This is a genomic window from Arthrobacter sp. CAN_A214 (genome assembly GCF_015751955.1).
GTDB lineage: Bacteria > Actinomycetota > Actinomycetes > Actinomycetales > Micrococcaceae > Arthrobacter_D.
In genome coordinates, this window is sequence record NZ_JADOUU010000007.1 from 56587 (window position 1) to 150747 (window position 94161).

90 protein-coding genes, 1 pseudogene and 1 riboswitch (1 of these 92 only partly in view) are annotated in these 94161 nt (G+C 67.0%); of the genes and pseudogenes, 70 read left to right on the forward strand and 21 right to left on the reverse strand.

All coding sequences use genetic code 11. From position 1 onward, the window contains the following. The 4 genes from ispG to IWX65_RS08435 form a co-directional block, all read left to right on the forward strand. Positions 1 to 584: the 3' portion of a flavodoxin-dependent (E)-4-hydroxy-3-methylbut-2-enyl-diphosphate synthase gene (ispG, locus tag IWX65_RS08420; protein WP_196881980.1), read on the forward strand. Its footprint begins 583 nt before the window's first position; the window shows 584 of its 1167 coding nt (coding positions 584-1167); its start codon lies off the left edge, out of view; its stop codon occupies positions 582 to 584. A 37-nt stretch (positions 585 to 621) separates the two neighbouring features. Then, complete coding sequence (locus tag IWX65_RS08425) at positions 622 to 1452, forward strand: GNAT family N-acetyltransferase (protein ID WP_334683745.1); 831 nt, start codon at positions 622 to 624, stop codon at positions 1450 to 1452. Between the two features lie 196 nt (positions 1453 to 1648). Beyond that, entirely contained in the window at positions 1649 to 3448 is a 1800-nt protein-coding gene (locus IWX65_RS08430) for a proline--tRNA ligase (protein WP_196881984.1), read from the forward strand. A gap of 5 nt (positions 3449 to 3453) precedes the next feature. Further along, positions 3454 to 4260, forward strand: a complete 807-nt coding sequence (locus tag IWX65_RS08435; protein ID WP_196881990.1) for a sulfite exporter TauE/SafE family protein — start codon at positions 3454 to 3456, stop codon at positions 4258 to 4260. Positions 4261 to 4278: 18 nt separating this feature from the next. On the opposite strand, the gene IWX65_RS08440 is transcribed toward IWX65_RS08435, so the two are convergent. From IWX65_RS08440 to IWX65_RS08450, 3 genes are read right to left on the reverse strand one after another with little or no spacing between them, the layout of a single operon-like run. Continuing rightward, positions 4279 to 5244 (reverse strand): aminoglycoside phosphotransferase family protein, encoded by a 966-nt coding sequence (locus IWX65_RS08440; RefSeq protein WP_334683746.1) that lies wholly within the window; start codon positions 5242 to 5244, stop codon positions 4279 to 4281. 47 nt (positions 5245 to 5291) lie between these two features. Continuing rightward, complete coding sequence (locus tag IWX65_RS08445) at positions 5292 to 6014, reverse strand: VIT1/CCC1 transporter family protein (RefSeq protein WP_196881992.1); 723 nt, start codon at positions 6012 to 6014, stop codon at positions 5292 to 5294. After that, entirely contained in the window at positions 6011 to 6358 is a 348-nt protein-coding gene (locus IWX65_RS08450) for a hypothetical protein (RefSeq protein ID WP_196881994.1), read from the reverse strand. Before IWX65_RS08450 ends, IWX65_RS08445 begins: the two co-directional genes overlap by 4 nt. Positions 6359 to 6430: 72 nt before the next feature. On the opposite strand from IWX65_RS08450, the gene rimP reads away from it, so the two are divergent. From rimP to rbfA, 5 genes are all read left to right on the forward strand, one after another. After that, positions 6431 to 7093 carry a ribosome maturation factor RimP gene (gene rimP, locus IWX65_RS08455; RefSeq protein ID WP_334683747.1) on the forward strand — a complete coding sequence of 221 codons (663 nt, stop codon included), beginning with the start codon at positions 6431 to 6433 and terminating at the stop codon, positions 7091 to 7093. A 10-nt stretch (positions 7094 to 7103) separates the two neighbouring features. After that, on the forward strand, positions 7104 to 8084 hold the full coding sequence (gene nusA / locus IWX65_RS08460) for a transcription termination factor NusA (protein ID WP_196821970.1): 981 nt from the start codon (positions 7104 to 7106) through the stop codon (positions 8082 to 8084). 49 nt (positions 8085 to 8133) lie between these two features. Then, positions 8134 to 8508 (forward strand): YlxR family protein, encoded by a 375-nt coding sequence (locus tag IWX65_RS08465; protein ID WP_196881995.1) that lies wholly within the window; start codon positions 8134 to 8136, stop codon positions 8506 to 8508. 152 nt (positions 8509 to 8660) lie between these two features. Next, the gene (gene infB, locus IWX65_RS08470) at positions 8661 to 11681 is read left to right on the forward strand and encodes a translation initiation factor IF-2 (protein ID WP_196881997.1); all 3021 of its coding nucleotides are present in this window, start codon (positions 8661 to 8663) and stop codon (positions 11679 to 11681) included. A 111-nt stretch (positions 11682 to 11792) separates the two neighbouring features. After that, complete coding sequence (rbfA, locus tag IWX65_RS08475; protein ID WP_196881999.1) at positions 11793 to 12233, forward strand: 30S ribosome-binding factor RbfA; 441 nt, start codon at positions 11793 to 11795, stop codon at positions 12231 to 12233. 88 nt (positions 12234 to 12321) lie between these two features. Here the strand turns inward: rbfA and IWX65_RS08480 are convergent, their stop codons facing one another. Next, entirely contained in the window at positions 12322 to 13500 is a 1179-nt protein-coding gene (locus tag IWX65_RS08480; RefSeq protein WP_196882007.1) for a pyridoxal phosphate-dependent aminotransferase, read from the reverse strand. 119 nt (positions 13501 to 13619) lie between these two features. Here IWX65_RS08480 and truB point away from each other — a divergent pair, with 119 nt between their 5' ends. The 8 genes from truB to IWX65_RS08520 all read left to right on the forward strand — a co-directional run bounded on the left by truB (position 13620) and on the right by IWX65_RS08520 (position 21533). Further along, a complete protein-coding gene (truB, locus tag IWX65_RS08485; RefSeq protein ID WP_196882008.1) occupies positions 13620 to 14519 on the forward strand; it encodes a tRNA pseudouridine(55) synthase TruB in 900 nt (299 codons plus the stop codon). A gap of 2 nt (positions 14520 to 14521) precedes the next feature. Then, entirely contained in the window at positions 14522 to 14890 is a 369-nt protein-coding gene (locus tag IWX65_RS08490; protein ID WP_196882009.1) for a hypothetical protein, read from the forward strand. Then, the gene (locus IWX65_RS08495) at positions 14887 to 15330 is read left to right on the forward strand and encodes a hypothetical protein (RefSeq protein WP_334683748.1); all 444 of its coding nucleotides are present in this window, start codon (positions 14887 to 14889) and stop codon (positions 15328 to 15330) included. The genes IWX65_RS08490 and IWX65_RS08495 overlap by 4 nt, the downstream gene beginning before the upstream one ends. Before the next feature lie 34 nt (positions 15331 to 15364). Beyond that, positions 15365 to 16012, forward strand: a complete 648-nt coding sequence (locus tag IWX65_RS08500; protein ID WP_196882010.1) for a DUF4345 domain-containing protein — start codon at positions 15365 to 15367, stop codon at positions 16010 to 16012. 153 nt (positions 16013 to 16165) lie between these two features. Further along, a complete protein-coding gene (locus IWX65_RS08505) occupies positions 16166 to 17161 on the forward strand; it encodes a bifunctional riboflavin kinase/FAD synthetase (RefSeq protein WP_196882011.1) in 996 nt (331 codons plus the stop codon). A 94-nt stretch (positions 17162 to 17255) separates the two neighbouring features. Continuing rightward, positions 17256 to 17525: a 30S ribosomal protein S15 gene (gene rpsO, locus IWX65_RS08510; RefSeq protein WP_196821980.1), complete on the forward strand. Its 270-nt coding sequence runs from the start codon at positions 17256 to 17258 to the stop codon at positions 17523 to 17525. Positions 17526 to 17795: 270 nt separating this feature from the next. Continuing rightward, positions 17796 to 20054: a polyribonucleotide nucleotidyltransferase gene (locus IWX65_RS08515; protein WP_196882012.1), complete on the forward strand. Its 2259-nt coding sequence runs from the start codon at positions 17796 to 17798 to the stop codon at positions 20052 to 20054. A 120-nt stretch (positions 20055 to 20174) separates the two neighbouring features. After that, on the forward strand, positions 20175 to 21533 hold the full coding sequence (locus IWX65_RS08520; protein ID WP_196882164.1) for a M16 family metallopeptidase: 1359 nt from the start codon (positions 20175 to 20177) through the stop codon (positions 21531 to 21533). Positions 21534 to 21682: 149 nt separating this feature from the next. Here IWX65_RS08520 and IWX65_RS08525 read toward each other — a convergent pair whose 3' ends face one another. Together IWX65_RS08525 and moaA are read right to left on the reverse strand one after the other, a co-directional pair. Beyond that, entirely contained in the window at positions 21683 to 21934 is a 252-nt protein-coding gene (locus IWX65_RS08525; RefSeq protein ID WP_196882013.1) for a MoaD/ThiS family protein, read from the reverse strand. Beyond that, a complete protein-coding gene (gene moaA / locus IWX65_RS08530; RefSeq protein ID WP_196882014.1) occupies positions 21935 to 23005 on the reverse strand; it encodes a GTP 3',8-cyclase MoaA in 1071 nt (356 codons plus the stop codon). 218 nt (positions 23006 to 23223) lie between these two features. Here moaA and IWX65_RS08535 point away from each other — a divergent pair, with 218 nt between their 5' ends. From IWX65_RS08535 to IWX65_RS08565, 7 genes are all read left to right on the forward strand, one after another. Continuing rightward, the gene (locus IWX65_RS08535) at positions 23224 to 24810 is read left to right on the forward strand and encodes a molybdopterin-dependent oxidoreductase (protein WP_196882015.1); all 1587 of its coding nucleotides are present in this window, start codon (positions 23224 to 23226) and stop codon (positions 24808 to 24810) included. Between the two features lie 65 nt (positions 24811 to 24875). Further along, complete coding sequence (locus tag IWX65_RS08540; RefSeq protein ID WP_196882016.1) at positions 24876 to 26165, forward strand: molybdopterin molybdotransferase MoeA; 1290 nt, start codon at positions 24876 to 24878, stop codon at positions 26163 to 26165. Between the two features lie 119 nt (positions 26166 to 26284). After that, positions 26285 to 26719: a cyclic pyranopterin monophosphate synthase MoaC gene (gene moaC, locus IWX65_RS08545; RefSeq protein ID WP_442859179.1), complete on the forward strand. Its 435-nt coding sequence runs from the start codon at positions 26285 to 26287 to the stop codon at positions 26717 to 26719. After that, complete coding sequence (locus IWX65_RS08550) at positions 26716 to 27201, forward strand: MogA/MoaB family molybdenum cofactor biosynthesis protein (protein ID WP_196821986.1); 486 nt, start codon at positions 26716 to 26718, stop codon at positions 27199 to 27201. Before moaC ends, IWX65_RS08550 begins: the two co-directional genes overlap by 4 nt. Further along, complete coding sequence (locus IWX65_RS08555; RefSeq protein WP_196882017.1) at positions 27188 to 27619, forward strand: molybdenum cofactor biosynthesis protein MoaE; 432 nt, start codon at positions 27188 to 27190, stop codon at positions 27617 to 27619. Before IWX65_RS08550 ends, IWX65_RS08555 begins: the two co-directional genes overlap by 14 nt. 36 nt (positions 27620 to 27655) lie before the next feature. Beyond that, a complete protein-coding gene (gene dapB, locus IWX65_RS08560) occupies positions 27656 to 28423 on the forward strand; it encodes a 4-hydroxy-tetrahydrodipicolinate reductase (RefSeq protein WP_196882018.1) in 768 nt (255 codons plus the stop codon). A 1-nt stretch (position 28424) separates the two neighbouring features. Beyond that, on the forward strand, positions 28425 to 28919 hold the full coding sequence (locus IWX65_RS08565) for a hypothetical protein (RefSeq protein ID WP_196882019.1): 495 nt from the start codon (positions 28425 to 28427) through the stop codon (positions 28917 to 28919). Between the two features lie 18 nt (positions 28920 to 28937). Here IWX65_RS08565 and IWX65_RS08570 read toward each other — a convergent pair whose 3' ends face one another. From IWX65_RS08570 to IWX65_RS08580, 3 genes are all read right to left on the reverse strand, one after another. Further along, a complete protein-coding gene (locus IWX65_RS08570) occupies positions 28938 to 30290 on the reverse strand; it encodes a permease prefix domain 1-containing protein (protein WP_334683749.1) in 1353 nt (450 codons plus the stop codon). Then, positions 30287 to 30649 carry a PadR family transcriptional regulator gene (locus tag IWX65_RS08575; RefSeq protein WP_196882020.1) on the reverse strand — a complete coding sequence of 121 codons (363 nt, stop codon included), beginning with the start codon at positions 30647 to 30649 and terminating at the stop codon, positions 30287 to 30289. The genes IWX65_RS08570 and IWX65_RS08575 overlap by 4 nt, the downstream gene beginning before the upstream one ends. 177 nt (positions 30650 to 30826) lie before the next feature. After that, entirely contained in the window at positions 30827 to 32032 is a 1206-nt protein-coding gene (locus IWX65_RS08580) for a heparan-alpha-glucosaminide N-acetyltransferase domain-containing protein (protein WP_196882021.1), read from the reverse strand. A 120-nt stretch (positions 32033 to 32152) separates the two neighbouring features. Here IWX65_RS08580 and dapA point away from each other — a divergent pair, with 120 nt between their 5' ends. The 6 genes from dapA to IWX65_RS08610 all read left to right on the forward strand — a co-directional run bounded on the left by dapA (position 32153) and on the right by IWX65_RS08610 (position 39465). Next, on the forward strand, positions 32153 to 33100 hold the full coding sequence (gene dapA, locus IWX65_RS08585) for a 4-hydroxy-tetrahydrodipicolinate synthase (protein WP_196882022.1): 948 nt from the start codon (positions 32153 to 32155) through the stop codon (positions 33098 to 33100). Continuing rightward, a complete protein-coding gene (locus IWX65_RS08590; RefSeq protein ID WP_334683750.1) occupies positions 33097 to 34830 on the forward strand; it encodes a ribonuclease J in 1734 nt (577 codons plus the stop codon). Before dapA ends, IWX65_RS08590 begins: the two co-directional genes overlap by 4 nt. A 39-nt stretch (positions 34831 to 34869) precedes the next feature. Continuing rightward, positions 34870 to 37803 carry an FtsK/SpoIIIE family DNA translocase gene (locus IWX65_RS08595; protein ID WP_196882023.1) on the forward strand — a complete coding sequence of 978 codons (2934 nt, stop codon included), beginning with the start codon at positions 34870 to 34872 and terminating at the stop codon, positions 37801 to 37803. A 9-nt stretch (positions 37804 to 37812) separates the two neighbouring features. Next, on the forward strand, positions 37813 to 38418 hold the full coding sequence (gene pgsA / locus IWX65_RS08600; protein WP_196882024.1) for a CDP-diacylglycerol--glycerol-3-phosphate 3-phosphatidyltransferase: 606 nt from the start codon (positions 37813 to 37815) through the stop codon (positions 38416 to 38418). Then, complete coding sequence (locus IWX65_RS08605; RefSeq protein WP_196882025.1) at positions 38415 to 38900, forward strand: CinA family protein; 486 nt, start codon at positions 38415 to 38417, stop codon at positions 38898 to 38900. Before pgsA ends, IWX65_RS08605 begins: the two co-directional genes overlap by 4 nt. 124 nt (positions 38901 to 39024) lie before the next feature. After that, positions 39025 to 39465 carry a helix-turn-helix domain-containing protein gene (locus IWX65_RS08610; protein ID WP_196882027.1) on the forward strand — a complete coding sequence of 147 codons (441 nt, stop codon included), beginning with the start codon at positions 39025 to 39027 and terminating at the stop codon, positions 39463 to 39465. A 72-nt stretch (positions 39466 to 39537) separates the two neighbouring features. On the opposite strand, the gene IWX65_RS08615 is transcribed toward IWX65_RS08610, so the two are convergent. Then, positions 39538 to 40011 carry a MarR family winged helix-turn-helix transcriptional regulator gene (locus IWX65_RS08615; protein ID WP_196882031.1) on the reverse strand — a complete coding sequence of 158 codons (474 nt, stop codon included), beginning with the start codon at positions 40009 to 40011 and terminating at the stop codon, positions 39538 to 39540. Positions 40012 to 40301: 290 nt separating this feature from the next. Between IWX65_RS08615 and IWX65_RS08620 the strand changes: the two genes are divergently transcribed. The 7 genes from IWX65_RS08620 (at position 40302) to IWX65_RS08650 (ending at position 47155) form a co-directional block, all read left to right on the forward strand. After that, positions 40302 to 40523: a DUF3046 domain-containing protein gene (locus IWX65_RS08620; RefSeq protein WP_196882032.1), complete on the forward strand. Its 222-nt coding sequence runs from the start codon at positions 40302 to 40304 to the stop codon at positions 40521 to 40523. A 228-nt stretch (positions 40524 to 40751) separates the two neighbouring features. After that, on the forward strand, positions 40752 to 41801 hold the full coding sequence (gene recA / locus IWX65_RS08625; protein ID WP_196882034.1) for a recombinase RecA: 1050 nt from the start codon (positions 40752 to 40754) through the stop codon (positions 41799 to 41801). A 4-nt stretch (positions 41802 to 41805) separates the two neighbouring features. Continuing rightward, a complete protein-coding gene (locus tag IWX65_RS17775) occupies positions 41806 to 42630 on the forward strand; it encodes a regulatory protein RecX (protein ID WP_334683751.1) in 825 nt (274 codons plus the stop codon). 4 nt (positions 42631 to 42634) lie between these two features. Beyond that, positions 42635 to 44182: a tRNA (N6-isopentenyl adenosine(37)-C2)-methylthiotransferase MiaB gene (miaB, locus tag IWX65_RS08635; RefSeq protein WP_196882037.1), complete on the forward strand. Its 1548-nt coding sequence runs from the start codon at positions 42635 to 42637 to the stop codon at positions 44180 to 44182. 16 nt (positions 44183 to 44198) lie between these two features. Next, a complete protein-coding gene (miaA, locus tag IWX65_RS08640) occupies positions 44199 to 45326 on the forward strand; it encodes a tRNA (adenosine(37)-N6)-dimethylallyltransferase MiaA (protein ID WP_334683752.1) in 1128 nt (375 codons plus the stop codon). Continuing rightward, a complete protein-coding gene (gene dapF / locus IWX65_RS08645) occupies positions 45247 to 46257 on the forward strand; it encodes a diaminopimelate epimerase (protein WP_196882038.1) in 1011 nt (336 codons plus the stop codon). The genes miaA and dapF overlap by 80 nt, the downstream gene beginning before the upstream one ends. A gap of 436 nt (positions 46258 to 46693) precedes the next feature. Beyond that, the gene (locus IWX65_RS08650) at positions 46694 to 47155 is read left to right on the forward strand and encodes an Hpt domain-containing protein (RefSeq protein ID WP_196882041.1); all 462 of its coding nucleotides are present in this window, start codon (positions 46694 to 46696) and stop codon (positions 47153 to 47155) included. Positions 47156 to 47166: 11 nt separating this feature from the next. On the opposite strand, the gene IWX65_RS08655 is transcribed toward IWX65_RS08650, so the two are convergent. Then, complete coding sequence (locus tag IWX65_RS08655) at positions 47167 to 48003, reverse strand: response regulator transcription factor (protein ID WP_196882043.1); 837 nt, start codon at positions 48001 to 48003, stop codon at positions 47167 to 47169. A gap of 181 nt (positions 48004 to 48184) precedes the next feature. Continuing rightward, positions 48185 to 48259: riboswitch (cyclic di-GMP riboswitch) on the reverse strand. A 135-nt stretch (positions 48260 to 48394) separates the two neighbouring features. After that, positions 48395 to 49012, reverse strand: coding sequence for a class I SAM-dependent methyltransferase (locus IWX65_RS08660; protein WP_196882044.1), 618 nt, complete (start codon positions 49010 to 49012; stop codon positions 48395 to 48397). A gap of 157 nt (positions 49013 to 49169) precedes the next feature. On the opposite strand from IWX65_RS08660, the gene hflX reads away from it, so the two are divergent. Then, positions 49170 to 50753 (forward strand): GTPase HflX, encoded by a 1584-nt coding sequence (gene hflX / locus IWX65_RS08665; protein ID WP_196882053.1) that lies wholly within the window; start codon positions 49170 to 49172, stop codon positions 50751 to 50753. Continuing rightward, a complete protein-coding gene (locus IWX65_RS08670; protein ID WP_196882055.1) occupies positions 50746 to 52788 on the forward strand; it encodes an ATP-dependent DNA helicase in 2043 nt (680 codons plus the stop codon). Before hflX ends, IWX65_RS08670 begins: the two co-directional genes overlap by 8 nt. Here IWX65_RS08670 and lexA read toward each other — a convergent pair. Next, complete coding sequence (gene lexA, locus IWX65_RS08675; RefSeq protein ID WP_334683761.1) at positions 52785 to 53441, reverse strand: transcriptional repressor LexA; 657 nt, start codon at positions 53439 to 53441, stop codon at positions 52785 to 52787. The two genes, IWX65_RS08670 and lexA, sit on opposite strands and share 4 nt — an antisense overlap. Before the next feature lie 418 nt (positions 53442 to 53859). Between lexA and IWX65_RS08680 the strand changes: the two genes are divergently transcribed. From IWX65_RS08680 to IWX65_RS08715, 8 genes are all read left to right on the forward strand, one after another. Continuing rightward, on the forward strand, positions 53860 to 54279 hold the full coding sequence (locus IWX65_RS08680) for a LysM peptidoglycan-binding domain-containing protein (protein WP_196882064.1): 420 nt from the start codon (positions 53860 to 53862) through the stop codon (positions 54277 to 54279). 102 nt (positions 54280 to 54381) lie between these two features. Continuing rightward, positions 54382 to 55476 (forward strand): histidinol-phosphate transaminase, encoded by a 1095-nt coding sequence (locus IWX65_RS08685; protein WP_196882066.1) that lies wholly within the window; start codon positions 54382 to 54384, stop codon positions 55474 to 55476. Between the two features lie 84 nt (positions 55477 to 55560). Beyond that, a complete protein-coding gene (gene hisB, locus IWX65_RS08690) occupies positions 55561 to 56178 on the forward strand; it encodes an imidazoleglycerol-phosphate dehydratase HisB (protein WP_196882068.1) in 618 nt (205 codons plus the stop codon). After that, positions 56175 to 56813, forward strand: coding sequence for an imidazole glycerol phosphate synthase subunit HisH (gene hisH, locus IWX65_RS08695; RefSeq protein WP_196882069.1), 639 nt, complete (start codon positions 56175 to 56177; stop codon positions 56811 to 56813). Before hisB ends, hisH begins: the two co-directional genes overlap by 4 nt. 2 nt (positions 56814 to 56815) lie before the next feature. Continuing rightward, complete coding sequence (locus tag IWX65_RS08700) at positions 56816 to 56968, forward strand: hypothetical protein (protein ID WP_196822007.1); 153 nt, start codon at positions 56816 to 56818, stop codon at positions 56966 to 56968. A gap of 66 nt (positions 56969 to 57034) precedes the next feature. Next, positions 57035 to 57793 (forward strand): bifunctional 1-(5-phosphoribosyl)-5-((5-phosphoribosylamino)methylideneamino)imidazole-4-carboxamide isomerase/phosphoribosylanthranilate isomerase PriA, encoded by a 759-nt coding sequence (gene priA / locus IWX65_RS08705; RefSeq protein ID WP_196882072.1) that lies wholly within the window; start codon positions 57035 to 57037, stop codon positions 57791 to 57793. Continuing rightward, a complete protein-coding gene (locus tag IWX65_RS08710; RefSeq protein WP_334683754.1) occupies positions 57790 to 58644 on the forward strand; it encodes an SseB family protein in 855 nt (284 codons plus the stop codon). Before priA ends, IWX65_RS08710 begins: the two co-directional genes overlap by 4 nt. Positions 58645 to 58674: 30 nt before the next feature. Then, a complete protein-coding gene (locus tag IWX65_RS08715; protein ID WP_196882074.1) occupies positions 58675 to 60003 on the forward strand; it encodes an MFS transporter in 1329 nt (442 codons plus the stop codon). Positions 60004 to 60036: 33 nt separating this feature from the next. Here the strand turns inward: IWX65_RS08715 and IWX65_RS08720 are convergent, their stop codons facing one another. Beyond that, complete coding sequence (locus IWX65_RS08720; RefSeq protein WP_196882076.1) at positions 60037 to 60492, reverse strand: DUF1844 domain-containing protein; 456 nt, start codon at positions 60490 to 60492, stop codon at positions 60037 to 60039. 359 nt (positions 60493 to 60851) lie between these two features. Here IWX65_RS08720 and infC point away from each other — a divergent pair, with 359 nt between their 5' ends. The 5 genes from infC (at position 60852) to IWX65_RS08745 (ending at position 65039) form a co-directional block, all read left to right on the forward strand. After that, entirely contained in the window at positions 60852 to 62009 is a 1158-nt protein-coding gene (gene infC / locus IWX65_RS08725) for a translation initiation factor IF-3 (protein WP_442859178.1), read from the forward strand. Between the two features lie 106 nt (positions 62010 to 62115). Continuing rightward, complete coding sequence (rpmI, locus tag IWX65_RS08730; RefSeq protein ID WP_026531962.1) at positions 62116 to 62310, forward strand: 50S ribosomal protein L35; 195 nt, start codon at positions 62116 to 62118, stop codon at positions 62308 to 62310. Positions 62311 to 62408: 98 nt separating this feature from the next. Then, entirely contained in the window at positions 62409 to 62843 is a 435-nt protein-coding gene (rplT, locus tag IWX65_RS08735; RefSeq protein WP_196882078.1) for a 50S ribosomal protein L20, read from the forward strand. A gap of 39 nt (positions 62844 to 62882) precedes the next feature. After that, the gene (locus IWX65_RS08740; RefSeq protein ID WP_196882080.1) at positions 62883 to 63788 is read left to right on the forward strand and encodes a TrmH family RNA methyltransferase; all 906 of its coding nucleotides are present in this window, start codon (positions 62883 to 62885) and stop codon (positions 63786 to 63788) included. Between the two features lie 51 nt (positions 63789 to 63839). Then, positions 63840 to 65039 carry a cysteine desulfurase-like protein gene (locus IWX65_RS08745; protein ID WP_196882082.1) on the forward strand — a complete coding sequence of 400 codons (1200 nt, stop codon included), beginning with the start codon at positions 63840 to 63842 and terminating at the stop codon, positions 65037 to 65039. A gap of 25 nt (positions 65040 to 65064) precedes the next feature. Here IWX65_RS08745 and IWX65_RS08750 read toward each other — a convergent pair whose 3' ends face one another. Further along, entirely contained in the window at positions 65065 to 66285 is a 1221-nt protein-coding gene (locus IWX65_RS08750; RefSeq protein ID WP_196882084.1) for an MFS transporter, read from the reverse strand. 232 nt (positions 66286 to 66517) lie between these two features. Here IWX65_RS08750 and IWX65_RS08755 point away from each other — a divergent pair, with 232 nt between their 5' ends. Both IWX65_RS08755 and IWX65_RS08760 read left to right on the forward strand, forming a co-directional pair. After that, positions 66518 to 66760 (forward strand): hypothetical protein, encoded by a 243-nt coding sequence (locus IWX65_RS08755; RefSeq protein ID WP_196882086.1) that lies wholly within the window; start codon positions 66518 to 66520, stop codon positions 66758 to 66760. A gap of 40 nt (positions 66761 to 66800) precedes the next feature. Continuing rightward, entirely contained in the window at positions 66801 to 67274 is a 474-nt protein-coding gene (locus IWX65_RS08760) for a (deoxy)nucleoside triphosphate pyrophosphohydrolase (RefSeq protein WP_334683755.1), read from the forward strand. Here IWX65_RS08760 and IWX65_RS08765 read toward each other — a convergent pair. Both IWX65_RS08765 and IWX65_RS08770 read right to left on the reverse strand, forming a co-directional pair. Further along, positions 67271 to 68326 carry an Rv2578c family radical SAM protein gene (locus IWX65_RS08765; protein WP_196882094.1) on the reverse strand — a complete coding sequence of 352 codons (1056 nt, stop codon included), beginning with the start codon at positions 68324 to 68326 and terminating at the stop codon, positions 67271 to 67273. The genes IWX65_RS08760 and IWX65_RS08765 overlap by 4 nt on opposite strands. Before the next feature lie 51 nt (positions 68327 to 68377). Continuing rightward, positions 68378 to 69685, reverse strand: a complete 1308-nt coding sequence (locus tag IWX65_RS08770; protein WP_196882103.1) for an ATP-binding protein — start codon at positions 69683 to 69685, stop codon at positions 68378 to 68380. 117 nt (positions 69686 to 69802) lie between these two features. Here IWX65_RS08770 and pcp point away from each other — a divergent pair, with 117 nt between their 5' ends. Together pcp and IWX65_RS08780 are read left to right on the forward strand one after the other, a co-directional pair. Continuing rightward, the gene (pcp, locus tag IWX65_RS08775; RefSeq protein WP_196882105.1) at positions 69803 to 70456 is read left to right on the forward strand and encodes a pyroglutamyl-peptidase I; all 654 of its coding nucleotides are present in this window, start codon (positions 69803 to 69805) and stop codon (positions 70454 to 70456) included. Positions 70457 to 70463: 7 nt separating this feature from the next. Further along, positions 70464 to 70628, forward strand: a complete 165-nt coding sequence (locus IWX65_RS08780) for a hypothetical protein (protein ID WP_196882107.1) — start codon at positions 70464 to 70466, stop codon at positions 70626 to 70628. Here the strand turns inward: IWX65_RS08780 and IWX65_RS08785 are convergent. Beyond that, positions 70625 to 71065 carry a hypothetical protein gene (locus tag IWX65_RS08785; protein ID WP_196882109.1) on the reverse strand — a complete coding sequence of 147 codons (441 nt, stop codon included), beginning with the start codon at positions 71063 to 71065 and terminating at the stop codon, positions 70625 to 70627. The genes IWX65_RS08780 and IWX65_RS08785 overlap by 4 nt on opposite strands. Positions 71066 to 71200: 135 nt before the next feature. Here IWX65_RS08785 and pheS point away from each other — a divergent pair, with 135 nt between their 5' ends. Beyond that, complete coding sequence (pheS, locus tag IWX65_RS08790) at positions 71201 to 72283, forward strand: phenylalanine--tRNA ligase subunit alpha (RefSeq protein ID WP_196882111.1); 1083 nt, start codon at positions 71201 to 71203, stop codon at positions 72281 to 72283. Further along, the gene (gene pheT / locus IWX65_RS08795; protein WP_196882113.1) at positions 72284 to 74830 is read left to right on the forward strand and encodes a phenylalanine--tRNA ligase subunit beta; all 2547 of its coding nucleotides are present in this window, start codon (positions 72284 to 72286) and stop codon (positions 74828 to 74830) included. A 275-nt stretch (positions 74831 to 75105) separates the two neighbouring features. Here pheT and IWX65_RS08800 read toward each other — a convergent pair whose 3' ends face one another. Next, positions 75106 to 76071, reverse strand: a complete 966-nt coding sequence (locus tag IWX65_RS08800) for a quinone oxidoreductase family protein (protein ID WP_196882114.1) — start codon at positions 76069 to 76071, stop codon at positions 75106 to 75108. A 131-nt stretch (positions 76072 to 76202) separates the two neighbouring features. Here IWX65_RS08800 and argC point away from each other — a divergent pair, with 131 nt between their 5' ends. The 9 genes and pseudogenes from argC (at position 76203) to IWX65_RS08840 (ending at position 87064) form a co-directional block, all read left to right on the forward strand. Continuing rightward, complete coding sequence (argC, locus tag IWX65_RS08805; protein ID WP_196882116.1) at positions 76203 to 77234, forward strand: N-acetyl-gamma-glutamyl-phosphate reductase; 1032 nt, start codon at positions 76203 to 76205, stop codon at positions 77232 to 77234. Beyond that, positions 77231 to 78400, forward strand: a complete 1170-nt coding sequence (gene argJ / locus IWX65_RS08810) for a bifunctional glutamate N-acetyltransferase/amino-acid acetyltransferase ArgJ (RefSeq protein ID WP_196882118.1) — start codon at positions 77231 to 77233, stop codon at positions 78398 to 78400. Before argC ends, argJ begins: the two co-directional genes overlap by 4 nt. Further along, a pseudogene (gene argB / locus IWX65_RS17780) lies at positions 78400 to 79326 on the forward strand (acetylglutamate kinase); the annotation flags it as partial. The gene argJ and the pseudogene argB, both read left to right, overlap by 1 nt. A 51-nt stretch (positions 79327 to 79377) precedes the next feature. Next, positions 79378 to 80709, forward strand: a complete 1332-nt coding sequence (locus IWX65_RS08815) for an acetylornithine transaminase (RefSeq protein ID WP_442859180.1) — start codon at positions 79378 to 79380, stop codon at positions 80707 to 80709. Then, positions 80706 to 81674: an ornithine carbamoyltransferase gene (argF, locus tag IWX65_RS08820; RefSeq protein ID WP_196882119.1), complete on the forward strand. Its 969-nt coding sequence runs from the start codon at positions 80706 to 80708 to the stop codon at positions 81672 to 81674. The genes IWX65_RS08815 and argF overlap by 4 nt, the downstream gene beginning before the upstream one ends. Positions 81675 to 81679: 5 nt before the next feature. Continuing rightward, positions 81680 to 82198: an arginine repressor gene (locus IWX65_RS08825; RefSeq protein ID WP_196882120.1), complete on the forward strand. Its 519-nt coding sequence runs from the start codon at positions 81680 to 81682 to the stop codon at positions 82196 to 82198. Between the two features lie 66 nt (positions 82199 to 82264). Further along, entirely contained in the window at positions 82265 to 83467 is a 1203-nt protein-coding gene (locus IWX65_RS08830; RefSeq protein ID WP_196882121.1) for an argininosuccinate synthase, read from the forward strand. Beyond that, entirely contained in the window at positions 83467 to 84912 is a 1446-nt protein-coding gene (gene argH / locus IWX65_RS08835; RefSeq protein ID WP_196882122.1) for an argininosuccinate lyase, read from the forward strand. The genes IWX65_RS08830 and argH overlap by 1 nt, the downstream gene beginning before the upstream one ends. A gap of 175 nt (positions 84913 to 85087) precedes the next feature. Beyond that, a complete protein-coding gene (locus IWX65_RS08840) occupies positions 85088 to 87064 on the forward strand; it encodes an ABC transporter ATP-binding protein (RefSeq protein ID WP_196882123.1) in 1977 nt (658 codons plus the stop codon). A gap of 36 nt (positions 87065 to 87100) precedes the next feature. Here the strand turns inward: IWX65_RS08840 and IWX65_RS08845 are convergent, their stop codons facing one another. Beyond that, positions 87101 to 87634: a methylated-DNA--[protein]-cysteine S-methyltransferase gene (locus IWX65_RS08845; RefSeq protein WP_196882124.1), complete on the reverse strand. Its 534-nt coding sequence runs from the start codon at positions 87632 to 87634 to the stop codon at positions 87101 to 87103. Beyond that, on the reverse strand, positions 87631 to 89160 hold the full coding sequence (locus IWX65_RS08850) for an AlkA N-terminal domain-containing protein (protein ID WP_196882127.1): 1530 nt from the start codon (positions 89158 to 89160) through the stop codon (positions 87631 to 87633). Before IWX65_RS08850 ends, IWX65_RS08845 begins: the two co-directional genes overlap by 4 nt. A gap of 103 nt (positions 89161 to 89263) precedes the next feature. On the opposite strand from IWX65_RS08850, the gene IWX65_RS08855 reads away from it, so the two are divergent. From IWX65_RS08855 to tyrS, 3 genes are all read left to right on the forward strand, one after another. Next, a complete protein-coding gene (locus tag IWX65_RS08855) occupies positions 89264 to 89917 on the forward strand; it encodes a DNA-3-methyladenine glycosylase (RefSeq protein ID WP_196882129.1) in 654 nt (217 codons plus the stop codon). Between the two features lie 161 nt (positions 89918 to 90078). Further along, positions 90079 to 92331, forward strand: coding sequence for a HelD family protein (locus IWX65_RS08860; protein WP_196882131.1), 2253 nt, complete (start codon positions 90079 to 90081; stop codon positions 92329 to 92331). A 13-nt stretch (positions 92332 to 92344) separates the two neighbouring features. After that, entirely contained in the window at positions 92345 to 93676 is a 1332-nt protein-coding gene (tyrS, locus tag IWX65_RS08865; protein WP_196882133.1) for a tyrosine--tRNA ligase, read from the forward strand. Positions 93677 to 94161 lie beyond the last annotated feature (485 nt).

A 94161-nucleotide genomic window follows, 5' to 3' on the forward strand; every position in this document is an offset into this window, starting at 1 on the left:
ATCCCGTGATCATGGTGCGGGCCTACGAACTGCTTGCGGAGCAGGGTGACTGGCCCCTGCACCTCGGCGTCACCGAAGCTGGTCCGGCTTTCCAGGGCACCATCAAATCGGCCACTGCGTTCGGTGCCCTCCTGTCGAAGGGAATCGGCGATACGATCCGGGTTTCCCTCTCGGCGCCACCGGTCGAGGAAATCAAGGTCGGCAACCAGATCCTCCAGTCGCTGAACCTGCGCCCGCGCAAACTCGAAATCGTGTCCTGCCCGTCCTGCGGCCGCGCCCAGGTGGACGTGTACACCCTCGCCGAAGAGGTCACCGCCGGGCTCGAAGGAATGGAAGTTCCTCTGCGTGTTGCGGTCATGGGGTGTGTGGTCAACGGGCCGGGTGAAGCGAGGGAGGCTGACCTCGGTGTCGCGTCGGGCAACGGCAAGGGACAGATTTTTGTCCGAGGGGAAGTCATCAAGACTGTGCCTGAAGATCAGATTGTCGAGACACTCATCGAAGAAGCAATGAGACTCGCCGAGGAGATGGGGAAGGCTGATGGCGAAACTGCTGGCCAGGGTGGCCCCATGGTTACCGTTAGCTAAAGCGCCCGCGGATCTCCCCGGGCGGTGGAATTTCCGCGTGCTCGGCAAGGATGATACCGCCGCGTTGTGGGCGCTGGTCAACCGGGACGCCGTCGCGAACGTGTTCGTCGCGGCGCACCTCGAGACCATGGGCGATGCCGCGGCTTCCTTTTCCGGCGGGGAGATTGTCGGCATGTTCGACGGCGACACCTCCGACGGCGAGCTGGTGGCCGCGTGCTGGGCGGGCGTCAATCTGGTGCCCGTCGGGGTGACTGAGGAAACAGCTCCCGTCTTCGGCCATCATCTCGGGCGTGCAGGGAGGACCTTTTCCTCGATTTTCGGTCCCTCGGCCGGCGTGATGGGCATCTGGTCCACGTTCGAGGACTACAGCGCGGAGCCCTTCGACATCCGGCCCAACCAGCCGCTGCTCACCATCGACACCGAGCCGCTTCTGGTGCCGGCAGCGGATCTCCGCTTCACCCGGCCGGACGAACTGGATGCCCTCCTGCCGGCCTGCGCCGCGATGTTCGAGGAAGAGGTCGGCTATTCGCCCTACATCGGCGGGTCCGAGCACTACCGGCGCCGGGTCGCCTCCCTCATCACGCGCAAGCACTCGCTTGCGGCGTTCGACGACGACGGCTCTGTGATCTTCAAGGCCGAGCTCGGCACCGTTTCCTCGCAGGCGGTCCAGGTGCAGGGCGTGTGGATGAATCCCGACCGGCGCGGGAAAGGCCTGAGCGCCGGGTACATGGCCGGCGTCGTGGCTGCGGCGAGGTCCCTCGCCCCCACCGTCAGCCTGTACGTCAACTCCTACAACGCGAAAGCCCTTGCCTCCTATCGAAATGTCGGCTTCACGCAGGCAGGAACGTTCTCGACCGTCCTGTTCTAGGAGCCGCGCAGGGACGGGTTCTTCGACGGTTGCGCGCCGGTTGTCCGCCCGACCAGCAGCGATGCCTCGCCGGATGGGACGCGGTTCCGCCCCGGTCATCCGGCTGTCAGCCTTGCAACATCCGAACCGATAGATTGGTAGATGTTGTTTCCTGCCCTCGCCGGGTAGGACGGTTCGAACGAAACGGATGCCCTGCGTGGTCTTACGACTCTCCACCCTGTTCCTGCGCACCCTGCGCGAAGACCCCGCCGATGCGGAAGTGGCAAGCCACCGGCTCCTCGTCCGCGCCGGCTACATCCGACGGGCGGCACCGGGGATCTACAGCTGGCTCCCGCTGGGGCTCCGTGTCCTCGCGAAGGTCGAGGCGATCATCCGTGACGAAATGGCAGCCATCGGCGCGCAGGAAGTACACTTTCCGGCACTGCTCCCCAAGGAACCCTACGAAGCCACCAACCGCTGGACCGAGTACGGTGACGGAATTTTTCGGCTCAAGGACCGCAAGGGCGCCGACTACCTCCTCGCGCCCACCCACGAGGAGATGTTCACCCTCCTGGTCAAGGACCTGTACAACTCGTACAAGGACCTTCCCGTGAGCCTGTACCAGATCCAGAACAAGTACCGGGACGAAGCCCGACCGCGCGCGGGCCTGCTGCGTGGACGCGAGTTCATCATGAAGGACTCCTACTCCTTCGACATCGACGACGACGGCCTCGAGACCAGCTACCAGCTCCACCGCTCGGCGTACCTGCGCATCTTCGAGCGCCTCGGCCTCGACGTCATTCCCGTGGCCGCGACGGCCGGAGCGATGGGTGGCTCCAAGAGTGAGGAATTCCTCCACCCCACGGAGATCGGCGAGGACACCTTTGTCCGCTCGGAGGGCGGTTACACCGCGAACGTCGAGGCGGTCACCACAGTGGTCCCGGCCGCGATCGACTACGCAGGTGCGCCAGCCGCCGAGGTTCGGGACACACCGGACACGCCTACGATCGACACTCTGGTGGCGCGCGCCAATGCGGACGCTCCCCGCGAGGACCGGCAGTGGACGGCGGCCGACACACTCAAGAACGTGGTGCTCGCCGCGGTCCTGCCGACGGGTGGCCGCGAACTCGTGGTGATCGGCCTGCCCGGAGACCGTACCGTCGACCTCAAGAGGATCGAGGCCAACATCGCCGGACACCTCGACGTCGGAGGAGAAGTCGCCGTCGAAGCAGCCAATGAGGATGACCTTCGGAGACACCCCGGCCTGGTCAAGGGCTACATCGGCCCCGGCATCTCGCTCGCGGCCCCGGTACTCGGCGCTGACGGCTCCACCGGCATCCGCTACCTCGTGGATCCCCGCGTGGTGACGGGTACCAGCTGGATCACGGGCGCCAATATCGCCGGCGCGCACGTCTTCGGCCTGGTTGCCGGCCGTGATTTCGGCTGGGACGGAGTCATCGAAGCGGTCGAGGTGCGCGAGGGGGACGAGGCACCGGACGGATCCGGACCGCTCATCGCCGCGCGCGGTATCGAGATGGGTCACATCTTCCAGCTGGGACGCAAGTACGCGGAGGCGTTGGGGCTGAAGGTGCTCGACCGGAACGGCAAGCTCGCCACCGTGACCATGGGTTCGTACGGCGTGGGCGTCACCCGTGCCATCGCCGCTCTCGCCGAGTCGAACCGCGACGAGAAGGGCATCGTCTGGCCCCGCAATGTCGCTCCTGCCGATGTCCACCTCATTGCCACCGGCAAGGGGACCGAGGTGTTCGAGGCGGCCGAGACGCTGGTCGGGCAACTCGAGGGTTTCGGACTCGACGTGATGTACGACGACCGCCCGAAGGTCTCACCGGGCGTCAAGTTCGGTGACGCCGAGCTGATCGGCGTTCCCACGATCGTCGTCGTCGGGCGGGGACTGGCGGAAGGCGTGCTCGAGGTCAAGGACCGCCGCACGGGGGTGGCGCAGAACGTCCCCGTCGAAGAGGCTGCCGGGTTCATCCGCGCTCTCGTCCAGGGCTGAAGGCGGTGGTGTCGGGCCTCGAGGAGATCCGGCTCGCGACGATTCTCCTGGTGGTGGTCGCGGGATTCGCGGCAGGCTGGGTCGACGCGGTGGTAGGCGGCGGCGGGCTGCTGCAGTTGCCAGCCATGCTACTGGTACCCGGCATCACCCCGGTGGAGGCCCTGGCGACCAACAAGATGGGGTCGATCTTCGGAACCACGACCAGCGCGATCACCTACTATCGACGTGCGCATCCGGACCTCCGGACTGCCGTTCCCATGGCGCTGATCGCGCTGGCGGGAAGCTTCGCCGGGGCGTTCGTCGCTTCGTCCTTGCCGTCGTCGGTCTTCAAGCCCATCATCGTTGTCGCGCTCGTAGCCGTCGCGATCTTCACGGCGCTCCGGCCGACCGTGGGCACCCTGACCCGGTTGAAGTACACCGGCCGCAGGCACCACGGCACGGCCGGGGCCATCGGGATCGTCATCGGTTTCTACGACGGGCTGATCGGTCCGGGCACCGGGTCCTTCCTCATCATCGCGATGGTGACGATGCTCGGCTACAGCTTCCTCGGCGCCAGCGCGAAGGCGAAGATCGTGAACATGGCCACCAATTTCGGCGCGCTGATGTTCTTCCTTCCCACCGGCTCGCTCCTGTGGGGGCTGGGACTCGTGCTGGGCCTGGCCAATATGGGAGGCGGCTACCTCGGTTCCCGCATGGCGATCTCCCAGGGAAGTCGCTTCATCCGCACCGTGTTCCTGTGCGTGGTGGGCGCGTTGATCCTCAAACTCGGCCATGACGTCTGGGTCGAGAACATCCGTCCCCTCAATGAGTGAAAGGTCCCGAACAGCCCGTCAGAATCCCGCCAGCTCAGCCGCGGGTGGCAGGCCGGACAGGGTGCGCGCCAGCAGGGAGCTTGCCACCCAGAGGGATCGTTCGGCCTGATCCTTGCTGCCCTCTTTCAGGTGATGCAGCGCATTGCGCACCTCGCGGACCACGCTCCAGTCGCGCGCGAGCTCCGGACCCAACCCCGCGGCGTCGGCCAGGGCAGTGCATCTGAGCCGCAGATGGGCCGCGGGGTCCGCGGCATCCAGCTCGGAGATCCTGTTCCACAGCATCGGCGCCACGGCGTATTCGGCGTCGCCGAGGACGGGCTTCGGATCGATCGCCTTCCACCCGCCGTCGTCCGGGAACGCCTCCGGCCCGGCATTCGAGCGAAGAATGTTGAAGTAGTGGAGGTCCGCGTGGACCAGCACGTCGGCCTCAGCTCGTCGGCCCACGATGCCGCGCTGCTGACAGGTGATCAGGGCGTGCTCCAGCAGCCACCGCGGGAAGGGCCGTTCCAGCCCTTCCCAGTCGGAGGGCAGGGTGTCGGTCCAGATTTCGGCTTCCGCTGCGAGCAGCGGCACTGCAGCCCAGGAGGCCCGGTCATCCGGAACGAGGGCAAGGCGCCGCACCAGCGCAGCCCACACGCTCACGGTCTCCTCCAGCGGCAGGGAGGCAAGGGAAGTGTTGCCATCAAGCCTCTCCAGCAGCAGCGTGTAGGCCGAGCGGTCCGCCCGGAGCAGGCGCACCGCACCCTCCCCTTCCCACAGTTCGAGTGCGTCGGGCTCCGGCAACGCCTCGTCGTGCGGCAGCGTGATCTTCAGGACGGCCTTGCCGCCGGAGTGCTCCAGCACCGGAACGACGACGCCGCACTGGCCGGCCCAGGGCTGTCCACCGGGTGGGAGGTCGAGGGTGAGATTCCACAGCGCGAGGTGTTCGGTGAGGATCGAACTCCAGTCCCCAAGCCACTGCCGTCCGCCGGGGAGCCTGAGCACCGAGCGGATCAGTGCGGATGGGAGTTCGAGGCGGCAGGAATCGATGGCTACACCACGCCTGTCGCGCCGAGGAGGTTGCCGATGAGGAAGGTCGCGAGGAGCGCAACGAACCCACCGACGACGACGCGCGCCGCGGCGCGGCGCTTCGGGCTTCCTCCGACCCGGGCACCCATGCTTCCGGTGACGGCGAGGGCGAGCAGAACCGCGACGAAGGTGACCGGCACCCGCGCTCCGGGGGGCGGCAGCAGGATGGCAAGGAGCGGGAGGACGCCGCCGACGGTGAAAGCGGCGGCCGATGCGAACGCGGCATGCCACGGGCTGACGACGTCGTTCTCGGCGATGCCCAGTTCGGCGTCGAGGTGCGCGCCGAGCGCATCGTTGCGGGTGAGCTCAACCGCCACGGTCATCGCCGTCTCGGCGCTCAGGCCCTTCGCCTCGTACAGGCCGGCCAACTCCTGCAGTTCTTCCTCGGGCTCATCCAGCAGCTCCTGCCGTTCCTTTTCGATCAGTGCCCGCTGGCTGTCGCTCTGGCTGCTGACCGAAACATACTCACCCAGTGCCATCGACACTGCGCCGCCCACCAGCGCGGCGACGCCGGCCGTGAGGATCGGACCCTGCAGGGTGGTCACCCCGGCCACCCCCACGACGATGGCTGCGACCGACACGATGCCGTCATTGGCTCCCAGGACGGCCGCGCGGAGCCAGTTCAGCCGCTGGGCGAAGTCGCCGCGATGGGGTTCGTCGACGTGGAACGTGTCGCTGGAGTTCATGGGGTGTCCTCGGGCAACGTGGTCGGCTGGTGTCGGGGGAGCGCCCCGGCCTGCTGCTCCAGCTTCCCGGCCGTCCGAAGGATCCGGGCCGAAAGTACCGGTTCAGGCACGACGGCGGCAACGTCCCGAGCCTGAGCGGCAAGAGCCGAGGCCCGCCGGACGGCGTCGAGCTGCGCCTGTTCGGTGTCGGTATGGTCCTTCACGACCGGCTCCTTCCCCGCGGTAACGCCCAAGCCAAGACCCGCAACCAGGAGGAACACCGTCACCAGGGCCAGCACCTCTGCAAGCCGGCGGCCGGCGCGGCGAAAAGAGCTGCGCCCGTGCGGTGGCTGGCTGGTCTTCACAACAATCGATGATGTCACGGCCGGGTCCGATTGCCCGGGTAATACAACCGGGAGGGGTGAAAGTCGGTACTCTTGATCTACAACATCATCGAGTGGGAGGCAGCCATGGCGGTTCAGCCCGGCAACGAAAATCGGGCGGCGCCCCGCAAGACGGCGCTCGACGCTGAACTCCAGGCGGAGGCACAAAGACTCCGGACGCGGCTCCAGCCCCTGGTGGAGCAGCATGATCTCTACCTCGAAGAGATCGATATCAAGATCGCCGGCGCCCACCGCACCGTGCACGTCGTCGTGGACCTCCCCGAGGACCGCCAGGGAAGCGTCGGGCTCGACATCATCTCCGACGTCTCGCTCGAGCTGTCCCAGGCGATGGACAACGACCCGGACGACGACGGACGCCCGTACAGCCTCGAAATCTCCTCGCCGGGCGTCTCCCGGCCCCTCACCGAGCCGCGGCACTGGCGCCGCAATGTTGGGCGCATGATCCTGGTCAAGCCAGTGCAGGGCGACGAGGTCCTTGGCCGGCTCCAGGAGGTCAGCGCCACCGGGATCCGGCTGGTGCCGCAGTTGCCCGTCAAGAAGGGGATGAAGCCCAAGCAGGGCGAGCCCACGGGCATCGAGTTTTCCAGAATCCGCAAAGGGACCGTGCAGGTCGAATTCGCGCATGCTGACGAAGAACAACAGACAGAAGACGGTGCGGGCGATCCGGAGAACTCCGGCGCCCGGCACCCGGCATAAGGAGCCCTAGATGGACATTGATATGAGCGCATTGAGGCTCTTGGAGCGGGAACGCGAAATTCCGCTGGACCTGTTGATCCCCACGATCGAACAGGCGTTGCTCGTGGCCTACCACCGTACGCCCGGCGCCCAGGATACGGCGCGGGCCGAACTGGACCGCAAGAACGGCCACGTCACCATCTGGGCCACCGAAGTCGACGACGACGGCGAGGCCGTAGGTGAGTTCGACGACACCCCCGGCGGATTCGGACGCATCGCCGCAAGCACTGCGCGCCAGATCATCCTCCAGCGCCTGCGCGACGCCGAGGACGACAACATCCTCGGCGAGTTCCGCGGCAAGGAGGGCGAACTGGTTGCCGGAATGATCCAGCAGGGAACCAACCCGCACATGATCCAGGTCCATCTGGGATCGGTGGAGGCTGTACTGCCACCCTCCGAGCAGGTGCCAGGGGAGAAGTACCTTCACGGTTCCCGCCTGCGAGCCTTCGTGACCGACGTGCACCGGGGGATGAAGGGACCGTCCATCACCCTTTCACGCTCCCACCCGGGCCTCGTCCGGAAGCTTTTCGAACTCGAAGTACCCGAGATCGCGGACAAGACGGTGGAGATCGTGGCCATGGCCCGGGAAGCCGGCCACCGCACCAAGATCGCGGTCAAGGCGAACGTGCCGGGCGTCAACGCGAAGGGTGCCTGCATCGGAGAAATGGGCTCACGCGTGCGCGCGGTCATGAACGAACTGAATGACGAGAAGATCGACATCGTCGACTACAGCGACGACGCCGCCACCTTCATCGCCAGCTCGCTCTCGCCGTCGCGCGTGAATTCCGTCTCCATCACCGATGAGGCAACGAGGTCAGCACGCGTGGTGGTACCCGATTACCAGCTGTCGCTGGCTATCGGCAAGGAGGGCCAGAACGCCCGACTCGCGGCCAAGCTCACGGGGTGGCGCATCGATATCGTGTCCGACGCCGCCCAGCCCGCAAAGGCCTGAAGCAGGCTTTGGGGCACCTCGTCAGCACCACCGGCGTGGAAGCGGTAGAATGGTAAGGACTGAGTCGGTGACCCACTCTGGCAGATCCACAGGTTCGACGGCGGATTCCCGCCCTGTTCGGACCTGTGTCGGATGCCGGAAGCGAGCGGGCCAGTCACATCTGGTGCGGGTGGTGGCCCAGGAAATCGACGGCAATCTCGCTGTCGTGATCGATGAACACCGCCGGCTTTCCGGTCGGGGCGCTTGGCTGCACCCTGATCCGGCGTGTATGGAAACGGCAATCAAGAGGAAAGCGTTCAACCGCGCCTTCCGGGGCGCCGTGGAGACGAAGTTCTTGGTCTCCCAGTTCCACGCACATCCTGAAGCCTCCGATGGAGCCTTCAGCAATACACCGTCCTTCCCTGAAAGCGGGTCAGAAAACTGATGGAAACCCGATGAGTACCCAGCGATGAGTGCTCGACGATGATTTTTTCGTTGAGTTCTGCAATCAACTTCCCGGCTGCTCCGGCAGTCCGGTTCTGCAGTAGGAAATAGACGGTTCGTGCCTGGCTCGGTGCGGACCGAGACAGGAGAAATGTGGCCAAGGTCCGCGTACACGAGCTCGCCAAAGAGCTCGGTATTACCTCGAAAGATGCAGTGGCAAAACTGCAGGAACTGGGCGAATTCGTCCGTTCCGCCTCATCGACAATCGAAGCACCCGTCGTGAAGAAACTTCGCGGTGCCTTCCCCAATGCCGGTGCTTCCAAGCCGGCCGCTGCGGCTACTGCCGCACCGACGGCGCCTTCAACCCCGTCATCCCCGGCGCCCGCAGCATCAACACCTTCATCCCCAACCCCCTCGGCGCCCAGGCCCCCGGCATCCCAGGCGGCAGCACCCACAGGGTCCGAGCAGATTTCCCCATCGGTTGCCGAGGCTCCGAAGGCTGAGGCTCCGAAGGCCGATGCACCCGCTCCAGCGCCCCAGAGCGCCGTTCCCGCGCCCGCCGGACAGGAGACTCCGTTCTCCAGTCCTGCGTCGTCGGATCCAGCGCCTGCGGAGACTTCTGCAGGAGACGGTTCACCGGGAGTCAAGCCGGGAGCGCGCCCGGCGCCTCGTCCGGTCACCCCTCCCGCAGCTCCGGCTGCTTCATCCACACGCCCCGGCAGTGCGCGCCCCGGTGGTGCTCCGCGTCCGGGCAACAACCCCTTCGCGCCCTCCCAGGGCATGGGTTCACGTCGCGGCGACACCGACCGTCCTGCCGAGCGGTCCAACGACCGTGCCGGCGGGCCCCGTCCCGGGAACAACCCCTTCGCCCCCTCGCAGGGCATGCCCCGTCCCGGTCGTCGCGATGACGAGCGCGGCCAGCGCCCAGCAGCAGGCGCGGGCGGTCCCCGTCCCGCAGCTGGTGCCGGCGGCCCCCGTCCTGCGGCAGGCGCGGGCGGTCCCCGTCCCGCAGCTGGTGCCGGCGGTCCCCGTCCAGGTGCGCCTCGCCCGGCCGGTCCCGGCGGGTCACGTCCGACGCCGGGCATGATGCCCAACCGCACCGAGCGCCCCGCAGCCCCCGGCCGCGGTGCACCCGGAGCAGGAGCCGGACCACGGCGCGGCCCGGGTGGCGCCCCGGCAAGCCCCAGCGGGGCTCCAGCCGGCGGCGGCTTCGGCAAGGGCGGTCGCGGACGCGGCGGCACTGCCGGAGCGTTCGGCAAGGGCGGAGCAGGGCGCGGCAAGCAGCGGAAGTCGAAGCGCGCAAAGCGCCAGGAACTCGAGCAGATGTCAGCTCCGTCACTGGGCGGCGTCAGCGTACCCCGCGGCGACGGCAATGCCATCGTCCGCCTGAGGCGCGGCTCGTCGATCACCGACTTCGCCGACAAGATCGAGGCGAACCCGGCAGCACTGGTCACGGTGCTCTTCCACCTCGGCGAGATGGCGACCGCCACGCAGTCCCTCGACGAGGACACCTTCGACGTCCTCGGAACGGAACTGGGCTACAAGATCCAGGTCGTTTCCCCAGAGGACGAAGAGCGCGAACTGCTCAGCAGCTTCGACATCGATTTCGATGCGGAGCTCGAAGCAGAAGGTGACGAGCAGCTGGAGGCACGTCCTCCGGTAGTGACCGTCATGGGCCACGTCGACCACGGTAAGACGCGACTGCTCGACGCCGTCCGTAACACCAAGGTCGTGGAGGGCGAGCACGGCGGCATCACCCAGCACATCGGTGCGTACCAGATCCAGCACCAGCATGAGGATGCCGAGCGCGCCATCACCTTCATCGACACCCCCGGTCACGAGGCGTTCACCGCCATGCGAGCCCGTGGTGCGAAGGTCACCGATATCGCGGTTCTGGTTGTCGCAGCGGACGACGGCGTCATGCCGCAGACCGTTGAGGCACTGAACCACGCGCAGGCGGCGAATGTCCCGATCGTGGTTGCCGTCAACAAGATCGACAAGGAAGGCGCCAACCCCGACAAGGTCAAGGGCCAGCTCACCGAGTACGGTCTGGTTCCCGAGGAATACGGTGGCGACACCATGTTCGTCCACGTCTCGGCCCTGAGGGGCGAAGGTATCGACGAGCTTCTCGAAGCCGTCCTGCTGACCGCTGATGCAGCCCTCGACATGCGTGCCAACCCGAACAAGGACGCACGCGGTATCGCCATCGAGGCAAACCTCGACAAGGGCCGCGGTGCGGTTGCGACAGTCCTGGTCCAGTCGGGAACGCTGAAGGTCGGCGACACGATCGTGGCCGGTACGGCACACGGCCGCGTTCGCGCCATGTTCGACGAGAACGGCGACATCATCACCGAGGCCGGGCCATCGCGTCCGGTGCAGGTGCTGGGTCTGTCGAACGTTCCCCGCGCTGGTGACACGTTCTTCGTCACCGACGACGAGCGCACCGGACGCCAGATCGCTGGAAAGCGTGAAGCGGCCGACCGCAACGCGGCCCTGGCGAAGCGCCGCAAGCGCATCAGCCTCGAGGACTTCGACCAGGCAGTGGCCGAGGGCAAGGTCGATACCCTCAACCTCATCCTCAAGGGTGATGTGTCCGGTGCCGTCGAGGCACTCGAGGACTCGCTGCTCAAGATCGATGTCGGCGAGGGCGTCCAGCTCCGTGTGATCCACCGCGGTGTCGGTGCCATCACGCAGAACGACGTCAACCTGGCGACGGTCGACAACGCGATCATCATCGGGTTCAACGTCAAGCCGGCGGAACGTGTGGCCGACCTCGCCGAGCGTGAAGGCGTGGACATGCGCTTCTACTCGGTCATCTATGGAGCCATCGACGACATCGAGCTTGCCCTCAAGGGCATGCTCAAGCCAGAGTACGAGGAAATCCAGCTGGGCACGGCAGAGGTCCGCGAGGTGTTCCGATCCTCGAAGTTCGGCAACATCGCCGGATCGATCGTGCGCTCGGGCATCATCCGCCGCAACACGAAGGCACGTGTCACGCGTGGCGGCAAGGTGATCGGCGAGGGCCTGACCGTCGACTCGCTGAAGCGGTTCAAGGACGACGCCACCGAGGTCCGTACGGACTTCGAGTGTGGTATCGGTCTCGGCTCGTTCAACGACGTCAAGGAAGGCGACTTCATCGAAACCTTCGAGATGCGGGAGAAGCCCCGCGTCTAGCAGGGAAGTGCAGGCGGGCGCCCCGGATTCCCGGGGCGCCCGCCTCGTCTCCTGCCCCTGCACCCTCCGTGCAGGTCTCATTAATCCCAGTCCCAGTAGGAGAGAACAGTTATGGCAGATCCGGCCCGCGCCGCACGCCTGGCGCAACGCATCAAGGTCATAGTTGCCGAAGCCCTTCGCCGGAGGGTCAAGGACCCCCGGCTCGAGGCAGTGACCATCACCGACTCACGGGTCACCAACGACCTCCAGCACGCAACGCTGTACTACACGGTGCTGGGTGACCTGGAAGAGCAGCAGGCCACCCGAATGGCCCTTGAATCGGCGCGGGGGGTGCTGCGGGCCGAGGTGGGCAAGAACATCACCGCCCGCCTGACTCCCACCCTCGAGTTCGTGCCCGACGAGGTGCCGGTGAACGCGAGCCACCTCGAGGAACTGCTGCAGAAGGCCCGCGAACGCGACGCCGAAGTGGCAGCGATCGCGCAGGGAGCCGACTTCGCGGGGGACGCTGATCCCTACCGCACCTCCGAGGAAAACGACGACGACGCCCGCTAGCGAATACTGCGGGAGTTGGTGGGAAGGCAGCCGATCCGTCGGCTGCCTTCTCCATGGGTAGGGCTTGCCCGCACGGGCAGGAGTCGCCTCAGTCGTCGTCCCTCGCCGGAAGCCGCGAAAGGCCTGTTATGAGTTCGTCGGTCTCCCCGCACAGTGCGATCCGGACCCAGTCCTCGCCGATCGACCCGAACGCCGTTCCTGGAGCAAGCGCCACCCCCTGTTCCTCGAGAAACGCGCCCACCCACCGCCGGACATCTCCGTGCGCTGCGTGGGACACATCAGCCCAGAGGTAGAACGCCCCCTCAGCGTCGAGGAAGGGAATGTTCAGCCCCCGCAGGACCTGCGTTGCGGCGTCGCGGTTGGTCCGGTAGTGGTCGAGGCTCGCCGCGATATAGTCCTGCGGACCCGTCAGGGCCGCCAGGGCCGCGTACTGCGAGGGCCCCGAAACGCACGAGACGCTCGCCTCCATGACGTTGTTCAGCAGGACCTCCAGGTCCGGCGGGGTCACCAGGGCACCGACGCGAAGGCCGGTCAGCCCGTAGGTCTTCGAGAGGGTCAGCGAGGTGAAGACCCGGTGCTGCGCCGCTTCCGGAAGCGCTTCGGGCCCTCCGGCGTCGAAGCGTGCCGGGCTGATGTGGGGCACATCGTAGGTGAAGGCCTCGTAGCATTCGTCGGAAACGACCCAGAGGTTCCTGCGGTGTGCCAGCCGCACAAGTTCCCGCGTGAGTTCGTGGCTGAACACCGCGCCGAGGGGGTTCGACGGTGAGTTGAGGATGAGCACCTTCGTACGATCGGTGATCAGTGCCTCAAGGTCAGCGATCCGTGGCTGGAAGCCGTGCTCCGGGCGGAGCGGATATGGCACAGGAACGGCGTGCAGCAGGGCAACCGTCATGGGATACGTCGGATACCCGGGATTCGGGACGAGGACCTCGTCGCCGGGATCGAGAAGGGTACTCAGGGCAAGGTGGAGGCCCTGCTGTGCCCCGGCGGTCACATAGGCCCGGGAAGGATCCACCTCCACTCCGTGTGAGTCGCGGAAGCGGGCGGCGAAAGCGCTCCGAAGCGGAGCAAGGCCCGCATTGGGCGTGTAGTTCGTGTCGTCGCGGTCCAGGGCGGCCATGGAGGCCTCGAGAATGTGGCGTGCCACGGGAAAACCCGGCTCTCCGATACTCAGCACGATCGAGTCGGGGCGGGACCAGGCGGACTGCGTGATCTCACGGATCTGGTTGATGGGCACGCTGAGGACGTGGCGCGCTGCGGGAATCATATGCCGAATAATAGCGTCCGCGGAGCGGGCCCTGCCCGGTTGCTGTCCCGGTCGCGGGCCCGGCCGCCGCCGTCCGCTCCGGTGCGGCCCGCAGAGGCGCGGCTTATATACTGGGGAGCGTGACTGATGGGCAGGTCCACTCCGGGCTGATAATCGTGGACAAGCCTCAGGGCTGGACGAGCCATGACGTCGTCGGGCGCATGCGACGCCTCGCCGGTACCCGCAAAGTGGGCCACGCCGGCACCCTTGACCCGATGGCCACCGGCGTACTGGTGATCGGCATCAACCGGGCGACCCGGCTCCTCACCTACATCGTCGGTACGTCCAAGACCTACGACGCCACGATCCGGCTCGGTCAGTCGACGCTGACTGACGACGCGGAGGGTGAAGTGATCGGAGGCAGTATCGCGGCGGCGGTGGAACCGGCGGACATCCGTGCCGGGGTCGCTGCCCTGACCGGGGACATCGAGCAGGTGCCGAGCAGCGTCAGCGCGATCAAGGTCAAAGGCCAGCGCGCCTACACCCGGGTGCGTTCGGGCGAGGACGTCCAGCTGGCAGCCCGCCCGGTGACCGTTTCCCGCTTCGACGTCCACGACATCCGCCGGGTCAACTCCGGAAAGCACCAGGACGTCGATGTGACGGTCGAGTGCAGTTCGGGCACCTATATCCGGGCCCTTGCGCGCGATCTCGGTGCCGATCTCGGAGTGGGTGGGCACCTGACTGCCCTCCGACGCACCCGTGTGGGGCCCTACCAGCTGGACCAGGCGGCAACACTCGACGAGCTGGCGCAGGACCTGCGGCTCCTGAAGCTCGACGATGCCGCCCGCGCCCTCTTTCCGGCCAGGGAGCTCTCGTCCGGCGAGGCCACCGCCATCTCCCATGGCCGGAGGATCGAGCCGGGCCCGGGGACGGAGCCGGTGGCTGCGTTCGCGCCTGATGGAACACTGGTTGCCCTCCTGGAGAACCGGCCCGACGACTCCCGTGCACTCCTGGTGTTCGCGCCCGGCGGGGGGAACTAGGGGTGGATCCGTTCCTTCTTGCCGGGGCAGTCGTGTGCCTGCTGTCAGCCGTGCTGTGCATCGGCGCCGCCCTCTTCCGGCAACCCCCCAACGACATCACGATCCTCTCGGTCGCGGCGGTGGAACTTCTGCTGGTGGCCTATGGCGGGAGCGCGGCAGTTCGACAGCTCAGCGGGGAGCCGGTGGTGGGGGAGGCCTGGGAGTTCTGGGGCTACCTGCTGACCGCCCTGATCGTGCCCGTGGGCGCGTTCTGGTGGGCCATCCTCGAGCGCAGCCGGTGGAGCAACCTCGTCCTCGGGGCGGTGGGGCCGACCATTTTCGTCATGCTCTACCGGATGGAGCAGATCTGGGAAGGAGTGGCCGGACTGTGAGACGGAAGATCCAGGAGTCCTCGAAGACGGCAGCAGGCCCATCGAAGGACCGTCGCTCGTCAGGTCCGGGCCGCCTGCTGATCGCGGTATATGGGGTGTTCGCGTTGTCCGCCACGGCCCGTGCGGCCTTCCAGATCCTGACCAAATTCGATGAGGCCCCACTTGCCTATTCGCTGACGGCGTTCGCCGCGGCGGTCTACCTGCTGGCTACCGTCTCGCTCGCGAGGGCGGGCCGAAAGTGGTACCGGGTGTCGGTCGCGGCGGTCAGTGTCGAACTCATGGGCGTCCTCGGCGTCGGCTTCCTCGGTGTCTTCGACGCTGCGGCGTTCCCCAATGAGACCATGTGGTCCGGCTTCGGCAGCGGTTACGCCTACATCCCGCTCATCCTGCCGCTCCTCGGGCTCGGCTGGCTGTACCGGAACCGGCCCGGCAAGGGCTAGTTTCTGCTTTGAGCCCGGTGTGGCCCGTGAGAGTATGACGAAAGAAGCAACTCCCCGCACCGAACCCTGGAGAATCACCATGTCGGCCGTCAGCCCTGATCCCACCAACTCACCTACACAGCCACAGCAGCAGACCCGTCAGGCGGGCACCCCCGGCAGGGGCTCCGGCGATATCTCCGGCAGCGATCCCGGCAGGAAGCCGACCTCGCAGCCGGATGTCGGCAAGAAGGCTGCCAAAAAGGCGTCGAAGAAGGGGACGGGCGACAACGACTGGAACGTCTTCCGGACCGTCGTGGTCCTGGTCGGCCTCGTCCTCGCCGGTTTCGGGGCCTACTACCTCATCCTGGGAACGGCCGGACTGCCGGACACCGAGGGGCAGCCTGTCAATCCCACCCTGGAGAACCAGTTCCGTTTCTTCTCCGCCATGATGGTGGGCGTGGGAGCGGCTTTCGTGACCATTGCGATCAAGTTCGAATGGGCCAACATGCTGTGGCTCGTATGCCTCATGGTCTTCGCCGGGGGGATTGGACGGGTGTTGTCCTGGGCGTTCTCCGGCACCCCGCACTACCTGATGATCATCCTCATGGTCATCGAGCTCGCCTTCCCGGCCGCGCTGCTGGTGTGGCACAAGTACATCGCCAAAACCACCCAGATGCGCAAGGACTACGACGCCCGCAGCTGACCCGCCCAACGCGGCCCGCACCGCGGCGCACCACAGCCCGCGGATGCCTCAGCCCCGTCCGCCGTCGGCCATAATGGACTGGGCGCCGCGCACGATGAACTTCCGTGCCCGCCGAACCGGCAGCAAGCACAGTCCACAGCCTGAAGGAGATGCGTGTTCTATTGGAGAGACCTGGCAAGCGTGCCGGAGGGATTCGGTCCGTCAGTGCTCACCCTCGGCAACTTCGACGGCGTCCACCGCGGCCATCAGCGGGTCCTCCAGCAGCTCGTTGAAGCGGCCCGCGAGCGCAACGCTGCCGCCGTCGTCGTCTCGTTCGATCCGCACCCCGCCCAGGTCCACCGACCCGAGACGGCGCCCGAACTCATCATGGGTCTGGAGGACCGCGTGGAAACGCTGGCCGAGGCCGGAATCGACGGCGTGCTGATGATGCACTACACCCTCGACCTCGCCGCGAACACCCCGGAGCAATTCGTCGGAGAAGTCTTCGTTCGGACCCTCGGAGCCAAGGCCGTGGTCGTGGGCCACGACGTCCGGTTCGGCCGCGGGAACAGCGGTGACCTCGACACCATGCGCGGACTGGGGGAGAAACTGGGCTTCGAGGTCCTGGCGATCGACGATTTCGGCGCCAGTTTCCCCGCGGACGCCACCGACGACGACGGCGACCGCCGCTGCTCCTCCACCTGGGTCCGTGAGGCCCTGGAGAACGGCGACGTCGCGACGGCGGCACGCATTCTCGGGCGACGCCACCGGATGCGCGGTGAAGTGGTGCACGGAGCAGCCCGGGGGAGGGACCTCGGGTATCCCACCGCCAACCTCGAGCCCGATGCCCAGGGCTACATACCGGCCGACGGCATCTACGCCGGCTGGCTGACCGATGCCTCCCGGACCAGATGGCCTGCCGCGATTTCGGTCGGCTCCAACCCCACCTTCGACGGCATCACCCGTCAGGTCGAGGCGCACGTCATCAACCGTCCTCCGGAGCAGGTCCAGGACTTCGACCTGTACGGCCAGCGGGTCATCGTCGAGTTCGTCGAGCGGCTCCGCGGCCAGGTGACGTACGCCGGCCCGGAGGCGCTGATCGAGCAGATGAAGCTCGACGTCGCGCGCGCTCGGGACCTGCTTTCGACAGATCAACCGGCCAGCAGGTAAAGTTAGGACAGGATCCGGCTGCAGTCCGTGGTGGCTGGATTTTTCCGTGTCGAAAGACACTCATCTGAGCACGGTACAACTCTAGGAGTTATTCGTGGCCCTTGACGCCGCTATCAAGCAGGAAATCATCCAGCAGTATGCAACCTCCGAAGGGGACACCGGTTCCCCCGAGGTGCAGATCGCGATGCTCTCCCGCCGCATTCTCGACCTGACCGAACACCTGAAGGTGCACAAGCATGACCACCACACGCGTCGTGGACTGCTGCTTCTCGTGGGACGTCGCCGTCGCCTGCTGGACTACCTGCGGGACACCGACATCAGCCGCTACCGTACGCTCCTCGAGCGCCTCGGCCTGCGTCGCTAGCTGAATTGGACGGCGGCACCTTCTCCGAGAGGAGAGGGAGCCGCCTTTCCATTTCCCCCGGCCCGTAGGCCGGCGGAACAAGAGATCAAGAAAATACCAGAGGCAACCGGTACTTGGCATTCGCGGTCCTCGGTAGTGATTCCCGGGCAGGGCACAGCAGTAGGCCCGCCCCGTGGATCTCGATCGAAGACCGGGCGCTGAACAGGTCCACGAGGGACCTGCCATCGGTGCCGTTTGCATCCCACAACAGGAAACGGAGGTGACTCTTCTATGGAGGGTCCCGAAATTCAATTTGCTGAGGCCGTTATCGACAACGGCCGGTTCGGCACACGCACAGTCCGCTTCGAAACAGGCCGTCTCGCCCAGCAGGCAGCCGGCGCCGCGATGGTCTACATCGACGAGGACACGGCACTGCTGTCCGCCACCACGGCAGGCAAACATCCCCGCGAGGGCTTCGACTTCTTTCCCCTGACCGTCGACGTCGAAGAGCGCATGTATGCTGCGGGCCGCATCCCGGGTTCGTTCTTCCGCCGTGAAGGCCGCCCGTCAACGGAGGCCATTCTGGCCTGCCGCCTGATGGACCGCCCGCTGCGCCCGGCCTTCGTCAAGGGCCTGCGCAACGAGGTGCAGATCGTCGTCACGGTACTCGCGATCAACCCCGACGTGCGGTACGACGTCGTCGCTATCAACGCCGCCTCGATGTCCACCCAGCTGTCCGGCCTGCCGTTCTCCGGTCCGATCGGCGGCGTCCGCGTTGCCCTCGTGTCCGACGGCAGCGGCAACGACCAGTGGATTGCCTTCCCGAAGCACTCCGAGCTCGAGAACTCCGTGTTCGACATGGTGGTCGCCGGCCGTGTAGCCGGCGATGACGTCGCGATCATGATGGTCGAAGCCGAGGCCACCGACAACTCGTGGAACCTCATCAAGGAAAACGGCGCGACGGCCCCCACCGAGGAGATCGTCGCCGACGGCCTCGAAGCCGCCAAGCCCTACATCCGGGCACTGTGCGAGGCACAGGCCGATCTCGCAGGACGGGCCGCTAAGCCCACCGTCGAGTTCCCCGTCTTCCTCGATTACCAGGACGACGTCTACGCGGCTGTCGAAGCCGCCGGTTCGGACAAGCTCGCGCAGGTCTTCCAGATCGCCGACAAGCAGGAGCGCAACGACGCCTCGGATGCGCTCAAGGACGAGGTGACAGGCTCCCTCGCCGGACAGTTCGAAGGCCGCGAGAAGGAGATCTCGGCAGCGTTCCGATCGCTGACGAAGGCAGTGGTGCGCCAGCGCATCCTCAAGGACCAGGTCCGGATCGACGGCCGTGGGCTCTCCGACATCCGCAAGCTCACCGCCGAGGTCGAGGTGCTGCCCCGCGTCCATGGTTCAGCAATCTTCGAGCGCGGCGAGACGCAGATCCTGGGCGTCACCACGCTGAACATGCTGAAGATGGAACAGCAGATCGACTCGCTGTCGCCCGTCACGCGGAAGCGGTACATGCACAACTACAACTTCCCGCCGTACTCCACCGGCGAGACCGGCCGCGTGGGCTCACCCAAGCGCCGCGAAATCGGCCACGGCGCCCTCGCAGAGCGGGCACTGATGCCGGTACTGCCGAGCCGCGAGGAATTCCCCTACGCGATCCGCCAGGTCTCCGAGGCGCTGAGCTCCAACGGTTCGACGTCGATGGGTTCGGTCTGCGCCTCCACGCTGTCGCTCCTCAACGCGGGCGTGCCACTGAGGGCGCTCGTCGCGGGTATCGCGATGGGCCTGGTGTCCGACGAGGTCGACGGTCAGACCCGCTACGCGGCACTGACTGACATTCTTGGTGCCGAAGACGCTTTCGGTGACATGGACTTCAAGGTGGCCGGCACATCGGAATTCGTGACGGCGATCCAGCTCGACACCAAGCTCGACGGCATTCCCGCCTCGGTGCTCGCAGCCGCCCTCAAGCAGGCCCGTGAAGCGCGCCTGCACATCCTGGGCGTCCTCGAAGCCGCGATCGACACCCCGGACGAGCTGTCCGAGTTCGCTCCGCGGATCATCTCGGTCAAGATCCCCGTTGACAAGATCGGCGAGGTGATCGGCCCCAAGGGCAAGATGATCAACCAGATCCAGGAAGACACCGGCGCGGACATCTCGATCGAGGATGACGGAACCGTGCTGATCGGTGCGACCAACGGCGAGTCGGCCGAGGCCGCTCGCGCTGCGGTCAACGCCATCGCGAACCCCCAGGTTCCCGAGATCGGCGAGCGCTACCTCGGCACCGTCGTCAAGACGACCACCTTCGGTGCGTTCGTGTCGCTGACGCCGGGCAAGGACGGCCTGTTGCACATCTCCGAGCTGCGGAAGCTGTCCGGAGGCAAGCGGGTCGACAACGTCGACGAGGTGGTGTCCGTCGGCCAGAAGGTCCAGGTCGAAATCACCAAGATCGACGACCGCGGAAAGCTCTCCCTCTCCCCGGTCGTCGCTGATGAGCCGACGGAGGACGCCGGCATCGAACTGCCGGAGGTCGCTGTCGAGGACGCCGTCAGCTAGCTCCACCAGCATTCCTGTCCCAACGGCTTCGCCGGGAACTTCCGAGTTCCCTGCGGAGCCGTTGGGCTTTGCCGCACCCGCCTCAGCCATTCCCCACTGAACCGAAGGACCCGGATGACCCTGTCTGTCGTTCCACTCCCGCTTGTACCCACGTCCCGCCTCGATGGCGGCGCTGACCCCACCTTCATCTCCGGCGAGCCCGGGGGTGCGGTGGTCCGCCGGTCGGTGCTGCCGGGCGGCGTCCGTGTGCTCACCGAAGCAATGCCCGGCCAGCGCTCGGCGACCATCGGCTTCTGGGTCGGTGTGGGTTCGCGGGACGAGGCCGATGGTGAGCACGGTTCCACCCACTTCCTCGAGCATCTCCTGTTCAAGGGCACCACGAAGCGGACAGCCATGGAGATCGCTTCGGCGTTCGACGAGGTGGGCGGCGAATCGAATGCGGCGACGGCGAAGGAGAACACCTGCTACTACGCCAGGGTTCTCGACTCAGACCTCCCCATGGCCATCGACGTCATCGCCGACATGGTGACCTCCGCCGTCCTCGACCCCGAGGAGCTCGAACAGGAGCGCGATGTCATCCTCGAGGAGATCGCGATGGACAGCGACGATCCCGCGGATGTTGCCCACGAGCAGTTCGTGGAGGCCGTCCTCGGGAACCATCCGCTCGGACGTCCGATCGGCGGTACACCGCAGGCCATCCGGGATGTACCGAGGGAATCGGTGCTGGCGCACTACCGGCGCTATTACCAGCCGGGTGAGCTCGTGGTGACGGCAGCGGGCGGTCTCGATCACGACGTCGTCTGCACCCTCGTGCAGGAAGCACTCGAAGGTGCGGGCTGGGTTCTGGTCGAGGGAGCCCTTCCGGTACCGCGCCGGTCCGCCGAACCAGTTCCGGTCGAAGGCAAGGCCGGAGTGCATGTGATCCGCCGGGCGGTCGAGCAGGCGAACATCCTCATCGGGTGTCCTTCACTGGTGGCCACCGACGAGCGGCGCTTCGTGATGAGCGTGCTGAACGCGGTACTGGGCGGCGGGATGTCGTCGCGGCTCTTCCAGGAGGTCCGCGAGAAGCGCGGACTCGTCTACTCCACCTATTCCTTCTCGGCGTCCTACGCCGATGCGGGGTACTTCGCGATGTACGCGGGGTGCTCGCCGGCGAAGACGGGCCAGGTGATCGAACTCCTGGGTGCCGAGCTGGACCGGTTGGCATCCGGGGGAATCACGGACGAGGAGCTGCGGAAGGCCGTGGGGCAGCTGTCCGGTGGCCTGGTCATGGCCCTGGAGGACAGCAGCTCAAGGATGTCCCGCCTGGGGAGATCCGAACTGGTCTCGGGGGAGTTCTTCGACGTCGACGAGTCGCTGGCACGTATTCGGGCCGTCACGGCCCGGGAGGTCAAGGATCTCGCGACCGAACTCGCGGCGGCGCCGCGGACCACCGTGGTGGTCGGACCGTTCGATCGTGAAGCCGACTTTGCCGCATAGCGGTGGTGCGCCTCCCGGGTGAGCGGACGGGTGCAACGCCGGCGGGGGACCTGTCGTACGCGGCTCCGCGCCGCGTACGACGGTTCCTCTGGGCGGGCCGGCTGTGTCAGCCGTCGGCGGTGCCTCCCCGCGTGCGGGGTGCGCCAGTGTCAGCCGCCGGCGAAGGGCGGCAGGATGTCCAGCACATCGGAGGACGCGAGGGTGCGCGTCCGGTCGCGGAGTGCCACCTCGTTGAGGAGGAAACTGCTGCGCGCGAGAACCTTCCCCATGGCGGCCGGTGCGGCGCCGTATTTCTGCTGAAGCACGGCAACGACGTCGTCGAGGGTGGCCCCGTCACAATCGAGCTGCTCCTCAGCTGCGCCGGCGGCGGCCTGCGCCGCGCCGAAATACCGGACCAGCATTCAGCCGCCGATCGCGCTCATGGAGCGGTCAGGCTGTACGAAGTCCGCAGCACCCAGCCCGGTATGGTCCATCCCGTGGGCCTTGGGCTTCGCCCACATGGCCTCCTGCCAGCGGCGCGCCACGGCGGCGTCGTCGGCATCTGTGCGGAGCAGGTCGCGGAGATCGGTTTCCTCGCGGGAGAAAAGGCAGCTCATGATCTTCCCCTCAGCGGTCACCCGGGTCCGCCGGCAGTCCGCGCAGAACGGTTCGGTCACCGAGGCGATGATCCCCACGGTGCCGACGACGACGTCGGGGGCCGACCGCCTGCGGACCTCCCACCGCTCGGCGGGTGCGCCGTCGCGGTTGCGCGGGTCCGGGGTCAGGACGAACCGTGTCTCGACGAGCGTCCGCATCTCCGCGGCGGTGATCATGCCGTCCCGCGTCCAGCCGTGATCCGCGTCCAGGGGCATCTGCTCGATGAAGCGGAGCTCGAAACCCCGTGACACGGTCCACTCCACGAGATCGGGTGCCTCGTGCTCATTGATGCCGCGCATCAGGACGGCGTTGATCTTGACGAGCCCCAGACCCGCGTCCGCGGCGGCCTCGATGCCCTTCAGGACACGGTCCAGGAAAGGTCTGCGCGTCAGCTGGGCGAACGTGTCGGGGTGCAGTGAATCCATCGAAACATTGATGCGCGTCAGGCCGGCCTCCTTGAGCGCCGCCGCCCTGCGGTCGAGTCCCAGCGCGTTCGTCGTCATCGAGATGGGCAGGTCGGCATGGTTGGCGCGGATGTCGCGGATGATGTCAAGGAGATCCGCGCGAACGAGGGGTTCTCCGCCGGTGAGGCGGAGTTCCCGGATGCCGAGCAGGTCGACACCGATCCGGACCAGCCGGACGATCTCGGCACGCGACAGCACCTGGTCCTTCTGCAGCCAGTTGAGCCCTTCCGCAGGCATGCAGTAAGTGCAGCGCAGATTGCACTTGTCCGTGAGGGAAAGCCGCATGTCGGTCGCTTGCCGGCCGTGGGTGTCCATCAGGCCGTTTCCAGCCGAAGCAGGCAGACGCGCCGGCATGCCGAGTTGGATTCCCATACTGATGAGGTTACGCCTTCCGGTTGTGCTTGCCCTATTCAACGATCATCGGCCATCCCGCAGCTTCGCACACCATGCACCGCCGACGACGATTGTGCTGGCGCTCGTCCCGGCCGTGCGGTACGGAACCTCGGGGGTTGGGCGCTCGTGTATTCAGGAGACATCAGCAGCAGACATCCCGGAGCTCGTGGAGCACCCCGGAATTCGAAAGGTTCTCGATGAGGCGGCGCCAGGCGTGGGGTGCGGTGGCCGGAGTGCTGGCCGTAGGCATCGGTGTCATCTCCGGAGAGCTCATCGCTGCCGCGCTGGACCCCTCAGTGACGCCCGTGAGCGCGGTGGGGTCGGCGGTGATCGACGTCGTCCCGCCCGGCGTCAAGGACTGGGCCATCGCGCAGTTCGGCACAGCGGACAAGGTGGTCCTGCTGGTCGCCATGGCGTTGATCATCGCCCTGGCGGCCGCGGGTGCCGGGGCCCTCGGGTCCACACGCAGGTTCGCGGGGAGCTCGATCGTCGCAGTCTTCGGATTGCTGGGAATCGTGGCCGTCGCATCGCGGCCGCAATCCACCCTGGTCTCCTACACCGCACCCGTCCTTGCGCTGTTCCTGGCCATTGTCCTGCTCACCAAACTCCTGGCCGCGCTGCGGGCCTGGGGTGATGCCGAAGCGTCAGCCGGATCTCCCATCGAACCTCCGACCGAGGAGCGGCCCGTCGCCGCCGCACGCCGGAGGTTCCTGCAGGGCGCAGGCGGAGGAGCGATCGTCGCTGTTTCGGCCGGTGCCGCCGCCGTGCAGGTCCGCTCCACCCAGGCGCTGGTGACCGGGCAGCGGGCCGCGATCCGGCTGCCCGGGACAACGGCGTCCGTGCCTCGGCCGATCGGGTCGGTGATTCCCGCCGGAGCCGACCTCGGGGTGGCAGGAATAGAACCACTGGTCACTCCGTCGCAGGACTTCTACCGAATCGACACCGCTCTCGTGGTGCCCGTGGTGGATCCGTCCACGTGGACCCTCCGGGTCACAGGACTCGTGGACCGCGAGGTCGAGATGTCCTTCGACGAACTCCTCGAACAGCCGTTGATCGAGCGCTATGTCACCCTTGCCTGCGTCTCCAACCCCGTCGGGGGAGACCTGATCGGCAATGCGCTGTGGCTCGGCTGGCCCATTCGGAACCTCCTGGCCCGCGCGGGCGTGCAGCCGGAGGCGGACATGGTCCTCTCACGCAGTGTCGACGGGTTCACCGCTGGAACGCCGCTCGGGGCCCTCACCGACGACAGGGACGCCCTGCTCGTGGTCGGCATGAACGGTGAGGCACTCCCTCTGGAACACGGTTTTCCCGTCCGCCTCGTGGTGCCGGGCCTGTTCGGCTTCGTATCGGCCACGAAATGGGTCACCGAGCTCAAGGTCACGCGTTTCGCCGACGACGCTGCCTACTGGTCCACGCGCGGGTGGTCGGAGCGCGGGCCCGTCAAGACGTCGTCGCGGGTGGACGTTCCGCGATCCGGCTCCAGTGTCCCGGCGGGGCCCGTGACGGTGGGCGGCTCCGCGTGGGCGCAGCACCGGGGGATCGAAGGCGTTGAAGTGCGCGTGGACGGGGGCCCATGGCAGCGGGCCGAACTCGGGACCCCCATCTCGGTCGACACCTGGCGTCAGTACTCGGTGCAGTTCGACTTGGCGGCAGGGTCCCACACCGTGCAGTGCCGGGCGACGGACAACATCGGTGAGGTCCAGTCCGAAAGCGTCCGCGCCCCGGCTCCGAACGGCTCGGAGGGCCTTTCCACGGTAACGTTCCAGGTGACGGAAACCGGGTAGCATCATCGGGGCGGTCCTGCCGGCAGCTTTGTTCCCACCCCACACCTTCCCCGCGAAAGGCAGAGATGATCAGGAGTGTCGCCGATCACCAGCAGGCGGTTGAAGGCCTGCTGCGGGAGTGCAGCAGCTATGCCGCAGCTTCCGAGGACGTCGCCCTGGCCGACGCGCGGCTGCGGGTCCTCGCCGCAGACGTCTCCGCTCCTGTCAGCCTTCCTCCCTTCGACAACTCCCAGATGGACGGCTACGCGGTTCACACGGCGGATCTCGGCGGCGCCCGGCTCCGACTGCGCGTCGCAGCACCTGTTCCCGCCGGCATCGAGCCGCCGGCACTCGAACCCGGAACAGCGGCACCCATCATGACCGGAGCCATGATCCCGCAGGGCACGGGCACGGTGGTCCCGATCGAGAAGGCCGTCCCTGCCCGATTCCATTCAGCCGCTGAGCGCGAAGCCGGCCGGGACCTCCTGGTCGAGCTTCCCGCGGACACAGCACCCGGCAGCTATATCCGGGCACGCGGGAGCGACATTGCCGAGGGCAGCCTCGCACTCCCGGCAGGATCCCTGCTCTCCGCCCCGCAACTCGGCCTGCTCGCCGCCTGCGGCGTCGGGTCCGTCCCTGTCCGGCAGCGCTTCACAGTCCTGCTCCTGTCCACCGGCGACGAGGTGGCGGAACCGGGGACCGTACTGGGGCCGGGTCGGATCTACGACGCCAATACCACCCTCCTCGACGCGGCGCTGCAGGAGGCCGGAGCCGCCGTCGTCCGCCACCGCGTGATGGGCGATGATCCGCGCCTGCTGCGGGAAACGCTGGAGGGTCTGGAGGGCGAGGGCATCAACCTCATCCTCAGTACGGGCGGGATCAGCCAGGGAGCGTACGAAGTGGTGAAGCAGGCGCTCGCGGACAGCAGCGTCGAGTTCCACTCCGTCGCGATGCAGCCGGGAGGACCGCAGGCCATCGGGAGCATCGGTGGTGTCCCCTTCCTGGGCTTCCCCGGAAACCCGGTGAGCGCGCTCATCTCCTTCGAGATGTTCCTGCGCCCGGCACTGACCCGGCTCACCGGCGCACCGGCTCCCCGCGTTGCACTGCAGGCGCGCCTGACCTCCGCTCTGGAATCACCCGAAGCGAAACACCAGGTGCGCCGCGGATCCTACTCGGAGGGCTCGGTGTCGCTGGTGGGAGGACCCGCATCACATCTACTGCATGCCCTTGCCGGGTCCAATGCCCTGGTCCATGTGCCGGCGGGGCAGGCGAGCGCGGCGGCAGGGGATACCGTCACCGTCTGGCTCATCGATCCGGCAGCAGGGACGAGCGTTCCGGCTGCATCGTCCACACCACGCCCGAAGGAGAAGCAGTGACGGCTGACATTCCGCCGAACGAAAGCATTCCGAACGAAAGCACGCTGAGCGGGAACCCGCTGAGTGAGAATCAGGTGCCGCCGGCCCTGTCCCACGTCCGGAAGGACGGCACCGCCCACATGGTCGATGTCTCGGGCAAAGCCGTCACCAAGCGCGAAGCGCGTGCCCGGGCGATCCTGCGTACCAGGCCGGACGTCGTCGCGATGATCACCGACGGCGCGCTGCCGAAGGGCGATGCCCTCGCCGTCGCCCGCGTGGCGGGCATCCTGGCCGCCAAGCAGACGTCGTCGCTCATACCCCTGTGCCACCCCCTGCCGATCAGCCGCGTCACGGTGGACTTCGAAACCGTGGAGTCCGACGGCGGCGCCGTCGTGGTGACCGCCGTGGTGGCTACGACGGCCGTGACCGGCGTGGAGATGGAAGCGCTGACCGCGGCTTCCATCGCCGCGCTCACGCTGTACGACATGATCAAGGCCGTCGACCACACCGCTGCCATCGACGGCATCCGGGTGTTGGCCAAATCCGGTGGAAAGAGCGGAGACTGGAGCATATGACGTCCCTTCGGAACGCGGCGGTGGTCATTGCGTCGACCCGGGCCGCGGCGGGTACCTACCAGGACGAGTGTGCGCCGCTGATCGCGGCATGGCTCCTCGAGCACGGCTTCGCCGTCCAGGAGGCGGTGGTGGTGCCCGATGGCGCCCCGGTGGGCCAGGCGATCGGCAGGCTCCTCGAGGGAGGTCCGGCGGTGCTCATCACCAGTGGCGGCACGGGGCTCAGTCCCGACGACGCCACCCCCGAGCAGACAGCGCCGTACCTCACACGCCACCTGCCGGGCATCATGGAGGCGCTCCGCCGGGCGGGCGAGCAGCAGGTGCCCACCTCCGTGCTGAGCCGCGGGCTCGCCGGTACCGCGGGACGCACCTTCCTCCTCAACCTCCCCGGCTCCCCAGGGGGAGTGCGCGACGGCCTGGCCGTCCTCTCGCCCCTGATCGGCCACATCTGCTCGCAACTCGAAGGATCCAATGACCATGGGTGAAGTAGTACATACGGCAGTGTCGGACCTTCCCATCAATCCCGACGCCGCGCTTGCTGCCGTCGACTCGGCAGCGTGCGGCGCGGTGGTCGGCTTCAGCGGGGTCGTCCGCGACCACGACGGCGGGAAGGGTGTCGCCTCGCTGAGCTACTCCGCGCATCCGAGTGCCGAGCGGATCATCCGCGAAGTCGCGGAGGAGATCGCAGCCCAGCACGACGGCGTGCGGATCTGGGTTGCGCACCGGACAGGGCCGCTCGAGATCGGCGACAACGCGCTCGTTGCCGCCGTCGCGGCCGGACACCGGGGCGAGGCCTTCGCCGCGTGCTCCGACCTGGTGGACACCGTCAAGGAACGGGTACCCATCTGGAAGGAACAGTTCTTCTCGGACGGATCCGTGGAATGGGTCGGGGCCGGCGCGTGACGGCTCCGGTCGGCGCGGAACAGTAGTGTGGGACGCATGAACCAGGAGATACCCGTAGCAGTATTGGGCGCCCGGGGCCGCATGGGCGCCGAGGCTGTCCGGGCCGTCGAAGCCGCCGACGGACTGTCGCTCGTCGCCGCGCTGGGCAGGGATGACCCCCTCGACATCCTCGTCTCCGCAGGCGTGCGGGTAATGGTCGACCTCACTGTCCCCGAAGCGACGTACCGCAACGTCGCCTTCGCCGTCGAACACGGAATCCATGCGGTCGTGGGGACCACCGGGTGGACCAGCGAGCGCCTCGCAGACCTCGGGGAACTTCTGGAAGGGAACCCGGCCACCGGGGTCCTGATCGCCCCCAACTTCGCGCTGGGGTCGGTCCTCGCCACGGCTTTCGCAGCGAGCGCCGCCCGCTATTTCGAATCGGTGGAGATCGTCGAACTCCATCACCCCGACAAGGTGGACGCCCCCTCCGGTACCGCTGCCCGCACGGCGCAGCTCGTCAGCCGGGCCCGCAGTGCTGCGGGGATTTCCCGGAGCCCGGATGCCACCACCTCCGATCCGGGAGGTGCCCGGGGAGCGGACATCGACGGCGTCCGGGTGCACTCGGTGCGCCTGCGGGGACTCACGGCGCACCAGGAAGTACTTCTCGGCAGCCCGGGGGAGCAGCTGACCATCCGCCATGATTCCTTCGACCGTGCGTCCTTCATGCCCGGGGTCCTGCTGGGAATCCGCAGTGTGGCAGCCCATCCCGGGCTCACTGTGGGACTCGACGGCTATCTCGACCTGCAGTCCCCGGATTCCTGAGGTGAGGGCTTTGGTCGACGTGGTCAGCAGGAACCGCGTAAAGATCGGCGTGGTCCTCGTGACCCTGCTGCTGGTGTTCTGGCTCGCCGTGTCCTTCCAGCGCAGCTTCCTGCTCCTGACGGATCCCAATCCGATCGCGAAAGCCATCGGGCTCGGTTACCTGCTCCTGCCGTTGATCGGCGCCTGGGCGCTGGTGCGTGAGCTGAAGTTCGGTGCGCAGACCCAACGGATGGCGCGCATCCTCGAGCACGAGGGCGGGCTGCCGGTCGATGACCTCCCGCGGACGCCGGCCGGACGCATCGTCCGCGCGGCTGCGGATGAGCGTTTCCCGCAGTACCAGGCCGAAGCCGAAAGCGAGCCCGGTAACTGGCGCAGCTGGTTCCGGCTCTCCTGCGCCTACGACGCCGCCGGTGACCGCAAGCGCGCGCGGCGTGCAATGCGTGACGCCGCGAAACTCTTTCCCGGGTCCGACAGCGCCGGTTCGGGGAGCAGCTGACCGCTGGCGGCGTGCTGGTCAGAGAAAGCTGAAGACGGGCGGGAAAACGACGACGACGACGGCGGCCCAGGCGCCGTAGACGGGAAGATACCGCGTCTGCCAGCGCTCGAGCGCGGCGAAGGTGCGTCGGCCGCGCAGGAACCCGGCCGTGAGCCAGGCCGCCCGGACCAGATGGACCAGGAGCAGGAGGTTCAGGCCGAGCGCGGCGATCTTGTTGGGGCTGAGACCGAACTCGGCGATGCGGGTCAGCATCGCGGTCAGCATCACCGCGTCGACTGCGAGGGCCGCAAGGACGAGGACCAGCTGCAGGGCATCGAACAGACCGGGTGCGGCGAGCGGGTCGCGGGCGGAGATCGAATAGAGCAGCAGGCACAGGACGAGTACGAGGATCGCGTCCATGAGGATGAGCAGTTCGCGGTCGATGGCGGCGAGCCCGCCGGCGGTCGTGAGCACGGCCAGCAGGGCCAGCAGCATGACGATCGTCAGGGGCGTGAAGACGCGGGTGAGGACGGGGGCGATGTTCTCGACGACGTTCTGCTTGGCCTCGACCAGCCACGCCGCGACCACGAGTGCCCCCGGCACGGCGAACGGCAGGATCCAGTCCTCCAGGACAGGTTCGAAATCGATGCCCATCAGTTGGAGCGTCGCGAGGGTGAGGCCGATCAGGACGGCGCCGCCCAGGGCGAGGAGCGTGAAGTAGATGGCGAGCTCGCCGGTGAACCGGACGAAGTCCATGCGCCGCCGATCGGAGCGCAACCTTCCTCCGACGTACGCCACTCCGGCCAGCAGCCACAGGACCACCGGCGCGTGCAGCACAGCGAGTAACTCGGTGGAGCCGCCGGAGGCGAAGGGGTAGACATTGAGCACGACGGCCAGGGCGGCGAACGGAACGAGCAGCGTCGCCACCATGTGCACGGTGAGCCGGCGTTTCCATCCGAAGTACGCGGCGAGGAACGGAAAGACGAGCAGGCCCAGATTACGCCCCAGTGCGGCCCCGTCGTCGAGCCAGGACAGACCGGCCTTGACCGCGATGCCCGCACCGACGGCGAGGGCGAGGACGAGTGCCAGTTCGCGCCAGGGCGGTGCGCCGGCGTCGTCGGACTCGTCCGGCACGAGCAGGAGCTGCTTCCACATCCGGTCGGAGTGCTCGCGGGCGAACTCACGGGAGACGGCGTCGAGGCTGCCCAGTCGCTTGATCGCGACGAGGAAGGCCTCCTCGTCGTCGAGCCCGGTGGCCTGCCGGTCGGTGATCTGCCCGCGCAGGTGGTCCTCGAGTTCGTCGACGTCGGCGGGGGAGATCGCCTGGCGCCGCTGGACGTAGCCGCGCCACCGGTCGATCTGCGCCTCCAGGTCAGCGTGGAGGTCCATCATGCCCAGCCCTCGGCGACGGCGGGCGGGCGCTGCGCGGTCTGCCACACCTGGCGCAGCGCACCGGCGACAACGCTCCACTGCTCCTGACGGTCGGCGAGGGAATCCAGGCCCGCCGGCGTGATCGCGTAGTGCTTGCGCCGGCGGCCGGCCTCGGACACACCCCACGACGACGAGACGTAGCCGAGCCGCTCCAGCCGGTGGAGCAGCGGGTAGAGCATCCCGTCGGTCCACTGCATTCCGCCGCCCGAGAGTTCGGCGACCCGCTTGAGGATCGCGTACCCGTACAGGTCGCCGTCCGACAGGATCCCCAGAACGAGCGGGGTTGCCGAAGCGGCGACCAGGTCCTTGTCGATGCGCACCAGAGCCTCCAATACCTAGAACTGTATGGTATGTAACCATAGCAGTTCTAGGTATGGCAAGCGGTCCGCAGGTATCAGGTGCACCGATGAAGATCCGTGAGGGGATCCGGGAGGCAGGATCCCGGTGACTCAGGAACTTCACGACCGATCCTTCGGCACCGCGGGGTGGCAGAACGTCTAGCTGTTTGCCCGGCCGGCGCTACTGCCCGCTTCCGGCGCGAGTCCGGTGCGCGCGGCGCGTGATGCGCCCGAGGTCAGCAGTTCGAGCGGCCCGCGGGCATTCAGGCGGTGGAAGACGATGCCGAGGGCAACGAACGCCAGGACCTGGAACCAGAAGACGGCCGACGGCTCGGGCAGGGGAGCCAGCTGGTCGGTCCAGCTCATGATGGTGATGTGCAGGGCGTAGAGCGTCAGGGTCATCACCCCGGGGCCAGACAGCGGCAGCAGGGCGCGTGGGCTCCGCCGGGTGAGCAGCAGGCAGATACCGACGACCACCGCTGCCGACCCTGCGGTGTGGACAAGGTCGAGTGTCGTCCCGGAATGAGGGCTGCTGATGGCCAGCCACCACCAGGAGGCGCCCTGGTCGATCGATCCCACACCGACGTCGAGCATGGCTTCGAGCGGATAACCCCCAGCCTCCGGCGTCTGCAGCAGGGCGGCGAGGCCGCCGGCCGGTCCCAGCAGGTAGGAGCCCACCAGCTTCGCGCCGATCGCCGCCGTAAGCCCCGCGGCCACCAGCGCACCCTGCACCTTGAGGTCCGGGAGCCGAAGACGACCGATCACCATGCCGAGGAGCACATAGCTCAGCCACTGGAGTGCCGGGTAGTAGCCGGTGACGAGGATGTCCGCCAAAAGGGTGGCGGGCACGAGGAGGTGCTCGAACATCGGATTGCCGCCGACGTCGGCCGGTACCACCGTGGTCTCGACCCAGGGACGAACCAGGAAGGCCGCGACGGGTGAGAGCAGCGTCCACCCCAGCGCCCATGCCGCGAGCGCGGGCAGGCGCAGTCCGGTGAAGGGCAGCGCGAGCAGGAACAGGATGCCGTAGTGGAACAGGATGACGGCGATGTTCGTCTCGACCCCGCCCAGCACCAGGCCGACCATCGCGATGAGGACGGCCCGAACCGCGATGCCGCGGCGATCCATCCGCAGCACGCGCCCCGAGCGGGGTGCGTTGCCCCCGGTGAGCAGTGCAAGGCCTATTCCCGCCACCACAGCGAACAGGGCCGATGCGCGCCCGGAAAAAAGGAGAGCCACCTCCGTGGCATCGGCAGTGCCGGGAACGTAGAGCGGAAAAATATGGGTACTCATCATCCCGAACAGCGCGATCCCGCGTGCTGCATCGATACCGCTGAGGCGCCGGAACGCGGGCTGGGAGGACATGGTTCGATGTTCTCACAGCCCTCTGGCAGTACCCGCCGGGACTGCAGTGCCGGACGCCGGCACCCGTTGGACGCCGTGCCGGTCCTGTCCGCCGCCGCCAAAACGGGTAACGTTTTACCCATGCCTGAATTCGCGCCCAGAAACCTTCCGTTCGGCACCCTGGTCACCGCCATGGTCACGCCCTTCACTGCTGACGGCGCGGTGGATTACGACGCGACCGCAGCACTCGCATCCCGGCTGGTGGACGACGGTTGCGACGGCCTCGTGGTGTCCGGCACCACCGGCGAGACGTCCACGCTCGAGGACTCCGAGAAGGAAGAGCTGTTCCGCGTGGTGGCGGGGGCCGTGGGCGGCCGCGCCAAGGTCATCGCCGGCACCGGCACCAACCACACCTCGCACTCGGTGGAGATGGCGCGGCGCGCCTCCCGGGCCGGCGCCGATGCCCAGCTGGTGGTGACGCCCTATTACAACAAACCCACCCAGGCCGGCGTGCTGGCACACTTCCACGCCGTCGCCGCAGCGAGCGACCTGCCGATCATGATCTACGACATCCCCGGCCGGTCCGGCATCCCCATCACCACCGAGACGATGATCCGCCTCGCCGACCATCCGTCCATCCAGGCCCTCAAGGACGCCAAGGCCGACTACGCGGCAGTCACCCGCGTGCTGGCCAACACAAGCCTCGACGTCTACTCCGGCGACGACGGCCTGACGCTGCCGTGGATGGCAGCGGGAGCGGTGGGAGTGGTGAGCGTCAGCGCGCACGTAGCCACCGCTGCCTTCCGGGCGCTGGTGGACGCTGCCGCCGCCGGCGACTATGCGGAGGCCCGCCGCATCCACTTCGAGCTCGATCCCGTGGTGCGCGCGGTGATGACGCATATTCCGGGAGCGGTGTCGGCGAAGCAGATCCTGAAGCTGCAGGGCGTGCTGTCCAACGCCGTCGTACGGCTGCCGCTCGTGGAGCCGACCGCCGTCGAGATGGAAGAGGTGTTCGCGGACCTCGCCGAGGCAGGCTGGGATTTCGAGCGGGGAACAGCTGACCAGCCCGCTGCGCGGTCGAAGGCATGACCGCAGGCACGGCCGCAGCCGCAGGTACAGCGGCCGGCCGGCCGGCAGCAGGGTCAGTAGTGCTGCGCCCGCCGCCGGCACTGGAGCCGGGCACGCTGCGGATCGTGCCCCTGGGAGGGCTCGGGGAGATCGGCCGGAACATGGCCGTGTTCGAGATCGACGGAAAGCTCCTGATCGTCGACTGCGGGGTCCTCTTCCCGGAGGAGAACCAGCCCGGCGTCGATCTGATCCTGCCCGATTTCTCCTACCTGGAGGACCGGCTCGACGACGTCGTGGGGTTGGTGCTGACGCACGGCCACGAGGACCACATCGGCGCCGTCCCCTACCTCCTCCGGCTCAAGGCCGACATCCCGCTCATCGGATCGCAGCTGACGCTCGCCCTGATCGAGGCGAAGCTGCAGGAACACCGCATCCGGCCGTACACGCTGACCGTGTCGGAGGGACAGATCGAGCAGTTCGGACCGTTCGAATGTGAGTTCGTGGCCGTCAACCACTCGATTCCCGACGCCCTCGCCGTCTTCCTCCGCACCTCCGCCGGCAACGTGCTGCATACCGGCGACTTCAAGATGGACCAGCTGCCGCTCGATGGCAGGATCACCGACCTCCGGGCCTTTGCGCGGCTCGGTGAGGAGGGCGTCGACCTGCTCATGGTCGACTCCACCAACGCCGACGTTCCCGGTTTCACCACCGCCGAGCGCGAGATCGGTCCGGTCCTCGAGAACCTTTTCTCGCACGTCGCGAAGCGCATCATCGTCGCCTCGTTCTCCTCCCACATACACCGCGTGCAGCAGGTCATCGACGCGGCGGAAATGCACGGGCGGTTCGTCTGTTTCGCGGGCCGGTCGATGGTGCGCAACATGGGCATCGCTGCCTCGCTCGGCTACCTCCGGGTGCCAGAGGGCATCCTGGTGGACATCAAGAACGTCGACGAGCTGCCGGACAACCGCGTGGTGCTGATGTCCACGGGTTCCCAGGGGGAACCGATGGCGGCCCTCTCCCGCATGGCCAGCGGCGATCACCGGATCAGGGTAGGAAAGGGTGACACAGTGATCCTGGCGTCGTCGCTCATTCCGGGAAACGAGAACGCCGTCTTCCGGGTCATCAACGGCCTGCTCAAGCTGGGCGCCGACGTCATCCACAAAGGCAATGCGAAGGTGCATGTGTCCGGTCACGCAGCGGCCGGGGAACTACTGTACTGCTACAACATCCTCCGGCCCCGCAACGTGATGCCGGTGCACGGTGAAACCCGGCACCTCATCGCGAACGGCAGGCTCGCCGAGCAGACGGGGGTGCCTGCAGCGAACGTCCTGCTCACGGACGACGGCTCGGTGGTGGACCTCGTCGATGGCACTGCGCGGATCGTCGGCGCTGTCGAGTGCGGCTACATCTACGTGGACGGTGCGAGCATCGGCGAGATCACCGACGCCGATCTGAAGGACCGGCGCATCCTCGGCGAAGAGGGCTTCATCTCCATCATCACCGTGGTCAACCGCACCACCGGCAAGATCGTCTCGGGGCCCGACATCCATGCCCGGGGATTCGCCGAGGACGACTCGGTCTTCGATGAGATCATGCCGCAGCTCAGCAAAGCCCTCGAGGAAGCGGTCCGCATCAACAAGGACCACACCACCCATCAGCTGCAGCAGGTAGTGCGTCGCGTGATCGGCACCTGGGTGAACCGCCGGTACCGCCGCCGTCCCATGATCATTCCCGTGGTCCTCGAGGCGTAGTTCCCCGAAAGCCGGAGCCGGATCCGGTACCGTGGGGGTATGGCCACCCGTACTTCCCCTGCCCCCCGGGGGCCCGAGCAATCGCGCAAGAAGACTCCAGCTGCTGCGCGCCCCACGCCGGCCAGGAGTATTCCCAAGACCAGGCAGAGTCCCAAGCAGAGCCAACGGCAGAGCGGTGCGCAGAGCGGTGGGCAGAGTGGCACGCAGAATACTGCGGCCGTCCCGGAACACCCCGAGGAGAAGCCGTCGCTGCCACTCCGTGCCGTTCGCGGTGCGTGGATGGGCCTCGCCCACCTCGCCGGTTCCGGCGTGCGCAAGTTCGGGCACGACGTCGATCCGGAACGGGACACGCGCCGGGACGGAACCGGATTCTTCCTCCTGCTGCTGGCGATGGCCGTCGCTGCAGTCGAGTGGTGGGCCCTGGCCGGACCGCTCGCGCGCGGCATCCACGCGGTGGCCGGCGGCACCTTCGGATGGATGGCGCTGCTGGTTCCCTTTATGCTGCTGATCGGCGCCGTCCGGCTGTTCCGTCACCCGGAACAGCATCGCGCCAACAACCGCATCGCCATCGGGCAGCTGGTCATCCTGGTCGCCGGGTCGGGCATCGCACACCTGGTGGGCGGCAGGCCGAGCCTCTCCGAGGGTCTTGATCCACTCTGGCGCGCCGGGGGAGTGGTGGGGTTCCTCACCGCCGGGCCCCTAACCGAGATCCTCACCCCGTGGCCGGTGGGTCTCCTTCTCGGCCTCGCCGTCTTCCTGGGGATCCTCATCGTCACCGCAACGCCCCTGCGACACATCCCGCGGCGCCTGAGGGCGCTCTACGAGCACCTGATGGGGCAGGACCTGATCGACGGCGACCGCGACTCCGCCGACGGCCGCAACGGCAGCGCTAACGATCCTGACCACGACCAGAGCTACCTCTATGAGGCGCATGGCGCCACGGCAAAGCCCGCACCGAAGAAGAAGAAGCGTCTTTTCGGCAAGGACCGGACCGAACAGCCCTACGACGGCGACGCCGACGGTTACGTGGGCGATGAAGCCTTCGAACGCGCCGTGATCGAGGACGAGGAGCGGAAGGCGCGCGAAGCCGAGGCGCAGATACCGGCCGGTATGCGCCGGCCGACGCAGCAGGAACTCGCCGCCGAGAAGATCAAGCACGCGCAGGGCATCGGGTCGACCCCGGCCTGTGCTCCCGAATCCACGCCGGAGCGGATTCCCGAGGGCGCCACGGAGGCCATCGACGTCGTGCCCGCCGCGAAGGCTTTGATCGTGCCGTCCACACCGGTCCAGCCGCAGGTTCCTCCGGCCCCGATCCCCCAGCGGACCGAACAGCTCCAGCTCGCCGGGGACGTCACCTACACGCTGCCGCCGTCGGACTACCTTCCTGCCGGCACCCCGCCGAAGGAGCGTTCGGAAGCCAATGACGCCGTCGTCGCGGCGCTGACCCACACCATGGACCAGTTCAACGTCGACGCGAAGGTCACCGGCTTCTCCCGGGGACCGACAGTGACGCGCTACGAGATCGAGCTCGCGCCCGGAACCAAGGTGGAACGAGTCACTGCGCTGTCGAAGAACATCTCCTACGCCGTCGCCAGTTCGGATGTTCGGATCCTGTCACCCATTCCCGGCAAATCGGCGATCGGCATCGAGATCCCGAACACCGACCGCGAGACGGTGTCGCTGGGGGACGTGCTCCGCTCGGGTAACGCCCGCAAGACCGACCATCCGATGGTCATGGGCGTGGGTAAGGACGTCGAGGGTGGCTTCGTGGTGGCTAACCTCGCGAAGATGCCGCACCTGCTGGTCGCGGGAGCGACCGGGGCCGGGAAGTCGTCCTTCGTGAACTCGATGATCACCTCGATCCTCATGCGGTCGACGCCCGACGAGGTCCGCATGGTCATGGTCGACCCCAAGCGCGTCGAGCTCACCGCGTACGAGGGCGTGCCGCACCTCATCACCCCCATCATCACCAGCCCGAAGAAGGCCGCCGAGGCCCTGCAGTGGGTGGTCCGCGAAATGGACACGCGCTACGACGACCTCGCGAACTACGGGTACAAGCACATCGACGACTTCAACAAGGCCGTCCGGAACGGCAAGATCGTTCCGCCCGAGGGATCCAAGCGTGTGGTCCGGCCGTACCCGTACCTCCTGGTCATCGTGGACGAGCTCGCCGACCTGATGATGGTCGCACCGCGCGACGTCGAGGATTCCATCGTGAGGATCACCCAGCTTGCGCGTGCCGCGGGCATCCACCTGGTGCTGGCGACGCAGCGTCCGTCGGTCGACGTCGTCACGGGACTGATCAAGGCGAACGTCCCGTCCCGCATGGCGTTCGCGACGTCGTCGGTCACCGATTCCCGCGTCGTCCTCGACCAGCCCGGAGCCGAGAAACTCATCGGTCAGGGCGACGCCCTGTTCCTGCCCATGGGCGCCTCCAAACCGATCCGCGTCCAGGGCGCGTGGGTCACCGAGTCGGAAATACACCGCGTCGTGGAGCACGTCAAGGGACAGCTGTCGGCTGTCTACCGCCAGGACGTCGCCGTCGAAGCGCCGAAGAAGCAGGTCGAGGACGACATCGGGGACGACCTCGACGTCCTGCTGCAGGCCACCGAACTCGTGGTCACCACCCAGTTCGGCTCGACGTCGATGCTCCAGCGCAAGCTGCGCGTCGGTTTCGCCAAGGCCGGCCGCCTCATGGACCTCCTCGAATCCCGGGGAGTGGTGGGACCGTCCGAAGGGTCGAAGGCACGCGACGTGCTCGTCAAGCCGGACGACCTCGCACCGGTCCTCGCCGCCATGCGTGGTGACGAACCCGCTGCCGCCGCCCCTTCAGCGGCTCCGCGCCCTACGGCTCCGGTGGACCTCGTAGCCGACGACCTCGCCGCACGTACCCAGGCCATCGACTATTCCGACGGAGGGTCCGCGAGCGACGACGACGGAAACGAGGACGCCTGGAACCTCACCGGCAGGTAGCCTAGTCGTGTGACGAACACTCCAGCCCCGGCGGTACCGGTTCTGAACATCGCGAACGTCCTCACCGTCGTGCGGATCCTGCTGGTTCCCTTCTTCGTCTGGTTCCTGCTGGCCGACAACAGCGAGGGGGGGCTGTTCCGCTGGCTGGCGGTCGCGACGTTCGCCGTCGCCATCTATACGGACAAGCTCGACGGCGACCTCGCCCGGAGCCGCGGGCTGATCACCGACTTCGGAAAGATCGCGGACCCCATTGCAGACAAGCTTCTGATCGGGTCGGCGTTGATTCTCCTGTCGGTCCTCGGTGAACTGTGGTGGTGGGTGACCCTCGTGATCCTCGGTCGGGAGCTGGGCATCACCCTCCTGAGGTTCGCGGTGATCCGTTACGGAGTGATGCCGGCCTCGCGCGGCGGGAAGTTGAAGACGGTGATCCAGACCGTCGCCATCCTCCTGTTCCTCCTGCCGCTCCAGTCGAGCCTCGGCAGCTGGGCCTGGTGGCCTGCGGCAGTCGTCATGGGCGCGGCACTCGTCGTGACGGTCGTCACGGGAGTCGATTACGTCCTCCAGGCCGTGCGGCTGCGCTCGGCAGCGAAATCGTCTCCTCCCTCTCCCGCATGAACCCCGCCGACGTCGTCGAACGGGCCCTGGCGGTAGGCCTCACGGTTGCGACGGCCGAATCGTTGACGGCCGGACAGGTGGCAGCTTCCCTCGCCGACGTGCCGGGCGCCTCTGGAATGCTGAAGGGCGGGGTGATCGCTTACGCCAACGACGTCAAAGTGAAGGTGCTCGGAGTCGAGTCGGCGCTTCTGGCCCAAGCAGGGTCGGTGGATGCCGCCGTGGCCCGCCAGATGGCCGAGGGGGCCCGGACCCTGATGAATACTGATCTTGCCGTCTCGACAACCGGAGTTGCGGGGCCCAAGCCACATGACGGCAAATCCGTGGGAACCGTCTTCATTGCAGTCGCCTCCGCTTCGGGCACCCGGGTGGAGGAATACCTGTTTCCGGGGGACCGCGGGCAGATCCGGCAGCAATCCTGCAGCGCTGCATTGGAACTGTTGGGGAGCGGGTTGTCCATGGGAACAAAAGATCCCGCGGGTTAGTTATGAATAGTGTCCGCCGTTGATAGGGTTGACGACTAAGGCTCAAGAAAATCGGGCTGGTCATTATCTTCGCCGCATCCGCCCACCGGGCGGGGCCGCACTTATGAGGGAGCAAGGCATACCGATGGTAAAGCAACCCGTATCCGTAAACGGCGTGATCCGTTGGCGTGATGTGGGGCTGGCAGATGATGCACAACGCAAGCCCAAGGAGCGCAAAATGGTGGTTCTACGCCATGAAATCGGGGACGTCCTCCGCGACGTCCGCCAGCGCCAGGGCAGGACGCTCCGGGAGGTGTCCCACAGTGCTAGGGTCTCCCTCGGATACCTCAGCGAAGTGGAACGCGGCCAAAAGGAAGCGTCATCTGAACTCCTCTCATCAATCTGCGGCGCACTGGATGTTCCACTGTCCTCGATGCTGCGGGAAGTCAGCGATCGTCTCGCAGAGGCGGAGGGCGTGTCGATCCCGGACACCATTCCGCAGGAATTCTCACGCGAATTCGAAGACAACCTACCCGATGACCTCACCAACGATTTCCGCAGGGGACTTGCAACCACCAATCGGTAGCTGCTCCCCCCCGCGTCAGGAAGCCCGCCCCGACAAGAGGGCGGGCTTTCTGCTTTTCGCGCCAGCGGGCTCCTACCAGTTGTCCTTGGTGTACGTGGAATTGAGCTGGGCGATGAGGTTCCCGAGCTGTGTGAGGTCCGAGACGTCCCAATCCTCCATCAGCTGATGGAAAGCCTGCTTGCGCGCTGTCTGTGCGGTGACGAGCTGGTGGGTTCCCGCCGGCGTCAATGAAATCGCCTGCGCCCGGCCGTCCAGCGGATCCGCTTCCTTCTGGACCAGGCCGAGTTGTTCAAGCATTGCGATCTGCCTGCTCACTGACGGTTTGCCGACGCCGATGCTCGCCGCGATGTCCGTCAACCGCATGGAACCTTCGCGCTGCAGGATCACGAGCAGACCATATGCGGCCGGTTCCATGTCCGGGTGCACGCGGCGTGCCACCTTGTAGGAGTTGGAGCGGGCGCGTCTCCAGAGCATGCTGAGCTGCTGCTCGAGCGCCTCGATCGCGGAATCTACGTTGGAGTCAGTACTTGCGGGCTTGGCTTCCATGTCGCTTATTCTAGGGTTCCGGCTGCCGCATTCCGCTACGGAAGCCCGTGGAAGCGGTCCGGGGGGCACGCGACCATCATCACCGGGGTTCCGGCAGGACATATTGGAAGGGCTCATGCCGGTGGAATCGCCCAGCAGAACCTTCCGACAGGACTTTCCGACAGGACTTTCCGGCAGGGCTTTCCGGCAGCACCCGGGCGAGACGCTTGCTCGATACGAAGGATTTCTGATTCTGCTTTTCGGGCCGTGGCGCCCGTCGGCAGGAAGAGGCAGAGGAGAAGGAGACGGAGATGCGGCTGAGTGACTTTTGGCGGCTGATGGATGATGAGTTCGGGAGCCGATACTCGCGCACCCTGGCGGGGGATCTGGTCCTGGCCGAGCTGGGCGACCGGACCGCGCTTGCCGCGTTGTCCGGCGGCGTCGATCCTCGACGGGTATGGACAGCTGTCTGTGATGCGCAGGACGTTCCGCACGAGCGGCGCCTGGGCCGGGATGTCGCGCCCCGGCGGTAACCCTGCTGCAGGGAGCTGGGAGGACCGGGCTGCCGATTCCGAACCGATGACCGGCCGGACACGCCCAGAAATTATTCGAAACTTTGTTCGGTCGGCGGTAGGATAGAAACATCCCGCCGCGTCGGAATGTCCACATAAAAAAGGCATTCCCGAGATTGTCAGTGCCGGCCGATAGGGTCGGAACGAACATGCAAACGGCCTTCGGGCCACAACAAACCGAGGTGAATAATGGCCGCACCAGCCGACCGCGAGAAAGCACTTGAAGCTGCACTTGCACAGATCGACAAGCAGTATGGCAAAGGCTCGATCATGCGTCTTGGTGACGAGGTCAGGGCCCCACGTGAAACTATCTCCACAAGTTCCATCGCGCTGGATGCAGCCCTCGGCATAGGAGGGCTTCCCCGTGGCAGGGTCGTCGAGATCTACGGGCCGGAATCGTCGGGTAAGACCACTGTTGCACTTCATACCGTCGCCAGCGTCCAGCGTAATGGTGGTATCGCCGCGTTCATCGACGCCGAGCACGCCCTGGATCCCGAGTACGCAAAGAGGCTGGGAGTAGATACCGATGCGCTCCTGGTGTCCCAGCCTGATACGGGCGAGCAGGCCCTGGAAATCATGGACATGCTGATCGGGTCCGGCTCGATCGACCTCGTGGTGATCGACTCCGTGGCCGCGCTGGTGCCCCGCGCGGAGATTGAAGGCGACATGGGAGACAGCCATGTGGGCCTCCAGGCCAGGCTCATGAGCCAGGCCCTGCGAAAAATCGCGGGGCGGCTGAGCCAGACCAACACGACCGCGATCTTCATCAACCAGCTTCGCGAGAAGATCGGGGTGTTCTTCGGTAGCCCGGAGACGACAACGGGTGGCAAGGCCCTGAAATTCTATGCATCAGTGCGCATCGACGTTCGCCGCATTGAAACCCTCAAGGAGGGTGTCAATCCGGTGGGTAACCGCACCAGGGCCAAGATCGTCAAGAACAAGATGGCGCCGCCGTTCAAGCAGGCGGAATTCGATATTCTTTACGGCTACGGAATCTCGCGTGAAGGCGGGCTCATCGATGTGGGTGTGGAGAACGGACTCGTCAAGAAATCCGGTGCGTGGTTCACCTATGACGGCGATCAGCTGGGCCAGGGCAAGGAGAACGCCCGGAAGTTCCTGATCGACAATCCGGACCTGGCTGATGAACTCGAGCAGAAGATCAGGACCAAGCTAGGGATCGGCGTCCAGCCGGAAGAAGCTGAAGGCACACCGAAGCTCAAGGCCGTCAGCGGGGAGTAGCGGAATGTCCGCCGACGGTGCTTTCGGTTTCAGCGGAACATCAGAGCCTTCGCGTAAACCCTTCGGCAGGAGCAAGGGCTCCAGGGCTGGGAGCAGTGGTTCCACAGCACACGCGGCTTCCGGGTCCCGCACCCGGAAGCTGCGCCCTGCGCAGGAATCGCCCTATGGCCCCGTGGTGGGCGGCTCGGGCGGCTCCGACTATGGCTATGGCTTCTCCCAGGATTACGAGGACGAGTCGAACGGGCCACCGGGCTACCCGGACGCAGATCCTCCCGTCGTTTCCCCCGAGAAGGGTAGCAAGCTGCCTGAAGACTCTGCCGGACTTGCCCGGTCGATAGTTCTCCGGCACCTGGCCATGGCACCCAAAAGCAGGCACCAGCTTGCCCAGAAGCTCAGGGAACGAGACATCCCTGATGACGTCGCCGGCGCTGTGCTGGACCGCTTCGAAGAGGTTCAGCTCATCGACGATGCCGAATTCGCCGGAATGTGGGTGCGCAGTCGTGCCCAAACCCGTTCCCTGGCCCGGTCGGTCCTGAAGCGGGAGCTTGCCGACAGGGGCATTCACCCTGATCTCGCCGAGGACGCGCTGGCTCAGGTAACCGATGAGGATGAGCGCGCCGCAGCCGAACAGGTGATCCGCAGGAAAATGCGTGCCGGCATCGATCTGGCGGACCGGAAGATCCGCGACAGGGAAACGCGGAAGCTCGTCGGCGTACTGGCACGCAAGGGCTACAACCCAGGCCTCGCGTTCTCCCTTGTTCGGGACATCATGGACGCGGGGCGGGGTAGCGACGATTGTGGACTCGCGGCTGGCCCACCGTACGCTTAACAGTGTGAGTATCACAGCGCCCGCGCCGTCGTCAGCCCTGGTCCAGCGGAACACGACCGGCAGCCCACGGACCTATGAAGTCAGGACTTTCGGCTGCCAGATGAATGTCCATGATTCCGAGCGCATCACCGGGCTGCTCGAGGGCGCCGGTTATGCCGCGACGTCGGGCGGCCAGGCGGACGTCGTCGTCTTCAATACCTGCGCGGTCCGCGAGAATGCCGACAACAAGCTCTACGGAAACCTCGGGATGCTTGCCTCGGTGAAGGAGACCCATCCCGGCATGCAGATAGCAGTGGGCGGGTGCCTCGCGCAGAAGGACCGCGACACGATCCTGCGCAAAGCTCCGTGGGTGGACGCAGTCTTCGGAACCCATAATATCGGGGCCCTTCCCGCCCTGCTCGAGCGGGCGCGCCACAACGACGAGGCCCAGCTCGAGATCCTCGAATCCCTCGATGTGTTCCCCTCCACCCTTCCCACGAAGCGCGATTCGGTGTACGCGGGCTGGGTGTCGATCTCCGTGGGCTGCAACAACACCTGCACCTTCTGCATTGTTCCAGCACTGCGGGGCAAGGAGCGGGATCGCCGGCCCGGGGAGATCCTGGCCGAAATAGAGGCCTTGGTGGCCGACGGCGCCATCGAGGTCACCCTTCTCGGCCAGAACGTGAATTCCTACGGCGTGGAGTTCGGCGATCGCGGTGCGTTCGCCAAGCTGCTGCGGGCTTGTGGAGCGATCGAGGGCCTGGAACGTGTCCGGTTCACCAGCCCGCACCCCGCAGCATTCACTGACGACGTCATCGAAGCGATGGCCGAGACGCCCAACGTGATGCCGCAGTTGCACATGCCGCTGCAGTCCGGTTCGGACCGCGTGTTGAAGGACATGCGGCGTTCCTACCGCTCCACGAAGTTCCTCGGGATCCTCGACCGGGTACGCGAGCGCATGCCGCACGCGGCCATCTCCACCGACATCATCGTCGGGTTCCCCGGAGAGACGGAGGAGGACTTCCAGGCAACGCTCGACGTCGTCGAAAGGTCCCGGTTCGCGACGGCTTTCACCTTCCAGTACTCCAAACGCCCCGGAACTCCCGCTGCCGAACTTGCCGACCAGCTGCCCAAGCACGTTGTGCAGGAGCGTTACGAGCGGCTGACGGCGCTGCAGGACCGCATCAGCGAAGAGGAAAACGCGCTGCAGGTAGGCATGCAGGTGGAAGTCCTCGTCACCGCCCACCAGGGGCGGAAGAGCGCTGAGACCCACCGACTGTCGGGGCGCTCGAGGGACCAGAGGCTCGTCCACTTCTCAGTGCCCGACGGCGGGCAGGCACCGCGGCCGGGGGACCTCGTCACTGTTTCCGTGACCCGGGCCGCACCGTTCCACCTCATCGCCGACCCGGCGTCGCCCGCCGAATACAGCGTGCGCCGATCGCGTGCCGGTGACGCGTGGGACCGCGCGCAGGCGGATTCGTGTGCTGCGCCCTCCACCGGAGCCGGCGGCGCAGGGACGCGCGGCGTCTCACTCGGAATGCCCTCGCTCCCGGTCCGCGGGCGAGCCGGCTGACGACGGGAATCTCCTGATGTCGGCAACCAGCCGCATGTCGCCCGCCCCGCAGCCTGCGCCCGCCCCTCAGCCGGCGCCAGCTGATCGGCCCGTGTGGACCGATGGACGGACGGCCGTCTCCGGGCGGGTCCCAGTTGCCCGAAAGGTTTCGCCCGCGGCGCCCTCCTCCGGAGCGGTCGTCGCGGTCGTCGGTCCCACCGGTTCCGGAAAATCGGACCTCGCCGTCCAGCTGGCGCTTGCGCTCGACGGTGAGATCATCAATGCCGATGCGATGCAGTTTTATCGCGGCATGGACATCGGCACCGCGAAGCTCCCGATGGAGGAGCGCGGGGGCGTCCCCCATCACCTTCTTGACACCCTCTCGATCCAGGAGGAGGCCAGCGTTGCCGCTTACCAGTTCACGGCGCGGGCGGCCATCGAGGAGATCCGGATGCGCGGGAAGGTGCCGATCCTCGTAGGAGGTTCGGGGATGTACGTGCGGGCTGTTCTCGACTGTCTCGAGTTTCCGGGTACCGACCCTGCAGTAAGGCAGCGTCTCGAGGAGGAACTCCAGGACAAGGGGGCAGCGGCGTTGCGGGACCGGTTGGCGAGGGTCGACCCGGCGTCGGCCGCGAGGGTCGCTGACAACCGCCGGCTCGTCCGGGCGCTCGAAGTCACCGAGCTGACCGGACGCCCTTTCAGCTCCTTCATGCCCGAGCGCCGCTATTACCAGTCCGCCATCCAGGTGGGGTTGGAGGTGGACCGGGACAGGCTCCGGCTGCGTCTCGCGACACGCGTCCACACGATGGTGGAGGACGGTTTGCGTTCCGAGGTGGAACAGCTGGTCGACCAGGGGCTGAGGGAGGGACGGACGGCGTCCCGGGCGCTGGGCTATGCTCAGTTCCTGAGAGTGCTCGAGGGAGCAATGCCGGCGGAAGCCGCCGTCGAGGACACGATCGTCGCAACGCGGCGTTTCGCCAAGCGTCAACTCACCTGGTTCCGTGGAGACCCCCGCGTGGACTGGCTGGATGGTGAGGATCCGCGGCTGCTCGGGAAGTGTCTCGATCTCCTACAGGGTGGGTCGTATGCCCGACAAGATCCGGATCAGCCAGTTCCAACCCAGGAGGGTGACCGTGCCAGTTCGAACGCAGCAGGATTCCACTAGTCCGCTCGCCGGTGTTCCCTTCACCAAAGGGCACGGGACGGGCAATGACTTCCTCCTGATCCTTGATCCCGAGGGGCGGTTCGACCTCGACAGCAGGAGTGTCGCCGCCGTGTGCGATCGACATCGGGGTATCGGAGCGGACGGATTGATCCGCGCAGTGCGGTCGGAACAGATCCCCGAAGGCAGGGCATTGCTGCAGAGCGCTCCCGACGCCATGTGGTTCATGGACTATTGGAACGGCGACGGAACAACCTCGGAGATGTGCGGGAACGGCGTACGGGTGTTCGTCCATTTCCTGGTCGTCAAGGGGTTCGTCTCGCTCGACGGCGGAGCAACCGTTTCCGTCGCCACCCGCGGCGGCGTCAAGGTCGTCGCGGCGTCCGCTGACGGTTACTCGGTGGACATGGGCCCCTGGGAATTCATCCACCCGGATACCGCGGTGGCCCGCGGCACGGATTCCCTGGTGGAAATCCAGGGACTCGACGTGGCACGCCCCGCCCTGTCGGTCAGCATGGGGAACCCGCACACCGTCGTCGCACTGGCAAGTCTCGGGGAGTTGACTGCCGCGGCCCTGCACACTGCCCCGGCCGTGGAACCGTTCCCTGCCCAGGGCACCAACGTCGAGTTGGTCGTGCCCAACGACCCATTGGTCGAGGACGGCGTCGGTGTCGTCACCATGCGCGTCCATGAGCGCGGTGTGGGAGAGACGCAGTCCTGTGGCACGGGAGCCTGCGCGGCGGCCGCTGCAATCCGGTACTGGGCGGGGGATTCGGCTCCCTCCCGTTGGGCCGTCGGGGTGCCGGGAGGCGTGGTCGGCGTCGTCTTCCATGTGGGCGTGGACGGACTGGAGCACGTCGAACTGAGCGGACCGGCTGAACTGGTCGCCGAGGGCGTACTGTTTCCGGCGTCGTTGCAAGCCCTTTCCCACTGACCGCACGCATCCCCGTGTTGGAGATCGGGGTCAGGCAGGGTTTCCGCAGGATCGTCCGAGGTGCACAGACGCTGACGTTCGGTGCGTCGACAGCAGCGTCCGGACCCCTTGGGCCGGGTCCGTACAGCCCGTAACGACGTCACCTTTCGTTGAACTGCGCTGACACCAGACGGGACATCCGCCACGGTGCTGCAGGGCGCGGGACGCCCCTGACATCTGCCCTGTTCGACTACTCTCTCGGAGGAGGGTGTGGTGCGGGCACGGACGGGAAGCGGGCAGGTTCGGCCTCGTATCCGTGCCCCCTGACAGGCGCGTCACCAGGGGCTCAGCCACGGCATCGGGCAGATTCCCCGGACCGGAAAACACAAAGCGCAAGGTTTACGCAGGTTGGACGAAAACAATGATTTTCCCGCCGGGATACACGTAACATTCGGAGGTGCCCTCCACTCACTTCCCTTCCGCCGGCGACGGGCTCCCGGATGACCATACGGGCTTCGGCTGCGGGCAGGTCCACTCCGGATCCTCCTCAGCGTGCAGCGAGTGCGAGCCGTTGGTGGACCGGAACGTGCTTCGTGAACTGGAGAAGGATTTCGACAGCCCGACGGTGGTGCATGCGTTCGCCCGGGACTTCGCGCAGTCCTGGGACGGGAAATATCGGCGCCTGGTCCGCTTCGTGGAGGACCGGGACAAAGCGGGGGCGAAGGAGGCTGCGCTGAGTGTGAAGGTCACCTCGACGATGGTCGGAGCGGCGCGGCTTGCTTATCTCGCTGCCTGGTTCGAAAAGCTCATCGAGGCCAACGACATGGATGCCGCCGCCCGGACCCTCGCGTACGTCGAGGCCTGCGGCTCCGACACCACCTCGGAACTCCTCGACACCTACATACCCCCGGACCTGTGAGGACTGCGCTCCTACGGAACCGGCTGCTGCCCGGGTGAAGGGACGAGCCGGTACCCGATGCCCCGAACCGTGGTGATGAGGTCAGGAGAACGCGCGTTGTTGGAGAGCTTCCGGCGCAGATTCCCGATGTGGACCTCGATCGCGCGCTGATCCGCGTCGCTGACATACGAATATCCCCGGTAATCCTCGCCCCGGACAACCCCGACGAGTGCGGACCTCGTCCGGACGGCTCCGTTACTTCGCAGCAGGTCGTGCAGCAGATCGAATTCACTCCTTGTCAGGAGCAGTTCCTCGTCGGCCAGCTTCGCCGTCCGGGCTTCCCGATCAAGAACCAGATCACCGTGCTGAAGCACCGCAGAATTCCTCAGGACAGCGGCAACGGTGGGGGCAGCGGCGGGAGCGGGCGGAGAAGTGCTGGGTGGAACCGGCAGCCCGAGCGGACGGGTCGCCTCGATTCGTGGCCGACGCAACATCGCATCGATCCTCGCCCTCAGCTCCCGTGGACGGAAGGGCTTGATCAGGTAGTCGTCAGCTCCGGCCTGCAGGGCCGTGAGGGTATCCAGTTCATCGGCTCGGGCACTGAGCATGATGACGTAGCAGTCACTGATGTTCCGGATACGCCGGAGCACCTCGTAGCCGTCGATGTCGGGCAGACCGACGTCGAGTGTCACAACCGTCGGGGCGTTCCTGCGCACCACCTCCACTCCGTCCCGTCCCGTTGCTTCGGAGTGGACGTCGAAACCTGCCTGCCGCAGCACAGCGACAACGATGTTCCGGATATCGATGTCATCCTCGATGACGACGGCTGACCCCTGCTCAGGACTTCTGACGGAGGTTTCGGTACTCATGCCGAGGCCTCGGTCGCAGTTCTTCGGACGGGTGCACCCGAACCGCCCGTTCTGCACGAAACCCGAGGAAAGGAAGCGCAGGGCATGTTCGCCCGTGTTCCGGGGGCAGCAGTGCCCGGGAAAGCAACAAATACCGACGCTTCCAATAAGCATGTGTACGGCATGGTTGAGACCTTTGCTGTTCGGTAGCCCGGCTAACCGCGTGGGTCCCGTGGCTTTGCGTCCCTGGCTTGCACCAGGTTTGCCCTTATCAATGGGCGAATGCCCATACATGTTCACGGACTTTATCAGGGTGGATCGCTCGTCGACTACCGACTCGATGACGCCTTTCTCACGGGCCGCACCGACGGCATCCGCACGAGTACCCGTCGCTTGAACCCGCCGCGCTTCCTCAGATTGGCGAGTTGCCCCGCTTCACGTGGAGCACCCGAAACGACTTCGAGGTGTCCGCGCGTTGCACGGCGAAGCCTTCCGGCAGCGACTCCGCCAGCCACCGCTGCAGCGAGTCGGCGCCGAGGTTCTTCTGCACCACCAGCCAGGCATCGCCGTCGGGCGCAAGCCTCGGGAGCCAGGCAAGCAGGAGCGCATGGAGCTCCTGCTTGCCGATGCGGATGGGAGGGTTGGACCACACCGTGTCGAATTCGAGGGTAGGGTCGACGCCGTCGGGCGTGCTGACGTGGACGTTCGGCAGCCCGAGCCTCGCGGCATTGTCGCGGGTGAGTGCGAGGCAGCGCTCATTGACGTCCACTGCGTAGACAGCTGCCGCCGGCGCCTTGAGAGCCATGCTCAGCGCGAGCGCACCCCAGCCGCAACCGATGTCCAGGAGCCGGGCTCCCGACGGCCGAGGTACGGCATCCAACAGAATGGCCGTACCCTTGTCGACGCCGTCGGGGCTGAACAAACCGGACGATGTCACCAGTTCCCTGCGCTGTCCATCGAGGACGACGGAGAGTGGGCGGCGCACCTCCGGTCCTGCGGGCTTGGCGGTGAAGTAATGCTGGGAGTCCATGGCAGAAGCCTAGTGCCGACAGCGCCTCCCTCCCGGCACGGGGGGTGAAACCGCCCGCCCCCACGGAAGAGGATGCTGCGGTTCCGCGCAGAGTGAAGTGCTGGAACGGAACGGCGGAAGGGAACTAGAATTGAAGTCCACTGTTACAAGGGAGAATATGACCACGAACTCCGGAGGATCCACCGGTGCCGACATGGGACCGGAAGAGATCCAGGCCGTTATCGACCGAATCCTCGCACATGACGAGGCAGCTTCGGCAAAGTCCTCGGGCGGGCAGGGACAGGAAACCGCCTCGTCTCCTCATGAGCGCACGTGGCGCTCTCGGGCCCAGGCGATTTCTGAGGAGGCCGATGAACGGTTCTCCTTCGACGGCGACCAGCAGGATCTCGCGGAGCGCCGTGCGCTACGCCGGGTGGCCGGGCTCTCGACGGAGCTCGAGGACGTCACCGAGGTCGAATACCGACAGCTGCGGCTGGAGCGGGTGGTGCTTGCCGGCCTGTGGACGGAGGGGACGGCGCAGGACGCTGAAAACTCCCTGCAGGAGCTTGCCGCCCTGGCTGAGACCGCAGGATCGGAAGTTCTTGATGGAATGGTTCAGCGCAGGCTCAAGCCGGATCCCGCAACCTTCCTCGGCTCGGGTAAAGCACAGGAACTGAAGGACATCGTCACGGCGACGGGTGCCGACACGGTCATCGTGGACAGCGAACTGTCCCCTTCCCAGCGGCGAGGACTCGAGGACATCGTGAAGGTCAAAGTCATTGACCGGACCGCCCTGATCCTCGACATCTTCGCCCAGCATGCGAAGTCCCGGGAGGGCAAGGCCCAGGTGGAACTCGCCCAGCTCGAGTACCTCCTCCCTCGCCTTCGCGGCTGGGGTGAGTCCATGTCCCGCCAGGCCGGCGGCCAGGTCGGCAGCGCAAGCGCTGGCATGGGTTCGCGTGGCCCGGGCGAGACGAAGATCGAGCTCGACCGGCGGAAGATCCGCACGCGCATGGCGAAACTCCGCCGGGAGATCGCGGGGATGAAGCCTGCACGGGACACCAAGCGATCGAACCGCCGGCGGAACCAGGTCCCCTCGGTGGCTATCGCCGGCTACACCAACGCCGGAAAGTCATCGCTGCTCAACCGGCTCACCGATGCGGGCGTCCTCGTGGAGAACGCGCTTTTTGCAACCCTCGATCCCACAGTACGGAGGGCCGAAACGGCCGACGGCATCGGTTACACACTGGCCGACACCGTGGGATTCGTGCGGTCGCTTCCGACCCAGCTCGTCGAGGCGTTCCGTTCCACGCTGGAGGAAGTTGCCGATTCCGATCTCATCCTGCATGTAGTCGATGCCTCCCATCCCGACCCCGAAGGCCAGATTGCAGCGGTCCGCGCCGTGATGACCGAGGTCGAGGCGCGTGACATTCCCGAGATCATCGTGCTCAACAAGGCCGATGCGGCCGACCCCTTCGTCATCGAACGCCTGCGCCAGCGTGAACCCCGCAATGTCGTGGTTTCCGCCCGGACAGGCGCCGGGCTCGATGAGCTTCGCAATCTGATCAGCGAGGCAATTCCCCGCCCAGGGGTTCGGATGGAACTCCTGGTGCCCTACGAGCACGGCGAAGTTCTCAGCCGGCTCCATCAGGAGGACGCCGAGATCCTCGGATTGGAGCATGTCGGCGAGGGCACCCGGCTCGACGTCATGGTCCGGGAGGCCCTCGCTGCGGAACTGGAACCGTATCTCCGGCATGAGTGAGGGGCCCGACGCCCTGACACTGCTCGATGCCGCCGTCGTGGCCATGGGTGGCGAAAGCCGTACCGGGCAGCAGAAGATGGTTCGCCAGGTCAGTGAGGCCATCGCCACCGGCAGCCATCTTCTGGTGCAGGCCGGGACGGGAACCGGTAAGTCACTGGCCTACCTCGTACCGCTCATCGCCCATGCCATGGAAAGCGAGCGGCCGTCGGTGGTGTCCACAGCGACGCTCGCACTCCAGGCGCAAATCGTCGGCCGGGATCTTCCGCGCCTTCTCGAATCGGTCGGTGAGCATCTTCCGCGGCCGGTCGACGTCGCCCTCCTCAAGGGCAGGGCGAACTACCTCTGCAAACACAAGGTCGGCGGCGGGTTCCCCGAGGACGACGTCCCGGATGCGCTCTTCAGCCTCGGGGAGGATGCCGCTCCGCACCCGGCACCCGGCTCCTTCGCCGCGTCGCCTTCCAGCGCGCTCGGGAAGGAGGTGGTCCGCGTGCGGGAATGGGCCGAGGAAACCGACACCGGCGACCGGGACGAACTTCTTCCCGGTGTCAGCGACCGTGCGTGGCGCCAGGTCTCCGTCAGCAGCATGGAGTGCCTTGGCGCCCAGCGCTGTCCTGCTGCGGAGGAGTGCTTCAGCGAGAAAGCGCGGGGAGCCGCTGCGGACGCGGACATCATCATCACCAACCATGCGATGCTGGCGATCAGTGCGTTCGAGGGCCTCGCCGTCCTCCCGGAGTACGACGTCGTCGTCATCGACGAAGCGCACGAGCTTCACGACCGCGTGACAGGTGCGGTGTCGGGGCAGCTCGCCCCGGCGATGATCAGCGCGGCGTCGACCGCGCTGCGGCGGCACGCCTCCATCGGAACAGGTGTACTGGACAGTGCGGGAAGTGCTTTCGAGGCCGCCGCCGAGCTTCTTCCATCGGGCCTGCTGCCCGGAGGGCTGCCCGAGGCGGTCGAACAGTCGCTGGACCAGGTGCGGAGTGCCTGCCGTGCTGCCCTGTCGGACACGAAGACCGACGGCAAAACCGGCGACGCCGACGGCGGCCGGCAAATGGCGCGCGCGCGATTGACCCTCATCTTCGATCTGTGCGAGCGGATCCTCGCCGCCTCTACGTCGAACGAGGTGGTGTGGGCTTCGCGCGCCAGTTCCTTCACTCCGGGTTCCGGCTATGGAATTCCCGACGACAGTGCTCCGGCTACCCTGAACGTCGCTCCGCTCTCCGTGGCCGGCAGGCTGCGCGAGGGTCTGTTCGCGGATCATACTGTGATCCTCACGTCGGCTACCCTTGCGATCGGCGCGGAATTCGGCCCCGTCGCCGGGTCGCTCGGCCTTGCTGGTGACGGCGCGCCGGCCTGGACCGGAGTGGACGTCGGCAGCCCCTTCGATTACCCCCGCCAGGGGGTGCTGTATGTTGCGAAGGATCTCCCGAAACCGGAGCGCGGCACCTCAGGTGCCCAGTTGGCGGAACTCGAGGCCCTTCTCACTGCCTCACGGGGAGGCGCGCTGGGGCTCTTCTCCTCGAAGCGTGCAGCCGAGGAGGCAGCCGAGGCGCTGAGGCCGAAGGTGGGTTTCGAGATCCTCTGTCAGGGCGAATCATCCCTGTCATCCCTCGTGCGGCAATTCTCGGAGGAACCGGACACCTGTCTGTTCGGCACCCTGTCCCTCTGGCAGGGCGTCGACGTGCCGGGCAATGCCTGCCGGCTCGTGGTGATCGACCGGATTCCATTCCCACGTCCTGACGACCCGCTGATGACGGCGAGGACCCGCGCCGTCGCGCGTGCGGGTGGCAATGGCTTCATGAGTGTGTCAGCGACCCATGCCGCTGTCCGCCTCGCCCAGGGCGCAGGGCGCCTGATCCGGGCGTCGGGTGACCGGGGTATGGTGGCGGTGCTCGATTCACGGCTCGCGAATGCCCGCTACGGGGGATTCCTCCGTGCAGCGCTGCCGCCCTTCTGGACAACGACGGACCGGGCGATCGCTCTCGGAATCCTTGAGCGGCTCGCTGCTCCCGCGCCGGACGCCCGGGTGGGCTAGAGGGCCCTCAGCACCGAGACGACTTTGCCCATGATGCTCGCATGGTCGCCAAGGATGGGTTCGTAGCGGGTGTTCTGCGGCAGCAGCCAGGTGTGACCGTCACGCTGGCGGAACGTCTTCACCGTCGCCTCGTCGTCGAGCAGCGCGGCGACGATGTCGCCGTTGAGGGCGCTCTGCTGCCGGCGGACCACCACCCAGTCGCCATCGCAGATGGCGGCATCGATCATCGAGTCACCCGAGATTTTCAGCATGAACAGTTCGCCGTGGCCCACCAGTTGGCGGGGGAGGGGCAGGATTTCTTCGACCACCTGGTCGGCGAGAATGGGCCCACCGGCTGCGATGCGGCCGACGAGCGGCACCATCGCGGTGTCGACGGCACCCCGATGCAGGCTCCCCGTCCCTGCTGGGAAATCCGGATTCTCGGGCTCCGTGGCGTCGGTCAGCGTCAGTGGAAGAAGGATCTCCATGGCCCTCGGGCGCTTCGGATCGCGGCGGATATAGCCAAGGCGCTCGAGTTGGGCCAACTGGTGCGTGACGCTTGACAGGCTCGCCAGGCCGACGACGTCGCCGATCTCTCGCATCGAGGGCGGATACCCGTTCGAACCGATCGACCGCTGGATCGTCTCGAGAATCGTCTTCTGCCGGTCGGTCAGTCCCTTGCCGACCGCACGGCCCCGTGGGCGCCCCCGCCCTGCGCTGACAGCGCCGCCCTCTGCTGCCGGAACCTCCTTCAGCGTGGGGCCGGAAACTCCATGCTCTGCCGCCTCGTGCTCTGCCACCGGTCGTCCTCTCCTTGGTGCCCCGTGTCCGGTTCATCAGACGCCGCCGGCCTGTTTTGTCGGTGGCGGGTGGTGATGTGGAAAGCAGCAAGTCCACCGGGTATCCACTCTGCATCCTGCTTCGATGTCAACGCTAGAACACCCGCGGCGTGATTTCAAACATATGTTCGAGTGAGTCTCGACAAAGCTCGTTCGCAGGTGCTAAAAATAAGCAGGAAGAAAATCGAATACGTGTTCTAATTCACGATTCAGTGCCGTCCGACCGATTCGAAGATCCGAAAGAGGTACAGCCATGGCAGCACTCACCATCGTCAGGACCAGCACTCCGCTCGTCGACGGCAATCGTTCGAACGACGCGCTCCGTGAAGTGGTGGCGGACCGGCCTTCGCCGAGTACGAAGTCCGCCCCGATTCATCTGACACGGCGTGGGCGGCTTGTGCTGGTGGGCCTTCCCACGGTTCTGCTCGTGGCGTTGGTTCTGATATTCGGGGTTTCGCTCACCTCCCAGGCCAAGGCGATGGACAGCGAGCCAGCACCTACTGAAACCATCAACGTCAGTGTGGGCCAGGGGGAGACCCTGTGGGGGCTTGCCGGAGAGTTTGCGCCGGACCGCGATCCCCGTGAGTTCGTGGCTGAGCTGGTTGAACTCAACGGCCTCAAATCCTCGGTGGTCCAGGCAGGTCAATCCCTCGCGGTGCCGGTCGGCGGCTGATAGCCGATTCGCTGGGGAACACCGGTTCGGAGAGTGGACTCCGCAAGCGTGGCCGGATGGTCCAATTCTCCGGACGGCCCGCCCATCGATTAAACTTGCAGGGTGACGGACCGTGAAGAGGCACTTGCCCATCTCCCGCTGAGGAACAATCTCGTAGGGCTCCTCCCGTACGGGGCGCCGCAGATCGATGTGCCGATCCTCCTCAATGTGAACGAGAACACGCACGGCGTTCCGGCGGACGTCTCCGCAGCGATCGTCGCGGCCGTGGAAGTAGCTACTCGCGGGCTCAACCGGTACCCGGACCGGGAGTTCACGGAGCTGCGTGTCAATCTGGCGGCCTATCTCGGCCATGGCATTACCCCGGATCAGATCTGGGCAGCCAACGGTTCGAACGAGGTGCTCCAGCAGATCCTTCAGGCGTTCGGCGGCCCGGGGCGGACAGCCCTCGGGTTCCCTCCGACGTACTCCATGTACCCGCTCCTGGCCAGCAGTACGGACACCCGGTACGTCACGGCCGGACGGCGCGCGGCGTTCGAGATGACCGCATCCGACACCGCCCGGCACGTCCGCGAGTCACGGGCGAACATCGTATTCCTCTGTTCACCCAACAACCCCACCGGTACGGCGCTCGGCCTCGACGTCGTCGAGGCAGCCTACGAGGCGGGGGAGAAGGAGCGGGCCATCATCATCGTCGACGAGGCCTACGGCGAGTTCGCGACGTCGGGTACCAGCAGCGCGCTGACGCTCCTGCCCGGCAGGGAGCGCCTCATCGTGTCCCGCACCATGAGTAAGGCCTTCGCGTTGGCCGGAGCGCGGCTCGGCTACCTCGCGGCCGCGCCCGAAATCGCCGATGCGCTTCGCCTGGTTCGGCTTCCGTACCACCTTTCCGCGATCACCCAGGCGGCAGCCAACGCCGCCCTGACCCACTCCGACACCCTGCTCGCCAACGTCGAGGCCATCAAGGCACAGCGCGACCGCATCGTGGCCGAATTGCGGGAACTGGGACTGTCACCGGCTCCCTCGGATGCGAACTTCGTCTTCTTCGGCGGCCTGGACGATCCCCGTGCTGTGTGGAGCGGGCTGCTCGACGCAGGGGTCCTGATCCGCGACGTCGGCATCGAAGGCCACCTCCGGGTGACGGCCGGCACTGAGTCGGAGACCACAGTGTTCCTCGACACCCTCCGCACCCTCCTGTAAGGACTGTCTCCTAGACTGGTACCAAAGAGGGCGGCCCGATCGCCCCCGACCTGGGTGCAGCACCCAACCTACCGAAGGACCGCCATGACCGTGGAGATTTCCGCCGGCCGCACTGCGCGGATCGAGCGCACCACCAGCGAATCCAGCGTGCTCGTCGAAATCGATCTCGACGGGACCGGGGAGTCGGAGATCAGTACCACGGTGCCGTTCTACGACCACATGCTGACTGCACTGGCGAAGCACTCACTCATCGACATGACGGTGAAATCAACCGGAGACACCCACATAGATGTCCACCACACCGTCGAGGACACCGCAATCGCCCTCGGCGAAGCGTTGCGTGAAGCGTTGGGAACGAAGGCCGGCATTCGCCGGTTCGGGGAGGCGACCGTTCCACTCGACGAGGCGCTGGCGAACGCCGTCGTCGATATCTCGGGCAGGCCCTTCCTCGTGCACGGCGGGGAACCCGCCGGCCAGGAATACCACCTGATCGGCGGGCACTTCACCGGTTCGCTGACCCGGCACGTGTTCGAGGCGATCGCGCTGCACGCGCAGATCTGCCTCCACGTGACACTGGTGGCCGGCCGCGACCCGCACCACATCGTCGAAGCCCAGTTCAAGGCCCTGGCACGGGCCCTCCGGGCGGCAGTTGAACCGGATCCGCGGGTCAATGGTATCCCCTCCACCAAGGGAGCGCTGTGAGCGCGCGCCGCATCACGGTGCTCGACTACGGGTCGGGCAACGTCCGATCAGTCGTGCGCGCACTGGAGCATGTGGGCGCGGAGGTGACCCTCAGTGCCAAGCCGGCGGACGTGCTCGAGGCCGACGGCCTCCTCGTCCCAGGGGTGGGCGCGTTCGAAACCGTTATGAAGGGGCTGAAAGAGGTCGATGCCCTGCGCATGATCGGCCGGCGGGTGGCCGGCGGGCGCGCGGTCCTCGGAATCTGCGTTGGGCTGCAGGTCCTTTTCGAGGACAGCGTCGAACACGATACAAGGGTTCCGGGCATGGGGGAATGGCCGGGCACCGTGGAGCGGCTGAAGGCCGATGTCGTGCCGCACATGGGATGGAACACCGTGTCGGCCCCGGAAGGATCCGTCCTGTTCGATGGCATCGCGGATGAGCGCTTCTACTTCGTGCACTCCTACGGCGTGCAGGACTGGAAGTTCGATGTCACCCAGCCCGCCATGAAGCCTCCGCTGGTCACCTGGTCCGCCCACGGGGGGCCCTTCATCGCGGCTGTCGAGAACGGTCCGCTGAGCGCAACCCAGTTTCACCCTGAGAAGTCGGGCGATGCCGGGGCGCAGTTGCTGCGGAACTGGATCGGCGGTCTACGGTAGCAATGTGGAGCATCGTGATGATGGGCCTGGCCGGACTCCTGATCGGCGGAGCGCTGTCCTTCCGCAGCCAGGGTCTCCCGAAACTCCTGATCATCAGCTTCTGGGTTCTTGCGGCGATGTCGCTGGTGGCCGCCTACCTGCTCACCCTTCCTTGAATCCGACGCGTCTCCCTTCATACCGCAGTGCTACCCGATCACCATTCGCCAAGCTGAAAGTAGAGCATGAGCCCGTTCACCGAGACCCCCATCCTGGAACTTCTTCCCGCCGTCGACGTGGCGGACGGCCAGGCCGTGCGCCTCGTGCAGGGGGAAGCGGGCAGTGAGACCGACTACGGCGATCCGCTCGACGCGGCGATGGCCTGGCAGAAGGACGGCGCCGAGTGGGTGCATCTCGTGGACCTCGACGCCGCCTTCGGTCGCGGTTCGAACCGCGACCTCCTGGAGAAGGTTGTTCGAAAGCTCGACATCAAGGTGGAGCTGTCCGGCGGGATCCGGGATGATGCCTCCCTGGATGCGGCCCTCGAACTCGGCGCCGAGCGGGTCAACCTCGGAACTGCGGCACTCGAGAACCCCGAGTGGACGGCACGCGCGATCGCCCGCTACGGTGACGCGATCGCCGTCGGACTCGACGTCCGTGGAACTACGCTTGCCGCTCGCGGCTGGACCGAAGACGGCGGCGACCTGTGGGAGGTCCTGCAGCGACTCGAGGACGCCGGGTGCGCCCGATATGTTGTCACCGATGTCACCAAGGACGGCACCCTGCGCGGACCCAACATCGAACTCCTGGAGCAGGTCCTCGCCAGGACCTCACGGCCCGTTGTCGCATCCGGCGGTATCTCAAGCCTTGATGACCTGGCAGCGCTCCGCCGGCTGGTTCCCCGGGGACTGGAGGGTGCCATCGTCGGCAAGGCACTCTACGCCGGGGCGTTCACCCTCCCGGAGGCGCTCGACGTAGCGGGCCACCCGGAATCCCTGGGGTGACAGCAAGGAAGCTCCCGGCCCATATAGAGGCTGCACTGGCCGGTAATTTGGCGGACTCCGCCGGACGGCCGTGGGCCGGTCGGGACCTCGCCGGCCAGGGGAACCCGTTGCACAACTTCGACGACGACGACGGGCGGGCCGACACCGGCTACACCACCGCCATCGAGGGGTTGTTCGACCGGAGTTCCGGCACGGTGCCGCAGGAGGAATCCGTGGTCAGCGCGCTGGCGTCGGCACGGGTATTCATTCCCATCGTCGCCGAGGTGACGTTGGCGGTCGAGGGGGTGCGTGGGGGCGTGGCGGACCAGGAGGCCGACATGGCCCTGGTGACACTCAAGGCGCCGGATGGCCGAACGGCGCTCCCTGTTTTCAGCACTGCGGCAGGCCTGGTCGCCTGGCACCCGGGTGCCCGCCCCGTGGCGGCGTATACGCCCCGCGCGGCACTGGCTGCGGTAGCCGAAGAGGCCGAGCTCCTGGTAGTCGACCCGGGGTCCCCGTTCACCTTTGTGGTGCGCAGACCCGCGGTGTGGGCATTGGCACAGCAGCTCGCCTGGGTCCCGTCCTACCGGGACGAACGGCTGGTGGAGATCGTCGCGGCCATCAGCGGACAGGAGGACAGCATCCTCGAGGTACGCCTGGGGCTGGGGTCGGGCGTCCCGGCGCTCTCCGCGGACGGTAGGCTTGCCCTCGGCGGCGGAGCCGGACCGGAGCTTCGCATGGACCTCAGGCTCGTGCCGGATCTTTCCCCCGGTGAGGTCGACGCGCTCGTCCGTCGGTTCCGATCGGCGCTCCAGACGGACCGCGGGTTCGTCGAGGGTGTCGACTCACTCGAGGTAAAACTCACCCGTTGACCTTCCAGATCCGCCCAGAAAGAACAACCAGTGAATTTCGCCGTCTACCGCGAGCTCCTGCGGATCGTGCCCGTCCGCAGGCTGCTGATCGTCGGCATGATCGCACGTTTCCCCCACTCCGCGGCCGGTGTCCTCCTGACCCTCCACGTGGTTCAGACCCTCGACCGCGGCTACGCTGCCGCCGGGGCCGTTGCCGCACTGGTAACGATCGGCATCGCGATCGGAGCTCCCTGGCGGGGCCGCCGCATCGACAGTGTTGGCCTGAGGAGGGCGCTGGTCCCCTCGATCATCGCCGAGGCCCTCATCTGGTCCATCGCACCGCGGCTACCGTACGAATGGCTGCTGGTCGCCGCGCTGGTGGGCGGGCTCTTCACCCTTCCCGCATTCTCGGTGGTGCGCCAGTCCCTCGGCGTGCTCGTCAGCGGCGACTCCCGTCGGACCGCCTTCACACTGGATGCAATCAGCACCGAAGTGATCTTCATGGTGGGACCGGCAGTGGGCGTGGTGCTGGCAACACAGGTATCGACGGTGTTCGGGCTCACCCTGATCGGGTTCGCCACTGCGCTCGCCGGGCTCTTCCTGATGTGGTTCAATCCACCCACCCGGAGTGGCCAGCCCGGAGCACTGCCGGCACCGACTCCATCGGAGGACGGCGTCCTAACGGCAGAGGCAGTCGTCGCGTCCGCACCGGGAGGAGTGGCCGAGGCCGGAGCCGAACTGCTGGCCGGGCGCATGCCGGACCAACGTCTTACCCGGAGGTTCCCGCTCGCCGTCGGTGGAAAGCTTCGCAGCTCCTTTGCCTGGCTCACCGTGCCGGTCGCGGTGGTCATGATGGTGGCCGCGGGAGCGGGGCTTGTCCTGGCGGGTACGGAGGTCGGCATCGTGGCCACCCTTGAGCAGAGCGGCAAGGCGGGGGAGTTGGGACTGGTCTTCTTCGCATGGTGCGCCGCATCGGTCGTCGGCGGACTCGTCTACGGTGCCCTCCGCCGGCCCGTATCGCCCCTGCTCCTGCTGCTGGGCATGGGCGTGCTGACCATTCCCATGGGTTTTGCGCAGGACACCCTGGCGCTGAGCCTGCTCTCGATCCTGCCCGGCCTCCTGTGCGCACCGGTACTCTCCGCAGCTTCCGAGAAAGTCGCCGACCTGGTGACGGAGGACCGCCGGGGAGAAGCGATGGGCTGGTACGGATCCGCACTGACCTCCGGCGTCGCGATGGGTGCACCGCTTGCCGGCGTCCTGATCGACGTCACCGGGCCGTGGGGCGGCTTCACCGCAGTGGGGGTGGTTGCCGCAGTTCTCGGCGTGGGCGGTATCGCTGCCCAGAAAGTACGGCGCCGGCGGGTGCTGAACTCCCGCTGACGCCGCCCTGTACTCCCAGGCGGTGTCAGCGGGTCAGTTCACCGGCCCGGTGTACTTCTCACCCGGACCCTGTCCAGGGGCATCGGGAATGATCGATGCTTCACGGAAGGCCAGCTGCAGGGAACGGAGGCCATCGCGCAATGGCCCCGCGTGCTGGCTGCCGATCTCCGGGGCGGCGGCGGTAACGAAACCGGCAAGCGCGGTGATGAGCTTGCGGGCCTCATCCAAGTCCTTCAACTCTTCGGCGTCCTCCCCGGCAGCAAGACCGCACTTCACTGCGGCCGCGCTCATCAGGTGGACGGCGGAGGTGGTGATCACCTCGACGGCGGCAACCTCGGCGATGTCGCGCATATGCCGTCGCACCCCCTCCTCGGAGTCCTCGACCTGGCCGGCCTCGTCCGCGAAACTACGGCGGGTGGGAGAGTTGTCGCTCGGGCCGGAGTGGTTTCCGGCGGCGGGTTGCGAGGGATTGCTGTCTGCGGGGCTCATACTGGTAAGCTTGTCACAGACCGACTGGTCACCGTTACCCTCATGCCTGATGGAGCTTCCAAGGAAACGCCGGACGGAATGAATTCTCGCGGCCAGTATGCAAGCGGAGTCCTCTCCCACCCGCGATTTTCCTGGTGCTTCCCCAAGCATTGCAGGTAGCCGGGTCAGGTTGGTGCAGTTCTAAGTGAGATGCCGGTTGCATTCATCGGCGAACACGTACTACCGCACTGATTCTCGAGGCCTTCGATTGCGCATGCAATTGGGGGCCTTCTTCATTTTCAGGCGGTTATCAGTTTCAGGACCAACAGGAGTTACACATTAGCGAGCCAAGAATCAATGATCGTATCCGCGTTTCAGAGGTGCGGTTGGTCGGACCTGCCGGCGAACAGGTAGGAATTGTCCGTATCGAGGACGCACTCCGACTTGCCGCCGAGTCCGACCTGGATCTTGTCGAGGTAGCACCGCAGGCCAAGCCTCCGGTGGCAAAACTCATGGATTTTGGTAAGTACAAGTACGAAGCCGCGGTAAAGGCACGTGAGGCGAGAAAGAACCAGACCAATACGATCCTCAAGGAAATCCGTTTCCGCCTCAAGATCGACACCCATGACTACGAAACGAAGCGCGGACACGCTCTCCGCTTCCTGGGAGCCGGCGACAAGGTCAAGGCCATGATCCAGTTCCGTGGCCGCGAGCAGCAGCGCCCTGAAATGGGTATCCGCCTGCTCCAGCGGTTCGCCGAAGATGTGGCGGAAGTGGGAGTGGTCGAGTCATCCCCCCGGATCGACGGCCGCAACATGGTGATGGTGATCGGTCCGGTCAAGAACAAGGCGGAGGCGAAGGCCGAAGCCCGCCGTGCCACGCAGCGAGCGGACGCGAAGGCCGCGAATGAGGCTGCCAAGTCGGGTACGGGCCGCGTGGATCTGTCCGGTGACAGTGGAGCTCCCCTGACCCAGAGCCTCGCGGACCTGCTTCCCGAGGGCTATTCCATCACGGGCAGTGAAAGTGCGGCCGAGGAAACGACCGTCGCGACGCCGGTGGATGCCGAATCGGTGAACGACGCCGACGGGTCAGCTGCAGGTTCGGCGAATGCCGCACCGGACGACTCGGCCATCGGGCAGGCAACCCCGTCCGAAGAGCCGACCCTTTCTTCGGAACCTGCTCCCGCGCAGGCCGAAGAGAAGCCCGCAGCGTCCGCGCCGAAGGCACCTGCTGCACGGACTGCGCCGTCGGCACCCGTCGCATCGGCACCGAAGGCACCCGTAACCCGGACCGCGCCGGTGCGGCCTGCCGCCTCAAGGCCGGTTGCTGCCTCGAAGCCGGCGGCCGTGAAGCCCGCTGCAGCAGCAGCTGCGCCGGCCAAGCCGGTAGCGGCACCGAAGCCTGTTGCCGCTCCGAAACCGGGCGCAGCCCCTAAACCCGGGTCGGCCGGCAAGCCGGTCGCGACCCCAAGACCTGCCGGCAGGACGGCTCCGACAAAGAGCGAGTCAAGCGGGCCCAAGCCAGGAAGCACCGAGTAGGCGCTCAGTACCTTTCGGTACTCCCGGCAAGCAAGAAAAACAGCAGGCGCCCCCGGGTGCCGCCCGTAGGTAATTACCCACGGCTATCAAAAGGAGATCGGTTCCCATGCCGAAGATGAAGACCCACAGTGGCGTCAAGAAGCGCTTCAAGCTGACCGGCAGCGGAAAGCTCAAGCGCCAGCAGGCCAACCGCCGTCACTACCTGGAGCACAAGTCCTCCACGCTGACGCGCCGACTGGCCAGCGACAAGATCGTTTCGAAGGCCGACACCAAGGTCATCAAAAAGATGCTGGGCATCTAACACTCAACCAACCACTCCGGAGAAGCTCCGCACCCGTTCGCGGGCGGGAGCTGCAGCCGTCAGGGCTGTGCCGGAAGATCTACTGAAGGAGTACGCACGTGGCACGTGTGAAAAGGGCGGTCAACGCCCACAAGAAGCGCCGGGTTATCCTCGAGCGCGCCAAGGGCTATCGCGGACAGCGGTCACGCCTGTACCGCAAGGCCAAAGAGCAGCTGCTGCACTCGTTCGTGTACAGCTACGGCGACCGCCGCAAGCGCAAGGGCGACTTCCGCCGCCTGTGGATCCAGCGCATCAACGCTGCGTCCCGCGCCAACGGACTCACCTACAACCGCCTGATCCAGGGTCTGAAGGCCGCTGAGATCCAGGTCGACCGCCGTATGCTTGCCGACCTCGCAGTGACCGACGGTGCCGCTTTCGCCGCGCTCGTGCAGATCGCCAGGAACGCGCTGCCCGCGGACACCTCCGCCCCTGTCGCCACCGAAGCCGCCGCCGTCAAGGCCCCCCGTGCTTCGAAGGCTCCGGCGAAGGCCTAGGTTGACGGCCGGTTCCGACCGGCAGCAGCCTCGAGATTCATGAATACCGATGGACGCCCCCAGGCGCTGATGTCCAACCCCCGAGCCGATCGGGTGAAGGAGGTTGCGCGCCTTGCGGGGCGTCCGTCGCGTTTAAGGCAGGGCCGCTTCCTCGCAGAGGGCCCGCAAGCCGTCCGCGAGGCCCTGGCGCTGCACATGGAGCGGATGGCTGCGGGCGGACCACCCGTCGTGGAGGACCTGTTCCTCACCGCGGACTGCCTCAAGAGGCATCCGGAATTCGCCGGAGAACCGGACCCGCGGCCGGTCACCGATGAGGTCCTCGCGGCCATGTCATCGACCGTGACGCCGCAGGGTGTGATTGCGGTCTGTTCCTTCATCGACGTTCCTCTTGATCAGGTGTTCGCCGGCAGGCCCCGGCTGGTCGCCGTGATGGTCGAGGTGAGGGACCCCGGCAACGCCGGGACGATACTGCGCGCCGCCGACTCGGCCGGTGCCGACGCCGTCGTGCTCACATCCTCCAGCGTGGACCTGTACAACCCCAAGACCGTCCGCTCCACGGTCGGTTCGCTGTTCCACCTCCCGGTGGTGCTCGGAGCCGAGCTGGACACCCTGCTGGCCGAACTGAAAAGGCAGGGCATTGCGGTGCTCGCTGCCGACGGCCACGGCGACGTCGACCTCGATACGCTGCAGGACGCGGGTGCGCGTCGGCGGCTCGGCGCGCGGTCGTCCCCCGATGCGGATGACGAGGCGGACGCCGGTGCGCGCCTCGAAGCACCCACGGCGTGGCTGTTCGGCAATGAGGCGCAGGGGCTCCCCGACGCCGTGCTGGAAGGAGCCGACCACCGCGTGGCGGTGCCCATCTACGGACGCGCCGAAAGCCTCAATGTCGGCACGGCAGCGACGGTGTGCCTGTATGCCTCGGCGCGGGCGCAACGGATCAGTTGACCCCGAAGCACTAGGCTGAAGCCACGCCAGTCCGCCGACCGAAAGGACGCCATGTCCCTCGATGTTGAGAGCCTCCGTTCCCAGTTCCCCTCGTTGTCCTCGGGTATTGCGCACTTCGACGGGCCGGGGGGCACCCAGACACCCCGGGTCGTGGGGCAGGCCATAGCCGAGACGCTGACCGGCCCGCTGTCGAACCGCGGCGCCAGCGTAGCGTCGGAAAGGAACGCCGACCGGACGGTGCGGGAATTCCGAGCGGCTTTGGCCGACTTCCTCAACGCTGACCCGCTCGGCATCGTCTACGGCCGCAGTGCCACCCAGCTCACCTACGATTTCGCTCGCCTCCTCGCCGCTGAGTGGGGCCCCGGCGATGAGGTGGTGGTCACCCGGCTCGATCACGATAGCAACATCCGCCCCTGGGTCCAGGCAGCCGAACGGCGGGGAGCCGGCGTGCGCTGGGTCGGTTTCGACCCGGACACCGCCGAACTGAGCATGGACGACCTCCGCGCCGCACTCGGGAACCGGACCCGGCTGGTGGCCGTGACGGCGGCGTCGAACCTCCTCGGCACCATGCCTGACATCCCCGCGATCGCTCGCCTGGTGCACGATGCCGGCGCCCTCCTCTATGTGGACGGCGTCCACTACGCGGCCCACGCCAGTGTCGACCTGCCCGCGCTGGGCGCCGATTTCTTCGTCTGCTCGCCGTACAAGTTCCTGGGCCCGCACTGCGGTGTCCTTGCGGCGGCGCCCGCCCTGTTGGAGACCCTTCACCCGGACAAGCTGCTACCGTCCACCGACATGGTGCCGGAGCGCTTCGAATTCGGCACACTGCCCTACGAGACGATGGCGGGGACGACGGCGGCGGTCGACTTCCTCGCCTCGCTCGTGGGAACCGCGGGGTCGCGCCGGGACCGGCTCGTGTCAGCGAACGCCGGCATCGAGCGGCATGAGATGCAGCTCCTTACCCTGCTCGAGGACGCACTGGCCGCCTTTCCTGGAGTGACGGTCCATTCACGGGCACGTGCCCGCACGACGACGCTGCTGCTGACCTTTGCCGGGCGTAATGCCGCAGAGGCCAGTGAATTCCTCGCCGAACGGGACGTCCTCGCCCCGTCCAGCAGTTTCTACGCACTCGAGGCGAGCCGGGTGCTGGGCCTGGGGAGCGAGGGTGGGCTGCGCATCGGCCTGGCGCCCTATACCTCCGAAGACGACGTTCGGCGACTGATCGACGGACTGACCGCATACCTCGGTTGAACTACGCAGCCGGTGGGGCGCGGGCTTAGGCCACGTGCTCCGGCACCGGCTGCGCCGAAGGCTGCGTCCTGGCGTCCATCCGTCCGCTGATCAGCGCGATGACGAGGCCGAGGACCGCTAGTCCCGCCCCGACCAGCGCCGGAGCAGTGAAGCCCCAGCCGAGGGCGATGACCACCCCACCGACAGTCGCACCGAGTCCGTTGGCGATATTCAGTGCTGCGTGGTTCATCGACGAGGCGAGCGACGGGGCGCCGGGCGCCACATCGAGGAGCCTCGCCTGCAGCGGCGGGATCAGGGTCGAGCCGCTCGCCCCGACCAGGAAAGCGAAGAAGAACGCGGTGGGGGCGAACTGCATGGCCAGGGGGAAGAGGAGCAGGACCACGATTACCACGCCCATGACGCCGTAGATGCTGCCCATCACCGAGCGGTCCGCGATGCGTCCGCCCACGATATTTCCCACGACCATTCCGACGCCGTAGAGCGCGACCACGATCGGCAGCACGCTGGACGGCAGACCGGTGACCTCCGTGATCGTCGGGGAGATGTAGGAGTAAACGGCGAAGAACCCGCCGAAGCCGACCGTGCCGATAAGGAGCGTCATCCACATCTGCGGACGGCGTAGAGCCCCCAGTTCACGGCGGATGCTGGCGTCAGGATGAGGCTCCTGGAACGGCACGTAGCGCAGGATCAGCGCCACGGTGACGAGTCCGACGACGCCGACCAGGAGGAAGAGGCTTCGCCAGCCCACCTGCTGCCCCAGCCAGGTCGCGAACGGGACACCCACGACGTTGGCGATGCTGAGGCCGAGCATGACCATGGAAATCGCCCGGGCGCGGTGCGTGGGGTTGGCCAGCGACGCCGCGATTACCGCCGCGACGCCGAAGTACGCACCGTGAGGTAGTCCGGAAAGGAAACGGGACACCAGCATCCAGCCGTAGCTCGCGGCGAAGTAGGAGGAGAAGTTGGCCACCACGAAGGCCGCCATCAACCAGATCGCCATGGAGCGCTGGGGTCGCTTTGCCCCGAGCGTCGCCAGGACAGGAGCACCGACCACCACACCCAGCGCATAGGCGGAGATGACGTGACCGCCCTGGGTGTAGGTAACCTCCAGTTCGTCCACCATTTCCTGCAGCAGGCCCATGATGGCGAATTCGGTGGTGCCGATGGCGAAGCCGCCCATGGCGAGGGCGGTGATGGCGGAGGCCAGCTGCCGGGGGCTGAGGACGGGGCGTGAAGGGTAAGGCATGAATCTCTTTCGACGCGGTGATGACGGGGCGCCGTCCGCACCTCCGGGGAGGCACGGAGCCGTGCAGCGAGGAATGCTCGATCTGCAGACTGTTACCAAGGGCGCGACGCCCTTGTCAGGGTCCAGTCTAATTGGTGCGCAGCGCAGGTGGTCATCGACCCGTGGTCGGGAAGTTCCTGGGAACGACCAGAAAGTGCTGGCACTTCCGGCGCCCCTTTGATTGGCTTGTGACATGAGTTGGACACCGCACGCATCCGAATTGCCCTCCAGTGACCACCTGCGTGAGGACATCAACCTTCCCGAGCCGGAGCAGGAGTCGGCGGCGGAGTTCTCCGAGGAGGCCTATACCTCCACCGAGCTGAACGCGGGCCAGCAGGTACCGGGGGTGAGCCCGGCGGGGGAGTACCGCCGAGAATTGAATCCGGAACATCAGGCGGGTCGCGACGCCGGAGGCCTCGACCCGGAGGAGAGCTGAACATCCGGTCCCCGCGGGCGGAGCTGGGTACACTCGACGGGTGATTCCAACGAATAATCCCCTCCCGATCCGCCAGATCGTGGGCGCGGCCGTGGTCGATTCCCTCGCACGGCCCACCTCCCTGCTCGCAGCCCGACGCACTGCGCCCGAACAGTTCGCGGGGATGTGGGAGTTTCCGGGCGGCAAGGTCGAGGACGGTGAGACCTGCACTGAAGCCCTCCAGCGTGAGCTGACGGAGGAGCTGGGGATTATCGTCGAGATCGGAGCCGAGATCGAAGGCCCGGGCGACACCGGGTGGCCACTCCATGCGACGGCGTCCATGCGCGTCTGGGCCGTTGAGGTGTCATCGGGCGAGCCGGCGCCGCTACAGGACCATGATGCCCTGCAGTGGGTGCCGCTGAGCGAGGGGTCGGCGTTGCGCGGACTGTCGTGGATTCCCGCGGATCGGCCGATCGTCGACGCACTCCTGGAGTGGGCCGGTCGGATCAACCGCCAGAATTCCTCCCGGAGCTAGAAAAGGGTCGGCTCCATCGATTTCGAAGCCGTCGGCAAAGCCGGAGCCGGAGCGCCAGGTTGCCGGGGTTCAGGGAAGCCGTTCCGGAAGAAGGCGGCTCCTGCGGGAAGGTTATGCAGCCTCCGGAAGTAGCGAATTCTTTCGGAGAGCCAGTCCCGGTACTCCTTCGAGGCATAGCTCCCCCCGCGGTACAGCCCCTGGTACTTGGCGACGAGGTGCGGGTGGTGGGCGCCCAGCCACTGCAGGAACCACTCGCGGGCCCCGGGCCGGAGGTGCAGTGCGCCGGCCGAGACTCCCGTGGCGCCCGCGGCCGCGAGAGCTCCGAAAAGTTCATCGAGGGCGTCGTCGCCGTCCGTGAGCCACGGAAGAATGGGCATCGCCATCACCCCGCACGGCAGACCGGCCTCCCGGAGCCTGCTGATCAGGGCAAGGCGCGCCCTCGGCGGGGGCGTGCCCGGCTCCACGGCTTCCGCCAGCCCCGGGTCCATCAGCGCCAGCGAGATGCCCATCCCGATTTCCACCGACTGTGCGGCCCGGGCAAGCAGGGGAAGATCCCGCGCCAGGAGGGTGCCCTTGGTGAGGATCGAGAAGGGAGTACCGGAATCGGCGAGCGCCCCGATGATGCCGGGCATCAGCCGGTACCTGCCCTCGGCCCGCTGGTACGGGTCGGTGTTCGTGCCCATGGCTACGGAATCGCGTCTCCACGAGGGTTTGCCGAGTTCCTTCCGCAGTACCTCGACGGCGTTGATCTTCACCACCAGCTGCGAGTTGAAATCGAGCCCGGTATCGAGGTTGAGGTAGCTGTGGGTCTTTCGCGCAAAGCAGTACACGCAGGCGTGGGAGCATCCCCGGTAGGGATTGATGGTCCAGCTGAAGGGCATTCCTGAGTTGCCCGACACCCGGTTGAGCACCGACTTCGCCGTCACCTCATGGAAGGTGATACCGGCGAATTCCGGAGTCCGAACCGTCCGCACCACGCCTGCGAGGGACAGCAGGGCGTCCCCGCCGGCAGCAGCGCCGTCGGCCCCGACTTTTTGGCCATCCCATCGCATGCCTCAATTGAACCAGAGATCAATGCAGAAATAGAACACCCGTACTAATCGTCAGAGTCGGGCGATACGCTCGATGTCCTCGCGGAAGTCCTGGGCGACCTCCGCTGAGACGGTGGTGCGTGTTTCGGCGATCGCAGCTAGGTAGTCGGTGGTCGACGGACCTGCCGCGACCGGCGGCTGCTGTCCATCGGTGCCGCTGTACGCGGGGCTGTACACGGCTTTCTCCAGCGCCTGCTGTGAGGCCTTCCGCGCCGCATGTTCGACGTCGGCGGGTGAAAAGCCGTCCGTCGCTCGAACCAGGGATTCGACGTCGACGTCGGCCGCGACCTCCTGCGGGATGTAGCGCGCCCAGATGGCGTGACGTGCCTCCTCGTCCGGCAGGCCGATGGGGATGACGTAGTCGAAGCGTCCGTGCCGGAGGAAAGCCGTGTCGAGGGCCCGGATGAAGTTGGTGGCGCAGACGAGCAGCCTCCCCGGCTGTTCGCGGAAGGCGGGAATGATCTTCAGGAGCTCATTCGTCACTCCCTGGAGCGGTGACGGCGGTTCGCCCTGGCGCTGCGCCGCGATCTCCTCGACCTCGTCGATGAAGACCACGGCGTGTTCGAGTTCGGAGATGTTGAGGAACGTCTCGCGAAGCGCACCGGCGAGCCCGCGCGGATCGGAGGCGAGCCGTGAGGGAAACACCTCGACGAAGGGCCATTCGAGGCGGGACGCGATGGCCTTGGCGAAGGTGGTCTTCCCGGTGCCGGGCGGTCCGAACAGCACCACGGCACGCGGTGGAACGACGCCGTACTGGTCGGCGAGGTCGGGATTGGCCAACGGCAGCACCAGACGGCGTTCAAGCAGTTCCTTCTCACGCTGCATTCCGCCGACGGCGTTCCAGAGGTTCCGGGCCATCAGCCGGCCGCCCAGTTCCCCCAGCAGCCCCATTTCCTGCCGGTGCACGGGTATCTCCCGTTCGAAGTACCGCAGGTGCTTCCGGTCGATGAACCCGGAGTTCAGGAGCGCGCCGACGCGCTGCTCGGTCTCCGGCACCAGCGTGGACAGCTTGGTGAGCCCGAGGGGCGCCATCCGGTTCTCGATCGACGCGAGCATCCCGCTGCCGATGCCCCGATTTCGCCAGTTCTCCTCGATGGCGAAGAACACGATCCAGCCCTGGTCGTGCGCGGCCCGGGCCACAGCCGCTCCGACCACGGTCTCGCCATGCACGGCGACCACCGCGTGGTCCTTCTGGCAGGAGGCGATCACCTCGGCGAGCGCGTAGACAGGTTCGACGCCGGCCTTGTGTGCCTGCTCCCACAAATGGAGGATGGCGTCCATATCTGCCGCGTGAAAGTCCCGGATCCGCCAGCCGGTCATGGAGTGTCCTTACCTAGGAGGGTCGTCATCGACTGCTAGACAGCATTGCATAGGCGATGGATCCGACGAGCCTTTATGACACTCCGGCTGGCCGGACCGGTCACATAGGCTTGACGCATGATCCTTCTGACCGGCTTCGAGCCCTTCGGCGGCGAAACCGTCAACCCGTCCTGGACCGCAGCGCAGCTCGCTGCCACGGCGTTGCAGGCCGCGGGCCGGAACGCGGCCGCCGTCGAGCTGCCGTGCGTCTTCGGAAAGAGCGCAGAGGTGCTCCGGGACGCTATCGGGCGGCTGCAGCCCATGCTGGTGCTGTGCGTGGGCCAGGCCGGCGGACGGTCGAGGATATCCATCGAGCGTGTGGCCATCAATGTGGACGACGCCCGGATCCCCGACAACGCCGGCAACGCCCCCATCGACCAGCCGGTGAGGCTCGGCGGTCCGGCCGCCTATTTCAGCACCCTGCCGATCAAGGCAGGCAGGGCCGCGGTGGCTGCTGCGGGCCTGCCCGTGGAGGTCTCGCAGACGGCAGGCACCTATGTCTGCAACTCCGTCTTCTATGCGTTGATGGATGCCCTGGCCGGGCTGGACGGCGTGAGGGGCGGGTTCATTCACGTGCCCTTCTCCGATGAGCAGGGCCTGCGCCACGGGCAGCCCGGCCTTGCCGTCGAGGACATGGCGGCGGCGCTCACGCTGGTGGCGACCGCTGCCCTGACGGCTGACGGCGATCTGGTCGACGGTGACCTGCGTATGGCGGCGGGCGCGGAACACTAGCGCCACCATGGAAAACAGCACCACCATGGAAGCGGATTCCCACACAGCTGAGCCGGAGCCGGGCGTCGGAGGCAAGGCCGGTACCTATCCCGTCCTATCCGCAGCGGCGGCCGGGCGGCAATCCGCCGACGCCGGGCACGACCTACGCCTGAAGAGGGCGGCCGGGAACTAAACGCGCTTCCGCCGCCGTGTCCGTAGGAATGCGACGCTTCGTGGCGGGCGCTCGCGGTAGCCGCCGTCGGCAAGGCCAGCCGTTCGTTCGAAGACGTTGCGCGACGCCGGATCCCCGGTGCGCAGCAGTGACCAGGCTGCGGCGGTGAAGTAGAGCGGAAGGAACGGCAGACCGAGGCATAGTGCGTACTGGCGTGCATGTCGCGATTCGTGGTTCAGCAGTGCCCCGGTGGGCTGCGCGCGGCTCCCGCGGAGGAACACCACGCTGCCCACGGTGAAGGCCCGCGCCCGCGGAAGTGACCCGGTGAACCCTTCGGCCAGCAGGAGCCCGTGTGGTCCGCGCGAGACGGCGCACCCCTTGGAGCGGGCGAGGAGCAGTCCGCAGGGGGTGGAAAGGTTCAGCCAGTTCAGTGCGTGAATCAGCGACGGGGTGCCCATGCGGCCATCGTAGCGGCGCGTCAATTAGACTTGCCCTGCCGGAGCGCTTCGAGCGCGCCGGCTTCCCATGAGCGGCACACGCAGGTCAGCTGTGCTGCCGGACACGCGAACGAAAGGGCCAGGTAGGCCATCCGAATGTCGAAATTCCCAGAGCAGGACGGCGCCGACCGCGCCGCCGCCGAAATCCCCGATCCGCTGGATGCCGATGCGGTAGCTGCCGCCGTCGAGCGTGCGCTTGCCGACATCGCCTCCGCCGCTGACCTCGAGGAGTTGAAGGCCGCCCGGATCACCCACACCGGCGAGAAATCGGCTCTGAGCCTGGCCAACCGGGGCATCGGTGGCCTCGCCAAGGAGCAGAAGGCAGCGGCCGGCAAGAATATCGGCCCCGCACGCGGCCGGATCAGCCAGGCACTCGCGGCACGCGTGGTCGAACTGGAGACCGAGCGCGATGCGCGCATCCTGGTCGAGGAGGCCGTGGACGTCACCGCCGCACCACGACGGCGCCGAGCGGGTGCGCGTCACCCGCTCTCGACCCTGCAGGAGCGTGTGTCGGACGTGTTCGTCGGCATGGGTTGGGAGATCGCCGAAGGGCCGGAGCTGGAATCCGAGTGGTTCAACTTCGATGCCCTGAACTTCGCACCCGACCACCCGGCACGGGAAATGCAGGACACCTTCTTCGTGGAACCTCCCGGCGCCCACCTGGTGCTGCGGACGCACACCTCGCCCGTGCAGGTCCGTTCGATGCTTGAGCGCGAGCTTCCCATCTACGTCCTGTGCCCGGGCAAGGTCTTCCGCACGGACGAACTGGACGCTACGCACACCCCGGTGTTCCACCAGTTCGAGGGCCTCGCCATCGACAGGGGACTCACCATGGCGGACCTCGTGGGAACGCTCGACCACTTCACGCAGCAGCTGTTCGGCGCGGAAGCCAAGGTGCGCCTGCGCCCCAACTACTTCCCGTTCACCGAGCCGAGTGCCGAACTCGATGTCTGGCACCCCGGCGCGAAGGGCGGTCCGCAGTGGATCGAGTGGGGGGGCTGCGGCATGGTCAACCCAAACGTGCTGCGGGCCGCGGGCATCGACCCGGAGATCTACTCCGGCTTCGCCTTCGGCATGGGGATCGAGCGGGCCCTCATGTTCCGCAATGAGGTCAGCGACATGCGGGACATCATTGAGGGCGACATACGTTTCAGCGAACACTTCGGGATGGAGATCTAAGTGAGAATCCCTCTTTCATGGCTGCGTGAATACGCCGCAGTGCCGGTCGATGCAACGGCCGAGGACGTCATGGCCCATCTGGTCCGGGTGGGGCTCGAGGAAGAGGCCGTCCACCGGCCGACCGACGAGCTGCAGGGCCCCATCGTGGTGGGACAGGTACTCAGCATCGTCAAGGAGCCGCAGACCAACGGCAAGACCATCAACTGGTGCTCGGTCCGCGTCGTCCCGGAGGGCGCTGAGCAGGAACTCGACGGCGACGGCATCGATCCGAGCGGCTTGCAGGGAATCGTCTGCGGCGCGCACAACTTCCAGGAGGGCGACAAGGTGGTGGTCACGCTGCCGGGCGCCGTTCTTCCCGGCGACTTCCGCATCAGCCCGCGGAAAACCTACGGCCATGTGTCGGCGGGCATGATCGCTTCCGTGAAGGAGCTCGGCATCGGGGAGGACCACGACGGCATCCTCGTGCTGTCCACGCTGGGACTCGACCCTGAACCGGGCACCGACGCGATGGAGCTGCTCGGTCTGTATGACGAGGCCGCCGAGATCAATGTCACCCCCGACCGGGGTTACTGTTTCTCGATCCGTGGTGTCGCCCGCGAGTACGCCCACGCCACGGGGACCTCGTTCACCGACCCGGCCGGCGCCGTCGTCGTGCCCGACGCGACCGGGAACGGTTACCCGGTGCGGCTCGAGGACTCGGCTCCCATCTACGGTCGGCCCGGCTGCGACCGTTTCGTGGCGCGCACCGTCCGCGGCGTTGATCCCACCCGTCCCACGCCGACCTGGCTGTCCGCGCGCCTGCGCCTGGCCGGGATCCGGTCCATTTCGCTGGTGGTCGATGTTTCGAACTACGTGATGCTCGAGCTCGGCCAGCCGCTGCACTTCTACGATCTCGACCGGCTCTCGGGGGACATCGTGGTGCGCCGAGCGCTTCCGGGAGAGAAGCTGACCACACTCGATGACAAGGTGCGCGCACTCGACACCGGCGATCTCCTCATCACCGACGATTCGGGCCCCATCGGCATCGCCGGCGTCATGGGCGGCGCGGCGACCGAGGTCTCGGGAAGTACCGTCAACGTCCTGATCGAGTCGGCACACTTCGAGGAGGTGGGCATCGGGCGCTCGCGCCGCCGCCACAAACTACCCTCCGAGGCCTCCAAGCGCTTCGAGCGCGGAGTGGACTGGAACGTCGCGGACATCGCGGCACAGCGCGCCGTCGAGCTCATCACGAGCCTGGCCGGCGGCACCGCGGATCCCACGGGGACCGACGAGGGCCACGCCCCCGCGCCGCGCGTCATCGACCTCGCCGGAGATTTCCCCTCCCGACTGATCGGGCGGGAGTTCACGCCGGAGCAGATCATCGGAACCCTCGAGGACCTCGGAGCCTCGGTCACCGCGCATGACGGCGGTTACTCGGTGACGCCGCCGAGTTGGCGCCCCGACCTTGAGACCCGTGAGGACCTGACTGAGGAGATCATCCGCCTCGAGGGCTACGACACCATTCCGTCCACCCTTCCCGTGGCCCCACCCGGACGGGGACTGACGCGGGTCCAGCAGCAGCGGCGTCGCCTGATGAACGCACTGGCAGCCTCCGGGCTGACCGAAGTGCTGTCCTACCCCTTCGTCAGCGAACGGAGCAACGCCGTCTTCGGAAACGCGGATGAGGGCACGAAGGTAGCCGCGGTGAAGCTCGCCAATCCGTTGAGCGCCGAACTGGGCTACCTGCGCACCTCGGTGCTGCCGGGGCTCATCGAGGTGGTGAAACGGAACCATTCCCGGAGTTTCCGCGATTTGGCACTCTTCGAGGCCGGACTGGTCTTCCAGCCCGCCGGGTCCATGGGCACCGGATCCATCCCGCCACTGGGTGAGAAGCCGGCGGAGGAGGTCCTCGACGCACTGTATGAGGGCATTCCCTACCAGCCGCTCACCATTGCCGCTGTCTTCACCGGCAACGACGCGCCGGCCTCGGCCGGTTCCGCTCCCCGGGCCTGGGACTGGGCCGATGCCCTCGACACGGTGCGGCTGATGGGCGACGTGGTGGGGGTCGAGGTCATCATCGAACAGGGCACCCACCAGGCGTTCCATCCCGGACGGACCGCCCGGGTGGGGCTGCGCGACGGCGAGGTGCTGGGTTACGCGGGGGAGCTGCATCCGAAGCTGATCGCCACGCTCGACCTGCCCGCCCGGACGGTTGCGCTCGAAATCAACGCCGATCTCCTCTTCGAGGCGGCGGCGGACGTCATCGTCGCCCGCCCGTTGTCTTCGTTCCCTGCCACTACGCAGGATGTGGCGCTCGTAGTAGCCGACGGCGTGGTGTCCTCGGAAGTCCTGGAGACGCTCCGCGAAGGCGCGGGGGAGCTGCTGGAGGACGTTCACCTCTTCGACGTCTATGCGGGCGAGGGCATTCCCGAGGGCAGCAAGTCCCTCGCTTTCGCGCTGCGCTTCCGGGCTCCCGACCGCACCCTCACCGCGGATGAGGCGAGCGCGGCACGGGATGCCGCCGTCGCACTCGCGTCGACCCGTTTCGGGGCGGTCCAGCGACGCTGAGTCGCTACCGAGCCATACAGACGTGGCGAGCTGCCCAGCTTTCAACATCGAAAGTGCTGCTAGCCGGCGTGTTGCCCTCCGACAAGCTCATCGATAACCAAGAACCGGGCAGGGCCCCGCTCGTCAGCATGGGCACCGGGCCTTCGGGCCCTGGGCGCGGCGGCAACCCCCGCCGATCAAGCACTTGTGGCGGCTTCGCTCGACAAATGCCGCCACAAGTGCTCAATCAGTGAGGGGTGTGAGGGGAGCGGCCCTTCGGTAGCGCCGCTGGGGGGTCAGGGGATGAGCAGAAGCTTCCCCGTCGTCCGCCGTGCCTGGAGATCCTCGTGAGCCCGCGCCGCCTCCGCCAGGGGATAGCGTGCACCGATGCGGACGTCCAGCTGACCGGCAGCGATGGCGCCGAACAGTTCCTCGGACCGCCAGCGCCGTTCCTCGGGGGTGCGCAGGTGGTGCACCAGGGAGGGCCTGGTGATGTGGAGGGAGCCGCCGCTGTTGAGTCGTTGAGGGTCGAACGGGGCCGGGGCGCCGGAGGCCGCTCCGTACAGCACCATGGTGCCGCGGACGCGCAGGCTCTTCAGCGAATCGTCGAACGTGGACTTCCCGACGCCGTCGTACACCACGTCGACGCCGGTACCGTCGGTCAGCGCGTGCACCGCGTCGGCGAAGCCCTCGTAGGGCAGCACCTCGTCGGCACCGGCCCCGAGGGCCAGTTCCTCCTTCTCCCGCGTGGAGACCGTCGTGAAGACCCGTGCACCCTTTGCCTTCAACAGCTGGATCAGAAGAAGGCCCACGCCGCCGGCGCCTGCGTGCGCCAGCACCGTGCTGCCGGCGTCCACCGGATAGGTCGAGTTGATGAGGTAGTGCGCCGTCATGCCCTGAAGGGGAACGGCCGCCGCGGTCTCCAGGTCGATACCCTCGGGTACCGGCAGGGCGCGGTCGGCGTCGACGAGCGCGTACTCGGCGTAGGTCCCGATCCCCTCGGCGAACGCCACGCGGTGCCCCGGAGCGAAGCCTGCGACGTCCTGACCAACTTCCTCCACCACACCGGCGGCTTCGGCCCCGGGCGTGAAGGGGTGCGCCATCGGATAGGCCCCGCTGCGCTGATACGTCTCGATGAAGTTGACCCCGGCCGCGGCAACGCGGACGAGCAGCTGGTTTTTTCCCGGAACGGGCCTCGCGGCGTCCTGCGGCTTCAGCACATCCGGGCCGCCCGCCTGTTCAACGACGATGGCTGTGGGCATGATCGACTCTCCATTCCTGGTTCGCAAAGGGCTGTGGCCCATGCTATTCCCTCGATCCGCCGGACCGGAGATCGCAACAGGCGGTGAATATTTATGTGGATGCTTGTATATATGTGGGGTAGGCTGATTTCATGCCTTTTTCTGTAGCGGTGTCAGGTGCCAGCGGCTATGCCGGCGGGGAGCTCCTCCGCCTGCTTGCGGCCCACCCCGACGTCTCCATCGGCGCCATCACCGCGCACAGCAATGCGGGGGCGAAGCTCGGAACGCTCCAGCCACACCTCCACGGGCTGTTCGACCGGATCCTCGAGGACACGACGGTCGAGGTGCTGTCCGGCCACGACGTCGTGTTCCTGGCGCTGCCGCACGGCGCCAGCGCCGATATTGCGGCGCAACTGCCGGCCGAGACCCTCGTGATCGACGCCGGCGCGGACCACCGCCTGGAGGATCCGCAAGCCTGGGTGAAGTTCTACGGCTCCGCGCATGCCGGCACCTGGCCCTACGGGCTTCCCGAACTCGCCGGCAACCGTGCCGAACTGCGCGGTGCACGTCGCATCGCGGTACCCGGCTGCTACCCCACGAGCGTCCTGCTCGCGCTCGCCCCCGGCTTCGCAGCCGGGCTGCTCGAGCCGACCGACGTCGTCGTGGTGTCCGCCTCCGGCACCTCCGGGGCAGGCAAAGCAGCGAAGGCGCACCTGCTGGGCTCCGAAGTGATGGGCGGTATGAGCCCCTACGGAGTGGGCGGCGGCCACCGGCACACCCCCGAGATCGAGCAGGGCCTCAGTGGCGCTGCAGGCGAACCCGTGACCGTCTCGTTCACACCGACCCTTGCTCCCATGGCGCGTGGCATCCTCACCAACGCGACGGCGCGCGTGAAGCCCGGCACGACGGCGGAGCAGCTGCGCCGCGCGTGGGAGGACGCCTACGGGAACGAGCCGTTCGTGAAGCTGCTTCCCGAAGGCCAGTGGCCGGCGACCAAGGCGGTGCTGGGATCGAATTACGCCAACCTGCAGCTCGCCTCGGACGGGCATGCAGGGCGCGTCATCGTCAGCTGCGCCATCGACAACCTCACCAAGGGCACCGCCGGTGGAGCCATCCAGTCCATGAACATCGCCCTCGGCCTCGACGAGACCGCGGGCCTGACCATCCAGGGAACCGCACCATGAGCATCACCTACCCCGGCGGGTTCCGCGCATCGGGCGTTACCGCAGGGCTCAAGGCTTCCGGCAAGCCCGACGTCGCCCTGGTGGCCAACGATGGTCCGCTGCACTCTGCCGCAGCAGTCTTCACCTCCAACCGGGTGGCCGCCGCCCCCGTGCACTGGTCCAAGCAAGTGGTTTCGGACGGCCGCGTGGACGCCGTTGTCCTGAACTCGGGTGGCGCCAATGCCTGCACCGGGCACGAGGGCTTCCAGAACACGCACCGCACGGCCGAGGCGGTGGCGGACCTGCTCGCCATCTCAGCCACCGACGTCCTCGTCTGCTCGACGGGCCTGATCGGCGAACAGCTCCCGATGGACAAGCTCCTGCCGGGAGTCGAGGCTGCGGCCGGGGGGCTGAGTACTGCCGGGGGCGCGTCTGCGGCCGAGGCGATCCGGACCACGGACACCGTCTCGAAGGAGGCCCGCTACCCGGCGTCCGCCGACTCCCCGAGCGAGGGCTACTCGATCGGCGGCATGGCCAAGGGTGCCGGCATGCTCGCGCCGGGGCTGGCCACCATGCTCGTGGTGCTCACCACCGACGCCGTCCTGCGTCCGGAGCAGCTGGACGCCGCTCTGCGGTCCGCCACGCGGGTCAGCTTCGACCGCACTGATGCCGACGGCTGCATGTCGACCAATGACACCGTGGTGCTGCTCGCCTCGGGCGTCAGCGGCGTGATTCCGGACGAAGCACATTTCACCGAGGCCCTGACCGGCGTATGCCTCGACCTCGCGGCCCAGCTCATCGCTGACGCCGAGGGTGCGAGCCACACCATCGCCATCACCACGGTTCGCGCAGCGAGCGAGCACGACGCCGAAACGGTGGGCCGCGCCGTCGCCCGCTCCAACCTCTTCAAGACCGCGATCTTCGGCAACGACCCCAACTGGGGACGTGTGCTGTCCGCCGTCGGGACCACGGACGCCGTGTTCGAGCCGGATGAGCTGAACGTGTCGATGAACGGCATCCAGATCTGCCGAAACGGCGGGATCGGGGATTCCCGCGACCTCGTTGACCTCAGCGGAAGGGATGTCACGGTGGAAATAGACCTGCGAGCCGGATCCGCCGCCGCAACCATCTGGACCAATGACCTCACGCACGACTACGTGCATGAGAATTCGGCCTACTCGAGCTGATGGGAATCCGCACCGTGACACCGACAGAACTCCCGGCGAGCACCCTGCTGGCCCAGGACAAGGCCTCCACACTCATCGAGGCCCTGCCCTGGATCCAGCGCTTCGCCGGAACCACCATGGTCATCAAGTACGGCGGCAACGCCATGGTCAACGAGGAGATGCGCCGCGCCTTCGCCGAGGACATCGTGTTCCTGCACCACGTGGGCATCCGGCCCGTGGTGGTCCACGGCGGAGGGCCGCAGATCAACCACCTTCTTGAACGCCTCGGTATCACCCCTGAGTTCAAGGGCGGGCTGCGCGTCACCACCCCCGAAACCATGGACGTGGTCCGCATGGTCCTCACCGGGCAGGTGGGGCGCGAACTCGTGGGCCTCATCAATTCGCACGGCCCCTACGCGGTGGGGCTCTCCGGTGAGGACGGCGGCCTGCTGCAGGCCGTCCGCACCGGCACGGTAGTGGACGGGGAGGACGTGGACCTCGGCCTCGTGGGCGAAGTCACCAGCGTGAACCCCGGAGCCATCCTCGACATCCTCGAGGCCGGGCGCATCCCCGTCATCTCGACTGTCGCTCCCGAGATCGACGCCGACGGCGGAGCCACGCAGCAGGTGCTGAACGTCAACGCGGACACTGCCGCCGCAGCGCTCGCGGAGGCCCTCGGCGCGTCGAAGCTCGTGATCCTGACCGACGTCGAGGGCCTGTACGCCGACTGGCCGGACCGGGACTCGCTCCTCTCCTCGGTCACCACCACACAGCTCCGGGCCATGCTGCCGACGCTCGAATCGGGCATGATTCCCAAAATGACTGCGTGCCTTCGCGCGGTGGAGAACGGCGTCGAGCGTGCGCATATCGTTGACGGGCGCCTTGCGCACTCCATGCTGCTCGAGACGTTCACGACGGCGGGGATCGGTACCCAGGTGGTACCCGATGTCGCCGTGCCGTCGGTCGTCGGATTTGGCGTTCCGCTGCGGGGTACCGCGGTGCCGTCGGGTACGCGTGCACCGGCGCACACCGGGCCGGGCACCGCAGCGTCCACTGGCAGGGAGCCCGCGGAGCGGGCCGCCGGGGACGGACCGTCCGGTGCGGAGTGGCTCTCGCGGTATACCGACTCGCTCATGGGCGTCTTCGGTACGCCGCAGCGCGTCCTCGTGCGCGGCGACGGCTGCTACGTGTGGGACGCCGACGGAAACCGGTACCTCGATCTTCTCGGCGGGATCGCCGTCAATGCCCTCGGCCACGCCCACCCTGCCCTCACCTCGGCCGTCTCGGCCCAGTCCGCGACCCTCGGGCACGTCTCGAACTTCTTCACGAGCCCTCCCCAGATCGCCCTCGCGGAGAAGCTTCTTGCCCTGGCGGAGGCACCCGCCGGCTCGAAGGTCTTCTTCACCAACTCCGGCACCGAGGCGCTCGAAGCGGCCTTCAAACTGGCACGGCGAAACAGCTCGCCCACCCGCAGGAGGATCCTTGCGCTCGACGGCGCTTTCCACGGCCGTACCATGGGAGCCCTCGCGCTGACCTCGAAGCAGGCCTACCGGGAACCCTTCGAACCGTTGCCCGGGGGTGTCGAGCACTTGCCGTTCGGCGACATCGACGCACTGATCGCGGCCGTGGATGACACCGTGGCCGCCGTCGTCCTCGAGCCCGTCCAGGGCGAGGCGGGCGTGCGTCCGCTTCCCGCGGGCTACCTCCGGACCGCGCGCGAGGTGACAAGCCGCCACGGTGCGCTCCTGATCCTCGACGAGGTTCAGTCCGGGATGGGCCGCACCGGGAAGTGGTTCGCGCACCAGTCCGACGGCGGCGAAGAGGATGCAGTGCTTCCTGACGCCATGACGCTGGCCAAGGGCCTGGGCGGAGGCTTCCCGATCGGTGCCCTCGTGACCTTCGGCGCCACGGTGTCGTCCCTGATCACCGCGGGCCAGCATGGCACCACGTTCGGGGGGAACCCGGTGGCGACGGCGGCCGGCCTTGCCACCATCGACGCACTCGAATCGGGCGGTCTACTGCAGCACGCTGCCGTCATCGGCGACTATCTGCGGAACGGCCTGACGCAGGTATCCGGCGTGAGGGAGATCCGGGGCAGCGGGCTGCTGCTCGGGTTCGATGTCGACGGCGGCTACGCACCGTCCGCCGTGAGCGCAGCCCTGGCGGCAGGCTTCATCGTCAACAGCACGGGCCCGCACACCATCCGGCTGGCACCGCCGCTGATCCTGACCGAGGACCAGGCCGCATCCTTCCTCGCAGCCCTCCCGACAGTGCTGGACACCGCCAGAACCGTCTCTTCCGCAGCCTCCGTCAAGGGAGCCTCATCATGACCCGGCACTTCCTCGTCGACACCGACCTCACCCCGGCCGAACAGGCGGAGGTCCTCGACCTTGCGCTCGAGCTGAAGGCGAACCCGTACGCGGAAGCCGTCTACGCAGGGGAGGGCGCGGGTCGCCGCACCGTCGCGCTGATCTTCGACAAGACCTCGACGCGGACACGGGTGTCCTTCGCCGCAGGGATCGCGGATCTCGGCGGTGTGCCGCTGGTGATCGGTGCGGGGGAATCGCAGCTCGGCCACAAGGAGTCCATCACCGATACGGCGCGGGTGCTCGAGCGGATGGTGGCGACCATCGTGTGGCGGACCTACGCGCAGGCAGGGCTCGAGGAAATGGCCGCGGCGTCGCGGGTACCCGTCATCAATGCCCTCTCCGACGACTACCACCCGTGCCAGCTCCTCGCCGACCTGCTGACCATCCGGGAGCACAAGGGACCGCTCGCCGGGCTCACCCTCGCCTATCTCGGCGATGCTGCGAACAATATGGCGAACTCCTACCTGCTCGCGGGGGTGACGGCGGGGATGCACGTACGCATCGCCGGGCCGCAGGGCTTCCTGCCGGCCGAACCGGTGGTCGACGCCGCACGTTCCCGGGCCGCGGAGACCGGCGGATCGGTGCTCGTCACCACGGACGCTGCCGAGGCGCTCGCCGGAGCGGATGTCGTCGCTACCGACACCTGGGTCTCCATGGGCCAGGAGGACGAAAAGGCTGCGCGCGCCGAACTCTTCCGTACCTACGCCGTGGATGCCGCCGCCATGGCACGCGCGGCACCGGACGCCGTCGTCCTGCACTGCCTGCCCGCCTACCGCGGCTACGAGATCTCGGCCGACGTGATCGACGGGCCGCAGTCCGTGGTGTGGGACGAGGCAGAGAACCGCCTGCACGCCCAGAAGGCGCTTCTGGTGTGGCTGATGAAGGCGTCCCAGGCGTCCCAGGCGTCCCGGGCGGACGGGGGATGACGGCCATGGCAGCGCAGCGGGATCCCGTCCATCCGTCCACGAAGATCGCACGCCACGCGCAGATCCGGGCGCTGCTCACCAGCCAGTCGGTACGCTCGCAGGCCGAATTGGCCGCCCTGCTCGGCGCCAACGGTGTCCTCGTCACGCAGGCCACGCTGTCCCGCGACCTCGTTGAACTCGGCGCCGTGCGCGTCCGGGGGAAGGAGGGAACGCTGGTCTACGCCGTGCCCGCCGAGGGTGGCGGCCGCGCTCCGCAGAGCGGGATCACCCAGGAAATCCTCGATGCACGCCTCACCCGGCTGTGCAGTGAGCTGCTGGTCACCGCGGAGGGGTCCGGCAACCTCGTGATCCTGCGGACCCCTCCCGGGGCCGCCAATTTCCTTGCCCTGGCCATCGACCACTCGGTGATGCCGTCGATTCTTGGCAGTATTGCCGGTGACGACACCGTAATGCTGGTGACACGCAAGGTCGACGGCGGCGCGGAGGTCGCCGAGCGTTTCCTGGGCCTCGCGCAGGAAACCTGACGTCCTGACTTTTTTCCACAACCATTGCCGGTACCCACATCGGCCCCACAAGAGGAGCATATTTCCGTGACCGAACGCATTGTTCTCGCCTATTCCGGCGGACTCGACACCTCAGTGGCCATCGGCTGGATCGCCGAAGCCACCGGCGCCGAAGTGATCGCCGTCGCCGTCGATGTCGGGCAGGGCGGCGAATCGCTCGAGACCATCCGCCAGCGTGCGCTGAGCTGCGGCGCCGTGGAGGCGTACGTTGCCGACGCCCGCGACGAGTTCGCCAACGAGTACTGCATGCCGGCGCTCAAGGCCAACGCCCTGTACATGGACGCCTACCCGCTGGTGTCCGCGATCTCGCGCCCGGTGATCGTCAAGCACCTCGTGGCGGCGGCCCGGGAGTTCGGTGCCACCACCGTCTCCCACGGCTGCACCGGCAAGGGCAACGACCAGGTGCGCTTCGAGGTGGGCATCCAGACCCTCGGCCCCGACCTCAAGTGCGTCGCGCCCGTGCGCGACCTCGCGCTGACCCGTGACAAGGCGATCGCCTTCGCGGAGGCCAAGGGCCTGCCGATCGAGACCACCAAGAAGAACCCGTTCTCCATCGACCAGAACGTCTGGGGACGCGCCGTCGAAACCGGTTTCCTCGAGGACATCTGGAACGGACCCACCAAGGACGTCTACGATTACACCGCGTCACCCGAATTCCCGCCCGCTGCTGACGAGGTGACCATCAGCTTCCGGGAGGGCATTCCCGTCGCGATCGACGGCCACGCGGTCACGCCGCTCCAGGCCATCGAGGAGCTCAACCGCCGCGCCGGCGCGCAGGGCGTGGGCCGCATCGACATCGTCGAGGACCGCCTCGTGGGCATCAAGAGCCGCGAGATCTACGAGGCCCCCGGTGCCATGGCACTGATCGCCGCACACCGCGAACTCGAGAACGTTACCGTCGAGCGCGAACAGTCCCGCTTCAAGAAAACCGTCGACCAGCGCTGGACCGAACTGGTCTACGACGGCCAGTGGTTCTCCCCGCTCAAGCGTTCACTGGAGACCTTCATCGACGACACCCAGAAGTACGTCACCGGCGACATCCGCATGGACCTCCACGGCGGCCGTGCCACGGTCACCGGGCGCCGCTCCGACGTCGCACTCTACGACTTCAACCTCGCCACCTACGATTCCGGTGACACCTTCGACCAGTCCATGGCCCGCGGTTTCATCGAGATCTTCGGCCTGTCCTCAAAGGTGGCGTCGAGCCGCGACCAGCGGGCAGGCGCCTGATGGATCCAACCTCCGAGGGTGGGGGGCGCCCGGGGACGAACGAAGGGTCGCTCTGGGGCGGCCGGTTCGCCGGTGGCCCCGCGGATGCCCTCGCGGCGCTGAGCAAGTCGACGCACTTCGACTGGCGCCTCGCGGTCTACGACATCGAGGGCTCCCGCGCGCATGCTCGAGTCCTGAACCGCGCCGGTCTGCTCGACGATGCGGAACTGGCCGGGATGCTCGATGCCCTAAACCGGCTCGACGCTGACGTCCGCTCCGGCGCGTACGTTCCCGCGGACTCCGATGAGGACGTCCACGGATCCCTCGAGCGCGGGCTGATCGAGCGTGCCGGGCCGGAGCTCGGGGGAAGGCTCCGAGCAGGGCGCTCCCGCAACGACCAGGTGGCCACGCTCGGCCGGATGTACCTCCGGGACCACGCGCGGATCATCGCGCGCGGCACGCTGGCGACGATCGAGGCGTTGATCACTCAGGCTCGGACGCATGCCGGTGTGCCCATGCCGGGGCGCACCCACCTCCAACATGCCCAGCCGGTACTGCTCAGCCACCATCTGCTGGCGCATGCCTGGGCGCTGCTGCGCGATGTCCAGCGGCTGCAGGACTGGGACCGGCGGGCCGGGGTCTCCCCCTACGGCTCGGGGGCCCTCGCTGGATCCTCCCTCGGTCTCGACCCCGAAGCTGTTGCCGCTGACCTCGGATTCTTCTCTGCCACCCACAACTCGATCGACGGCACCGCATCCCGGGACGTCTATGCGGAGTTCGCGTGGGTTGCCGCGATGATCGGCGTCGACCTTTCCCGCATCAGCGAGGAAATCATTATCTGGGCCACCAAGGAGTTCTCCTTCGTGACCCTCGACGATGCCTTTTCCACCGGTTCCTCGATCATGCCGCAGAAGAAGAACCCCGACGTCGCGGAGTTGGCCCGTGGCAAGGCCGGGCGCCTGATCGGGAATCTGACCGGACTTCTGGCCACCCTGAAGGGGCTTCCCCTTGCCTACAACCGGGACCTGCAGGAGGACAAGGAACCGGTGTTCGACGCCGTGGACACCCTCGAGGTGCTGCTGCCCGCGGTGTCCGGAATGATCGCGACGCTGACGTTCAACACCGAACGGCTGGCGGCGCTCGCTCCGCAGGGCTTCGCGCTGGCCACGGACATCGCCGAGTGGCTGGTGCGGCAGGGCGTACCCTTCCGTGAAGCGCATGAACTGTCGGGTGCCGCCGTGCGCGTGGCCGAGGGACGCGGCGTCGAACTGTGGGACCTGACCGACGTGGAGTTCGCCGCCATCTCGGACCATCTCACGCCTGCCGTCAGGGAGGTCCTGACCGTCGAGGGGTCACTGGCCAGCCGCGACGCGCAGGGCGGGACGGCACCGGCGGCGGTGGCGCGCCAGCTGGAGGCACTCGAGGAGGAGCTGGCCACGGTGGCGGGGTACGCCGAAGGGCGTTAGTACGTCCGCGTAGCCCGTCCCCGGGCCCGCCGACCTCGAATCGGGTGCGCGGGGAGATTGCGGATCTCCGTGAGGAGTGCCGTTCTTCCCGCGTATCCGATGTAGCGGCCGCGCTCCCACTACGCCTGCCGCGAAGCGCGTTGACACAGGGGGGACGCCCCAGCACATTGGGAGCATGCAGCCCTCCAGCGAGCGCGCCAAACTGAGCGAATTCTGGCCCTACCTCCGGGGCCATGGCGGTGTCCTCGGAGCTGCCGCCGTCGTATCGGTGGTGGCGACAGGCTTGTCCGTAGTGCAGCCGCTGATGGTCCAGCGGCTGGTCAATGCGGTTTCGGCCGGCAACCCGGGCGGCCGCTTTGTCTGGCTGCTCGTCGCGATCACCCTTGCGGGGGCCGTGTTCAACGCCGGACAGTCCTACCTCCTCCAGCGCACCGCCGAATCGGTGGTCCTGGGGCTCCGGCGCTCGCTCATCGGGCACCTGCTCAGTTTGCCGATCCGCGAGTTCGACAGGCGCCGCGTCGGGGACCTCATGTCCCGCGTCGGCTCCGACACCACCCTCCTGCGCAGCGTCATTACTTCCGGACTCTTCGACATCGTGTCCTCGGTGCTGATGTTCGTCGCCGCCGTCGTGCTCATGATCCTCCTCGACCCGTTCCTGTTCGGCATCACCCTCGGCGCCGTGGTGCTCGGGACGGGCGGCGTGCTGATGCTGGGCACCCTCATCCGCCAGCGGAGCAAGGATGTGCAGGACGCCGTCGGCGCGATGTCCGCCGCCGTCGAGCGGGGCCTGTCCGGAATCCGCACCATCAAGGCTTCCGTCGCCGAACAGCGTGAAGCCGCCGTGATCGACGCCGAGGCCGTCAGCGCGTTCCGCGCGGGAATCGCCATGGCGAAGCTGCAGGCCGCCGTGCAGCCCATCATGTCCGTCTGCATCCAGGGCGCCTTCATCGTGGTGCTCGCGGTCGGTGGCCTCCGCGTGGCCAGCGGCGCCCTCCAGTTGGGCGACCTCCTGGCCTTCATCCTGTACCTGTTCCTGCTCGTCCTGCCGATAGGTTCGGCGATGAGTGCTTTCGTTCAGATCCAGTCGGGGCTCGCTGCCCTCGACCGGATCCAGGAGATTGCACGGCTTGAGCCGGAAGACCAGGACGAGGACGAGAACGAGAACGAGAACGAGAACGAGAACGGCGGGAGTGCAGGCGCGGGGAACGGCGGCGGTGGGCATGACAGTGCCCACGCCTCCGGAAGTCCTGCCGCTACCGTGAGCTCCGCCGCTGCCGCTACGGCGGGACGCGGCGTCGCGATCGAGGAAGGCCGCGGCGCACGGGCCCCATTCCTGGAGCTGCGGAACGTGCGGTTCCGCTACGACCGTGACGAGCCGTCCGAGCAGCTCCTTGGATCACCGGAGGACGAAGCAGCGCAGGAGGCAATCGCCGAAACCACAGCGCCCGACGCCCCCTGGATCCTCGACGATGTTTCCTTCACTGTTGCCGCCGGGAGCCGTACCGCCCTCGTCGGGCCGTCAGGGGCCGGCAAATCGACGGTACTGGCCCTTCTCGAGCGCTTCTACGAACCCACCTCGGGGAGCATCTCCTACGACGGTGCGCCGATCAGCAGCATGCCTCGATCAGCACTCCGGCAGCGCATGGGCCTCGTTGAGCAGGAAGCTCCGGTGCTCAGTGGCACCCTTGCCGACAACCTCCGCCTTGCCGCCCCGACGGCAAGCGATGCTGACCTCGAGGCCGCGCTCGACGCCGTCGGGCTGACCGCGCTCATCGGCCGATCGGAGGACGGGCTGCAGCTCAACCTCGGCGAGGACGGCGTGCGACTGTCGGGCGGGCAGCGCCAGCGCCATGCGTGGGCGCGCACCATCCTCGCGGATCGGCCGGTGCTCCTGCTGGACGAACCAACGTCGTCGGTGGATTCGCGGACCGAACAGCTGCTGCAGCAGACCCTGGGCAGGGCGGCGCAGAACCGCACCGTCATCGTGGTGGCCCACCGGCTCTCGACGGTCGCCGACTTCGACCAGATCCTTGTGCTCGACGGCGGCCGGGTGGTGGCGGGCGGCACGCATGCCGAACTCCTGGTGGGCAACGAACTGTACCGCGACATGGCGGCACGGCAGCGGCTCACCGCGGACGTGTTGGAGAACTGACCGCCGCTCGCAGGAGCTGGTCGGCCCTGTTGGAAGCTAGCAGGGCACGGTCGTCGCGCCCTGCTCCCGGTCGAGGAGGCGCTGCTTGATTTCCAGCCCCCATCGGAATCCGCCCAGCGAGCCATCCGTGCGGACCACCCGGTGACACGGCACGAAGAGTGCTGCGGCGTTCCGGGCACAGGCTCCCGCCGCGGCGCGCACCGCTCCTGCGCTTCCGGCGAGTTCCGCATACTGCGTATAGGTGACGGGTGCCCCGGGCCGGACGCTGCGGAGGACATCCCAGGCGTGGCTGCGGAACGGCCCCGAGACCTGGCGCACTGCAATGCCGTCGATCGCGGCGAGGTCGCCGTCGTAGTAGGCGCGCACGGCTTCCGTCATCGACGTCAACCCCGGAGATCCCCGCCCGGCGATCGGGTGCCTCAGGCTCGGGTGGATCTGGCCGGTGAGCTCGTCCACCGAGGCGGTCCAGCCCGAGGAGAGGACAGCGCCGCCGGTTTCGATGATGGTGAACGGTCCATCGGGGGTGGGAATAGTCACCACGGATGCTGGGGAGAGGAGTGCGCTGGTCATGGAGTTGCTTTCTCGGCTGGGATCGATCGGCGATTGGTTGCGGTCCGTACGGGCGCGGAGCGCCACAGGTGCATCGTGGCGTAGGACCGCCAGGGGCTCACTCCGCTGAGGGCGCCGGCCATGTCGCGCTCCGTCTTGGTCCGGGGCCCGGCAGGGGAACCCCGTCGGGTCAGTGCGACCCACGCGTTACAGACGGCGGCGTCGTTGCCGAGCAGGACGTCGGTTGCCCCGAGCACGCGCATGGCCACGTAATCCGCTGTCCAGGGGCCGATGCCCGCCAGCGGGAGAAGCTTTCCGCGGAGGCTCTGCAGGTCGTCTCCGACGCCGATGTCGAGGGTTCCGTCGGACAACGCCTCCGCCGTGGCGCGGATGGCCTCGATGCGCCGGGCCGGTCCGCGGAGGAGGTCCCCCGCGGAGGCCGCGATGTCCGCGGCCGAGGGAAAAAGCCGGGTGAAACCGTCGACGGCGAGGCGCGGTTCACTGCCCGAAGCGGCGAGAACGGTCAGGGCACCGGTCGCCGCCTTGACCGTCACCTGCTGTCCGATCAGGGCACGCATCAGGATCTCGTGCGGGTCCACGCCGCCCGGCAGCCGGATCCCCGGAACACTCCGGACCAGTGGAGCGAGGTCGGGTTGCTGTGCCAGCACCGTGTCGATGGCCGCGGGGTCGGCATCGAGATCGAAGAGGCGTCGAATCCGGGTGAGCAGCACGGGAAGATCGGCGAGTTTCTCGAGGACGATCGAGACCTTCATCCCCGCCCTGCCCGCTGACACGGCGACCGCCTCGGCGTGGAACCAGCCGTGGCCGCCGGGCAGGCGAACCAGCCGCGCGTACCCGTTGGCGGACGCCTCCTCGACACCACGGACCGCACGGGCCTTGAGGAAGGTGAAGATCCCATTGTCGTAGGGAGGCCGAACCGGAAGGGTCAGGGTGAGCGTGGTGCGCCCCCCGTCGACGGGAGACCCACGGTGTGGGCTCGCTCCCCGGAGTTGCGAGGGAGTGAGTGCATATACCTCGGCCACTGTGTCGTTGAACTGGCGAATACTGCTGAAACCGGCGGCGAATGCGACATCGGAGAACAGTAGGTCCGTCCCCGTCAGCAGGGTGCGTGCTGTTTGCGCGCGTGCCGCACGCGCAAGGGCGAGCGGACCGGCACCGAGTTCCTCCCGCAGGATTCGGTTCAGCTGGCGGGTCGAGTACCCGAGCCGGAGGGCAAGGCCGCCGACTCCGGAGCGGTCCACTTCGCCGTCGGCAATGAGGCGCATGGCCCGACCCGCGGCATCGTTGCGGAGGTTCCACTCCGGCGTGCCGGGCACTGCCTCGGGCAGGCACCGCTTACAGGCCCGGAAACCCGCTTCATGGGCGGCGGCGGACGTCCGGTAGAACCTCACATTCGCAGGTTTCGGGGTGCGCGCAGGGCACGACGGCCGGCAGTAGATACCCGTCGAGGACACTGCGGTGACGAACTGACCGTCGAAGCGCGTGTCCCGCGAATCGATTGCCCGGTACCGCTGCCAGAAGTCCATTGCTCCATCCTGACAGTGCGGCGGACCACAAGCTAGCGGGAATCGGACATTACGGTGGCGTCAGGTTCCCCTCCCCACCGCGGATCTTGCTAGCGTTCATCCGGTGGTTCTCCCTACCCCGCCTCCTTCTTCCTCCGCCCCCGCCGGGACGCGTGACCGCCTCTCGGTCAGCGCGCTCGAGGCGGCGCCGCTGCTTCTGGGGGCAACGCTGACGCACTTCGACGACGACGGTCCGGTCAGCGTGCGCATCACCGAGGTGGAGGCCTACCTCGGGCCAGTGGACCCAGGTTCGCATGCCTTTCGGGGCCGGACCGCCCGGAACGACTCGATGTTCGGCCCGGCCGGGCACCTCTACGTCTACTTCACCTACGGCATGCACTACTGCGTGAATGTCGTCTGCGGGACGGACGGCTGGGCTACCGGTCTGCTCCTTCGCGCAGGGGAGATCACCGGCGGGCTCGACCTGGCCCGTCACCGCCGGAACACTCCGAAGACGGACTTGGACCTCGCGCGCGGGCCGGCCCGGCTCGCGCAGGCCCTCGGGCTGGATCGGCGTTACGACGGCGCTGATGCGCTGGCTCCGCCCTTCACCCTTGCGCTGCCACCCGGGCCGGTTCCGGCGTCGGGCTACTCCACCGGGCCGCGGGTCGGAGTAAGCGGCCCGGGGGGCTCCACCGACTACCCCTGGCGGTTCTGGCTGCCCGGCGAGCCCACGGTGTCGCGCTATCGGCCGGGTAAGTCCCTCAAAGGACCGTAGGGAGGCGGGGTGACCGACAGCCCGGCCGTGCCGTGGCGCGGGAGTCCGCAGCTCCGGGAGGCCGCGGACGGCCCGCCGGGCACGGGGTCCGCGCGTTGTCGACGGCGTAGGAGTTCCGCACGCTAGAATTGACGGTCTGTCTTTTTCGGGAGGGAACCCCCATGCATGAAACATCCCAGGCGAAAGCCGAACTGGAGCACGAGCGCGGGTACGTCGGCGGCCTGTACCGGCGGTTGGACGACCTCCGGGCCGAGAAGGCGCAGCAGCTGGCAGAGGTGCGCCGCAGCGCCTCCGCGGGGTCGCACCAGAACCGGTCGGAACGCGATGCCTTCGCCACGATGTACGAGGACCGGCTCGCCCAGCTGAACGCGGTCGACGACCGGCTCGTGTTCGGGCGTCTCGACCTCGACGACGGCGACAAGCGCTACATCGGCCGCATCGGGCTGTCCGACGACGAACTGCGCCAGCTCATGGTCGACTGGCGCGCACCGGAGGCCGGAACTTTCTACCAGGCCACGGCCTTCGAACGCATGGGCGTGCGACGGCGGCGCCACCTGATTCTTGCCAGGCGCGACGTCGTCGCCATCGAGGACGACGTGCTCGACGCCGGCATGCTCGGCGACGACGATTCCCTGCAGGGCGAGGGCGCCCTCCTCGCGGCACTGAATACCCGCAGGACCGGCCAGATGTCCGACATCGTGGGAACCATCCAGGCCGAACAGGACCGCATCATCCGCGCCCCGCTGCCCGGCATCACCGTGGTCCAGGGCGGCCCGGGAACCGGAAAGACCGCCGTGGCACTGCACCGCGCAGCCTACCTGCTGTACACGCACCGCGAACGCCTGAAATCGGCCGGCGTACTGCTGGTCGGACCCACCGACGCCTTCATGCGCTACATCGAACGCGTGCTGCCCTCGCTGGGGGAGACCGGCGTGGTCATGGCCGGGATCGGCACCCTGATGCCCGGGATCACCACGATCCCCGAGCCGGGCGAGGAAGCCGCCGCACTGAAGGGAACCCTCGACATGGCGCGCATCGTCAAGCAAGCCGTCGCCAACCGGCAGCGGGTTCCAGCGGAGGACAAGCGGCTCGACGTCGAGGGAACCCGGCTCACGCTGACGCCCCGGCAGGTGGCGCGTGCGCGCGAACGCGCGCGGGCCACCGGCAAGCCGCACAACGAGGCCCGGGTGACCTTCGTCCGGATCCTCCTGCGGGAGCTGACCGAGCAGCTGCTCGAAACCCTCGAGGCATCGTCGGGCGCGGGAAACAACGCCGACCGCTCCTATTTGGCGGAGGATGTGCGGAGCTCTCGGGACGTACGGATCGCGCTGAACCTCGCCTGGATGCCGCTCACTCCCCAGAAGCTGGTTTCGGAACTGCTCAGCCGCCCCGACCAGCTGGCTGCCGCTGCACCCCAGCTCAGTGACGCCGAGCGCGCGATGCTCCTGAGGGCGTCCGACGCACCCTGGACCGAGGCGGACGTCCCACTGCTCGATGAGGCTGCGGAGCTCCTCGGCGAGTTCGATGTCTCGGCCGGGCGAAGCGCCGCCGCGCGCGAACAGGAGCACCGCCGCGATCTCGCCAATGCCGAGCGCACGCTGGAGAACGTGAATGAGTCGCTTGCGGACTCGGGCGTCGACGGCGTGGTCACGGCAGAGGCCCTGGCGCTCCACAACACGGTAACCGTCACAAGGGCGACGGCGGCCGAACGCGCGGCCGGCGACCGCACCTGGGCCTTCGGGCACATCGTGGTGGACGAGGCGCAGGAACTCTCTCCCATGCAGTGGCGCCTGCTCATGCGACGGTGCCCGCTGAAATCCTTCACCATCGTCGGTGACATCGCGCAGACCAGTTCCGCCGCAGGATCACGGTCCTGGCAGCAGGCACTCGAACCGTTCGTGGGGGAGCGGTGGCGGCTCGAGGAGCTGACCGTGAACTACCGGACGCCGTCGCAGATCGCCGAGGCGGCTGTTCGCATGGCCAACGCCGCAGGCCTTGTGGTCTCAGCGCCCAAGGCCGTGCGCGAGGGTCGGTACGCGCCCGTCGTCGATGCCGTTCCGGACCTGATCCCCGCGCTCGTCGCCGCGCTTCCCGAGGAGCTCGAGGCGATCGACGGCGGGTTGCTCGCCGTGATCGCACCGGAGGACCGCCTGGCCGAGGTCCGCTCGGCGCTCGAGCCGGCGTACGGCTCACGCGTCGGCACCGGTGCAGGCGGGCCGGGTCAGGACATCGTGGTCATCTCCCCGCGCGGCTCCAAGGGCCTCGAGTTCGACGGCGTCACCATCCTCGAGCCGCAACTCATGCTCGATTCCGCCACTGCCCGCGTCGGCGACCTGTACGTCGCGATGACGCGTCCCACGCAGCGGCTGAGGCTGATTTCCACGGGCAGGATCCCGGAGGGTATCGAGGGCTGATAATTTGGATGCTGTGCCGCAGCAACCAGAATCCCCAGTCCGGAATAAAACCGCCCAGCAGAACGATCCCTCCTTCGCGAACGTCTGGCAGGAGCTCCGCTGGCGCGGCCTCGTGCAGGTGTCGACCGACGAGACCGAACTCGAGGCGCTCCTTTCGGGGGACCCCATCGTGTTCTACTGCGGCTTCGACCCGACGGCACCAAGCCTTCACCTCGGGAACCTGGTCCAACTCCTGACCATGCGGCGGCTCCAGCTCGCCGGGCACAGGCCCCTTGCGCTGGTCGGTGGATCCACCGGGTTGGTCGGTGATCCACGCCCGACGGCGGAGCGCACCATGAACACCAAGGAAACCGTTGCGGAGTGGGTCGGCTACCTGCAGGGACAGGTGCAGCGCTTTCTCAGTTTCGAGGGTGCCAACGGGGCCCGGATGGTGAACAACCTCGACTGGACGGCGCCGATGAGCGCCATCGATTTCCTGCGCGAGGTCGGCAAATACTTCCGCGTCGGCACGATGATCAAGAAGGACATCGTGGCGACCCGCCTCAACTCGGACGAGGGCATCAGCTACGCCGAATTCAGCTACCAGATCCTTCAGGGCATGGACTACCTTCAACTGTTCCGGGAGTACGGCTGTGTGCTCCAGACCGGCGGCTCGGACCAGTGGGGCAACCTGACCAGCGGTACCGACCTGGTCCGAAAGGCGGAGGGTGCCGGCGTCCACGCCATCGGCACCCCGCTCATCACCAATTCCGATGGAACCAAATTCGGAAAAAGCGAGGGCAATGCCGTGTGGTTGGATCCGGCCATGACAAGTCCCTACGCGATGTACCAGTTCTGGCTGAACACCTCCGACGCCGACGTCGTCGACCGTCTCAAAATCTTCACCTTCCGCTCCCGCGAGGAGATCGCCGCCCTCGGGGTCGCGACCGAGGAGCAGCCCCACCGGCGCGAAGCGCAGCGGATGCTCGCCTACGACGTGACCTCGCTGGTGCACGGTGTCGACGCCACCGAGAAGGTGATTGCCGCGTCAGCCGCACTGTTCGGGCAGGGAGAGCTGGCGGACCTCGATGAATCGACGCTGACGGCCGCCACGGCCGAGCTCGAGTCCGTGACCGTCTCTCCTTCTGCGCTGGGAATAGTGGATCTGCTGGTGGCCACCGGTCTTTCCGCGAGCAACTCCGCTGCGAGACGCACCGTCGCCGAAGGTGGCGCCTACGTCAACAATCTCAAGATCACCGACGCCGAGCACGTGGTGGGGGAGGAAGCCCTCCTTCACCACCGATACCTGCTGGTGCGCCGTGGCAAGCGAAATCTGGCAATGGCCGACATCGGCGCGGCTGGTTAGTCCGGCTCCCGTAGTCCCCGACACGGTCGGGTCCTTGAAGGGGAGAAGTGTTGCTCCTGCTGGCTGGGTGTGTGGGTGTTGGTGGGGTGTGTGGTGGTTTGGGTTGGTGGTTGGGTGGGTTGGGTGTAGTGTTTGTTGAGTTGCCCTGTTGTGGGTGGCCTTCCCTCCTTTTTTGTTGCTGATGCGGCGCGTTTTTTTGGTGTCGGGTTGGTGGTGTTTTGTGGTGGGTTGGGGGTTTTTTGTGGGTTGGTGGGGTTCGCGGTTGGCGGGTTCGGCTGATTTGACAGGGAATCGAAGCATGGAATAGGTTAGTAACACATCGCAGCGAAGAAATAAAGAGTCTGAACGAGAATTTTTGAGGAAGTTTTCGGGGCTTGGGAGTATTCGGTTGTGTCTGTTGTTTGAGAACTCAATAGTGTGCCAAGTTTGTTGATACCGATTGTTTTTTGATTGGTTGAATTGGCTGGTTGCCTGCTTTGTGGTGG

What these genes read in the sequence shown, in the direction of transcription:
- IWX65_RS08445 (WP_196881992.1), bottom strand. Translation starts at nt 6,014, where the DNA reads ATGAACTCCAGCGACACGTTCCACGTCGACGAACCCCATCGCGGCGAC.
- nusA (WP_196821970.1), top strand. Translation starts at nt 7,104, where the DNA reads ATGGACATTGATATGAGCGCATTGAGGCTCTTGGAGCGGGAACGCGAA.
- IWX65_RS08465 (WP_196881995.1), top strand. Translation starts at nt 8,134, where the DNA reads ATGGTAAGGACTGAGTCGGTGACCCACTCTGGCAGATCCACAGGTTCG.
- rbfA (WP_196881999.1), top strand. Translation starts at nt 11,793, where the DNA reads ATGGCAGATCCGGCCCGCGCCGCACGCCTGGCGCAACGCATCAAGGTC.
- IWX65_RS08480 (WP_196882007.1), bottom strand. Translation starts at nt 13,500, where the DNA reads ATGATTCCCGCAGCGCGCCACGTCCTCAGCGTGCCCATCAACCAGATC.
- IWX65_RS08500 (WP_196882010.1), top strand. Translation starts at nt 15,365, where the DNA reads ATGACGAAAGAAGCAACTCCCCGCACCGAACCCTGGAGAATCACCATG.
- IWX65_RS08515 (WP_196882012.1), top strand. Translation starts at nt 17,796, where the DNA reads ATGGAGGGTCCCGAAATTCAATTTGCTGAGGCCGTTATCGACAACGGC.
- IWX65_RS08525 (WP_196882013.1), bottom strand. Translation starts at nt 21,934, where the DNA reads ATGCTGGTCCGGTATTTCGGCGCGGCGCAGGCCGCCGCCGGCGCAGCT.
- moaA (WP_196882014.1), bottom strand. Translation starts at nt 23,005, where the DNA reads ATGGGAATCCAACTCGGCATGCCGGCGCGTCTGCCTGCTTCGGCTGGA.
- IWX65_RS08535 (WP_196882015.1), top strand. Translation starts at nt 23,224, where the DNA reads ATGAGGCGGCGCCAGGCGTGGGGTGCGGTGGCCGGAGTGCTGGCCGTA.
- IWX65_RS08540 (WP_196882016.1), top strand. Translation starts at nt 24,876, where the DNA reads ATGATCAGGAGTGTCGCCGATCACCAGCAGGCGGTTGAAGGCCTGCTG.
- moaC (WP_442859179.1), top strand. Translation starts at nt 26,285, where the DNA reads ATGGTCGATGTCTCGGGCAAAGCCGTCACCAAGCGCGAAGCGCGTGCC.
- IWX65_RS08550 (WP_196821986.1), top strand. Translation starts at nt 26,716, where the DNA reads ATGACGTCCCTTCGGAACGCGGCGGTGGTCATTGCGTCGACCCGGGCC.
- IWX65_RS08555 (WP_196882017.1), top strand. Translation starts at nt 27,188, where the DNA reads ATGACCATGGGTGAAGTAGTACATACGGCAGTGTCGGACCTTCCCATC.
- dapB (WP_196882018.1), top strand. Translation starts at nt 27,656, where the DNA reads ATGAACCAGGAGATACCCGTAGCAGTATTGGGCGCCCGGGGCCGCATG.
- IWX65_RS08570 (WP_334683749.1), bottom strand. Translation starts at nt 30,290, where the DNA reads ATGATGGACCTCCACGCTGACCTGGAGGCGCAGATCGACCGGTGGCGC.
- IWX65_RS08580 (WP_196882021.1), bottom strand. Translation starts at nt 32,032, where the DNA reads ATGTCCTCCCAGCCCGCGTTCCGGCGCCTCAGCGGTATCGATGCAGCA.
- dapA (WP_196882022.1), top strand. Translation starts at nt 32,153, where the DNA reads ATGCCTGAATTCGCGCCCAGAAACCTTCCGTTCGGCACCCTGGTCACC.
- IWX65_RS08590 (WP_334683750.1), top strand. Translation starts at nt 33,097, where the DNA reads ATGACCGCAGGCACGGCCGCAGCCGCAGGTACAGCGGCCGGCCGGCCG.
- IWX65_RS08595 (WP_196882023.1), top strand. Translation starts at nt 34,870, where the DNA reads ATGGCCACCCGTACTTCCCCTGCCCCCCGGGGGCCCGAGCAATCGCGC.
- IWX65_RS08605 (WP_196882025.1), top strand. Translation starts at nt 38,415, where the DNA reads ATGAACCCCGCCGACGTCGTCGAACGGGCCCTGGCGGTAGGCCTCACG.
- IWX65_RS08610 (WP_196882027.1), top strand. Translation starts at nt 39,025, where the DNA reads ATGGTAAAGCAACCCGTATCCGTAAACGGCGTGATCCGTTGGCGTGAT.
- IWX65_RS08615 (WP_196882031.1), bottom strand. Translation starts at nt 40,011, where the DNA reads ATGGAAGCCAAGCCCGCAAGTACTGACTCCAACGTAGATTCCGCGATC.
- IWX65_RS08620 (WP_196882032.1), top strand. Translation starts at nt 40,302, where the DNA reads ATGCGGCTGAGTGACTTTTGGCGGCTGATGGATGATGAGTTCGGGAGC.
- recA (WP_196882034.1), top strand. Translation starts at nt 40,752, where the DNA reads ATGGCCGCACCAGCCGACCGCGAGAAAGCACTTGAAGCTGCACTTGCA.
- IWX65_RS17775 (WP_334683751.1), top strand. Translation starts at nt 41,806, where the DNA reads ATGTCCGCCGACGGTGCTTTCGGTTTCAGCGGAACATCAGAGCCTTCG.
- miaA (WP_334683752.1), top strand. Translation starts at nt 44,199, where the DNA reads ATGTCGGCAACCAGCCGCATGTCGCCCGCCCCGCAGCCTGCGCCCGCC.
- dapF (WP_196882038.1), top strand. Translation starts at nt 45,247, where the DNA reads ATGCCCGACAAGATCCGGATCAGCCAGTTCCAACCCAGGAGGGTGACC.
- IWX65_RS08655 (WP_196882043.1), bottom strand. Translation starts at nt 48,003, where the DNA reads ATGAGTACCGAAACCTCCGTCAGAAGTCCTGAGCAGGGGTCAGCCGTC.
- IWX65_RS08660 (WP_196882044.1), bottom strand. Translation starts at nt 49,012, where the DNA reads ATGGACTCCCAGCATTACTTCACCGCCAAGCCCGCAGGACCGGAGGTG.
- hflX (WP_196882053.1), top strand. Translation starts at nt 49,170, where the DNA reads ATGACCACGAACTCCGGAGGATCCACCGGTGCCGACATGGGACCGGAA.
- IWX65_RS08670 (WP_196882055.1), top strand. Translation starts at nt 50,746, where the DNA reads ATGAGTGAGGGGCCCGACGCCCTGACACTGCTCGATGCCGCCGTCGTG.
- IWX65_RS08680 (WP_196882064.1), top strand. Translation starts at nt 53,860, where the DNA reads ATGGCAGCACTCACCATCGTCAGGACCAGCACTCCGCTCGTCGACGGC.
- hisB (WP_196882068.1), top strand. Translation starts at nt 55,561, where the DNA reads ATGACCGTGGAGATTTCCGCCGGCCGCACTGCGCGGATCGAGCGCACC.
- IWX65_RS08700 (WP_196822007.1), top strand. Translation starts at nt 56,816, where the DNA reads ATGTGGAGCATCGTGATGATGGGCCTGGCCGGACTCCTGATCGGCGGA.
- priA (WP_196882072.1), top strand. Translation starts at nt 57,035, where the DNA reads ATGAGCCCGTTCACCGAGACCCCCATCCTGGAACTTCTTCCCGCCGTC.
- IWX65_RS08720 (WP_196882076.1), bottom strand. Translation starts at nt 60,492, where the DNA reads ATGAGCCCCGCAGACAGCAATCCCTCGCAACCCGCCGCCGGAAACCAC.
- rpmI (WP_026531962.1), top strand. Translation starts at nt 62,116, where the DNA reads ATGCCGAAGATGAAGACCCACAGTGGCGTCAAGAAGCGCTTCAAGCTG.
- IWX65_RS08740 (WP_196882080.1), top strand. Translation starts at nt 62,883, where the DNA reads ATGAATACCGATGGACGCCCCCAGGCGCTGATGTCCAACCCCCGAGCC.
- IWX65_RS08745 (WP_196882082.1), top strand. Translation starts at nt 63,840, where the DNA reads ATGTCCCTCGATGTTGAGAGCCTCCGTTCCCAGTTCCCCTCGTTGTCC.
- IWX65_RS08750 (WP_196882084.1), bottom strand. Translation starts at nt 66,285, where the DNA reads ATGCCTTACCCTTCACGCCCCGTCCTCAGCCCCCGGCAGCTGGCCTCC.
- IWX65_RS08755 (WP_196882086.1), top strand. Translation starts at nt 66,518, where the DNA reads ATGAGTTGGACACCGCACGCATCCGAATTGCCCTCCAGTGACCACCTG.
- IWX65_RS08765 (WP_196882094.1), bottom strand. Translation starts at nt 68,326, where the DNA reads ATGCGATGGGATGGCCAAAAAGTCGGGGCCGACGGCGCTGCTGCCGGC.
- IWX65_RS08770 (WP_196882103.1), bottom strand. Translation starts at nt 69,685, where the DNA reads ATGACCGGCTGGCGGATCCGGGACTTTCACGCGGCAGATATGGACGCC.
- pcp (WP_196882105.1), top strand. Translation starts at nt 69,803, where the DNA reads ATGATCCTTCTGACCGGCTTCGAGCCCTTCGGCGGCGAAACCGTCAAC.
- IWX65_RS08780 (WP_196882107.1), top strand. Translation starts at nt 70,464, where the DNA reads ATGGAAAACAGCACCACCATGGAAGCGGATTCCCACACAGCTGAGCCG.
- IWX65_RS08785 (WP_196882109.1), bottom strand. Translation starts at nt 71,065, where the DNA reads ATGGGCACCCCGTCGCTGATTCACGCACTGAACTGGCTGAACCTTTCC.
- pheS (WP_196882111.1), top strand. Translation starts at nt 71,201, where the DNA reads ATGTCGAAATTCCCAGAGCAGGACGGCGCCGACCGCGCCGCCGCCGAA.
- IWX65_RS08800 (WP_196882114.1), bottom strand. Translation starts at nt 76,071, where the DNA reads ATGCCCACAGCCATCGTCGTTGAACAGGCGGGCGGCCCGGATGTGCTG.
- argC (WP_196882116.1), top strand. Translation starts at nt 76,203, where the DNA reads ATGCCTTTTTCTGTAGCGGTGTCAGGTGCCAGCGGCTATGCCGGCGGG.
- argJ (WP_196882118.1), top strand. Translation starts at nt 77,231, where the DNA reads ATGAGCATCACCTACCCCGGCGGGTTCCGCGCATCGGGCGTTACCGCA.
- argF (WP_196882119.1), top strand. Translation starts at nt 80,706, where the DNA reads ATGACCCGGCACTTCCTCGTCGACACCGACCTCACCCCGGCCGAACAG.
- IWX65_RS08825 (WP_196882120.1), top strand. Translation starts at nt 81,680, where the DNA reads ATGGCAGCGCAGCGGGATCCCGTCCATCCGTCCACGAAGATCGCACGC.
- argH (WP_196882122.1), top strand. Translation starts at nt 83,467, where the DNA reads ATGGATCCAACCTCCGAGGGTGGGGGGCGCCCGGGGACGAACGAAGGG.
- IWX65_RS08840 (WP_196882123.1), top strand. Translation starts at nt 85,088, where the DNA reads ATGCAGCCCTCCAGCGAGCGCGCCAAACTGAGCGAATTCTGGCCCTAC.
- IWX65_RS08845 (WP_196882124.1), bottom strand. Translation starts at nt 87,634, where the DNA reads ATGACCAGCGCACTCCTCTCCCCAGCATCCGTGGTGACTATTCCCACC.
- IWX65_RS08850 (WP_196882127.1), bottom strand. Translation starts at nt 89,160, where the DNA reads ATGGACTTCTGGCAGCGGTACCGGGCAATCGATTCGCGGGACACGCGC.
- IWX65_RS08860 (WP_196882131.1), top strand. Translation starts at nt 90,079, where the DNA reads ATGCATGAAACATCCCAGGCGAAAGCCGAACTGGAGCACGAGCGCGGG.